The 115343-nt window shown below is 49.4% G+C and carries 99 protein-coding genes and 2 tRNA genes (1 of these 101 running past the window's edge); 54 read left to right on the forward strand and 47 right to left on the reverse strand.

Annotated elements, in window-relative coordinates:
- The first annotated feature begins 125 nt into the window (after positions 1–125).
- Positions 126–202: transfer RNA gene (locus tag Q0577_RS17260), tRNA-Arg, on the forward strand.
- Positions 203–488: 286 nt separating this feature from the next.
- Here the strand turns inward: Q0577_RS17260 and Q0577_RS17265 are convergent.
- Entirely contained in the window at positions 489–1583 is a 1095-nt protein-coding gene (locus Q0577_RS17265; protein WP_298738373.1) for a hypothetical protein, read from the reverse strand.
- Positions 1584–1786: 203 nt separating this feature from the next.
- Here Q0577_RS17265 and Q0577_RS17270 point away from each other — a divergent pair, with 203 nt between their 5' ends.
- Positions 1787–2533, forward strand: a complete 747-nt coding sequence (locus Q0577_RS17270) for an alpha/beta hydrolase (protein ID WP_298738374.1) — start codon at positions 1787–1789, stop codon at positions 2531–2533.
- 95 nt (positions 2534–2628) lie between these two features.
- Here Q0577_RS17270 and Q0577_RS17275 read toward each other — a convergent pair whose 3' ends face one another.
- The 3 genes from Q0577_RS17275 to Q0577_RS17285 form a co-directional block, all read right to left on the reverse strand.
- Positions 2629–3642: a heme-binding protein gene (locus Q0577_RS17275; protein WP_298738375.1), complete on the reverse strand. Its 1014-nt coding sequence runs from the start codon at positions 3640–3642 to the stop codon at positions 2629–2631.
- 440 nt (positions 3643–4082) lie between these two features.
- On the reverse strand, positions 4083–4886 hold the full coding sequence (locus tag Q0577_RS17280; protein ID WP_298738376.1) for a hypothetical protein: 804 nt from the start codon (positions 4884–4886) through the stop codon (positions 4083–4085).
- A gap of 70 nt (positions 4887–4956) precedes the next feature.
- On the reverse strand, positions 4957–5244 hold the full coding sequence (locus tag Q0577_RS17285) for a hypothetical protein (protein WP_298738377.1): 288 nt from the start codon (positions 5242–5244) through the stop codon (positions 4957–4959).
- Positions 5245–5403: 159 nt separating this feature from the next.
- Between Q0577_RS17285 and Q0577_RS17290 the strand changes: the two genes are divergently transcribed.
- Positions 5404–5754: a hypothetical protein gene (locus Q0577_RS17290; RefSeq protein ID WP_298738378.1), complete on the forward strand. Its 351-nt coding sequence runs from the start codon at positions 5404–5406 to the stop codon at positions 5752–5754.
- Between the two features lie 20 nt (positions 5755–5774).
- Positions 5775–6164 carry a DUF1801 domain-containing protein gene (locus Q0577_RS17295; protein ID WP_298738379.1) on the forward strand — a complete coding sequence of 130 codons (390 nt, stop codon included), beginning with the start codon at positions 5775–5777 and terminating at the stop codon, positions 6162–6164.
- Between the two features lie 9 nt (positions 6165–6173).
- Here Q0577_RS17295 and Q0577_RS17300 read toward each other — a convergent pair whose 3' ends face one another.
- The gene (locus Q0577_RS17300; protein WP_298738380.1) at positions 6174–6422 is read right to left on the reverse strand and encodes a hypothetical protein; all 249 of its coding nucleotides are present in this window, start codon (positions 6420–6422) and stop codon (positions 6174–6176) included.
- Positions 6423–6643: 221 nt separating this feature from the next.
- Positions 6644–7246: an HPP family protein gene (locus Q0577_RS17305; protein ID WP_298738381.1), complete on the reverse strand. Its 603-nt coding sequence runs from the start codon at positions 7244–7246 to the stop codon at positions 6644–6646.
- A 64-nt stretch (positions 7247–7310) separates the two neighbouring features.
- Between Q0577_RS17305 and Q0577_RS17310 the strand changes: the two genes are divergently transcribed.
- Both Q0577_RS17310 and Q0577_RS17315 read left to right on the forward strand, forming a co-directional pair.
- Complete coding sequence (locus Q0577_RS17310) at positions 7311–7796, forward strand: hypothetical protein (protein WP_298738382.1); 486 nt, start codon at positions 7311–7313, stop codon at positions 7794–7796.
- A gap of 120 nt (positions 7797–7916) precedes the next feature.
- A complete protein-coding gene (locus tag Q0577_RS17315) occupies positions 7917–8327 on the forward strand; it encodes a hypothetical protein (RefSeq protein ID WP_298738383.1) in 411 nt (136 codons plus the stop codon).
- Between the two features lie 17 nt (positions 8328–8344).
- Here Q0577_RS17315 and Q0577_RS17320 read toward each other — a convergent pair whose 3' ends face one another.
- The gene (locus Q0577_RS17320) at positions 8345–8974 is read right to left on the reverse strand and encodes an alpha-ketoglutarate-dependent dioxygenase AlkB (RefSeq protein WP_298738384.1); all 630 of its coding nucleotides are present in this window, start codon (positions 8972–8974) and stop codon (positions 8345–8347) included.
- A gap of 96 nt (positions 8975–9070) precedes the next feature.
- Between Q0577_RS17320 and Q0577_RS17325 the strand changes: the two genes are divergently transcribed.
- Together Q0577_RS17325 and Q0577_RS17330 are read left to right on the forward strand one after the other, a co-directional pair.
- Positions 9071–11134 carry a hypothetical protein gene (locus Q0577_RS17325; RefSeq protein WP_298738385.1) on the forward strand — a complete coding sequence of 688 codons (2064 nt, stop codon included), beginning with the start codon at positions 9071–9073 and terminating at the stop codon, positions 11132–11134.
- 25 nt (positions 11135–11159) lie between these two features.
- Positions 11160–12134, forward strand: coding sequence for a hypothetical protein (locus Q0577_RS17330; protein WP_298738386.1), 975 nt, complete (start codon positions 11160–11162; stop codon positions 12132–12134).
- Positions 12135–12155: 21 nt separating this feature from the next.
- Here Q0577_RS17330 and Q0577_RS17335 read toward each other — a convergent pair whose 3' ends face one another.
- Both Q0577_RS17335 and ligD read right to left on the reverse strand, forming a co-directional pair.
- Complete coding sequence (locus Q0577_RS17335) at positions 12156–12836, reverse strand: hypothetical protein (RefSeq protein ID WP_298738388.1); 681 nt, start codon at positions 12834–12836, stop codon at positions 12156–12158.
- A gap of 92 nt (positions 12837–12928) precedes the next feature.
- On the reverse strand, positions 12929–14965 hold the full coding sequence (ligD, locus tag Q0577_RS17340) for a DNA ligase D (RefSeq protein WP_298738389.1): 2037 nt from the start codon (positions 14963–14965) through the stop codon (positions 12929–12931).
- 275 nt (positions 14966–15240) lie between these two features.
- Between ligD and Q0577_RS17345 the strand changes: the two genes are divergently transcribed.
- Both Q0577_RS17345 and Q0577_RS17350 read left to right on the forward strand, forming a co-directional pair.
- Positions 15241–16332, forward strand: a complete 1092-nt coding sequence (locus Q0577_RS17345; protein ID WP_298738390.1) for an aromatic ring-hydroxylating dioxygenase subunit alpha — start codon at positions 15241–15243, stop codon at positions 16330–16332.
- A 1-nt stretch (position 16333) separates the two neighbouring features.
- Positions 16334–17758, forward strand: coding sequence for an amino acid permease (locus Q0577_RS17350; protein WP_298738391.1), 1425 nt, complete (start codon positions 16334–16336; stop codon positions 17756–17758).
- Here Q0577_RS17350 and Q0577_RS17355 read toward each other — a convergent pair.
- On the reverse strand, positions 17753–18850 hold the full coding sequence (locus Q0577_RS17355; RefSeq protein WP_298738392.1) for a Gfo/Idh/MocA family oxidoreductase: 1098 nt from the start codon (positions 18848–18850) through the stop codon (positions 17753–17755). The two genes, Q0577_RS17350 and Q0577_RS17355, sit on opposite strands and share 6 nt — an antisense overlap.
- A 268-nt stretch (positions 18851–19118) precedes the next feature.
- Entirely contained in the window at positions 19119–20177 is a 1059-nt protein-coding gene (locus Q0577_RS17360) for a saccharopine dehydrogenase NADP-binding domain-containing protein (RefSeq protein ID WP_298738394.1), read from the reverse strand.
- A gap of 246 nt (positions 20178–20423) precedes the next feature.
- On the opposite strand from Q0577_RS17360, the gene Q0577_RS17365 reads away from it, so the two are divergent.
- On the forward strand, positions 20424–21647 hold the full coding sequence (locus Q0577_RS17365; RefSeq protein WP_298738395.1) for a response regulator: 1224 nt from the start codon (positions 20424–20426) through the stop codon (positions 21645–21647).
- A 389-nt stretch (positions 21648–22036) separates the two neighbouring features.
- Here Q0577_RS17365 and Q0577_RS17370 read toward each other — a convergent pair whose 3' ends face one another.
- On the reverse strand, positions 22037–22459 hold the full coding sequence (locus Q0577_RS17370) for a helix-turn-helix domain-containing protein (protein WP_298738396.1): 423 nt from the start codon (positions 22457–22459) through the stop codon (positions 22037–22039).
- Positions 22460–22545: 86 nt separating this feature from the next.
- Between Q0577_RS17370 and ygiD the strand changes: the two genes are divergently transcribed.
- Positions 22546–23424: a 4,5-DOPA dioxygenase extradiol gene (ygiD, locus tag Q0577_RS17375; RefSeq protein ID WP_298738397.1), complete on the forward strand. Its 879-nt coding sequence runs from the start codon at positions 22546–22548 to the stop codon at positions 23422–23424.
- Positions 23425–23448: 24 nt separating this feature from the next.
- On the opposite strand, the gene Q0577_RS17380 is transcribed toward ygiD, so the two are convergent.
- Both Q0577_RS17380 and msrA read right to left on the reverse strand, forming a co-directional pair.
- Positions 23449–23745 carry a hypothetical protein gene (locus Q0577_RS17380; protein ID WP_298738398.1) on the reverse strand — a complete coding sequence of 99 codons (297 nt, stop codon included), beginning with the start codon at positions 23743–23745 and terminating at the stop codon, positions 23449–23451.
- A gap of 285 nt (positions 23746–24030) precedes the next feature.
- Positions 24031–24585, reverse strand: coding sequence for a peptide-methionine (S)-S-oxide reductase MsrA (gene msrA, locus Q0577_RS17385; protein WP_298738399.1), 555 nt, complete (start codon positions 24583–24585; stop codon positions 24031–24033).
- 200 nt (positions 24586–24785) lie between these two features.
- Here msrA and Q0577_RS17390 point away from each other — a divergent pair, with 200 nt between their 5' ends.
- The 8 genes from Q0577_RS17390 to Q0577_RS17425 all read left to right on the forward strand — a co-directional run bounded on the left by Q0577_RS17390 (position 24786) and on the right by Q0577_RS17425 (position 36586).
- Entirely contained in the window at positions 24786–26897 is a 2112-nt protein-coding gene (locus Q0577_RS17390) for a MutS2/Smr-associated SH3 domain-containing protein (RefSeq protein WP_298738401.1), read from the forward strand.
- A gap of 308 nt (positions 26898–27205) precedes the next feature.
- Positions 27206–27637, forward strand: coding sequence for a MarR family transcriptional regulator (locus Q0577_RS17395; RefSeq protein WP_298738403.1), 432 nt, complete (start codon positions 27206–27208; stop codon positions 27635–27637).
- Between the two features lie 173 nt (positions 27638–27810).
- Positions 27811–28692, forward strand: coding sequence for a helix-turn-helix domain-containing protein (locus tag Q0577_RS17400; RefSeq protein WP_298738405.1), 882 nt, complete (start codon positions 27811–27813; stop codon positions 28690–28692).
- 335 nt (positions 28693–29027) lie between these two features.
- Positions 29028–30188 carry an efflux RND transporter periplasmic adaptor subunit gene (locus Q0577_RS17405; RefSeq protein WP_298738407.1) on the forward strand — a complete coding sequence of 387 codons (1161 nt, stop codon included), beginning with the start codon at positions 29028–29030 and terminating at the stop codon, positions 30186–30188.
- Positions 30189–30264: 76 nt separating this feature from the next.
- Complete coding sequence (locus Q0577_RS17410) at positions 30265–33438, forward strand: efflux RND transporter permease subunit (RefSeq protein ID WP_298738409.1); 3174 nt, start codon at positions 30265–30267, stop codon at positions 33436–33438.
- Positions 33439–33522: 84 nt separating this feature from the next.
- A complete protein-coding gene (locus Q0577_RS17415; protein ID WP_298738411.1) occupies positions 33523–34935 on the forward strand; it encodes an efflux transporter outer membrane subunit in 1413 nt (470 codons plus the stop codon).
- Positions 34936–35129: 194 nt separating this feature from the next.
- A complete protein-coding gene (locus Q0577_RS17420) occupies positions 35130–35984 on the forward strand; it encodes an AraC family transcriptional regulator (RefSeq protein ID WP_298738412.1) in 855 nt (284 codons plus the stop codon).
- Between the two features lie 101 nt (positions 35985–36085).
- Positions 36086–36586: a hypothetical protein gene (locus Q0577_RS17425; RefSeq protein ID WP_298738413.1), complete on the forward strand. Its 501-nt coding sequence runs from the start codon at positions 36086–36088 to the stop codon at positions 36584–36586.
- On the opposite strand, the gene Q0577_RS17430 is transcribed toward Q0577_RS17425, so the two are convergent.
- Entirely contained in the window at positions 36583–37443 is an 861-nt protein-coding gene (locus Q0577_RS17430; protein ID WP_298738414.1) for a helix-turn-helix domain-containing protein, read from the reverse strand. The genes Q0577_RS17425 and Q0577_RS17430 overlap by 4 nt on opposite strands.
- 101 nt (positions 37444–37544) lie before the next feature.
- Positions 37545–38453 (reverse strand): alpha/beta hydrolase, encoded by a 909-nt coding sequence (locus tag Q0577_RS17435; RefSeq protein ID WP_298738415.1) that lies wholly within the window; start codon positions 38451–38453, stop codon positions 37545–37547.
- Between the two features lie 313 nt (positions 38454–38766).
- Here Q0577_RS17435 and Q0577_RS17440 point away from each other — a divergent pair, with 313 nt between their 5' ends.
- Positions 38767–39243: a VOC family protein gene (locus tag Q0577_RS17440; protein WP_298738416.1), complete on the forward strand. Its 477-nt coding sequence runs from the start codon at positions 38767–38769 to the stop codon at positions 39241–39243.
- Between the two features lie 7 nt (positions 39244–39250).
- Here Q0577_RS17440 and Q0577_RS17445 read toward each other — a convergent pair whose 3' ends face one another.
- The 4 genes from Q0577_RS17445 to Q0577_RS17460 all read right to left on the reverse strand — a co-directional run bounded on the left by Q0577_RS17445 (position 39251) and on the right by Q0577_RS17460 (position 41273).
- The gene (locus Q0577_RS17445; protein WP_298738418.1) at positions 39251–39637 is read right to left on the reverse strand and encodes a DUF1801 domain-containing protein; all 387 of its coding nucleotides are present in this window, start codon (positions 39635–39637) and stop codon (positions 39251–39253) included.
- A gap of 614 nt (positions 39638–40251) precedes the next feature.
- The gene (locus Q0577_RS17450; RefSeq protein WP_298738420.1) at positions 40252–40578 is read right to left on the reverse strand and encodes a hypothetical protein; all 327 of its coding nucleotides are present in this window, start codon (positions 40576–40578) and stop codon (positions 40252–40254) included.
- A gap of 6 nt (positions 40579–40584) precedes the next feature.
- Entirely contained in the window at positions 40585–40941 is a 357-nt protein-coding gene (locus Q0577_RS17455; protein ID WP_298738422.1) for a tyrosine-type recombinase/integrase, read from the reverse strand.
- A gap of 247 nt (positions 40942–41188) precedes the next feature.
- A tRNA-Ser gene (locus Q0577_RS17460) sits at positions 41189–41273 on the reverse strand.
- A gap of 136 nt (positions 41274–41409) precedes the next feature.
- Here Q0577_RS17460 and Q0577_RS17465 point away from each other — a divergent pair.
- On the forward strand, positions 41410–41832 hold the full coding sequence (locus tag Q0577_RS17465) for a c-type cytochrome (protein ID WP_298738424.1): 423 nt from the start codon (positions 41410–41412) through the stop codon (positions 41830–41832).
- 91 nt (positions 41833–41923) lie between these two features.
- On the forward strand, positions 41924–42586 hold the full coding sequence (locus Q0577_RS17470; protein ID WP_298738425.1) for a hypothetical protein: 663 nt from the start codon (positions 41924–41926) through the stop codon (positions 42584–42586).
- On the opposite strand, the gene Q0577_RS17475 is transcribed toward Q0577_RS17470, so the two are convergent.
- Genes Q0577_RS17475 through Q0577_RS17485 form a run of 3 tightly spaced genes read right to left on the reverse strand, consistent with a single transcriptional unit; the run spans position 42583 to position 45479 of the window.
- Entirely contained in the window at positions 42583–44022 is a 1440-nt protein-coding gene (locus tag Q0577_RS17475; RefSeq protein WP_298738426.1) for a glycosyltransferase, read from the reverse strand. The genes Q0577_RS17470 and Q0577_RS17475 overlap by 4 nt on opposite strands.
- Entirely contained in the window at positions 44019–45098 is a 1080-nt protein-coding gene (locus Q0577_RS17480) for a HEAT repeat domain-containing protein (RefSeq protein WP_298738428.1), read from the reverse strand. Before Q0577_RS17480 ends, Q0577_RS17475 begins: the two co-directional genes overlap by 4 nt.
- A gap of 21 nt (positions 45099–45119) precedes the next feature.
- Entirely contained in the window at positions 45120–45479 is a 360-nt protein-coding gene (locus Q0577_RS17485) for a response regulator transcription factor (protein WP_298738429.1), read from the reverse strand.
- A gap of 168 nt (positions 45480–45647) precedes the next feature.
- Between Q0577_RS17485 and Q0577_RS17490 the strand changes: the two genes are divergently transcribed.
- On the forward strand, positions 45648–46925 hold the full coding sequence (locus Q0577_RS17490; protein WP_298738430.1) for a YaiO family outer membrane beta-barrel protein: 1278 nt from the start codon (positions 45648–45650) through the stop codon (positions 46923–46925).
- A gap of 4 nt (positions 46926–46929) precedes the next feature.
- Here Q0577_RS17490 and Q0577_RS17495 read toward each other — a convergent pair whose 3' ends face one another.
- Positions 46930–48930 (reverse strand): LTA synthase family protein, encoded by a 2001-nt coding sequence (locus Q0577_RS17495; protein WP_298738432.1) that lies wholly within the window; start codon positions 48928–48930, stop codon positions 46930–46932.
- Positions 48931–48936: 6 nt separating this feature from the next.
- Positions 48937–52425, reverse strand: a complete 3489-nt coding sequence (locus Q0577_RS17500) for a response regulator (protein WP_298738434.1) — start codon at positions 52423–52425, stop codon at positions 48937–48939.
- A 230-nt stretch (positions 52426–52655) separates the two neighbouring features.
- On the opposite strand from Q0577_RS17500, the gene Q0577_RS17505 reads away from it, so the two are divergent.
- The 10 genes from Q0577_RS17505 to Q0577_RS17550 all read left to right on the forward strand — a co-directional run bounded on the left by Q0577_RS17505 (position 52656) and on the right by Q0577_RS17550 (position 68435).
- Positions 52656–53051 carry a DoxX family protein gene (locus tag Q0577_RS17505; RefSeq protein WP_298738436.1) on the forward strand — a complete coding sequence of 132 codons (396 nt, stop codon included), beginning with the start codon at positions 52656–52658 and terminating at the stop codon, positions 53049–53051.
- A gap of 370 nt (positions 53052–53421) precedes the next feature.
- The gene (locus Q0577_RS17510) at positions 53422–54888 is read left to right on the forward strand and encodes a DUF3375 domain-containing protein (protein ID WP_298738439.1); all 1467 of its coding nucleotides are present in this window, start codon (positions 53422–53424) and stop codon (positions 54886–54888) included.
- Between the two features lie 4 nt (positions 54889–54892).
- Positions 54893–55471, forward strand: coding sequence for a DUF4194 domain-containing protein (locus tag Q0577_RS17515; protein WP_298738441.1), 579 nt, complete (start codon positions 54893–54895; stop codon positions 55469–55471).
- A gap of 137 nt (positions 55472–55608) precedes the next feature.
- Positions 55609–59001 (forward strand): SbcC/MukB-like Walker B domain-containing protein, encoded by a 3393-nt coding sequence (locus tag Q0577_RS17520; RefSeq protein ID WP_298738443.1) that lies wholly within the window; start codon positions 55609–55611, stop codon positions 58999–59001.
- Between the two features lie 170 nt (positions 59002–59171).
- On the forward strand, positions 59172–59783 hold the full coding sequence (locus tag Q0577_RS17525) for a sigma-70 family RNA polymerase sigma factor (protein ID WP_298738445.1): 612 nt from the start codon (positions 59172–59174) through the stop codon (positions 59781–59783).
- Between the two features lie 71 nt (positions 59784–59854).
- The gene (locus Q0577_RS17530) at positions 59855–60964 is read left to right on the forward strand and encodes a FecR domain-containing protein (RefSeq protein ID WP_298738448.1); all 1110 of its coding nucleotides are present in this window, start codon (positions 59855–59857) and stop codon (positions 60962–60964) included.
- Between the two features lie 248 nt (positions 60965–61212).
- Positions 61213–64605 carry a TonB-dependent receptor gene (locus Q0577_RS17535; protein ID WP_298738450.1) on the forward strand — a complete coding sequence of 1131 codons (3393 nt, stop codon included), beginning with the start codon at positions 61213–61215 and terminating at the stop codon, positions 64603–64605.
- Between the two features lie 11 nt (positions 64606–64616).
- The gene (locus tag Q0577_RS17540; protein ID WP_298738452.1) at positions 64617–66212 is read left to right on the forward strand and encodes a RagB/SusD family nutrient uptake outer membrane protein; all 1596 of its coding nucleotides are present in this window, start codon (positions 64617–64619) and stop codon (positions 66210–66212) included.
- A 30-nt stretch (positions 66213–66242) separates the two neighbouring features.
- The gene (locus tag Q0577_RS17545) at positions 66243–67367 is read left to right on the forward strand and encodes a TlpA disulfide reductase family protein (protein ID WP_298738455.1); all 1125 of its coding nucleotides are present in this window, start codon (positions 66243–66245) and stop codon (positions 67365–67367) included.
- Positions 67368–67514: 147 nt separating this feature from the next.
- A complete protein-coding gene (locus tag Q0577_RS17550) occupies positions 67515–68435 on the forward strand; it encodes a hypothetical protein (protein ID WP_298738457.1) in 921 nt (306 codons plus the stop codon).
- Positions 68436–68439: 4 nt separating this feature from the next.
- On the opposite strand, the gene Q0577_RS17555 is transcribed toward Q0577_RS17550, so the two are convergent.
- The gene (locus tag Q0577_RS17555; protein WP_298738459.1) at positions 68440–69219 is read right to left on the reverse strand and encodes a class I SAM-dependent methyltransferase; all 780 of its coding nucleotides are present in this window, start codon (positions 69217–69219) and stop codon (positions 68440–68442) included.
- Positions 69220–69250: 31 nt separating this feature from the next.
- Complete coding sequence (locus Q0577_RS17560) at positions 69251–70708, reverse strand: radical SAM protein (protein ID WP_298738461.1); 1458 nt, start codon at positions 70706–70708, stop codon at positions 69251–69253.
- 152 nt (positions 70709–70860) lie between these two features.
- Here Q0577_RS17560 and Q0577_RS17565 point away from each other — a divergent pair, with 152 nt between their 5' ends.
- A complete protein-coding gene (locus Q0577_RS17565; RefSeq protein ID WP_298738463.1) occupies positions 70861–71970 on the forward strand; it encodes a glycosyltransferase family 4 protein in 1110 nt (369 codons plus the stop codon).
- A 3-nt stretch (positions 71971–71973) separates the two neighbouring features.
- Here Q0577_RS17565 and Q0577_RS17570 read toward each other — a convergent pair whose 3' ends face one another.
- Both Q0577_RS17570 and Q0577_RS17575 read right to left on the reverse strand, forming a co-directional pair.
- Positions 71974–72642, reverse strand: coding sequence for a methyltransferase (locus Q0577_RS17570; RefSeq protein WP_298738464.1), 669 nt, complete (start codon positions 72640–72642; stop codon positions 71974–71976).
- Between the two features lie 13 nt (positions 72643–72655).
- On the reverse strand, positions 72656–73747 hold the full coding sequence (locus Q0577_RS17575) for a glycosyltransferase family 4 protein (RefSeq protein ID WP_298738465.1): 1092 nt from the start codon (positions 73745–73747) through the stop codon (positions 72656–72658).
- Positions 73748–73888: 141 nt separating this feature from the next.
- Here Q0577_RS17575 and Q0577_RS17580 point away from each other — a divergent pair, with 141 nt between their 5' ends.
- Entirely contained in the window at positions 73889–74779 is an 891-nt protein-coding gene (locus Q0577_RS17580) for a hypothetical protein (RefSeq protein ID WP_298738466.1), read from the forward strand.
- A gap of 5 nt (positions 74780–74784) precedes the next feature.
- Here Q0577_RS17580 and Q0577_RS17585 read toward each other — a convergent pair whose 3' ends face one another.
- Positions 74785–75147, reverse strand: coding sequence for a DUF1304 domain-containing protein (locus Q0577_RS17585; protein ID WP_298738468.1), 363 nt, complete (start codon positions 75145–75147; stop codon positions 74785–74787).
- 96 nt (positions 75148–75243) lie between these two features.
- Between Q0577_RS17585 and Q0577_RS17590 the strand changes: the two genes are divergently transcribed.
- The gene (locus tag Q0577_RS17590; protein WP_298738470.1) at positions 75244–76029 is read left to right on the forward strand and encodes a DUF2231 domain-containing protein; all 786 of its coding nucleotides are present in this window, start codon (positions 75244–75246) and stop codon (positions 76027–76029) included.
- A 4-nt stretch (positions 76030–76033) separates the two neighbouring features.
- Here the strand turns inward: Q0577_RS17590 and Q0577_RS17595 are convergent, their stop codons facing one another.
- Entirely contained in the window at positions 76034–76537 is a 504-nt protein-coding gene (locus Q0577_RS17595; protein WP_298738472.1) for a hypothetical protein, read from the reverse strand.
- 223 nt (positions 76538–76760) lie between these two features.
- Here Q0577_RS17595 and Q0577_RS17600 point away from each other — a divergent pair, with 223 nt between their 5' ends.
- Both Q0577_RS17600 and Q0577_RS17605 read left to right on the forward strand, forming a co-directional pair.
- On the forward strand, positions 76761–77786 hold the full coding sequence (locus Q0577_RS17600) for a sensor histidine kinase (protein WP_298738474.1): 1026 nt from the start codon (positions 76761–76763) through the stop codon (positions 77784–77786).
- A gap of 15 nt (positions 77787–77801) precedes the next feature.
- Positions 77802–78503 carry a LytTR family DNA-binding domain-containing protein gene (locus tag Q0577_RS17605; protein ID WP_298738476.1) on the forward strand — a complete coding sequence of 234 codons (702 nt, stop codon included), beginning with the start codon at positions 77802–77804 and terminating at the stop codon, positions 78501–78503.
- On the opposite strand, the gene Q0577_RS17610 is transcribed toward Q0577_RS17605, so the two are convergent.
- Genes Q0577_RS17610 through Q0577_RS17625 form a run of 4 tightly spaced genes read right to left on the reverse strand, consistent with a single transcriptional unit; the run spans position 78504 to position 85020 of the window.
- The gene (locus Q0577_RS17610; RefSeq protein ID WP_298738479.1) at positions 78504–79175 is read right to left on the reverse strand and encodes a class I SAM-dependent methyltransferase; all 672 of its coding nucleotides are present in this window, start codon (positions 79173–79175) and stop codon (positions 78504–78506) included.
- Positions 79176–79234: 59 nt separating this feature from the next.
- A complete protein-coding gene (locus Q0577_RS17615) occupies positions 79235–79909 on the reverse strand; it encodes a DUF3823 domain-containing protein (protein ID WP_298738482.1) in 675 nt (224 codons plus the stop codon).
- A gap of 9 nt (positions 79910–79918) precedes the next feature.
- A complete protein-coding gene (locus Q0577_RS17620; RefSeq protein ID WP_298738484.1) occupies positions 79919–81808 on the reverse strand; it encodes a RagB/SusD family nutrient uptake outer membrane protein in 1890 nt (629 codons plus the stop codon).
- Positions 81809–81819: 11 nt separating this feature from the next.
- The gene (locus Q0577_RS17625; RefSeq protein ID WP_298738486.1) at positions 81820–85020 is read right to left on the reverse strand and encodes a TonB-dependent receptor; all 3201 of its coding nucleotides are present in this window, start codon (positions 85018–85020) and stop codon (positions 81820–81822) included.
- Between the two features lie 328 nt (positions 85021–85348).
- On the opposite strand from Q0577_RS17625, the gene Q0577_RS17630 reads away from it, so the two are divergent.
- Positions 85349–86428 carry a PLP-dependent aminotransferase family protein gene (locus Q0577_RS17630; RefSeq protein ID WP_298738488.1) on the forward strand — a complete coding sequence of 360 codons (1080 nt, stop codon included), beginning with the start codon at positions 85349–85351 and terminating at the stop codon, positions 86426–86428.
- Positions 86429–86435: 7 nt separating this feature from the next.
- On the opposite strand, the gene treA is transcribed toward Q0577_RS17630, so the two are convergent.
- Positions 86436–87989: an alpha,alpha-trehalase TreA gene (gene treA, locus Q0577_RS17635; RefSeq protein WP_298738491.1), complete on the reverse strand. Its 1554-nt coding sequence runs from the start codon at positions 87987–87989 to the stop codon at positions 86436–86438.
- A gap of 91 nt (positions 87990–88080) precedes the next feature.
- Between treA and Q0577_RS17640 the strand changes: the two genes are divergently transcribed.
- The 4 genes from Q0577_RS17640 to Q0577_RS17655 are packed head-to-tail and all read left to right on the forward strand — an operon-like array spanning position 88081 to position 95579.
- Positions 88081–90282 (forward strand): peptidase domain-containing ABC transporter, encoded by a 2202-nt coding sequence (locus tag Q0577_RS17640; protein WP_298738494.1) that lies wholly within the window; start codon positions 88081–88083, stop codon positions 90280–90282.
- A gap of 1 nt (position 90283) precedes the next feature.
- Positions 90284–92893, forward strand: coding sequence for a lantibiotic dehydratase (locus Q0577_RS17645; RefSeq protein WP_298738497.1), 2610 nt, complete (start codon positions 90284–90286; stop codon positions 92891–92893).
- A gap of 3 nt (positions 92894–92896) precedes the next feature.
- Entirely contained in the window at positions 92897–93751 is an 855-nt protein-coding gene (locus tag Q0577_RS17650; protein WP_298738499.1) for a thiopeptide-type bacteriocin biosynthesis protein, read from the forward strand.
- A complete protein-coding gene (locus Q0577_RS17655) occupies positions 93732–95579 on the forward strand; it encodes a lanthionine synthetase LanC family protein (protein ID WP_298738501.1) in 1848 nt (615 codons plus the stop codon). Before Q0577_RS17650 ends, Q0577_RS17655 begins: the two co-directional genes overlap by 20 nt.
- Positions 95580–95686: 107 nt before the next feature.
- On the opposite strand, the gene Q0577_RS17660 is transcribed toward Q0577_RS17655, so the two are convergent.
- From Q0577_RS17660 to Q0577_RS17705, 10 genes are all read right to left on the reverse strand, one after another.
- A complete protein-coding gene (locus Q0577_RS17660; RefSeq protein WP_298738502.1) occupies positions 95687–95875 on the reverse strand; it encodes a pinensin family lanthipeptide in 189 nt (62 codons plus the stop codon).
- A 68-nt stretch (positions 95876–95943) separates the two neighbouring features.
- Complete coding sequence (locus Q0577_RS17665; protein WP_298738504.1) at positions 95944–98100, reverse strand: TonB-dependent siderophore receptor; 2157 nt, start codon at positions 98098–98100, stop codon at positions 95944–95946.
- Positions 98101–98113: 13 nt separating this feature from the next.
- Complete coding sequence (locus Q0577_RS17670) at positions 98114–99559, reverse strand: DUF3526 domain-containing protein (RefSeq protein WP_298738507.1); 1446 nt, start codon at positions 99557–99559, stop codon at positions 98114–98116.
- A complete protein-coding gene (locus Q0577_RS17675; RefSeq protein ID WP_298738510.1) occupies positions 99543–100934 on the reverse strand; it encodes a DUF3526 domain-containing protein in 1392 nt (463 codons plus the stop codon). The genes Q0577_RS17670 and Q0577_RS17675 overlap by 17 nt, the downstream gene beginning before the upstream one ends.
- A gap of 4 nt (positions 100935–100938) precedes the next feature.
- On the reverse strand, positions 100939–101646 hold the full coding sequence (locus Q0577_RS17680) for an ABC transporter ATP-binding protein (protein ID WP_298738511.1): 708 nt from the start codon (positions 101644–101646) through the stop codon (positions 100939–100941).
- A 52-nt stretch (positions 101647–101698) separates the two neighbouring features.
- Positions 101699–102028 (reverse strand): hypothetical protein, encoded by a 330-nt coding sequence (locus Q0577_RS17685; protein ID WP_298738514.1) that lies wholly within the window; start codon positions 102026–102028, stop codon positions 101699–101701.
- A gap of 298 nt (positions 102029–102326) precedes the next feature.
- On the reverse strand, positions 102327–102995 hold the full coding sequence (locus Q0577_RS17690; RefSeq protein ID WP_298738516.1) for a response regulator transcription factor: 669 nt from the start codon (positions 102993–102995) through the stop codon (positions 102327–102329).
- Between the two features lie 121 nt (positions 102996–103116).
- Complete coding sequence (locus tag Q0577_RS17695) at positions 103117–103854, reverse strand: ATP-binding protein (RefSeq protein ID WP_298738519.1); 738 nt, start codon at positions 103852–103854, stop codon at positions 103117–103119.
- A 15-nt stretch (positions 103855–103869) separates the two neighbouring features.
- On the reverse strand, positions 103870–104553 hold the full coding sequence (locus Q0577_RS17700) for a hypothetical protein (RefSeq protein WP_298738522.1): 684 nt from the start codon (positions 104551–104553) through the stop codon (positions 103870–103872).
- A 15-nt stretch (positions 104554–104568) separates the two neighbouring features.
- Positions 104569–105129 (reverse strand): hypothetical protein, encoded by a 561-nt coding sequence (locus tag Q0577_RS17705; protein WP_298738525.1) that lies wholly within the window; start codon positions 105127–105129, stop codon positions 104569–104571.
- Positions 105130–105488: 359 nt separating this feature from the next.
- Here Q0577_RS17705 and Q0577_RS17710 point away from each other — a divergent pair, with 359 nt between their 5' ends.
- From Q0577_RS17710 to Q0577_RS17750, 9 genes are all read left to right on the forward strand, one after another.
- Entirely contained in the window at positions 105489–105755 is a 267-nt protein-coding gene (locus Q0577_RS17710) for a metalloregulator ArsR/SmtB family transcription factor (RefSeq protein ID WP_298738527.1), read from the forward strand.
- Positions 105756–105827: 72 nt separating this feature from the next.
- On the forward strand, positions 105828–106586 hold the full coding sequence (locus tag Q0577_RS17715) for a glucose 1-dehydrogenase (RefSeq protein ID WP_298738529.1): 759 nt from the start codon (positions 105828–105830) through the stop codon (positions 106584–106586).
- 374 nt (positions 106587–106960) lie between these two features.
- On the forward strand, positions 106961–107569 hold the full coding sequence (locus tag Q0577_RS17720; protein WP_298738532.1) for a TetR/AcrR family transcriptional regulator: 609 nt from the start codon (positions 106961–106963) through the stop codon (positions 107567–107569).
- Positions 107570–107617: 48 nt separating this feature from the next.
- On the forward strand, positions 107618–108880 hold the full coding sequence (locus Q0577_RS17725) for a TolC family protein (protein ID WP_298738534.1): 1263 nt from the start codon (positions 107618–107620) through the stop codon (positions 108878–108880).
- Positions 108881–108883: 3 nt separating this feature from the next.
- Positions 108884–109813, forward strand: coding sequence for an HlyD family efflux transporter periplasmic adaptor subunit (locus Q0577_RS17730; RefSeq protein WP_298738536.1), 930 nt, complete (start codon positions 108884–108886; stop codon positions 109811–109813).
- A gap of 3 nt (positions 109814–109816) precedes the next feature.
- Positions 109817–110737, forward strand: coding sequence for an ABC transporter ATP-binding protein (locus Q0577_RS17735; protein WP_298738538.1), 921 nt, complete (start codon positions 109817–109819; stop codon positions 110735–110737).
- Between the two features lie 3 nt (positions 110738–110740).
- Positions 110741–111472, forward strand: a complete 732-nt coding sequence (locus tag Q0577_RS17740) for an ABC transporter ATP-binding protein (RefSeq protein ID WP_298738541.1) — start codon at positions 110741–110743, stop codon at positions 111470–111472.
- Positions 111473–111506: 34 nt separating this feature from the next.
- Positions 111507–112613 carry an ABC transporter permease gene (locus Q0577_RS17745; RefSeq protein ID WP_298738543.1) on the forward strand — a complete coding sequence of 369 codons (1107 nt, stop codon included), beginning with the start codon at positions 111507–111509 and terminating at the stop codon, positions 112611–112613.
- The gene (locus Q0577_RS17750) at positions 112613–113731 is read left to right on the forward strand and encodes an ABC transporter permease (protein WP_298738546.1); all 1119 of its coding nucleotides are present in this window, start codon (positions 112613–112615) and stop codon (positions 113729–113731) included. Before Q0577_RS17745 ends, Q0577_RS17750 begins: the two co-directional genes overlap by 1 nt.
- A 71-nt stretch (positions 113732–113802) precedes the next feature.
- Here the strand turns inward: Q0577_RS17750 and Q0577_RS17755 are convergent, their stop codons facing one another.
- Entirely contained in the window at positions 113803–115230 is a 1428-nt protein-coding gene (locus Q0577_RS17755) for a PLP-dependent aminotransferase family protein (RefSeq protein ID WP_298738549.1), read from the reverse strand.
- A gap of 97 nt (positions 115231–115327) precedes the next feature.
- Between Q0577_RS17755 and Q0577_RS17760 the strand changes: the two genes are divergently transcribed.
- On the forward strand, positions 115328–115343 hold the 5' end (the start) of the coding sequence (locus Q0577_RS17760) for a DinB family protein (RefSeq protein ID WP_298738552.1). It continues 470 nt past the right edge of the window; 16 of the gene's 486 nt are visible here — the first part of the coding sequence; its start codon is at positions 115328–115330; the stop codon falls past the right edge of the window.

The raw sequence follows: 115343 nt of genomic DNA on the forward strand, positions 1-115343 counted from the left end.
AAGGGAACTATAAACTAAAATATAAAAATACTGGACCGGTAGCTCAGCTGGATAGCGCATCCCGACTTCCAGTCGGGAAGGTCCTTGGAAAGAAAGGGAACTATAAACTAAAATATAAAAATACTGGACCGGTAGCTCAGCTGGATAGAGCAGCTGCCTTCTAAGCAGCAGGCCATTGGTTCGAATCCAATCCGGTTCACCAAATGGGACAAATCTTCAAATGAAAGGTTTGTCCCATTTTCTTTTTGGCGGAATGCCCCGTCAATTGTGAACATCACCCGCATAGCTTCGTTAACGCTTGCGGTTCGATGATGTTCTCCGTCAAAAATCAGTTTTTCGGGAAATATCGAATCGATGAAATACATCATTACCCAGGTGAGGGAGTCTGTACGTAATTGGGCAAGGGTAGTTGCTGGTATGGGAATTCCGTCGTAATATGTAATTGATGCGTAACAGTTTTCTTTTTAGCGCTATTTATCCCCCAACTCCTACAACTTCCTGATCCGGTATATCCGCTTATCACTATCAGCAAAAAGCGCATACTGCAAAGCAGGATTAGTATAATACATATACCCATCTATTTGTTCAATCGGCTGCACCTTATTGCCGTAGAAAACCCCGGGCCGGTTACCATCAATTTCAATCACTGAACCGCGCGATTTTACGTTTAGATACATGTGCTGCTTTATTCTTATAGTATCTTCCTGAAATGCGATATCGCTAAAGAGATACCCGGGGTAAAGCTCCTCAGTAAAGCCCGCCGCATTACCTCCCCCGCCTGAAAAGCGCACTTTCTCCATTGGCAGCTTATGAAAGTAACGATACCTCACAGCTGCTGATGGAATGATCGCCCTGTCATGAGGTGCGCGTTTATCTATCCGTTTAAAAAGATTGTTCCATAAAAGCTGTTCCGTATACGACCAGGGAAAGTGTTGGCTGATATTAAGCGTGGTATTGAACTGCGACCAGTCATTACCGTTAAAGTAGATCAGCACAGCGAAGTTGGTAACCGCTTGTGTTGTCTGGATCTCACCCGCAGGCGCCTGTTGCGGCGAAGGACTTTCAAACCGGTAATCCACATACACCGGGCCGGGCAAATTCCTGATATAGGCAAGCCTGCTTTGCTGACGGCCGGCATCCCAGGTAAGACCGGCATTTTCGGCTGGTATACCAATGGCTGCTTTGTTCCCGGTAAACGTCCAGTTATAGTACTCATTTTTCTTTTTATCGATAATAAACCCTTTTACAAATGCCAGGTCGGTTGCCTTGCTATCGATCATCAGCGAGTCTGCGATAGCACCACTGGACGCGATCTTGTAAAACGAATTTCCTGTCTTTCCATGAACGGTGTAAATGATCACATTACTGTCTTCGGCCAGGAAAGACTGTATCTGCTCCTGACTTTCGAATAACAGCTGCATTATAACGTTGCCGCTTTGAATGCTTTGAACGCTATCGACAGACTGATATCCTGCATATGCTTCCGGGAGCACATCATAGTTGCCTTTCATCTTAAATTTTGAAAACAGCAGGTATAAAGCAGCGGGGATAATAATGATGAGCACTATGTAAATGGCCTTCATACAGGCAAGTTAGAGAATAAAAGCGTGATATTATTAAAAACGAAAATGATCTGATCGAATATACGATGGATAAAATACTGAAGAACTTTTTATTAAACATGGTTAAACGAAAATATACTGCCCTTGCAACTTACTGGTCATGTAGTCAGTACATTTGTATTCCAGATCGTGTACACATTCACATTCCATAAAATCTACACACTATGAAGCATTTACTCCTGGCTATGATGTGCGTGTTATCCGGCATAACAACATCCGCACAGCCAACTGAGAAGATTAAGAACGTGGTACTGGTACACGGTGCATTTGTAGACGGCTCCGGCTGGCAGCCTGTGTATGATATCCTGGTTAAACAGGGATACCAGGTATCCGTTGTACAACAGCCCCTCACGTCATTTAAAGAAGATCTGGCCGCCATACAACGGGTGCTGAACAAACAGGACGGACCATGCATACTTGTAGGGCACAGTTATGGCGGCGGTTTGATCACCGAAGCGGGCAATCACCAGCAGGTGGCAGGACTGGTGTATATAGCCGCTCATGCGCCGGACAAAGGAGAGTCTGAAGCCGACAACGGCAAGCGCTATCCTCCCGCTTACAAGTCCCTGCAGAAACCCGCAGATGGTTTCGACTACATTGATCCTGCCCATTTCCCGGCAGATTTTGCAGCAGATCTTCCTGAAGCAAGAGCCGCCTTTATGGCCAATGCTCAAATGCCTACTGCAGATGCCGTGTTCCATGCCGTGATCCAGCACCCCGCGTGGAGAACAAAGCCAAGCTGGTATATGGTAGCCGGAGGAGACCGTATCATCAACCCCGAGCTTGAAAGAATGTATGCAGACAGGGCCAAAAGTAAAACCGTGGAAGTGAAAGGCGCCAGTCATGCAGTATTCGAATCACATCCTGATGAAGTATCATCGCTGATCATCAGGGCCTGTACAGGGCAATGATCAGCCCGATCTGCTTCATAAAAAAGGACAAACCAGTACTGCATCCGGTTTGTCCTTTTTCATTTCGTGTAGTACTTCAGTACACCAGGCTATCCTTACAATTGCGGCACACCTGTTGATCCCGGTGCATTGGCGGCTGTTACCGCTGCCGGCGTTCTTTTCAGCGTACTGATGGTAATATGCGGCCAGACAATCGGCGTTACCGTACCAACCGGCGGAAACACCAGGTTGATGGTCTGTGAATATTGCAACAGTTCCGTTTCACTGCCGCCGCTGATGTTTTCCAGCCAGAAAGTGGCATTCAGCGTAGTGGCGGTCACGTTAGACTGTATAAATGGAATATTGAGGATCCCGCCGGTGGCGTCGGGATTATTGGTAGACATCTCCAGTGTAGTCATGGTCGTGATGGAGCCTGTACCTGCAATGGTTTCCAGGGTGGATTGCAGGAAGGCGTTCGGGTCTACCTGGTTAAAGTCTTTAAACTGCGGGGCGCCGATGATCTTGTCATTGTATCCCAACAGCGCCAGATCGGAGCCATCGAGGTTAACAGCCTTGGAGGAGATCACCGGGAAGAACTTTGTTCCCGGGTTGGACGTTTCAGAAGAGGCGCCCAGGGCCAGCAGTGCATTTCCGTGCGGCACCGTACCTAAACGGGCAATGGTAAAACCACCGTTGTAATTGGTGATGTAAAGGAAAAGCCCCGTTTCTGCATGGATGACCGTACCGTTGCTGAAACCCCTGCTGTTACAAAAGTCCGTATTACATACACTCACGATCTGCTGTTCATAGAACAGGCCGAAGATCTCCTGGTCAAATTGTGTATCTCCCAGCACTGGTCCGCGGTTACCTGCCTGAACAGCTACCGCAGAGAATTTCAGGTTCTCTTTATAGGGGATCACCTCAAAAACGAAGTTACCGTTTCCCGGTACGGAGATGACGTTCCAGCCGGCGGCAAGCGGTTGTACCACGCCGTCAGGGCTGGTAGTGGTTAATGGTACGCTTTCCCATTCGCCTACCAGTTGTTTTAAAGGGCCAAGGTCAACTTCGCTGAGCAGATCGGCGGACACAAAGCGTGCGCCCATGCCAAAACGGTTTAATGGAGAGGTCATGTTGTGGTCGTGTTTTGGTTAAAGTTGAGAGATTATTATGTGATGTATAAAAACCAAGTTAATTCTTTTTTCGTCATAAGCGGCATTCAGTGCGCCGGATTAACAAAATTCTGCCCGGGTTCAACGATCTTTTTTGCCAGCAGCTCAAAATAGCTTGACAGATGGAAGAACATCGATGTAAGATTACAGAACGGCGTCTCCACCTGACAGAACGGACGTGACAGATCGAAGGTGTTCGATGAAAGATAACAGGTATGTCATGTAAGCTGACAGATGTATCGTGCAAGCTGACAGAACGGACGTGACAGATCAAAGGTATTCGATGAAAGATGACAGCTGTAAGCCTCCACCTGACAGCTTTTCCGTGTAAGCTGACAGCTGTTCGGTGTAGTCATTTTGATATGATAAGCCTGATGGATTTACTGATGGGATAACATGCATCAGAATTTGATCTGCAGTTGCTGCGATACCAGTTTCCCATCTTTATAGCTTTCAAAATACCATTCATTATTCTTTTTGAAAACAACGCCGTTAGACGTTCCATCTTCCGCTATGAAGTAATCCTGCATGGAGGTCTTCAGCAATGTCAGCACTTTTTTAGGAGTAGTATCGATCAGCTGATAACCGGTCGGCGTAGTTTGCGCATATAGGGTACCGGCGCTTTCACCAGCTGTGGCTGTTGCTGCTGCCGCCGGTGCGGTTGCGGGTGCAGCTGCGGCGGGCGCCGTCTGGGCAGGAGCGGGGGCTGCAGCGGGAGGAGCCGGCGTTGGCGCAGCTGCCATTGTTGCCTGCTGAGGTGGCGTAAACACGGTGCCATCATATTTATACTCCGTATCGTTCAGGGTGGTAAAAGCGTCTCTCAGCGCCAGGTTATAGGCGGCCATAAATTCCTTCTCCCTGCTTTTACCTTCCTTGCTTTTAAAGACGATATTGCCCTGGCAATCCTTCAGCAGCAGGGTAAGGTTGGTAACGAACAGGCCTTTTTTCTGGATCACTTCGGCCTTGAGTGCATTGCATTTATTGGCGGTCAGTTCTGCGGGCAGCGCTTCTTCCTCCATAAAAGCCGTAAATCCTTTTTGCTGCAGTAACAGTTTGGTGGTAACATTCAGGCCATACTGGTTATCTTCCTTCAGGAAATCATATCTTTCAGGTACCAGTACATACTTGAAATTGTTGATGGTAGTTTGTGAATAAGCGGCTACGGTAAACAATAGCAGCAGCATAAACAAGGTATATGCCTTCATATAGTATCGTTATTTCCTGTTTAAGGTATAACGAATATACTGATTTTAAATGCCATGCAGCCTGCCAAATTCAGGTGCGGGTCATCTGCAACAGCTTCCTGCTTTCCTTGCTCACAAACGTAATAGGTACAAATTTGTCTGTCGGGGCCCCGATATAGTATACCATCCATCCGGGATCATGATGTGCCAGCATTTCGCTGATGCAGTCTGCCCGGTGACCCATGGGGTTGGAACAGTCATCCCAGTAAAAGAGCTCCACCCGGTAGTGCAGCTGCTGCTCCTGGTTGTTGATGGTCACCGCTACTGTTATCTCCTGCTTACCCGGGAGAGGGGGGATAGGAACGACGATGTGACTCATAGCGCATGGATTATGCAATTGCTTTCACAAGAAAGTTGCCACTTCTGAAGCGTATACAGCAGCGATATTTATGTATGAATATTTTATATACCTGTTCAGGGCTGGGCGTTCAGCGTCCGGAAACGGACGATTTTTCCCCTGATTGACTTATATTTAGATATGAAATTCCTCGCCTTACAACCATTTGTTCCTTCGGGAAAAGACTTTGAGCGGTCAAAGCAGTTATTCCTGGAACTGGGCTTCAACATCAGCTTTGATGCCCATGGCTATGCCGGTTTTGAGAAGGATGGCTGCCGGTTTATTTTGCAGCACTATGATGCCCCCGGGTTTGCGGAAAACTTCATGTTAACCGTAAATGTTGATAATGTGCATGACTTCAGGAAATATGTGATCGATAAGCAGCTTCCGGAACGCTTTGGCATACGTATAGGCAATGTAACACAGCAGCCCTACGGTAAAGAGGTGAATATTATTGATGTGGCAGGTGTTTGCTGGCACTTTGTCGAATAAATCACCTATACATAATCAATATGCATCAAGACGTACAGGCATACAATGAAGCTTTGTCTCCCGCTGATAAAGCGATCTGTCAGCTATTGGCCAGGGAAATAGATCAGCACCTGTCCGGGGCGGAAAATAAGATCTGGCACCGGCATCCGGTTTGGTTTCTCAATGGTAATCCTATTGTTGGTTACAGCAAACTGAAAGACGCGGTACGATTATTATTCTGGAGCGGGCAATCCTTTGAGGAGGAAGGCTTACAGCCGGAGGGGAGCTTCAAGGCCGCCGAAGCCCGTTATACCGATGTAAAGCAGGTAGATACGGCACTGCTGAAACGCTGGCTGGAGAAGTCGGCAAAGATCCAATGGGATTATAAGAATATTGTAAAGCGGAAGGGGGTGCTGGAGCGGTTGAGTTAACCGTTGCAGTCAGCATTCCGAATAATCCGATGAAAACAGGCCGTTCACCGCATACAGCTTATCTATCCTGATCTCCGTCTGGTCTTCCAGCCTGAACCATCGTCTGCCGTCGCGTTCAAATACGCTCTCAATCAGTCCGTTGGCACGTGTAACGCCATTGTCCTCATAAAGGATGGCCGCCACCTGCTTTTTTTCATACAGCTCCATGATCATGGGATAGAAGCTTCCTCCGGGGGGAATAGTGGCTCTGGTGTCCATAGTTGTAAATTTATACCCAAAGTTAATTGATCGGCGCTTAATATGTAAACCTGGAGTCAGACGTTAAGTAGATAATAGAACATGAAAGAGCAGATATTTAATGATCTAACTGAGTTCATACATAAGCAGACGGGGAGTTATGAAATTACAGTTACAAGTGAAACCTCGTTAGAAAATGATCTTGGCGTAACAGGGGATGATGGTACTTCCATCCTGAGCCACTAATATCGTTTGTATCGACTCCTCCCATAACTCCTTTGCCACACCTTATACCACTCCCTGTTTCTCGGGTACTTCCTGTGCGGCGTTACATTATTAAACACCAGCGCCACCAGGAACAAGATCAACACACCTGTCAGCACCGGGCTGATCACATAAAAATATCCCAGCGCCTGGATCTTCGGCGATCCGATATTCGCTATCAGCGCCGTTGCCCCGCCGGGCGGATGCAATGTCTTCGTTACCTGCATAAGTACAATAGACCAGGCAACAGACAGCGCAGCGCTCAGCCACAACAGATCAGGCACCAGTTTGTGACAGGTGACCCCCACCAGCGCACAGATCACATGTCCGCCTATCAGGTTCCGGGGCTGTGCCAGGGGACTGTTAATGATCCCGTAAATCAATACTGAAGATGCTCCGAATGATCCGATCAGGAAAAGATTGTCTGAGGCCGTAAAATATTTGCTGTTAAGAAACCCGATCAAGCCAATGCCTATGAACGAGCCGATGAAAGTCCAGATATGCTCCCGTGTATCTATCATCGTCTCCTTGTACAAAATATACCGCGCCTTCCTGAAGCGCTTTTTCAACATCTTTTCCATAGATCAGCGGGCGAAATTATATCGCTCCGTTAAATTTTCCTATTTTCGTTCTATCCTTATACTTATGCAAGATCAACAGTCGTCTGTTTTCGACGAGGATTTCCTCCGGGAAACCTACATACGCCGCCGCCAGCTGATGCCACTGTCCCTGAAGATATTCGTCTGGTTTTTCATGATAACCTCAGCGTTTTCCTTCATAAATGTGATATACTCCTTTTTACAGTACCGGCAACCCGTAACAGATGGAGGTATTTCCCTCGTTGTTGCCCTGGGAATGATAATACCCGGTCTCGTGATTACATTGCTGAACGTAATGGCCAATCTTTTCCTGCTGCTCGAAAAAAAGTGGGCCCTTCTTTTGGCCCTGTTTGTCACCCTGCTTTTCCTGGTATTCCGGTGCTATGGCACTTTCAGGTTGATATCATTACATCCAGGAGATTTTACCCTCTCAATATTGAGCTCAGTATTCATTATGTCGCTGAAAATACCCTACGTGTTAATGCTGCTGAAGATCAAACGCGACTGGGAAACCAAAGCGGTAGCTGGATAAAAGTTCCTGCCGGAAGGGAATCACCTCGTTAGCAGAATATAACACTACCGTTATAAATTAATTTTGTTAACCATAACATTAGTGTTATATTTATAGCAGTGGCCCCTAAAACCGGAATACATGAAAAACAAAAAGGTAACCGTTATTATCGAAGCATCTTCCACGGGCTTCGAAGCCCGTTCAGAGGCCCTTCCCGGCATTACCGGCTACGGTGTTAATGTGCACCAGGCCAAAAAGGATCTGCACGATGCCATTCATGCAGCGCTCGAAGCGCACGCCCGCCGTAAAACCAGTCCCGAACCCTGGCTTAACAACGGCCATCTTGAATTCATTTACAAATACGATATGGTCAGCCTTTTCGAACATTTCGGTATGCTGGATGTTACCAACCTGGCCAAACGTATTGGCCTCAATCCATCCTTGTTAAGGCAATATAAATCAGGTCTTAGCTTTGCTTCCGATAAACAGAAGCAGCGTATCCTGAAAGGCTTGCACGACCTGGGAGAGGAGCTGCTGCGGGTACGCCTGTAAGCTGTTTAACCGGCCTTTTAACCGGCCTTTATAAGATACACCGGCTTGGAAAGGTCTGCTATCCTGAACGTTAAATTGATCCGGCCTGCGGCCTCGCGGGTGGTTTTAGGTACATGATGTTCGTAATGATCCTGCATGCTGGCGCCCATCAGCAAAAAGCTGCCATGCGTCAGCGGGATATCCAGCCGGGCGCCCTGTTTATCCGTTTTATGCCGCACTTTAAACAGGCGCGTTTCTCCAAAGCTTACCGAACCAATTTCATGATGCCTGCCATCTGAAGGAAGCGTATCACTGTGCCAGGACACAGCATCATTGCCATCCCGGTAGTAATTGAGCAGCACACGATCAAAAACGATTCCGCATTCCGCTTCCACTTTCTCTTTTATTTCCAGCAGGGCAGGGGTCCAGGGAAGTCCCTTTTGTCCGCCGTAAAAGGCGGTCAGCCGCGGATCCGGCAGCACCCGGTCATACATTTTCCGTACCCGCTGCTGCCAGGGGGTATGATCCTTCAAAGTTTTATAGTAGTGATCCGATGCGTCTTTACTGAAAAACTGCTCCCACAGGCGCAGATCCGCATCCGGAAGATGAAAATCCGTAAACCGTTTCTTTCCTTCGTCAAACAAGGCCGTCTCGTCAAACAGTGTCATCCTGTAAAGATACGAAATGCTAAGAAAGTTAGTAATTCCGGTCTGATCAGTCACCGGGAAAAGCGTATATTTATTCATTGCCAACATCCCTTTACCATGACCAACGATATCCTGCTTTTTACCCGGAAGATAGCTGCTGCAGCAGATGAGATTAAATTGCTGGGTGGGCGTATCACCCAACAGTTCACCAATTACATATTCGTGGCGATCCTGCCTGACATCTCAGATGTCGGTAAATTAAGGTACAGCCGGGAGCAGCAATACGGGCCGCTGGATGATAAATCAAAGCTTGCGTTCGATGCCTGGCATTTATCGCAGGTAAACTTGTCTGCAAAGACAGCAGCTGGTCCCCCGGAAGATCTCTCCTGGGATGCTTTCGGATTTGAGCCTCCCTTAACACTGCAAGCTCGAAGTGAAGCAGGGACTGAAATCCTGGGCTCTACCGGAACCTCCACCAGCCTTTACCTGATCGGCTCTGTTGCCATGGGCCTGGTGCTCGTAGCCGGCACCACACCCGGCCTCGGTTTTACATACGATGAAATGGTAAAGATCGTTGCAGAAGTGATGAAGGGACTCCAATTCCTGGTCCATGCAGAGCCGAGGGCCAACATCTCTTTCGTTTACAATATCCACATAAAGACAGTAGACGTAATACCTTTGCCACCCGGTTCCTGCGGCAGGAAAGAAGATCCCTGTGAAGCGTTATGGCGGAACCCGGTCTTACAACAGTTAGGTTTTCCGCCCCAGAAAGAAAGCCTTGAGTTGTTTGCCAACCAGCTGCAGCGCATCAACGAAACAGACTGGTCCTTTGTGGCGTTTATTACCAAATATCCTTTATACCATGTTGCGTATGCGGGGGGCGTTCGCACCTGTATACAATATCCCGTTGGTGATTGGGGCCCGGACGGGCTCCACCAGGTGTTTGCACATGAAGTTGCGCACATATTCGGAGCGGCAGATGAATATGAGCATAGCGGCTGTGGCTGCGGTCCCAGCGGATACCTGCAGATCCCCAATATGAACTGTATCAACTGCGCGGGTAACCGGCAGGTAGGCTGCCTGATGAATAAAACTACGCTGAACCTTTGCCGGTATAGCGCCAAGCAGTTGGGCTGGAGCAGCAAATTCTTTGACCCGCTGCTGTTAAAACAGATCTCGCCTGTATGCGACAGCAACAATGACCTCTATGTCTTTGCGGTGGACGTGCATAATACCCTTTATCTCAATATCCGCTTCCGGGGTATATGGCTGGAGTGGTCAAAGAATTGGAACAAAGCGCCTGCCATGCAGTTCGTTACTACCCTCTGGGACGCATCCGGCAACCTGCATGTTTTTGGTATTGGTACCGATAATACCCTGTATGTCAATAAGCGGACCAACTTCAGGTGGAGCGGCTGGCAGGCTAACTGGCACCAGGCGCCTAAACTGTCCGGCATTACGGCTTTTGCCGACACAAAAAACACGGTATATGTTTTCGGTATTGCTCCTGATAACACCGTATACCTCAACAGGCACGTGGGAAACAGCTGGAGCGGATGGATGTCAGGCTGGTATAATGCTCCCCGGCTCAAAAGCATTACGGCTGCCACAGATAGCAAAAATAACCTGTTTATCGTTGGCATGGCGCCGGATAATACGCTATACCTTATCAGTCACAAGGGAGACAGCTGGAGCGGCTGGCAGTATAACTGGGATGAACCTCCGCCGCTGAAGTCTGTTCTTGCGGTTCCTGATATTGACAAAACCGTATATGTCCTGGGCCTCGGAACAGACAATATCTTGTATTGTAATACGCACGATGATGGAAAATGGAGTGGCTGGTACGCTTTTCCCGATACGCCCCGAATGCAGTCCTTTAACGCTGTAACAGATGGGCGTGATGGCCTTTACCTGTGGGGGATTGATATGGATGGTGCGTTGTGGCTGAATGTAAGCGAGGTAGAGCGGCAATGGACGGGCTGGCAGTCCACCTGGAACAAAGACGGCGATTTTTACAAACCCGTGCTGCATAATATTACAGGCGTTATGGACAGGCATAAAACCCAGCATATATGGGGCACTGGTGTTAATAAGCATCCTATGGGGAACAACTACATCACCTGGTGCAACTGGCATGATGGTAACGGCTGGAAAGGCTGGGAATACCAATGGTATATGTAGGGCCTAATGCCTAAATTTGCTGGCTATGAAATTTATTGCACTGCTTACCGGGTATTGTTTTGCTTTTGTCTGTTGTTTCGCACAAACAAAAAAGGAACTCTATATCCCCAACCGTGTACAGGTGGTAAAGCAAAGTGCACATGTGCAGATACCCGGCACCCGGGTATTCGTAGTGAAGCCCAAAGGTTACCGGCTGCAGCAGCAATTAGCCAGGTTCCAGAAAAACAATCATACCTATTTCCAGGTATTTGAAAGCCAGTCCGTAAATTTTGACATCCGTAAAACAGATATCATCAAAGAATACGATGATGCCATCAGGAGCGGCAAGCTGCCGCCCATGTATTACCGGAAGGAACTTAAGCTGGGAAACTATAATGCTTTACTTTACTATGCCGGTTCTCCTGCATCCGGTATTGAACAGATCGTGCTGACATTCGGCAATAAGGATTTTGCAGTGATGGCCACCGGCCAGGTGCCTGCCAATGACCAGGTTTCCAGGGATGAAATACTGCGGGCGCTTTTATCGCTGTATGTGGATGAGCACATTCAGCCGGTAGTAAATGAATCTGCGGATTATACGCTGAACCTTGCCAACACCCAATTTCAATACGCGGGGAATATGTCGCAGCAACTGTATTTCTACACCGTAGGAGGGAAGAATGATACCACTGATCCATATCAGCATATGATACTGGTGCAAACCCTGCCCGCGCTGAAAGATGCTGCGGAGCTGAAAGCGCATTCACTGAAAATGCTGGACCAATACAGGTCTGGTAAGATTAAAATACTTCAGCACCAGGAGCGGAATATTACCATCAATGGCAAATATGCACATGAGCTTACTTTTACCGGTACTTATGAAGGCAGAACAGTAACAACCTACCAGGTAGTAACCGGGAATAATAAAGCTACGATTGTATTTGCAGGAAATGTTTTTGATAAACATCCGGAGCTGATGGCAGAAATAAAGAAGATTGCGCAAACGCTGAGGGTGAGGTGAGGGGCTTCAGCTGCCGTCTCCCTACTCTCTTCCCACCTTCACGTAATCTATCATAAACGTACTGCTATCCACTTCCGTAGATGCCTTAATCATCTGGAAACCAATCCGGTCTAACGTTGTTGCAGCCGTGCTTTTCATCATCTCCACCACTTTCTGATCATTGATATAAAAAAACAATTTCTCTTTCGTTAGCTGCACCTTGAGTTTATTATCTTCATTCAATTCTCCTTTGATCGCCGCAGACCTTGTCCAGTTCACCAGGTTGGTAGTCTGGCCGCCCACTACCTGGAAGATCCGGAACTCTTTTTCTCCAATGGTAAAAGCCACATAATCCTGGTTATTGGTAACACCGAATACCAGTCCTGCCTTATCATATGCATGCCCTGCAGTATGGCGGAAAAGCAGCTCTACACTGCCCGTTTGCCGCTCCACAGGAAAGAGGCTGGCGGCCGACCAGAAACTATACGTTCCCATATCCTTTGAAAGATAGCTGACCACAAACCAGCCATTCTTTACCGCCGTTACAACGGTGCCGTTGTTACCGGTTTGCCATAGGAGGTTATCAGCTGAATCAAAATCTTCCTGTAAGATAAGCGGCTGATCAGGTGGTGTTGCTTTGTCTTTACTGCAGGAGGAGAGCAGGTTTACACAGGTCACCGCAATACCCAGCAGCATGGGCACGGGTTTGTAGCGTCGGATCATGATTAAAATTTTTTGGTTGGCGAAGCCAAGGTTTAGATAATTTAACGGTCGTTAAATTGGGTTAAGGCGTATACAAATATGCGGAGAGAAATTCAGAAATAGAAGCTTTCCAGCTTTTTTAATGCCTTTTGCATGTTAATGCCTTTGCCCAGTACGGGCTTAAAAAGATCGCCTTCCTCCGTGATGCGTGCAATGGCGTTTTTCAGATGGAAGTCTTTCATTTGCAGGCCTTTTTTCACTTCCTCCCAATGTAAAGGCATGGATACCGTGGCGCCGGGTTTGGGACGAAGCGAGTAGGGGGCCGCGATCGTTGCCTGCGGGCGGTTCTGTAAAAAGTCCAGGTACATCTTCCGTTGCCGGTTGGCCGTTTTACGCTCAATGGTAGTAAAGCCGGGCAGCTCTTTGTTAACCAGCTTCACGATCAGCCGGGCAAACTCCTTGGATTGTTCATAGGTGTATTTTGCACCCAGCGGAATGTAGATATGCAAACCCGTTGATCCGGACGTTTTGCAGCAGGAAGGCACTGCTGCCGCATCGAGTACCTGTTTGGTTACCTGCGCGGCCTGTATCACCTGTTCAAACGTGTTCTTATCGGGGTCCAGGTCTATGATGCACCAGTCGGGATGATCCGGGTGTTGTATACGGCTGCTCCAGGGGTTCATCTCAATACATCCCAGCGAGGCGATATACAGCAGGCTGGCTTCGTTGGTACATACCAGGAAGTTCTTATCCCTGTTGTCTGCATCGCTGTGATAGGGAAATTGTGCAATCCAGTCGGGCACTTTGCCCGTTACATCCTTCTGGTAAAAGCTTTTGCCGTTGATACCGTTGGGATGACGGTTCAGCGATTGGGGCCTGTCTTTCATATACGGCAGCATATACGGCGCCACCTGGTAGTAGTAGTTCAGCATATCCCGTTTGCTGATCTTTTCTTTTGGCCAGAATACTTTGCTGAGATTGGTGAATTTCAGTGCATGTCCGCCGATCTCTCTTACCTGTGTCTGCTCCGAAGGGTTCAGCAGGGTTTTGCGGGAGGATGGTTTTTCCGGTGTAAGGACCTTCTTGCCGGTTTTCAGCTTGCCATTGTCCACTATTGCTTTGACAGGTACCTTTTCTTCCCGTGTTACATCTTTGGCGCCTTTGTCTTCCCGCATACCTTCAAAAGAAGGGTGCCGCATGACGCCGTCACTGGTCATTTCCCGGAAGCTCACTTCGCATACTAGCTGCGGTTTTACCCAGATGGCGGCGGCCTTTGGCGGGTTGGGCCTGAAGCGTGAAGGCTTGTTAACATCCGGCACAACGGTAAACGGAGATTTCTTCACCTCCAGTTTTTTGAACTGCTGCAGCAGCTGCTTTTGCAGCTGTGTATTGAAGCCGGTGCCTATCTTCCCGGTATACTGCAGTTTCCCTTTTTCATAAACGCCTACCAGCAGCGAGCTGAAAGGTTTGCCGGAACCTTCGTTCTTCGTATAGCCGCCTATCACTACTTCCTGGCGGTTGCTGGTCTTGATCTTCAGCCAGTCCCTGCTGCGTTCCCCGGGATGATAGTGGCTGTCTGCCCGTTTGGCGATAATGCCTTCCAGTCCCATCTGTTTTGCAACGTTAAAAAACTCCGTACCGGTAGTTTCAAATCGCTCGCTTAAACGGATGATATCTCCCGGCGCCTTGCGTATCTGCTCTTCCAGTACGGTTCTGCGTGTGGATAGGGGCAGTCCGCTCAGATCGCGGCCATTCAGCCAGAGAATGTCAAATACATAGTAAACCAGGCGGCCATCCGCTTCGCTCCGCCATTGCTGCAGCAGGCTGAAATCAGACTGGCCGGAGGGGTTGAGCACCGCGATCTCGCCATCCAGCACCGCATGCAGCTTCCAGGCCTTTACGGCATCATATACCGGGTAAAACTGCTCATTGAAGGATTTGTTATTCCTGGACCGTAATTCCGTAGCGCCCTTGTTCATGAATGCCAGGGCCCGGTAACCGTCCCATTTGATCTCATACAGCCATCCTTCGTGGTCAAAAGGCTTATCCGCCAGGGTGGCCAGCATAGGGGTAAAGGTGTCCGGAAAGGAGCTTTTAGGCGCCTTACGGAGTATGCCCGCGCTAATGGATCTTTGTGTAGTGCCCGCCACAATAATGCTGTTTATACAAACAGGACAAAATTGTGTGCCAGTTTTAAGTTTTATGGGTAATAAAAAACAGCGGCCGTTTAATAACGGCCGCCTTAAACGTACTCCTATTTGTTTATCCGGTCAAAAGTAACCTTTATGAAAACAAACCCTTTATCCCAAATTTGACCATTGCGCCCCTTTTTTCCTAATCACCGCGGTTTTAAATTATCCGCGTAGCGGTTAAGATGAGGCCGGAGATCCGCAGATAATCCTTATCTTCAGTAAAAGCGTCCTTTATGCCACGTTTCTCTGTTGATCCGGATATCAGCCGCGCTAAAACCCTTGACACCGCCTTTTATACAGACCCGGCCATATACGAATCGGCAAAGGACAGGATCTTCGTTCCCTCGTGGCAGTTGGTGGGCGACGCAACACAGGTAAGCGCCCCGGGTCAGTGTCATCCTTTCACGCTTTTGGAAAACTACCTGGATGAGCCGCTGCTGCTCACAAAAGATCAGGACCGGCGCATCCGCTGCCTCAGCAATGTATGTACGCACCGCGGCACCATCGTGGTGCATGAACCCTGTACGCTGCACCACCTGCGCTGCCGCTACCATGGGCGCATGTTTGGCCTGGATGGCAGCTTTCATTCCATGCCCGAATTTAAGGAAGTGAAGGATTTTCCCTCCGGGGATGATCATCTCACGTCACTGCCGCTGTTTCAATGGGGACCGCTGCTGTTTGCATCCGCCAGTCTTACTTCCTCTTATACACCATACCTGCAGGACATGATCAGCCGGGTAGGATGGCTGCCGCTGGAGGAGTTCAGGTTCCGCCCGGAGCTTTCGCGTGACTATCACGTTAACGCCCACTGGGCGCTTTACTGCGAAAATTACCTGGAGGGCTTTCATATCCCTTTTGTGCATGCAGGCCTCAACAGCGTAATAGATTTCGGTAATTATACCACGGAGCTGTTTACATATGCCAACCTGCAGCTGGGCATTGCAAAAGCAACGGAAGACTGCTTTGATCTGCCGCCATCCTCGCCCGATTACGGTAAGCAGGTGGCCGCCTATTATTTCTTCGTTTTCCCCAACATGATGTTTAATTTCTACCCCTGGGGCTTAAGCATCAATATTGTCAAACCGGTGTCCATCCAACAATGCAAAGTGTCTTTTCTTACCTATGTATGGAAAGAAGCGCTGTTGCACAAAGGCGCGGGCGCTGATCTTGACACGGTAGAGCTGGAAGATGAAGCTGTGGTGGAGGCCGTGCAGCAGGGCGTACGTTCGCGTTTTTACCGCCACGGGCGGTACTCGGTAACAAGAGAGCAGGGCACGCATCATTTTCACCGTATCATATCATCGTTCATGGAAGCAATACATTAATATGCCGGCTACCCCAACGCTACGCCACACCATCGGTTTCCGCGCTGCTACCTGCGTGGTGGTGGGCAGCATCATCGGCTCCGGTATCTTTATGAAGCCTGCCACCATGGCTTTACAGGTAGGCTGGCCCCATTGGCTGGCGCTTGTGTGGGTCATTGCCGGGATATTTTCCCTTTTCGGGGCATTGATCTTTGCAGAGATAGGGGCCATGCTGCCGCAGACAGGCGGCATCTATGTGTACTTCCGTTTTATGTTCGGCGATTTTGTTGCTTTCCTGTATGGCTGGGCCGCGTTTGCGGTGATCAACACCGCTTCCGTTTCTGCCATTTCTTTTGTGTGCGCCCAGTATGCAGACTATTTTCTGCAGCTGCCCCGCCTGCCCGCCGCCACAGAGCAGTCCTGGGTGATACACATTCCTTACCTGGGCAGTCTTTATCCGCTGCAGCAGCTGGGCGTAAAAGCGCTGGCCATTGTGCTGGTATTGGGACTAACCCTGCTGAACTACCTCAGTTTAAAGGCCAGCAGCGCTTTACAGGTGTTGTCTACCTTTGTGAAGGTGGCCGTGATCGGGATACTGGTATTCGGCATTTTTTGCTCCGGCAGGGGAGATGCGGCAAACTTCATTACACCCGGCGCTCATGCTAAAGAAGGATGGAGTTTGATGGGCGGCATTATCACCGCGCTCACAGGTGCGTTCATGGCGTATGACGGCTGGATCAACGTTACCTTTATCGCCGGTGAGATCCGCTCGCCGCAGCGTATTATTCCCCGCAGCCTGGTTACAGGACTTTTTGTTTGTATAGCGGTATACCTGCTGGTGAACCAGGCCTATTTGTATGTACTTCCTATCGATGCCATGGCAGGCGCTCAGCTGGTGGCGGCAGATGCGATTGCCATAGCGTTGGGCGGTACGGGCAGCGCCATTATAGCGGCTCTTATCGTGATCTGTACTTTTGGTGCGGTGAACGGCAATACCATGGCCATATCAAGGGTCACCTACGCCATGGGTAATGACCGGCTGTTCTTTCCGTGGACGGGCAGAACGCATCCACGTTTCCAGACGCCCGGCAATGCGCTCTGGCTGCATGGCATATGGTCTTCCATACTCATCTTCAGCGGTTCTTTTGATATGCTGGCAGATATGTTCACCTTTGTAGCCTGGGTTGCTTACCTGCTGGGTGCGGTGGGGCTCTTTATCCTCAGGCGTAAGCTGCCGGATCATCCGCGCCCGTATAAAACATGGGGTTATCCGCTGGTGCCGCTGCTGTTTATCGCCTTTGCGGCGTTCTATGTGGTGAGCACTGTCTGGAACGATATCAGCCTGTATATAGCCGGAAAAACAGCGGTGATCAACTCCCTGTTGGGACTGCTGATCACCGCGCTGGGTATTCCCCTCTATTTATACTTCAGGAAAAAACATTTATAGATTAACACGTTGTCCGCTGGCAGCGCTTTTATAGATGGCTTCCACAATGCGGATGTCTCTCAGTCCTTCTTCGCCGGGCACCTGCATGGGTTTACCACCCATAATGGCCAGCGAGTCGTCGTCCATCTGTTTGGCCTGCTGGAAAGGCACTTCATAAGGGTGGTTGATCTCACCCAGCGGGCTGCTTCCTTTTACGCCGCTGTAGGCAGAGTAGGGGGCCATTTTGATCACGCCCTTTTCACAGGTAATGTCCATGAAGTTAATGTTCTCGCCAAAGCTGGTTTTAATGTTGGCCAGTACGCCGCCGGGAAATTCGAGGGCAGCCACGGTGGTTTCATCCAGCCCGTTTTTGTAGATCTCCGGCCGGGTGGTAGAGGTTTTGGCAGATACCACGGCCACGGGTTCCATACCGCTACCCAGCCTGGCGCCCTGTATGGCGTATACGCCCATATCGTACATCACACCGCCGCCCAGGGCCTTCTGCTGCTTCCAGTGATTGGTGCGGTTATCGCGGTAGCCCGCAGCGCAGTCTACCTGCTTTACTTTGCCCAGCAGCTGTTGTTTAACAATGCGCCGGTATTCCTGCGTATTGGGTTCATGCTGCAGGCGGTAGCCAATGGCCAGCGATCTTTTATTTTTGCGGCAGGCATCTATCATTTCCTGGCATTCCTGCGCGGTAATGGCCATGGGTTTTTCGCACCATACATGTTTGCCTGCATTCGCTGCCCGTATGGTATATTCCTTATGCATGGAAGGTGGCAGCACCACGTATACTACATCAATGTCGGGATTATTGGCAATCTGGTCAAAGTTGCCGTAATCATAGATATTTTTATCGGGGATGTTGTACTTCTTTTTCCAGGCCTCGGCCTTGGAAGGCGTACCGGTAACGATCCCTGCCAGGTAACAGTGTCTGGTTTGCTGCAGGGCGGGGGCCAGCAGGTCGGTGCTGTAATAACCGAGCCCTACCAGGGCTACGCCCAGGCGATCTTTCCGGGGCCGGGCAGCCAGGAGCGAACCAGGGGAGAGCAGGATGGCGCCGCCGCCCAGGGCCAGCGTTCTTAATGCGTTTCTGCGGGAGATCAGTGTCATGCGTCAGTTTGGTTTACGTGGTTTAGAAATGGAGATGCTAAAGACCGCTTGCTCGTATAAAAAAGGGTAGATAGTGAAGATAACGGATTTTGAGGCGCCAGTCAAGGGGTTTATGAGAGATTTACTGCTTTACGGCCCATATATGTGCCTGATACCTGCTGTTGATATTATGTATGGCTGGCGTAGATGTTATGTATTTCTTCAGATACATAACATCTACATATCATCTACATAACATCTACATAACATCCTCCGGTCTGTATAACACCTATAACAGCTCCCGCAGCACGCCGGGAACTTCCAGCACCAGGTTTTCTCCGTATGCAGTGGAGGGGGTATGGTACCCGGTTTTGAAATTTCCCTGTAATACTTTCTGTGTGATCAGCAGCACGGTATACGCCGTCACGTCATAGGCTTCGGGGGTACGCATGCGGGCGGTTACCCGCTGGCCGCCGGCATTGCTTGCCTGTCCCCAGATAAGGCTGATCGCCTGGTTGCGGGTATTGTCATCCGGGCCGGGGGCGCGGCGGTCTATCTGCCGTTTCACGAAGTTGCGGACTGCAGGTTTACGCAGCAGCCAGTTGTACAGGTGTTGCACCTTCAGCAGCTGCCAGGCTGCAACAGGTACATGCGTATAGGATTGTATGTTAGGAATGCCGGTACTATACCAGGCGGTGGCCACATCGCCCCAGGGAAGGCTCATTACAAACAGTTTCTTTACGCCAAAGTCTACCTGCATACCCCGTTTGCCCAGCGGCTCCCGCACCAGCTGGCCGTTCTCCCGTATGGCGCCGGGCAATCCCATTTTTTGTATGGAGTTGACCGCTGTGCCGTGAGAGAGGCCGCTGCCCAGTATGGCGAATGCCAGCTTCAGCTCCTGTGCATCGGGCAGGGCTTTTTTCAGGAATTGTGCGAGGCAGTCTGTAGGCACCACATCAAAACCGGCGCCAGGCAGCAGCATGATGCCGGCTGCTTTGGCCGCTTCGTCTGACTGATGCAGCTGTTCAAATATATCAGGATCGCCGTTGAGATCAAGGTAGTGGGTGCCGGTACGCAAACAGGCGTCTACCATCTGTCTGGCAGTAAAATCATAAGGTCCTGCCGCATGCACAACGATCTTTACTTCACGCAGGGCGGCTTCCAGCAGCGGGGTATTATCCAGGTCGATCACTTTATACGGAAGGTTCAGTTTGGCAGCCAGCGCCGCTAAAGGAGCCTCCCGCCTGCCTGCCAGGATAGGTTGCAGGTTATATTGTATTGCATAACGGGCAATCAGCTCGCCTGTATATCCGTAAGCGCCATACAGCAGAAAAGTATTCGGTTGCATGTTGGTAAAGTACAAAATTCCCTAAAAAATTTTATCAATATGCCAATTTGATGATCTGGATCAATTTTTTTTAGCAAAACGCTTTCTACCTTTGCTAAATCAAATTGAAAGCGGCTTTCAAAGTATAATAACCGGATTGTAACATGTTACCCAAATATCTTTTAATTGAAATTGATAATGAAAAACTGAAGCACTAACTACAAATGAATTAATCCCATTATTCACTTTTAAACCAACCCATATCATATGCTAAAACTTCTCAGGCAACTGGGCAGCAGGAGCCTGCTATTGCAAACTATCCGAAACCTTGAAGAAGAACGGCGTGCGCTGCACCGCCGGAATGAAGCTATTGAAAAGACCTGTCTTGAACAAAAGGCATGTCTGCGGGAGGCCTTTCATGAACTTCGTAATGGCGTTCACGTTATAGCGGGCAACAGCGCCCTGCTCACGAAATGGACAGATGATGTACAGCTGCCGGTGCAGGTGGCGCGCCTGGCGCGTAACCTCCGCGAAGCTTCCCGTAACATGATGCACTTCCTGGATGCCGGTTTACTGCTGGCTAAAACGGAAGGCGACTACCAGCCGCAATGGGAGATGCTGGAGATCAGGCCCTGGCTGGAGAAAGTAATGGGCGCCTATCATTATCACGCCGCTGAAAAGCAGCTGAAAGTGCAATGTAATATGCCGCCGGGTTTTCCCGCCTTTATAGCGATGGATGTGATGTTGCTGCGGCAGATCGTTTCCAACCTGCTGCACAATGCCATCAAGTTCAGTCCGTCGGGTAACCGTATCCGTATCGACTGTTTTGAGGGCGCCCGTGAATGGACCATGGTCATTGTCAACAAAGCCCCGGCCATCAGTAAAGAGCAGCTGAAACACATTTTCGAGCCCTTTTATACGCTGGGGCATCCTGAAAGTAATACCGGTCTGGGGCTCACCATTACGCGCAAATATGTGAACATGCTGGGAGGGATGGTCAAGGCCGCCTGCATTAAAGACCAGTTCATGGTGTGGCTGCGTTTGCCCATGAAAACCAGCATGCCGGCGGCAGCACCGTTGGGACTGCAACAGGCCGTACAGGTACCTGTGCCCCACAGCAGGCGTAAAGTGCTCGTAATAGAAGACAACCCGCTCAGCCAGCGGCTGATCTGCAATTACCTCCACGAACTGGGGCTGCGGCAGGTAGCCGTAGTAACGCATGCGGCAGACGCCCTGCGCCTGGCCAGGCAACTGGAACCAGACCTGGTCTTTATGGATGTTCATCTGCCCGACCAGGATGGAGTAGCCACCATGCAATCCCTGCGCACCTTATTGAAAGATACGCCGCTGATTGCGATGACGGGCGCCAGGGATCTTTCAGGGAATGCACCTTTGCTGCAGGCGGGCGCCAGTGAATATATGCTGAAGCCATTTGAGCTGCAGCAGGTGGCTGGTATCGTGCAGAAATATCTCGACTTTGCCGCCAACTGATAAATAGTGATGGATAATACAGCAACCCCCATGCAGTTGTTTCCGGAGTCAACAGCATGGGGGACTGGCTGGTTGCTAAGGGCTGTTGGCTGCTGGCTTTTAGCTATTAGCTGTTAGCTGTTGGCTGGTGGATGTTTGCTATTGGATGATTGCTGTTGGCTGTTGGCTTTTAGCTATTAGCTGTTAGCTGGTGGATGTTTGCTATTGGCTGATTGCTGTTGGCTGTTAGCTGTTAGCTATTTGCTGTTGGCTGATTGCTGTTGGCTGTTAGCTGTTGGCTATTGGCTGTTAGCTGTTAGCTGGTGGATGTTTGCTGTTGGGTGCTGCTATATCTTAACAGCGGTTAGACGATAATGGCGGCTACATCACAAATGCGGCTACATCACGGCTTATTGTTTTTTCGCAAACTGTTTGCGGGCCGCTACTATCGCATCCATGTTTGTACTGGACCAGTTGGCCAGTTCCAGTATCTTTTCAAGCAGGCTTCTGCCCAGGGGCGTTAACCAGTATTCTACGCGGGGTGGTATTTCCTGGTACATCTTTCTTGCCACAATGCCGTTCTCTTCCAGGGAACGTAAGGTAACGGTAAGCATCCGCTGGGAGATGCCTTCTACCATTTCCTTCAGCTCATTAAAGCGTACTTTCTCCCGCTTGCCCAGCGCCAGGATGGTAAATATTGACCACTTATCGGCAAAATGCCCCAGTATGTCCTTCACGGGGCAGAACTGCATCGACCCACGTTCGGGAGAGAAGATTTTATTTACCCGTTCCTCTATATCAAGATATTGATTATCATCTTTAGTTACTGCCATGTGCCTTGGTTTTGATGGTGTGCCTTCTTGGCGGATAGCCGGTTACTATTTACTTTTGAGTTACTAAAAGTAACTTAAAGGTACGTATGAACAGGAAAACATTCATAAAAAATATTACAGGAGCAGCAGCTATGATCTCTTTACAATCATTCAGGCACTTCACCGGGGGACTGAACGAGCAGGGCCATAAGATGCCGGTGTTGTTCATTGGCCATGGTTCTCCCATGAACGGAATAGAAGACAACGAGTTCAGCCGCCGTTGGGCGCAGATGGGGAAGGAGATCCCGACCCCGGCTGCCGTACTGGTGATATCAGCCCACTGGCTGACCCGCGGCACACATATTACGGCAATGGAGCAACCTTCGACCATTCATGATTTTAGCGGGTTTCCGGAAGCCTTGCAGGATATACAATACCCGGCTCCCGGCTCACCGGAACTGGCGGCGGTTACCCAAAAACTGATCACCAGAACAAATGTGGGCCTGGACCACGATTGGGGCCTGGATCACGGTGCCTGGAGCATCATCCGGCATATGTATCCCAACGCCAATATACCGGTGCTGCAGCTGAGCATAGACTATCATCAGCCGCCGCAATACCACTATGAGCTGGCCAAAGAACTGGGCGCCCTGCGCAGGAAAGGAGTGCTGATCATCGGCAGCGGCAATATGGTGCATAACCTCCGGATCGCGGCGTGGGACAAGGTCGATCAGCCGGAATACGGGTACGACTGGTCCATAGAAATGAATGCCCTCTTTAAGAAGCATATCAGCGATGGTAACCATGCTGCATTGATCGATTACGAAAAGCTGAGCAAATCGGCGCTGCTGGCGGTTCCAACACCGGATCACTATTTTCCGCTGCTGTATACGCTGGGCTTACAGGAAAAGAATGATCAGCCGCTTTTCTTCAATGATAAAGTGGTGATGGGGTCAGTGACCATGACCTCAGTAAAGATCGGGTAGGATATGGTGAGTAAGGACGCCGTATTAATGGCTTCGTGAATAGAGATAAATAGCTATTGCTATGCTGAAAAGTATGATAGCAATAATGGCCCAGCCCTGGTTGCGGGGCTTTCTTACGGCGTCTATCAGTCCCCTGGAGGTCAGTAAAGCCTCCACATTTGCCTTTGCAAGGCGCAGGGAATACCTGATACCGGTTTGCTGGTGTTTCTGGTCCCAATAGTATTTAATGCCTGGTAACAGGCCTTTTTGCAGACAGATCTCCACTGTCTTTTCTTCAATAACGCTGTTGATGCTCTCAGTTTTAGTTGACTGCTCAAGCATAGTAGATCAGTTTTAACGTGGTAGTAACAGCTTGTTTCGCGCCATAATATAGGCATTTTCCTGATCTTATCTTGCTTTTACCGGGTGATTTTTAAGGTGTTGTAACGCGTGATATTTTTTTGAAAACTGTATCGTCCTGCGTGTCTGTAAGTACTTGTGGCGGCCGCAGTATTATTGCAGCAGGCCAACCGGGGGGCCGTTTAATAGTTTAAAAGTTTAAGGGTTTGAAGGCGTCCTAATGAGGAAGACAGCTTCAAACCCTTAAACTTTCAAACGTTCAAACTTTTAGTGTTTGAGTTTATCCTTGAAAACTTTTTTGAACTTCTCCAGCTTGGGCCTGATCACATAATAGCAGTAAGACTGGGAACCGTTCTGGTTGTAGTAGTCCTGGTGGTAATTTTCTGCTACGTAAAAGTTCTTCAGGGGAGAGATCTCCGTCACAACAGGGTGGTCGTAAACACCGGATTCCTGGAGTTTCTGTTTGTAGTACTCCGCTTTTTTGTGCTGCTCTTCATCGTGGTAGAAGATAACAGAGCGGTACTGCGTGCCGATGTCGTTACCCTGGCGGTTCAGCTGGGTGGGATCGTGGCTTTGCCAGAATGCTTCCAGCAGCTCATCGTATGTTATCTTTGTGGTATCGTACGTTACCTGTATCACTTCGGCATGACCGGTGGTGCCGGTGCAAACCGCTTCGTAGGAGGGGTTGGCCACGGAGCCTCCGGAGTAGCCGGATGCTACTTTCACCACACCGTCCAGGTACTGGAACTGTGCTTCCGTACACCAGAAGCAGCCGCCACCGAAAGTGGCTTTAGCTAAATTGTTGTTGTTCGTCACTTCCATATCATCGGGTACTTTATCCTTGTTTGAGTGGTTGTTTTGGGCGCATGCAATGACGGTCACAGCCATCAAACAACTTAATAATGAATATTTTAACATATAACCGTTTATTACCGTATACGCAAATTACGATAATATAGATGCTTCGGATCAACAAGTTAAGTAACTTTAACATTCTTTTACGTTTGACGATATAACGAGACATGAGATATTTTCCCGATTCGGCCTTAGTGCAACTGGAGTTTGACAAGATTCAGGCATTATTACAGGAACATTGCAAAACGGAGCTGGGCAAGCAGATGGCAGAAGAGCTCCGCCTGCATACCCATATTGATTACGTCCGTACGGCTTTACAACAGGCGCATGAGTATAAACAACTGGTGTTATTACAGGAGCATTTCCCGAACGACGCAGTACTGAACCTGAAGAGCGAGCTGCGTTTGCTCAGCATACAGGGCGCCGTGCTGAAAGAAGATCAGTTCATGCTGATACGCCGGCTGGCTGAAAGCATGCACGCCATCTTCCGCTTTTTTGATAGTGACCGCCGCGTGCAGTATGCCGGGCTGCACGAAGTAATTGCCCATACCCATTACGAAAAGAAGATCACCGTACTGATAGACGAAGTGCTGGATGAATCCGGGCAGGTGCGCGATAACGCCACCCCCGAACTGGCCAAGATCCGTATGCAGCTGTTCCGTAAACGTACGGAGCTGCGCCGCGTATTTGACCGCATCCTGCAGAAGCTCAACAAACAGGGCTACCTGGCAGATATAGAAGAGGCCTTCCTGAACACCCGCCGTGTTGTTGCCATTTTTGCAGAGCACAAACGCATGGTAAAGGGTATCCTGCACGGGGAGTCTGATACCCGCAAAACCGCTTTCATTGAGCCGGAAGAGACCATCGAGATCAATAACGAGGTATTTGCACTGGAAAGGGAGGAGCAGAAGGAGGTGTATCGCATCCTGAAAACGCTGACCTCCCAGCTGAGCCAGTTCGCGACTTTACTGGGCGGCTATCACGATATACTGGGATTGTATGATTTTATCAGGGCCAAGGCGCGCCTGGCGCTGGATATGGACGGCAATTATCCCATGATCACGCCGCATTCACAGCTGCACCTGGTAGAAGCGTATCACCCGCTGCTGCTCCTGTATAACCGCAGGAACAATAAGCCTACCATACCGGTGAACCTGACCCTGAATAAAGACCACCACATCCTGGTGATCTCCGGCCCGAATGCCGGTGGTAAGACCGTTACCCTTAAAACCGCAGGGCTGATACAGCTCATGCTGCAGGCCGGGCTGCTGGTACCGGTGCACCCCACATCACAGCTGGGCATATTCCGCCAGCTGATGATCCACATCGGCGATACACAGTCGCTCGAGTTTGAGCTGAGCACCTACAGCTCGCACCTGAAGAACATGAAATACTTCATGGAGTCTGCCAATGGTAAGACGCTCTTCTTTATAGACGAACTGGGTAGCGGCTCTGATCCCAACCTGGGCGGCGCCTTTGCGGAGGTGATCATGGAGGAGCTGGCCCGCAAACATGCCTTCGGTATTGTAACCACCCACTACCTTAACCTGAAGGTAATGGCCAACAAGGTAAAGGGCATTATTAACGGGGCCATGGGCTTTGATGAAGAGCACCTGCTGCCCATGTATAAACTGATGGTGGGTAAACCCGGCAGCTCTTATACCTTTTCTATTGCCCAGCGTATAGGCCTGGATCCGGCGCTGATCAACCGTGCCCGTAAACTGGTAGATGAAGGCCACTTCCGCCTGGATAAGCTGCTGAATAAAGCAGAGCAGGATATGCAGAAGATAGAGCAGAAAGAAAAAGACCTGCAGAAGCTGATCAAAGAGAACGAACGCCTGAAAAAAGAATACGAGATCTTATCTGACAAGGAGCGTAAACAACAGCAGTATCAGCTGCTGAAACTGCAGAACAAGATCCGCGAAGATGAGCTGCAATACCTGAAAGATATGGAGCGTAAAATGAAGCAGATCCTGATCGAATGGAAACGTACCGACGATAAGCAAAAGGTGATGAAACAGGCCGAAGCTTTACTCTTCCGCAAACGTGAAAAGCAGATCAACGAAAAGCTGGAGAAGAAGGTGAACGATAAGTTCCAGGAAGTAGGAGGGGAAGCCAAGGTAGGCGACCAGGTAAAGATCCTGAGCAATAACCAGGTAGGCAAGCTGCTGGAGATACGTGATAAAAGAGCTATTGTTAAGATAGGGAACCTGCCTATGAACGTCAAGCTGGCTGACCTTGTGGTGGTGAAAGAGCGGCCCAAGGAAACGGCGGGGTAGATATTTAAAATTCCAGATTCCAAATACCAGATTCCAAAAGTTAATACCAGGAGCCAGATACCAGATTTCAGAGGGGAAATACGAATGCCCCGGGCCAGGTACTGAATACCAGGATCCAACTATCAGACAGTAATAAATTACCTGTTGTTGGGACGCTGAAACCTGCCATTTGGAATCTGGAACCTGGCTTTTGGAATTTTTTTTCACCCATACTTGTTTAGCTGGCTAATTGTTTCTACTTTTATCCCCGGATTGTGGGGATGGGGTATTTGTGACCATCCGGATATAATAATGATAAAAACGCACGGATGAATAAGATACCGGTGTCCGAAACGGTGAGCTACCTGATCTCCCGGATCAGTAAGGCGCACCGCAACAGGGCGAATGAGCTGCTGGCAACGCTGGACCTGCATGCAGGACAGGAGTTGCTGCTGCAACAGATCCATCAACAGGAGGGGATCACCCTCAATGAGCTTACCTGTGGCATGTGTGTGTCGGCTGTAACGGTGACCCGTACCGTAGAGCGCCTCGAAAAGAACGGGTTTGTGAAGAAAGAACGCTGTACAGCGGATCAGCGCTCCGTCAGGGTGTACCTTACCGAAAAAGGTAAGAAAGCAGTGGAGAACATCACTGAAAAGATGTGGGAAGAGCTGGAAAAGGAAACTGTTGCCAATATGACCACCGAAGAAAGGATATTATTGAAACGGTTGATGATGCAGGTTTTGAAAAACCTGACCTAACTTGATTAGCTAGCTAAATACTTATCTAGTAAATAATTTCTTAAAAATGCTGGTTGGATGGTTTAGATTTGCGGTACTATGTGAGTGTTTTCTGTACTTGTTATCCGAATCGATCGTTGGTGAGGCCGCCTTTAAAAGTTCCACCTGCATTACTAACCACAAAACCGTATGAGATGAAGAACAATGTGTTAATACCCGTATACAACATCACAGAATTTGCGAAGAAGGATGCAGATGCGATAGAAGGTTTTACCATTGGAAGGAATACGAATGCTATAGTGGCAAACATGCACCCGCATCGCCACACCGGGTTTACTATCACCTTATTATTGTCAGGCCAGATCACCCAGTATATAGATTTCGAAAAGTATACGATCACGGCGCCGGCCGTTATCCTGTTGGCGCCAGACCAGGTGCATCAGCATGAAGAACAGCAGGCGGCTTTTGAATCCGTATCCATACATTTCGATAAGGAGTTTCTGCTGGCAGAGTCTCAGGGTATGCTCAACTGCTGGGCATGTGTGTTCTACAAAAGGGCCATACCAGTGAAGGCTGCCCAGATGCAGGAGCTGATGAATTTTGCAGGTCTTATACTGAAAGAGCATGGTAATGTGCGGCCGCTGCGCGAAAGCATTATCCGTAACCTGCTCAATGCGCTGATCATGGCCTGCGCCCGGCTGCCACAGCACAACGTAGCCTATATGCAGCTGGTGGATACAGCGCAGAACCGGATGGTACGCCAGTTCAATGAGCTGTCAGACCAGAACTTCCGGGATAAGACACAGGTGGCGCACTATGCAGACATGATGCATGTTACGCCGGGGCATCTTAATGATACCATTAAATCTGTTGTAGGGAAGACGGCCAAACAGGTGATCGATGAAAAAAGGATCATGGAAGCCAAGCGCCTTTTGTTCTGGGGAGAGCTGTCTGTTAAGGAGATTGCGTACCAGTTGCACTTTGAGGATGATGCGTATTTCAATCGCTTTTTCAAGAAACATACCGGTTATACACCTGCAATGTTTCAGCGCAGTATCCGCGAAAAGTACAATTAATACCGCAATTTGTTAAAGAACAATGCAAACAGGCTTTATTACTTTTGCATCAGATTTATAAGTATATGAAGAATTAATAAACACATACCCGGTTCCTGGTAACAAAACACAGCCTTTATCCGTATAAGGTTCACCAGGCGGGATTGACGGGCCATGTCGAACTGACGATACTCTTGGCTATTTCTGTTAAAACTACTACCCGATAACTGTCACTGAAACCAAGCCTTTTTATTAGATACTGAAAAGTAACAGGGATTGTTTTGTCCTGTAAAGAGGTGCTCATTCGTCTATAAATTATATAACACTATAACACCATGGAACTATTATTTAAAAAAATGATCAAAATCAAGCTACCCGGCTACATCTCCGGCATCCTGATGCTGGCTGTCGTTCTATATAGCTGTTCATCGAACCAGGCAGGCGGACCGCCGCCCCAGGCGCCGCAATTGCCGGTGATGTCAGTTACTTCAGCGCCGGCTACTACTTACCTGGAGTTTCCCGCATCGCTGGAAGGAAAGGTGAATGTAGAGGTGCGCCCGCAGGTAACCGGCTACCTGGAGAAAATATTTGTAGATGAAGGCGCCTTTGTAAAAGCAGGCCAGCCTTTATTTAAAATAGACGCACGCTTATATGCTGAGCAACTGAACAGCGCAAGCTCTAACCAGCTGGCTGCACAAGCCAACCTGGAACGTGCACAGGTAGAGGTAGACCGCCTGGCTCCCCTGGTGGCTGCCAACGTAGTATCTGAAGTGCAGATGAAAACGGCCAAAGCCAACCTGGAAGCAGCTAAGGCTGCAGTAGCCCAGGCTAAAGCATCAGCAGGCAGCGCCCGTATCAATGTAGGCTACACCCTGGTAACCGCTCCCGTTAGCGGTTATATCGGAAGGATCCCTTATAAAATAGGCGCCCTTGTAACCAACAACGATGCGCAGCCGCTCACACTGCTGTCTGATGTGCGTGAGATCTACGCTTACTTCTCTATGAGTGAGCCCGACTTCATCGCATTCAAGAACAACTTCGCAGGTAATACCCTCCAGGAGAAACTGAAACAGGCCCCGCCTGTTGAGCTGATCCTGGCAGATAATACGCCGTACAGCCAGAAAGGAAAGATCGAAACGGTAGAAGGCCAGTTCAACAAAACAACCGGCGCTATCAGCTTCCGCGCTACTTTCCCCAATCCCGACGGTATACTGCGTACAGGCAACACCGGTAAGATAAGACTGGCGCAACAGGTGCCCGCCGCTATCACCATACCACAGGAAGCCACTTTTGAAATACAGGACAAAGTGTTCGTATATACCGTAGGCGATAGTAACAAAGTAGCCAGCAAACCAATCAGCGTTGCCGGTAAAACAGCTAACTACTATTTCATCAGCGATGGCCTGAAGGCAGGAGAGAAGATCGTACTGTCAGGAACAGGCGCTTTAAAGGATGGAGCTGTAATTACACCTCAGCCGGTATCTGCTGATAGTGTGCTCAAGTCAAAACCGTTGTAAGTGGCAGGCTATACTTTGTTATGAAGTATAACATGCAAATGAGGATTTTACTTACAAGCTAAAAAGTGAACTTATCATGTTAAGAAGATTTATATTAAGGCCGGTACTTTCTACGGTAGTGTCCATCATCCTGTTACTATTGGGCATTATCTCCTATTTCGCCTTGCCGGTTACCTTATTCCCTGATATTGCGCCGCCCAGCGTAACGGTGACGGCTTCTTACCCCGGTGCGAATGCCGAGGTGGTAGCCCGCTCAGTGGCGAACCCGATAGAAGAGGCGGTGAACGGGGTGGAGAACATGACATACATGACCTCCAACTCCAGTAACGATGGTAGTATGGTGCTGACTGTTTATTTCAAACAGGGCACCGATCCGGATATCGCTGCTGTAAACGTACAGAACAGGGTATCCAAGGCTACCAGCCAGCTGCCTGCGGAAGTAATCACTGCCGGTATCAGTACACAGAAAGTGCAGAACGGTTTCATCATGTTCATGGGTTTATATAGTGAAGACCCGAAACAATATGATGAGAAGTTCCTGCAGAACTATATCAAGATCAACCTGATCCCCCAGATACAACGTGTACCCGGTGTGGCCCAGGCGCAGATCTTCGGTGCAAAGGATTACTCCATGCGTGTATGGTTAAAACCTGACCGCCTGGCTGCCAATAACCTTTCCCCGCAGGATGTGCTGAACGCTATCAGGGATCAGAACATTGAAGCCGCTCCCGGCCGTTTGGGTGAGAGCAGCACAGAAACCTTTGAATTCGTATTGAAATATAAAGGTAAGCTGAACCTGAATGAAGACTATGAGAACATCGTAGTGAAGGCTAACAGCGACGGCTCTATGCTTCGCCTGAAAGACCTGGCGCGTATAGAGTTCGGATCACTGAACTACGGCGCCAACAACCTGTTGGATGGTAAGCCTGCTGCAGGTTTCGCCATCATCCAGACAGCGGGTTCCAACGCTAACGAGATCCTGGAAAATATTGAACACCTGCTGGTAGACTTTAAGGCCAGTCTGCCCAAGGGCATTGGCACGGAAGTGATGTATAATGCAAAAGACTTCCTGGATGAATCTATCTACCAGGTGCGTGAAACACTGGTGATCGCATTTATACTGGTGTTCCTGGTGGTGTTCATATTCCTGCAGGATTTCCGTTCTACCCTGATCCCGGCTATAGCCGTACCCGTGGCCATTGTGGGTACCTTCTTCTTCCTGCAGCTGTTTGGTTTCAGTATCAACCTGCTGACGCTGTTTGCCCTGGTGCTGGCCATCGGTATCGTGGTGGATGATGCGATCGTGGTGGTGGAGGCCGTCCATGCCAAGATGGAGCAAACGCGATGGCCGGCGAGGAAAGCTACGCTGAAATCAATGGATGAGATCTCCGGTGCGATCATATCCATCACCCTGGTGATGATGGCCGTGTTTATCCCGGTTGGTTTCATGCAGGGCCCTGCGGGTGTATTCTACCGGCAGTTTGCCTTTACGCTGGCGATCGCCATCATGATCTCCGCGATCAACGCCCTGACACTGAGCCCTGCTTTGTGTGCGCTGTTCCTGAAGAGCGACCATGGTGATGAACATGGGCATGGCAAGAAGACCGGCTTCGGAAGCCGTTTCTTTAACGCCTTCAACGCCGCCTTCACCTCTATGACCCACCGGTATATCAAGAGCCTTGGGTTCCTGATCCGTCATAAATGGGTTTCTATGGGCCTGCTGGCATTGGTTACAATCGCCGCCTTTATACTGGCCCGCAGGGCGCCTACAGGATTTATTCCTACGGAAGACCAGTCTTTCGTACTATACGCCCTGAACACCCCTCCGGGTAGTTCGCTGGACAGAACGCATAAGTCTACTTCTACACTGGACGGTATGCTTCGCCAGAACCCTGCCGTACGTCATACATGGACGGTAGACGGTTTTAACTTTATCAGTAACGCGGCCGCTTCCCCTTATGCTGCAGGTTTTATACGCCTGAAAGACATTGGTGAAAGAGGACCGGTTGAGAATATTGACCAGATCACGGGCATGATGTACGGCCCGGCCAGCCAGCTGAAAGACGCGAGCGCTTTCTTCTTTACCTTCCCCACCGTACAGGGTTTTGGTAACGTGAGTGGTTTTGAATTCATGCTGCAGGACAAGGTTGGCCGTCCGCTGGACCAGCTGGGTCAGCAGGCATGGGGCTTTATCGGCGCCCTGATGCAAAGAAAGGAGATCGGCGCTGCCTTTACTACCTTCTCTGCCGGCAACCCCCAATACAGGGTGGAAGTGGATAATTTCAAAGCCAAACAGTTAGGCGTATCCATTACAGAGCTGATGCAGACCCTGCAGATCTACTACGGTAGCAGCTATGTATCCGACTTTAACCGTTTTGGTAAGTACTATCGTGTGGTTGCGCAGGCAGATGTGCCGTACCGTAATGATATCCACTCACTGGATGGTATCTATGTAAAGAACGACCAGAATGAGATGGTGCCGGTGAAAACAATGGTATCACTGAAACGCGTATACGGCCCCGAAACAGTAACCCGTAACAACCTGTATAATGCGGTAACCATTAACGGTACGCCGAAACCAGGTTACAGTACCGGTGATGCCATCAGAGCGATTGAGGAAACAGCCAAACAGGCGCTGCCCAACGGTTATGGATATGAGTGGACAGGCGCCACCCGTGAAGAGATCAAGGCGGGCGACCAGCAGATCTACATCTTCATGCTGAGTATCATATTCGTATACTTCCTGCTGGCAGCACAGTACGAAAGTTATGTACTGCCGCTGGCGGTGATCCTGACCATCCCGACAGGTATACTCGGTGTATTTACCTTCATCGGTTTTGCCGGTTTGGATAATAATATCTATGTGCAGATTGGTATGATCATGTTGATAGGGTTGTTGGCTAAGAACGCGATCCTGATCGTGGAGTTTGCCGTACAACGACGGAGAAACGGTATGGGGCTGCTTGAATCCGCACTGGCGGGATCGAGAGCAAGGCTTCGTCCCATCCTGATGACATCATTCGCCTTTATCGTAGGTCTGATACCCCTGGTATTCGTGAAGAAGGGATCTGCCGTGGGTAACCACTCCATCGGCTATAGCGCCATCGGCGGTATGTTGACGGGTGTGATACTAGGTGTATTCATCATTCCTGTGCTGTACGTTATCTTCCAGTATTTACAGGAAAGGATAACCGGCCGTGCAGGACTGAGGGTTTACGAAGAAGAGATGGAAGAAGAAACTGTATCGTAATAAGCTGAACGCTTAACGCTGAGCGCAACAAGCATCAGCGTTAAGCGCCTAAGCCTTAAGCGTCAAGCGTAAATTAAAATGTACATGCAAAAGAGACTTTTCATACCAATAATTTTTCTGATAGTTGTAGTGCTGGCAGCCTGCCGGGTGGGTCGTAATTATCAGCGGCCCGCCCTGGCCCTGCCGGGACAATTCAACAGCACAGGCCAGGTCCCTTCAGACAGTAGCATTGCAGGTGTGGAATGGAGGCAGTTTTTCAAAGACCCGGTATTGGTTGCACTGATCGATACCACCCTTAAAGGCAACTACGATCTGCAGATCGCCCTGAAGAATATTGAAAGCGCGCAGGCATACGTAAAGCAGGCCAAACTGGGCTGGCTGCCTACCCTGAATCTGCAGGCTACCGCCAGTACCAGCTACCCCTCCAAAAACAGCCTGAACGGTATCAGTCTGAACACCTTCCTGGGAACCAGTCACATTGAGGACTATAACCTCATCGCTAACCTTTCCTGGGAAATAGATGTATGGGGTAAGATCAAACGCCAGAAAGAAGCCGCCCTGGCCGATTACCTGAACAGCTTTGAAGGCGCGCGCGCCGTGCAAACGCAGCTGGTGGCCAATGTAGCCAACAGCTATTATAACCTGCTCATGCTGGATGAGCAGTTGCAGATCGCCAAATATAATGTGGCGCTCAGCGACTCCATCGTGCAGATGATGCGCCTGCAGAAAACATCAGGCGATGTAACAGAACTGGCCGTTCAGCAGGCCATTTCCCAGCAGCAGACTGCAGCCCTGCTGGTACCCCAGCTGGAACAGGGTATTGCCATCCAGGAGAATGCACTCAGGATCCTGGCAGGCCAGCTGCCGGCTACACTGCCCCGCAGTGGTAAGCTGGAAGAGGTGAAGATGTGGGACCAGCTGTCTGCCGGCGTACCTGCAGACCTGATCAGCAAACGTCCCGATGTAAGGTCAGCAGAGGCGCAGCTGGTGGCGGCCAACGCCCTGGTAGGCGTGGCGCAAGCCAGTATGTATCCTGCACTGACACTGACCGCCTCCGGTGGTTTGAACTCTTACAAGGCCGCCAAGTGGTTTGATATCAACTCACTGACAGGCACCGCGCTGGGAGGCCTCATGCAACCCATATTCCAGCGCCGCCAGCTGAAAACTCAGCTGGAAGTGGCAAAGGTGCAGCGTGATCAGGCAGAGTTCCGTTTCCGTCAGCAGGCGCTGACCGCCATCGGTGAAGTATCTGACGCCCTGATAAAACTGGACAAGCTGCAGACACAACGCCAGGTAGCTACAGACCGGGTAGAAACCCTGGCTACGGCTGTAGGACAGGCCCGCCTGCTTTTCAACAGCGGTATGGCCAATTACCTGGAAGTGATCACTGCCCAGAGCAATGCACTGCAGGCCCAGCTTTCCCGCGCAGACATTGTGCGTCAGCAGCTGAGCGCATCTGTTGATCTGTACCGCTCACTGGGTGGCGGCTGGAAATAATAAGTCAGCTCACTGATTGATAATAAGCTGATTATTCAACAGAAAGGAATTAGTTCGCCAGATTGGTAAAAGATAGAGAACGCATTGGCTTTGAATGAGACGCCGCACTTTTGTGCGGCGTCTTTTATTACAAGGCAGGGGCATTTGTAACATTCGCTCTATTTGTATAATTTGTGATGGACAGATTTTCTGCTATGATAACAGATCATAAGAAATATGAGTTGTACGGAAAGCCACTGGTACAGAAAGTGGTGATGCAGGCGCCCTTCCGGTATACCTTCCCGATCACCGATCATGCATGTTTCCTATACATGCTGGAGGGGGGTGTACAATTCCAGGTGGAGGATGAGCAAAGAGATATTCCCTGTAAACATTCGCTTTTTCTGAATTGCATCAACTCCAGCAAAGAGCTGAGTAATGCAGCGGCAGACGACAGAAATGAAATCGTGATCGTCAACTTCCACCCCGATGTTTTAAAGCGGGTATATGACAAGGAAATGCCCTTATTGTTGCAGTCGCCCGCAAACTTCATTTCAAACAGGTCGCTGGAGATCATCAACAACGACTTCCTGATCCAGAAATACGTAGAGGGCCTGTTGTTCTATTTTGAAAACCCGGCCCTGGTGAATGAAGATATGCTTGTGCTGAAACTGAAGGAAATTATACTGCTGCTGTCACAAACCCCGAATGCAGCGTCTATACAACTGATACTGTCACAGATAATTTCGCCCACTACCTATACTTTCCGGCAGATCATTGACGCCAACATCTTTTCCCGCTTAAGCATTGAAGAACTGGCGCGGGAAACCAACCTTAGCCTCTCTTCCTTTAAAAGGGAATTTGCAAAAGTGTACAATGATACCCCCGCCAATTATATCAAGCACAAGCGGCTTGAAAAGGCGGCATCACTGCTGCTGGCATCCGGCGAGCGGATATCCGGTATTGCCTTCCAGTGCGGGTTCAATGACCTGGCCAGCTTCACCAAAAGCTTCCATGATAAGTACAATGTTACCCCTACCCAATACCGCCAGAATCAGCAAGCCGGCTAAGCAGATCCTGTTGCGGTGAACCAGAATGCCAAATAGTTGAACTAATCTATAAAGTTGGAGATTGTCCCATTTGCCAATTTTGTGTAATAAATACAATTCATATGGGACTATCTAATTTAGGCATTTTTCACACGATCATCGGCATCATCGCCATCGTAGCCGCACTGGTATCATTTGTAAAATTTGGTAAGATAAGCCTGGGTCAGCTGGCAGGGAAAATATACTTTTACTGCACGGTAGTTACCGCATTAACGGCGCTGGGAATTTCCAAACACGGTGGTTTCAACGCAGGGCATGCATTTTCTCTCTTTATTTTCGTTCTGGTCCTGGTGGCTTTCTATCTTTATACCAAACGGAAAGGCTATAACAGGGCCCGTTATATTGAGAACTTCCTATTGTCTTTAAGTTTCTTCTTATCACTGGTTCCTACCGTTAATGAGACCTTTACACGGGTGCCCATTGGTCATCCGATAGCGAAGGACGTTACCGACCCGGTAATTGCCAGGACCCTGCTGGTGCTGCTGTTACTGTTCATTGCAGGTGCTGTGTACCAGTTTATACAGCAGCGGAAGCTGAACAGGAGTGAGTTGGGAGGTATCTAACTTTCGGATGGGGCATGGTATTTAAGCCTGAAAGCGGATGGCGAATGCCCCGTCTTCACCTGGAACAGCCGGCTGAAATAGGCCGGATCATCATATCCCAGGTCATGTGCAATTTCCTTGGCGCTCAGGGAGGTGTGGATCAGCAGCCTTTTAGCCTCCAGGACGATCCGGTTCTTGATCACTTCATTGGGTTGCGGCAGTTTGAGCCTTTTGAATTTATGGGTAATGGTTTTGGGAGACATCAGCAACAACTCCGCATAGTCTGCCACGGTATGTTTGGTTTTGTATTCCGCATCTACCAGGCGAGTGAATTTTCTGAAGAACTCAACATCGCTATGTTGTTTAGCCATAGACTTTTCCAGGTGTTGCTGTTTCCAGAGGCGGGTAGCTTTAATCAGCAGCTGTTTAAGGTAAGTGCGGACCATCTCTTCCAGTCCCGGATCGTTCAGTTGAAACTCTTCTTCCATCTGCCGGAGTAAAGTGATGAAGACATCCGCCCCGGCGGGAATATCTACCTGCGGCATATTATTGATGTTATTGAACAAGAGACCGTCGCAGGCCACCTCCTGGTCGTGTATCTGGATACAGTAGAAATCGCGGTTGTAGAAGACCAGGTATCCCGGCTGTGCGCCCAATTGCTCGATCTGCAGGAACTGGTTGGGCCCTACGAAAAAGAGGGTAGGCTGGTGGGTAGCGTAAGCGGCGAAATCGACGGTGATCTTGTAGCCCTCCGGCAGGTAAAGCACCTTGATGTACGACTTGTACGTTTCGCCGTTGATGTCATCGATCGTTTCGTTGTTTACATACAGGAGACCGATGGTTTTTAAGCTGCTGTCGAAGATATGTTGCTGACGCATAGTTTTCAGATATATACGGATGATTACAGCATGGTTCACCATAACAAACATGCGGGGTTCATCCAGAACGCCGCATGTTAATGGTGCTAAGCCTGTCTTTGCTATTGCCTGGCAAATTTTTCAAGCGCTGTGTTGAACTTTTCGGCTTCTTCCACAAAGAGTGCATGGCCGCTGTTTTCAAACTTCACAATGAAGGAGTTGGGAATCAGCTTGTGCATCTGCTCTGCCAGTGAGAAGTCGCACAGTTTATCCTGGGTACCGTGAAAAATGGCTACCGGTATTTTAATTTCAGGCACTACCGGACGCAGGTCCAGGTCGCGCAGCGCGGTGATGGACTCCGTGATGGCATACGGTGATGCTTCCAGGTTGATGTTTTCCAGCCACTTTTCCACGTTCCTGGAGATGTTACCTTCCTTAGCGGGAAAATCGGCGCCAAAGCTTGCGATCAGGTCCTGCCTGGCGGTCATAGTAGCCTTGATCAGGCCATTGATATCGGCATCGGATACACCATATGGGAAGTCCGGACGTTGTTTCCATGATGGCGCTGCTGCGGCGAACAGGGCCAGTTTGCTTACATGGGCTGCGTTATACTTGGTTACGTAGTGCGTTACTACGGCGCCGCCCATAGAGAATCCGCCGAGTACTGCGTTTTCGATCTTCAGTTTTTCCAGCACCACTTTGATATCATCTGAAAATACATCAAAATCGTACCTGCCATAGGGTTTGTCTGATTCACCAAAGCCTCTGAGGGTAATCCCTATCACCCGGAAACCTTTGCGCACCAGGTACTGGTATTGATATTCGTACATGGCATCGCTCAGCGGCCAGCCATGGATCAGTACGATGGGTTGGCCTTCGCCCAGGTCGGTTACATGGAGGCGAACGTTCTTTTCAACTTCGATGAAGGCAGCGCGTCCTGCAGATGCTGGTACTCTTTTCCCTTGAGCAAATGTTCCCGTGCCGAACAAGATCATCATAAACGTAGCGATGGTAAAGATAGTTGTTTTCATTTTAATGAACTTTTTAAGATGATGTTTTAAGTTAATTGTTTGTATATTAATTAGATGTGTTGGTGTGGCCGGCTGTTTGCCTGTTGCACATTCCGTCCGTTTCAACAGTACAAAGATGCGGCGGAAATTGACGGCAGAGAATGGACAAAAGTCAAGAAGGCTTGTACATTTTTCCCGATGGGTAAATTCGACGGGTTCCGTACATACGAAGGCGGTATAGCGGATTAAATGCCCCCTTTATTTGTCCGTTTCGCCCATGTCTTGTTGAATTGAACCTGCTTAGCTTTGGACGTATAATTAAATGCTATAAATTATGCGAGCGCAGATCACACCTTTTTTGCTGTTTAACAACGAAGCAGAAGCAGCAGCCAATTACTATGTATCGATATTCAAAGGAAAACTGCTGGAAGTAACCAGATACCCGGAGCATACCCCCATGCCCGCGGGCACCGTACTTACCGCCACTTTTGAGATACTGGGGATGACGATGACCGCTTTGAACTGGGGACAGGAGGCAAAATACCTGGAGACGATATCCTTTGCCATTGAACCTGACACCCAGGAAGAGGTGGACTATTACTGGAATGCTTTGACCGCAGACGGTGGCCAGGAAGGTCCCTGCAGCTGGCTGAAAGATAAGTATGGTGTTTCCTGGCAGGTGGCACCGGAAATACTTTCCCGTTTGATGAAGGATCCAGATCCTAAAAAGTCGGCGGCGGTGATGCAGGCGATGATGAAAATGAAGAAGATTATAATTAAGGATATACAGGCGGCGTATGATAATGCGTGATGGGGGCTTATTTTTTAAACGTGCGATCTAACCGGAGCGCTTGTTGCAGCAGTTTCTTGATGGGTATTTCATCTATCTCCTCTGCGGTATGATAGATCTTATAGAAGATCTGTTTATTGGTTCCACGCGATAGAAAATGATCGTCGTCAGTTAGTTTATTACCATACCAGAAGCCCAGTAAAACGCCCTTTTTGATGCCTCCCCGGGGAATAGCAGCAGGCCAGATGATGCAGATACCTTTGTTGCCGTAAAAGAAGGGAACGTTGTAGGATATTTTTTCTTTGCAGTAAGCGGGTAGTGTTTCAATGATGATCTGGCGAAGGATGTCTACGATGAGTTTTTCTTCTTCGGGGAGAAGGGTGTATAGTTCAATGAGGTTGCGGATTGATTTCATTTTTTAATTCATTCAAAATGTATTCATACGTTTCATTCATGTGAGGATAATTGCCGGTTGTTTAGTTATGAATTGATAGCAGTGAATTTACGACCTTTTACTGTTAAAATCATTTTAAGGATCAAGGTCCCGGATATCGGTCAACAACAAAAAAGCGTCCAGGTCTATCTGATGGCTTGAAAGATTTTAGCGGAGAGAGAGGGTGTGTGCAAACCAAAGCACACTCATCCCCAAAAAATGCCTTCTAAAGGGATACTGGGTCTACAATCCGATAGTATGAAAGATAAGCGGTATACAACAGTCCCATTACCTGCCTACGTATTCTGGGATGTGGAACGTGATAATCTTGATCTTTTCCGGGATGGACATTTTATTATATCCCGGATGTTTGAAAGAGGGAGATTTGACGATGTCCTCACCACTATTATATATTACGGGAAAGAAGAAACGGGTAGGGTTTTACAAAATAACAAGTACCTGAACCGGGAAGGGATATTTTTAGCGCACGCCCTATTAGCAATTCCTTTGCAGGGCTTTAAGGCTTATGGTCGGTTTAGGTGAGAGAACTTTACTACTCCCGAAACTAAAATTGCCTTTGACCGAACGGTCAAGCTTTAGGAGTGTACTTCCAAAATTTCTCCAATCCCAATAGTTCTGGCTGCTTCATTAATAAACCATTTTTGGCCGACTTTTATATATTTTTCAATCAGAGGTATTCGAAGAAATCTTACGGTAACAATTTTTGTTTCACCAGGTTCAATTAATTCCTGGTCCTCGAACCGAATATCTCCTATGAAAGTGGTTAGCTTACTCAAGTCTTCCGGCATTTCAAATACATGATTAGGCCTATATCCGGATGCAATTCCGGATTTCCGCCCACCTTCTTCTGTTTTTTTCAAGGAGATGCGAGCCGTAACGATTATAAGATTGCCGTTCTGCATGCCTTTTTATTGACTACTGAATTTTCCTTTTAAAACCTTCATATCCTCGCTAACCTTCCTATCCAATATCTTTGCATAATGCTGGGTTGTTTTCAGATTTTTATGCCCCAGCATCTTACTAACCGACTCCATAGGCACTCCATTACTCAATGTCACAGTTGTTGCAAAAGTATGCCTGGCCTCCGCACCGCTGCCCTTCACACATCCCGCAGTCACCCTCCACCGGGCAACCTCAACGTAACGCAGTATGCTTTGCTCTATTCGTTGTCCGTTTACCGTGATGCGAATATAAATAGGCATCAGCTTTTCCTTTGTCATTTTCGACTTGCGGATATAAAAGAGGATACTGATCCGGTGTTCCATTTGCACTTCCTTTTTTCGTGTTACGAATGATTGTATCCGTCACTAAAAAGGTCTCTATTTCACGAAACCTTCACCGATTGGGTGTTTCAGCGCAATTCGGTGCACCAAAGATGCTACTAATTCCGGTGCACCGAATTCTCCACCTTTTTTTGAATTCCTTTGAATTCTATTAAACCCCAAAAAAGTAAAAAGGCTCATAAAACCAGCGTTTTATGAGCCTTTTAAACTCCTTTGATATACTATCCTGCGGAGAGAGAGGGATTCGAACCCCCGGACCTTTTACAGTCAACGGTTTTCAAGACCGCCGCAATCGACCGCTCTGCCATCTCTCCGGGCGCAAAAGTATAAAAGGAATTTAATTTAAAAAATTTTTTTTCGCGGCGCCCCAAAAAAAGTTCTTCCGTCCATCCCTCAGGTTTTTAAAAACCAGGAAAATGCCATAAGTTAAGGTGATTAAAACCAAGGTCTATGAAGATTAAAGGAAGCCTTATTGTAATGTCGGGATTGCTCATCTCAGTGGTTCTCTGCTCTCTTACTTTCCCACCGGGAGACAAGCAGGAGCAAAAAGCCAAAAACCTGAAGGTGCTGCCCAAAGACATTAGTCATGAAGAACTCGAAAATGTTATGCGGGGGTTCAAGAATGCCCTGGGAGTAAAATGTGGCTTTTGCCATGATCCCCGGAAAGATGATCCCAAGAAACTGGATTTCGCGGGGGACGAAAACAAGCACAAGGCGATTGCCCGCGACATGATGCGGATGACTGCCCGCATCAACAAAAAGTATTTTAAGGAAAGTGGGAATGAAGCCCTGAAGGTAACCTGCTATACCTGTCACCACGGCAACAAAGAGCCTGTGTCACAGCCGGAGGTTACAGCAGGGGAGAAGAAATAAACGGAAGGAGGCGGCCATGCCTCCTTTCATGTTTTTTTACTATCTTGGTCCCGTTATAAGTAATACCCCATGTAGACAATAACTTATTCCTATGACTATCCCTGCTTCAGATGCACAACCGGCTACCGAAGTCATTTCCCTCCCGATACTTCAACAGATCATGCCGAGGGCCAGACAGAACATCCTTACCCAGTTCCATGAGGAGTTTAACCTGCAAATGCCTACATACGCCATTACAACGCCCTTAAGGATTGCCGCGTTCATCGCCCAGGGCGCCCATGAAAGTGGTGAACTGAATGCGCTGGTGGAGAATATGAACTATTCCGCCCCGAGGATCGTACAGGTATGGCCCAGCCGTTTCCCCACCGTTCAGAGTTCACAACCGTACGCCAATAACCCGGAGAAGCTGGGTAACAACGTATATGCCAACAGGATGGGCAATGGCGAACCGGCAACCGGCGATGGATTCCGTTACCGTGGCAGGGGATGGTTCAATGGCACCGGTAAAGGTTTTTACCAGAAGATGACGCAGCTTACCGGGGTGGATTTTGTAAGCAATCCAGATCTGTTTGCTACCCCTAAATATGCAGTAATGTCTGCCTGTGTGGAGTGGAATAAGCTTAACCTGAATCCCCTGGCGGATGTACAGGACTTTAAGCAGATCACCCTTAAGATCAATGGCGGTTACACGGGGCTGCAGGACCGCATCATGTATTATGATAGGGCTAAGAAGGTGTTGGGAGTGCAGGCTTAAGCGCCGCCCTTTCCCTGCGCCGTTCCAAAACCTCTTCTCGTCATTTCTCCCCAGGCGCGCTTCTTCATAAAATAATCGTAATAGCCGCGGATGGCAGACCATACCACAAAAGGATGGAAGACGAAAGGTTCTGAAAGCGCCGCCAGTACCAGCTTCCATATTTCCTTTCTGCGGTGGTACTGGTTATAGGTGGCAACCTCAATATAAATCGCGAAGATGGAATTAAGGTAACCGAAGAAAATGATGAACAGCAGGAAGGCAAAGAACAGATGCCAGTTGATCAGTCCTACCCACGCCATCACCAGGAAAGCGATCATGCCCGTAAATTCTATTACCGGCGCCAGCATCTCGAAAAACAGCCAGTAAGGATAGCTTAGTACACCCAGCAGATCATAACGGGGGTTCATGAACATTTTACGATGAAAGCGCAGGGTCTCTATCGTGCCCCGTATCCAGCGGTTCCGCTGGCGGCCCAGTATGCTGGTGTTTTCCGGCGCCTCCGTCCAGCAGAGCGGGTCAGGTATATAGGTTACTACATAAGGTTCGTTTTGTTCATGCATATATCTGCGCATGCGGGCAACCAGCTCCATATCCTCACCTACGGTATGGGTGTTATACCCGCCGCAGCGGATGGCGATCTCTTTGTCAAATGCGCCAAATGCGCCCGATATCAGCAGCAGGCCGTTCAGCTGTGCCCAGGCCATGCGGCCTAACAGGAACGCCCGTATGTATTCCAGCGCCTGCATACGGGCCCAGTAATTCTCCGGCAGGTAAACCCGTGCCAGGCGCCCGTCTTTCACCACGCAGGAATTGGCGATGCGGATCACTCCCCCGGAGGCGATCACCTTCTTACCATCTTTTTCTTCCAGGAAGGGCTTTACCATTTTCAGGATAGCATCCTGCTCAAGGATACAGTCTGCATCTATGCAGATAATATAATCGTTGCCGGAGACATTGATCCCTACATTCAGTGCATCTGCCTTGCCGCCATTCTCCTTATCCACCACCACCAGCTTGTTATACGCAGGGTGCTTTGTTTTATATACGCCTCTTACTTTTTTGGTGGGAATACGGCTGTTCACAAAGAAATCCACTTTCTCCAGTCCATAGGCGGCTATCAGCCGCTGCAGGCTGTCGTCTTTGCTGCCGTCATTGATCACTACCACTTCCAGCTTGTTATAGTAAAGGGAGAGTAGCGACCTTACGTTGTCAACAATGTTAGGGCCTTCGTTATAGGCGGGCGCCAATATGCTGACAGAAGGCGCGTAGGCGGAGGAAGCCAGCAGGCGGTAATCCGTAAAATCATTTTTATGCAGGTACTTTCGAACCGCAGCAATAGAATTGATGCCAATGAAGATATAAAAGATAACCAGCGCAACAGAGTACAGAAATATGCCGGAAGTAAGAACGATCGCTAATTTTTCTGCTATACTCATCGTGCCATTTCGCTTTTAATGTGAAGGTAGAGCTGATCATAGGTATCTCCCGGTTCAAGGGAACTTACCTTTACAAGTGCTTCGCCGTTGTGGCAGCATTTCATCATGATCCTGGCGGCCTGCAGCTGTACGCCCGGATCACCGTCTTCCAGGAGGGTTTGCAGGAAAGGTAGTTCCTTATCTGTTGCCATGGAGGCCAGGCTTTTCAGGATGGTGTTACGGTTGCCGGGAGTTTCCTCAGCGTATCGTTGTATTAAAACAGAAGGCGTGTTTTCATCGCCCACCCGTACCAGGGTTTTAATGGCCTGTTCCCGCAGTTTTTCGCGATGGTCTTTCAGCAGGGTGATCACATCCTCCAATACGTGCATCTGTTGGTACAGCCCGGCTAGTTTCAGGGCAAAAAGCACTACATCCGGGTTGCCGGCATTCAGCCAGATGGAAAGGTGCTCCAGGTTGCCCGGATCCAGGGGTGTGAGCTGGTCTATCAGTTTCAGCTGTTGCCAGTCGTTCATGGGCCTGGTCAGCGTATCCAGGAAAATCAGGCCGTCAAATCCTGCAAAGGCCAGTACGGCTGTCTGGGATTCCATTCTCACATAGGCGTTATGGTGGTTGGTATGCCTGGCGATGGCTGCCTGCATATCACGCTGTTCCATCATGTACAGCTCGTAGATGCCCGCTGCTTTGTGGTACCACAGCGGGCTGCGGAACTTGGCGATGGAGTCTGCCTTCAATCCCATTTTTTCGTACAGCCATATAATGTTCCTGCCCGCGTGGCCTGCCAGGTTCTTTTTGGTGCTGATCAGCTGATTGATGGCATATTGCCGGGCAATTTTGTTTTCGCGTCCGGGCGCCAGCCATGGCGGTGTAACAAAAGTGTCGTCATGGGGAAAGTCTTCCGTTAGCAGGTGGCTGAGCCACTCATCAAAAACGGACTGTACCTGTTGTTCTATCTGGTATTTCTTTCGGCGTTTACGGAGGAGGATGCCAGTTCTTAGTAGAATCACCAGTATCACCACTATAAAAATGGCGGTATAGATATAAAGCAGTTCTGGATGTATGTTGCCCGGACTGGTCAAGAGAAATGTGTTTGATGGCGGTTATTTGCCTGAGAGTTTCTTCACCCTGATTGACAGCTCAGTGAGGCTGAACGGTTTGGTCATGTAGTCGTCCGCCCCCAGCTTGAAGGCTTCTTCTACAATGTCTTCCTGTCCCATAGCAGAAAGTACGATCACCTTGATGGGCTTATCTGCCACGTCTTTCACTGCACTGACTATTTCGAGTCCGGATGCGCTGGGCAGCATAATATCAGTGATCACCATATCGGGCGGGTTGGTTCTGAGGTTTTCCAGCGCGGTGGTACCTTCAGCACAGGAGATTATATCGTGTCCATCCTTTACCAGTCTTATTTCAATGGTTTTGCGGATCAGGTTGTCATCCTCTGCAAGTAAGATTTTCATACAAATGTGGATTGAGGTATTCGGTCTTCTTCGGCCTTATTTATGTGCACTAAGTAAATATACTAAAAAGGCCATATTCCGTGCCAAATATACCCTGAAAATCAACGCTGCAGCCCCCGCTTAAATTAGGGATGGTGAAAGCTGGTTAGGAAATTATCGATAACTTTAATGACGAATGCACCTGTTACTATGATGAATATTCCCCGTTTGTCAAAAAGAGGATGGCTCTTCCCCCTGATGTTCTGTTGTACATTTCTGCGGGCGCTTGCCCAGGACCCGCGTTCTTCCGACCAGCTGTTCCAGGAAGCCCGCAAAGCAGCCTTTGACGATAAAAATTATCCGCTGGCAATTCAACTGAGCCGCCTGGCATTAGCTAAAAGTCCTGACTACAGCGATATCCGCGTGTTCCTGGGCCGTGTATACACCTGGACCGATCAACCTGACAGCGCCCGTGCAGAGTTTCACTATGTGCTGCAGGCGCATCCTGATTATGAAGACGCCTATGTGGCTATTACCGATCTGGAATACTGGAATGACCGCCCGGATACTGCGCTTGCATATGTGAACCAGGGATTGCAGCATTATCCCCGTTCTGAAGAATTGCTGCTACGCAAGGCGCGTGTACTGGTGGCTAAAAAGGAATTACAGGCGGCGGCAGAGACGGCTAACCAGCTGCTGACTGTCAACGCTTCCAACGGGCCTGGCAGGGCGCTGCTGAACAGCATCAAAGACCAGGTGCGCAGGAACAAAATTGATCTCAGTTACGACTATACCTATTTTGATAAACGTTTCGATCAGCCCTGGCACCTGGCCAGTATCGGGTACTCACGGCAAACAAAGCTGGGAACCGTAATAGGCCGGCTTAACTACGGCCATAAGTTTGGAGAGGATGGACTGCAGGGGGAGATAGAAGCTTATCCACGCATTTCTCCTACTTTTTATTCCTATGTGAATGCGGGTTATTCGGGCAGCGATATCTTTCCGAAATACCGGGCCGGCTTTTCTCTCTTCGCCAACCTGCCTGCTGCCTTTGAAGCGGAGCTGGGTTTCCGCTATCTCTATTTTGATGATGCCGTATGGGTATATACAGCGTCTGTAGGCAAATACTACCGTAATTTCTGGTTCAACCTGCGTACTTATCTAACGCCGGGAGAGGGCGAGCTGTCCCGCTCCTTTAACTTCACCACCCGCTACTATACCACCGGGGCAGATGATTTTATTACGCTCGGTCTTGGCACCGGTATCTCGCCGGATGATCAGCGCAATAACATCAGCTATTCCATCAACACCAGCCTGATGTCTTACAAGCTGAACCTGGGCTATCAACGTACGGTTGGCAGGCAGAACATTATCGGGGCAATGGCTACCTGGTACTATGAAGAGTTCCGGCAAAAGACCTATGGCAACCAGGTCAATATCGGCATCATCCTGCAACGCCGGTTCTGAAGGATTACTTCGTATAGGCTTTATAAAGAGAATCAGGTATCAGCTGTTTGCGCTGCAGCATCTTATCGTTTTTATCCAGGTAATAGTTGAAGCCGGATACCAGGCGCTTTTGCATGGTATCATCCTGCACAGGCTCCAGGTCCATATTGGGCAGTATCCTGAACAGGTTACCACTGTTCACCATCCAGGTGCCGTCTACATAATCCACCAGGTCATTTTTTGTCTGCATTAAAGGATAGTGATGCAGGTTACGGAAATTGCGCGCAGTATCCAGTCCGCTGCCTACCCAGCTAACCTGTTGCGGCGCAGAAAATCCCGGGTATGTGCGCAGGTAAGCCAGCAGGCTGGGTGTGATGTCAAAATGCGAGGATATAGCGCTGAAGGTGGCGCTGCGTGTGAGCAGGGGAGAGAAGATGATGATAGGAGCATGATAGCGGTCTATCTTGGAGCGCATGGGTATTTCCGGGAGGCGATGATCACCGGTGACCAGGAAAATGGTATGGCGATAGTCCGGTCTTTGTGCAAAGGCCTGGAAGAAGCCGCGCAGACAATCATCCATATACATCACGGACGTATATACGTCGCGGTACTGCAGGAAAGCGCTCATTCTTGCTGTATCTGCACCCTGCTGCCGCATCCGGGCGGTAGCCAGCTGCTGGTAATGATCCTGTTCAGGTACCTGGAAAGGGGAGTGGGTAGAAACCGTCAGCAATACATCCAGCCTGGCTTGTGTTGTATCTGCCGGGGTGCTGTCCAGGTATTTACGGAACAGCGACTGATCTGTATATCCCCAGCTGAAGCCTGCATAGGCAGGAAGTTTTTCATAGCCGTTCCCGAAATTAGTCTCGTGTATAAGGCTGTCTATTCCTTGTTTTTGCACAAACAGATCCATCTTGTCAAAGGCTGCATTGCCCGAATAAAAGAAGCGGGTACGGTAGCCGTTATGCCGGCTGATGTTCAGCAATGTCAATGCCGGCGGCATATCTGCGCCCTGCTCGTTGTATCCGCTTCTGCCAAAGGGCAGCGATCCCAGGACCGTAGGCAGTACGGCAAATGTTCTGCCGCCGCCGCTTAAACCGTTTTCCCAATACAGGCTATGTTGCGCCAGCGAATCGATAAAGGGCGTAAAACTGCCAAGGTATGCGTTCTTGCCAGAGAATGCACGGCCCAGGCCTTCTACCAGTATGATCACAATATTGGGTTTCCGCGCGCTGTCTGTCTGCAGAAAGGGGCCCAGAACGTTGGGCGTATTTGCTTCCCGTAAAAAGGGATAAGTATCTCCGCCTACGTATTTGTAGTCTGCCGGGACGGCCAGATCAGCCATATTGCCTGAGCGGCGTTCCGGGAAGAAATATTGTCCTGAACGGGTCAGGAAGTAACCTGTTTTATTCAGTGCTGCATTACCGGTGTATTCTGTGCCCAGGTGGTTGGCCGTCAGCTCACGTGAAACAGGCAGCCTGAAGAAGAACAGGCAAAGCAATACGAACCAGAATCCGCGCCGGTCGCCTTTAACCTGGCGGCGTGCAATGAATAAGATCAGGAGGGCAATGGTGGCCAGTAATGCCAGCAGTAATGCAAGAAAGGCAGGCTTGAAAGATCCGGCTGCGGCCCCTATTGTAAGCTTGATATCGTCAGCGGTATAGCCGTATATATCTGCTCCCAGCAATATAGATGTTTGCTGAAAGTAGATGATGAGTGCAATACTGGTGATGGCATACACCGCTACCAGGAAGAGATAGAGGCCATTGGCCAGTTTACTGCTGATAAACATGTATAAAAACAGGTAGGGTATTGCGACCCAGCGTACAATGCTCGCAAACGTGAATACATCTGTGCGTAATGCCTGGTAGAGCATGATGCCCGGCAGCTCCTGCAGTTTGCCTGTAAGCCGCAGCCCCAGCAAATCTACCAGTCTGAGGAAAAGTATGGTCGCCAGCAGCAGGGCTGAATACAGCAGGAAGCGGTTAAAAGCGGGGATCCACTGGTGTAGTGCAGGAATTTTCATAATTACTCAGATAGAATTTTGCATCAGCTTTTTACAGTATGGCAGTTCCCGTAGTATTTCCTTTACCAGGCGTTCGCGTTCGGGCGCCTGCATTCCGGCTCCTTTTTCCAGCTGCTGGCCCAATTCTGCCAGTCTGGTAAGGCCAATGGTAATACCCAGTCCGTACAGCTTATGACCGATATGAAACAGCTCTCTTTCCTCCTCCATACCTGCCTGGAGGATCCGCTCTTCCAGTTTGTTCAGCTCTTCCAGCCCGGTGCTGATCACATGTTTCATGAGTGCTTCATCCACTTCTCCGCCAAGGTAATAAACCAGTACATCTTTATTGAAATGCTCTTTGTCGCGGTTAATGTCTGCCCCGTTTAGTCCGCCCTCGCCGGCGTCAACAAAGTAGCTCCATTTCTCCAGTATGGTGATCATGTCTTCTTCCACGAATGGTTTGGGCAGAAAATCGTCCATGCCTGCCGCCAGGCATTTTTCCCTTTCTCCCTTTACATTGCCGGCGGTGAGGGCTATGATGGGCAGGCTGGCGCCATAGGTTTCCCTGATCTTCCGCGTAGCTTCGTAACCGTTAAGTCCCGGCATCTGGACATCCATGAATACGAGGTCTGGCTTGTTTTCCAGGGATAAGGCCACTACTGCATTACCGTCTTCCGCTTCCCGGATCACGGCGCCGGGGGCGGCCCTTTTTATGATTGTTTTGGCCAGCATCATGTTCACCGCGTTGTCTTCCGCGATCAGGATCTTCAGCGGCCTGTTCTGCAGCTCCACGCTTTCTGCTGCTGCAGCGGTAGCGACTTGTTCCTTCTTCCTGTAGATGCCAGATAATGCATTGTACAGGTCTTTCATTTTGATCGGCTTGGTGAGGCGCTGCGTTACCTGGTATTTTTCACAGGCCCTGATCACAATATCATCATCTGCTGAGCTATGCAGCAGGATAATGGGTTTGGATGCATTCGGCTCTTCAAACTGTTCCCTTATTTTCTGGATGGTTTCCAGTCCGTCCATATGCGGCATATGATAGTCTATGATCAGCACGTCATGGTTTGTATTGACAGACAGCAGTTCCAGGGCTTCCAGTCCATGCCTGGCCTGGTCTGATGTAATGTGTTGCAATAGCAGCATCTGGCTGATGATGATGCGGTTATGCTCATTATCGTCTACGATCAATACTTTCCGTATACGTTCGGTGCCTTCCCATTGTATCTGCTCTTCATACTCGGCTTTCACCGGTATTTCAAAGCTGAAAACAGAACCCTGTCCGGGTGCACTTTGCAGCTGCAAACGGCTGTTCATTAGTCCAAGCAGCTTATTGGAGATATTCAGTCCGAGACCCGTGCCGCCATATTTTTTGGTAATGGAAAGATCGGCCTGCGAAAAGGCTTCGAAGATCTTGCGCTGGTGTTCAGGTGCAATGCCGATACCCGTATCCCGTACCTCGAAGCGCAGTAGGATATTGCCTTCGCTGTAGGGGTTGACGGGCGTGATCTTCAGTTCTATTTCGCCCTTTTCAGTGAACTTAACGGCATTGGTGAGCAGGTTCACCAGCACCTGCTTCAGTCTTACGGCATCTGTCCATATGTACCTGGGAAGATCGGGAGACAGATTGAGCAGCATTTCTATATCCTTTTTCTGCAGCTGGTATTTGAGCATATCGCTTACCTGGCTGCTCATTTCGGGCAGGTCGCATTTGCTGATGTCCAGCTCCAGTTTTTCAGCCTCTATCTTTGAGAAATCCAGGATATCATTGATGATGTTGAGCAGGGTGTTGGCAGATTCATTGACGATGTTGAGGTATTGGTACTGGTTTTCGCTGAGTGTTGTTTTCAGCAGCAGGTCGGTAAAGCCGATGATGCCGTTGAGGGGTGTCCTGATCTCGTGGCTCATATTGGCAAGGAATTCCGATTTGGCTTTGCTGGCCTGTTCGGCCAGTTGTTTGGCTACTCTGAACTCTTCACGGCGTAACCTTTCGCCGGTAATGTCTTCTGTAAAGATCATGATGCCGCCAACAGTGTTGTCGTACTGGTACCAGGGGCGAACTTCCCAGCGGAGGTATTGCTCCTGCTCAGACCAGGAAGGGCGCCAGGGGTCTTCTTCGTTTCGCTCGATAGCGCCCTGGAGCGCCCGGTAATGGACCTCTCTCCATTGCTCCTGCAGATCGGGGAACACATCGTACAGCGCCCTGCCTTTCAGCTCCTGTCCCTGCAGCCGGTAATCTTCCAGGAACTGGCGGCTGCAGGTAATAAAATGCAGGTTTTCATCCAGCATGGCTACGGCGGCGGGTACGTGGGCCACAAAGGAGGCGAGCTGGAGTCTTGACTGCTGCATTTCGATGAAGATCTTCATGCGGTCGGTAATGTCCTGTATGGTGCCGAATATACGTTTGCAGCGGCCGTTCACGAATTCAGAGTGCCCGATGGAGCGTATCCATATTTCCCGCCCGGTTTTAGTTAGCAGTTGCAGTTCAAGATCCCAGCCTTTTCCCTGGCGGATGGCCTCATCAACGGCGGCGGTTAGCAGCTGCCTGCTTTCTCCCTCTTTGTGAAAGGAGAAGATGGCGGGCAGATCCGGTTCAAAATCTTCCGGCACCTCCAGTATCTGCTGTGCGATGGACGAGCCGAATAAGCGTTGCGTTTCCATGTCCAGCTCCCAGAAACCGATGCGGGCTACTGAATTGGTTTGTTCCAGTGCTTCCTTGGTGCGTTTCAGGTTGCGTTCCAGTTTATGCATTTCCGTAATATCGAGGGCATTGCCTATCACGTATTCTTCCCCGTTATCATCTTTTATCAGTACGTTATTGAACAGCCATATCCTGGTGGAACCGTCGCGATGGCGGGTGTGCATAATGCCTTTTACCCGGATGTCTTTCCGGATCTGTTCCAGGTATTGACGGAGGCCGGTATGGTATAGGGCTGGTATAATATCGAACAGCGTTTTATTTTCCACCTCTTCCAGCGTGTAGCCGAGGTCTGTAGCGCTGGCAGGATTAACCGCCAGCAGTTTGCCTTCCAGGTTATGCAGGCACATCAGGGCTTCAGCATGTTCAAAAAAGGCGCGGTATTTTTGTTCGCTGACCTTTAATGTACGTTCGCTGGCGGCTTTCCGTACCAGGAGGGCAGCGGCGTCGGCAACTGCGGAAAACAGTTCCCGTTGTTCCTCGTTTAATGCCGCCGGAAGGGGATCCATTACGGCCAGTACAGCCGCCGGAGCGTCCTGTTCATTTTCCAGCAGGGCGCCCGCAAAAGCCCGGAAGCCCGGTGGGTTGCTCATGCTTTTTCTGAGGGTGGGTTCCAGCAGTATATCTTCCTTTTCAAAGAAGGGTCGGTTTTGTACAACGGCATGGCAGAGCAGTTGCTCCATCGCATTGCAGGGTTGGCCGTCCGGGTGATGCCAGCGCCCCTGTTCATCGGGGAAGTAAATGGCAGCCGAGCTTTTTTTGCATACGGTAGCCGCCAGCCTGATGATCGGTGTTATATCATCATTTGAAAAAGGCATAACGCAGGATGGTTTGCAGGATACAGGAATTTATTGCCGCAAAAATGGCACCACAGGATGGCGTCCATAGGATGATGCAGGTGATCGGTATTTTCGAACATGGACAGTAGCAGGCTTATGACTCTCTGTACTAAATATAACGAATTATTCTACCGTGGCAATATTTTTATCCGGTATGGAGGTGGGGGAGTAAGTAGAATAATCGGATATTTGCCGGATATTTATTCCGTATGGACACCACAGTATATCTATTGCTTCGCCTGGCCATCGGCGCCAGTATGTTTGGACATGGCCTGGTACGTTTACCGAAGTTGCATGGTTTCAGCGCGTGGATGCTTAACAGTTTTGAGAAGTCTATGTTGCCTGCCGCCCTGGTGCGGCCTTTCAGCTATGCTTTGCCGGTGGCAGAATTTGTGATCGGCCTGCTGCTGCTGGCGGGTCTCTTTACCAGGCAGGCATTGATTGCGGGGGCACTCGTAATGGTGATGCTGATCATCGGTACCACCCTCACAGAGAACTGGGATGCGCTGCCATCACAGCTGATTCACGTGGCATTCTTCGCTTTGCTGTTACAGTATGCCAGCAGTAACCGCATATCGCTTGACCGGCTTTTTTCCGGCAGGTAACTACTGTTGTACTTCAATCGGCGGGGTAAGCGGCTCACAGCGAGCTGCTTATTCTCCCTAACCCATTGAATCTCTTGTCATTCGAAATATCCACAAATGTTAATAACTCTGCCTCTCAATTCTTTTCCGAAAGGCATCTTTCGTTTATATTTGCCGGTATGACAAGTCAAACTTTGTTGAAAAGAACCGGTGCCACCCGCCTGGCCATGATTCCATTGGTACATCTACGTTTTCACATAACCGCACATCCGCAGCAAAGCGGCAATTGCTAAACAATATATTTTATCACCACCAAACCATCCATCATTGAACGGCTGGACAGTTGTTCTATTTTGGGAGCTGGACGTTGGTATTTGGAATTTTACACAAGATGCGCAGTGAAGATATTGCATACACCTTGAACACGCATCCTGCATTCCAGATGGTCAGGTTGCAGAACGCCCGCTGGGTGCTGCCCCTGCTGTATAAGGTGTTCAAGGAAGATAACCGCTTCCTCGTAGAGGAACGAGCGCTCATCCAGCTGGTGGCTGAAGCCCTCTCCAGCCACACAGAGGGTACGGAGAACCTGGAAGAGGCCAATATCACCTTCGGCGAGAATGAAGAGGCCCGCAGCCGTAAATACATCCTCAACTGGGTACAGAAAAGGATCCTGCAGGATTTCACCGATGCAGAAGGCGCCGTACAATACCAGCTCAGCGCCAATACCGAGCGCGTGTTCCAGTGGCTTACCGGCCTGCAGAACCGCCAGCACGTAGGTACGGAAAGCCGTTTTAAACTGCTCTTTAATTCCCTGCGCGACATCGTAGAGCATACAGAAGACGATGTGCGTAAAAGGCTGCAGATGCTGAAAGATAAACGCGCTGAAATTGATAAGGAGATCAAAGCCATTGAGCTGGGCATTGCGCCGGACAGCTACAACAACGCACAGGTGCAGGAAAGGCTGGAACTCTTTACCCGCCTTTGTTACGAGCTGATAGGCGATTTCCGCGAAGTGGAAGATAATTTCAAGCAGATACACCGCTCTATCGTAGAGCATCATACGCGTACAGAACAGCATAAAGGCGCCATCGTTGGCTATGCCTTTGAAGCGTACGACGCCCTGCGCAACAGCAGCCAGGGGAAGAGCTTTTATGCCTTCTGGGACTTCCTTATTTCCCGCGCCGGACAGGAAGAATGGAAAGAGCTGACCAGCCAGCTGCTGGAACTGGTGCATGAACGAGACATCCCTGCGGACGAAGCGTTTATTCATGACGTAAAATCCATGCTGCTACAGCAGGGCCGCACCGTATACGATGCCAACGATAAAATGGCAGAAAAGCTGAGCCGCATTATCTCTGAAAAGGAGATTGCCCGCCACCGCCGCCTGCGCCGCCAGATCAGCGCCATCAAGGAAATGGCCTTCGACCTGATGGACCGCGCAGATGTTCCCTGCGGCATCACCATTGAGGAAGGCGTGGAGATAAAGATGATCATGGACCGTAAACTGCAGATGGCGCCTAAAAAAGCGCCTGCCACGGTGTTACAGCCCGTTGCCGCCGCAGAACAGATAGCCGATCCGGAACGACTGAGCCGCGCACTCAGCACGCCCTTCATCGATAAGAGGATATTGTGGAGTAAAGTGGAACAAGCCCTGCACAAGCAGAAAGTGGCTTCCCTGCGTGAGATACTGGAAATGAACCCGCCGGAGCATGGCCTGGCAGAAGTGGTAGGCTATTTCCGCTTCCTGCGCGAGTTCCCGAATAAAGTTAGTGTGGTAAGCACTGCCACAGAACTGATCCCCATCAACAGCGATCAGACCCGGTTTGTGGAAGTGCCGTATTTACTGTTTAATTCCTGAGCAAATGACAACACCTGCGAGACTGCTGCCTTTTACGGCAGTACTGATAAAATTACTCAAAGGCCCGGTAGAATACCTGGAGAAAAGCAGCTGGGAAAAACTGCTGAAGCACAAGAACGAGCTGCAGACCTTCCTGCTGCCACTGGGCCTTACCCTGGTGCTGGATGAAGAAGACGGTTATGCATTTGTAAAACATGCGCTGCCCGAAGAAGAAGATGCAGGCATCAGCTGGATACAACGCCGTACGCTTACCTATGAGGAAAGCATCATGCTGGTTTTGCTACGTGAGATGATGGCCGAATTTGAAACCGGTGAAGCCACCACCCGTGAGCTGATCCGTAAACGCCGTGAAATAAAGGAATACGCCTCGCTCTTCTTTAAAGAGAATGCCAGCCGTGTAAAATTCCTCAAAGAAATAGACCGCCTGATAGACAAGGCAGAAGAATTCGGCTTCCTCTACCGGGAAGAGGCACACGAAATACCGGACGAACAGCGCTTCCGGATCTGCAAGATCATTAAAGCGCGCATCAGCACAGAAGTGCTGGATGACTTTTACCGGCAATTAAAAAGTTTAGAAGTTTAAAACGTTTAAAACGTTTAAGGTTTGCGGTTTGAAGGTTAGTTGAAAGTTTGAAGTTCATGAAGTAGTCTTACAAATACTTGAGCTGAGCCTCCAACCTCTAACCAACATCAAACCTTAAACCCCCAATTTTTTAAATCATGCAACTGAATGTTTTCAGCACCGATAGCGAAAAAAGCGGCTTCCGTCTTCAATACATGGAAGTGTTGAACTGGGGCACTTTCGACGAAAAGATATACGCCATCCGGCCCATGGGAGAGACCAGTCTCCTGACCGGCGCCAATGGAAGTGGTAAAACTACTTTTGTAGATGCACTGCTTACCCTCATTGTGCCGGAGAAACGCTACCGCTTCTATAACCAGAGCAGTGGCAGTGAAAAGAAAGGCGACCGTACAGAGGACAGCTATGTACTGGGTGGTTTCGGCGCCATCAATAATGAGCAGACGGGTACCTCAAAGACTGAATACCTGCGGGAAGATAAAGACACGGCCTACAGCATTCTGCTGGCTCATTTTGCCAATGAAGCCGGTCAGCAGGTTACACTTTTCCAGGTGCGTCATTACCAGAACGGGGATATGAAGAAATACTTTGGCATTGCGCATAAGGCGATGACCATCGAAGAAGACTTTAAACCCTTTGACCTGGCAGGTAACTGGAAACGCCAGATAGACCAGCGTTACAACAAAGGCGCCCGCAAACAGGTAGAATGGTTTGACGCCGCCAGCCGCTATGCCCAACGCATGGTAGAAGTGCTGGGCATGCAAAGCATGCAGGCCCTCCAGCTCTTTAACCAAACTGTTGGTATCAAAGTGCTGGGCAACCTGGATGAGTTCATCCGCCAACACATGCTGGAGCCGCGCAATATGGAGGACGAGTTCCAGGACCTGAAAAAGCAGCTCTCCACTTTGCTGGACGCCCAGCGTAATATTGAGAAGGCGGAAGAACAGATCCGTATGCTACAGCCATTGCAGGAGCAGTATGAGCGATTTAAATCGCTGGAAACTTCCCTGGAGCAGCATAAACAAACCCTGCAAACGGCCCTGCTATGGAAGAACTACATCCGTAATGCCCTGCTGCAGACCGCTATCCGCGAACATAACTGGCAACTGAAAGCCCTGCAGGAACAGTTGCAAACTGCACGCACCGAGCTGGAACAGCTCAACGAAGAAGAACAGAACACCAACTACCAGATACAGCATAACAAGGCAGGCCAGCGCCTCAAAGACCTGGAAGCACAGATCCAGGAAAAAGAAGCTAAACAACAGCAGGCGCAGGCTGCACTGGCGGAGTTCTCTGCCTGGTGCGCACAGCTGAAACTCTCTGCCACCACCCCCACAGACGAGCAAAGCTACCAGCAGATCAAAAAGGAGAACGAGCGCAAGCTGCACGCGCTCAACAACGAAAAGCGCCTGAACGATGAAGATGATTTTGAGGCCCGTAACCAGAAAAAAACAGCTATCGCTCACCGTGATACACTGGAACAACAGCTGAACAGCCTCCAGCTGCAGCGTAACAATATTGACTATCACCTGGTACAGGTACGCAAACAAATCTGCGAAGCACTCAGCCTGGATATTTCCCAGCTGCCCTTTGCCGGTGAGCTGATAGCTGTAAAGCAGGAGGAAATAGAATGGCAGCCCGCCATAGAGAAACTGCTGCGTCCCTTCGCGCTTCGCCTGCTGGTACCCGACAAGCACTACAAACGGGTGACCAAATACGTCAACTCCCAATCCCTGGGTACCCGTTTGGTATATGAGCATGTAACGGATACGGCTATCCTGCAATACGCAGAAAAGGATACTGTGCCGGAAAAGCTGCAGTTCCATCCCGAGCACCCGTTAAGCAAATGGGTGGAGCAGGAGGTGATCCGCCTTTTCAGCTATACCTGCCTGGAAGATGAGAAACAGCTCGCTAAGTACGACAAGGCTGTCACTGTCAATGGCCTGGTAAAGAATGGTCACCGCCACGAAAAGGACGATCGTCCCGGGCGCAATGACCCCAGCCGTTATGTACTGGGCTGGAACAATGAGAGGAAACGGGATGCCCTGCTACAAAAGCGGGCCGCCCTGGTAGACATGATCTCCAAGGCGGGAGAGACCACTGCCCGTTGTGCCGCAAAGGCCAAACGCCTGGACGAGCAATATTACGCCAACACGAGGATCAGGGAGCATAAAGGCTTTGAAGAGCTGCACGCCGCCGCCATTGCCAAAGCCATCCAGAAACTCCAGGCACAGGCAGGAGAGCTGCGCCAGGGCAACGAAGCATTGAATGTGCTGAAGAACCAGCTCTCCGATATTCAACACCGCAAAGCGGCGATGGAAGCCAGCCGGGAAGACCTGCTCCGCGAGGAGACCCGCCAGAAAGACCGCCTGGAAAGCTGGCAGCGGGAAGCTGAGGCCTTGCAGCCCTTGCTGGAGAATTTCACGGAGGAAGACAAAGACGCCCTGCTGAAATTTCAGCAGCAGCACGCAGACAAGCTCTCCCTGGTACAGCTGGACAACCTGGAAGAGATCTATACCCGCTTTAAACAGGAAGTGGAAACTGCGCGTGAAAGCCTGCAGGACAACCTGAATAAGGAAGAAAAGAAGATTGCCGTACAGGTATCCCGTATTAAGAACCCGGGCCATGAGCTGGCCACCCGCTTCCCCGACTGGCCCGCAGAAGTGCAGCACCTGCCCGATGATCCGCGCTATATTACCGAATACATGGAGTGGCTGGAAAAGCTTACCCGCGATAACCTGCCCAGGTTCAAGCTGGACTTTGAGAACTTCATGAACGTAACCATTACCCACAAAATAGCCGGACTGAAAGAAACGCTGGACAAGTGGGAGCGCGATATTGACAGCAGCGTGAAACGCCTGAACGATTCCCTGGCAGGCATCAACTTTAACCGTATGCCTGACACCTATATACAGCTGGGCAAACGCAGCATGCCTGCCGGAACAGATATCCGCGAGTTCCGCCAGCGGCTCCTGGAAGCCCTGCCGCAGGCGGCCAACTGGCAGCAGGAGAGCTTTGAGGCCAAATCGAAGCACTTCACACACCAGGTACGCCCCCTGATAGACGAGATGGACCGGAATGAGACCTACCGCAACAAAGTGCTGGACGTGCGCAACTGGTTTGAGTTCTGGGCAGATGAAAGATACCGCAATAATAATGAGCTGAAGAAGACCTACCGCCAGATGGGACAGCTCTCCGGCGGCGAAAAGGCCCAGCTTACCTATACTATCCTTTGCAGCGCCATTGCCTATCAATTCGGTATCACGCGTGAAGGCAAGAACAGCCGCAGCCTGCGGTTCATCGCAGTAGACGAGAGCTTCAGCAACCAGGATGAGGAAAAAGCCACCTACCTGATGGAGCTCTGTAAACAGTTGCACCTTCAGCTGCTGGTGGTAACACCCAGCGATAAGATCCAGATCGTCCAGGACTTTATCGCCCATGTACACCTGGTACAGCGCGTTAACAACCGCACCAGCACCCTGTATAATATGACGGTTAAAGAGTTGAGAGACAAGCTCGAACCGGTGACATGAAGCTTGAGGTTTGAAGTTCGTTAGAGGTGAGAGGTTCAGGACAAGTATCCTTATAAGGCCATGATTCATGCACTTCTAACTTTAAACGAACTTCAAACCTCAAACTTCAAACCTCAAACCTTTAAACATCCGCCCATTTCTTTGTATGTTTAAGCCATGGAGGACGTGCAATGGGCAATGAAACCTGGCTGGAGCTGAAGAACGGCAGTGAAGCGGCCTTGCTGAAACTGTACAATGAGCATTATGTGGGCCTTATCAATTATGGTGTGCTGGTAGCGCAAGACAGAGAGCTGGCGGCGGAGTGCTTTACAGAAGTACTGATCGATATCTGGGATAAGCGGGACCGCCTGCCGGTGGTAGATAATGTGCGTTCTTACCTCATGACATGTATGCGCCGGGCCATCATCCATAAGATCAGGACCGAGAAATTCCGCCAGGAGAAAGAACAGCAGCTGGGACAACCGGAAGATACCCATGAAGCTTCCTATGAGGAACGCCTGCTGACTGTTCAGATGAACGAAGCCATGAAACGCAGGCTGCTCCACGGCTTCCGGCAGCTGACCGCCCGCCAGCAGGAACTCTTACAGCTGCGCTATTTTAACGATCTTTCCTACGAAGCCATCGCTGAAAAATGTGGTATCTCTAAACGCACCACCTATAATATCATCCACAGCGCCCTCAAAAGCCTCCGCGAAAACTTTGAAACCGGCAGTGAATCATCCTCCTTACCGCCACTTAGCGTGTTGATTACCTGTGTTTTACTGGCGGAGCTCCTGCCTTAATCGTCTTCCCCCAAAAAATATTTTAAAAATTCCATGGTAAAAACCGGGAACCGGCTCCTCCATATAGTAACATGGATACATCCGGCTTTAATAGCATAGAAGATCTCCTGGCTGCGCCGGGATTCCCGCAATACTGTATGGGCACTGATCCCGCGGCAGTAGCCCGGTGGGAACAATGGCTGCAGGATCACCCCGAACAGAAGGCCATGGTGGAGAAGGCCCGGGAGCTTTATCTTTTCCTCAACGGCGGCCATACCCGTGCACAGTTCGAGCAGGACCGCGACCGTTTCCTCCGGCGTTTACACCAGCACACCACTGAGCCGCAGGTATTTAAAGTACCTGGAAAACCTGCGCCGGTCGGCAGGAGAGCCCTGCGAAGGTCGATGATCGCCCTGGGAGTGGTGATGGCAGCAGTGGCCGTTTTCATCTGGTACTACCAGTCTGCTCCCGCTGCGGCCCCTGAGATGACATTCCGGACAAAAGCCGGGGAGCAGCAGCAATACACCCTGCCGGATGGAAGCACCATCCTTTTGAACAGCAGCAGCACCGTTACGATCGCCGCTGGTTTCAATAAGCGTCACCGTGACATTTACCTCAGCGGGGAAGGCTTTTTCAAAGTAGCGCCCAATGCGCAACAGGCTTTTATAGTGCATACGCACACCGTTTTTATCCGGGTACTGGGCACGGTATTCAATGTAAAGGCCTATCCCGATGATACGCTGACCGCTACCTCCCTGATACAGGGTGCTATTAAGGTATATGCCAACAAAGACCTGGCAGGGGTGGGGCTGCCCAAAGAAGGCCTGCTGCTGGCTGCCAACCAGAAACTGCAGGTACTGAAAGTGCCTGCAGCCAAAACTATTACGCCTGGCAGCAGTCCGGCAGCCGTCAACTACCAGGTATCGCCGCTGACCAATGATGCCACATTGAATACTGTGGTAGAAACAGACTGGACAAGAGGGCGCCTGTCTTTCAATGACATGCCGTTTGACAGAATTGCCCGGGAGCTGGAGCGCTGGTATGGGGTGAAGATCAGGTTTGAGAACGGGCAGCTGAAACAAGCCCGCTTTGTAGCCACTTTCGACAGGGAGAATATAGACCAGGTGCTGCGCGCGCTGCAGGCCACCACCAGCTTTAATTACAGGAAAACGGATATGGATTCAACCATCATACTATACTGACAATTGTTGTCTGATAAATGCCAGCTGACAAATAATGAACAGGGACAAATCAAAAATCAACCAATAAAAAAGATCAACCAGAAAAGAAGGAGGGAAACAACATGGTTTCCCTCCAGGATAACCGAAATAGGCAACAGTGTTCAATTGGCGTTGGTGCTGCTGCCGTTTAACAATTAAATCCGTATGTAAAGATGCTAAAAAATCTAAAGACGGTCCCTATACAGCGGACTGTAAAAATGCTGTTGAAAATGAAATTGGTAAGCACGTTTCTTCTACTCAGCTGTTTATCTGTATCCGCCACCACTTACAGTCAAACTGCCCGTATTACGCTTAAAATGGATAACACGCCTTTAAAACAGGTGCTGCAGGCCATTCAGAAAGCCTCTCCTTACAAGTTTGTGTACAATACCAGCGTATTGCCTGCTAATGTCAGGGTGAATGTAGATGCCGATAATGAGCCTGTAGCAGATGTGCTTAGTAGCATCTTTAAGAATACCGGTTTATCTTTTACGGTCCTTGAAAACAATCTCATTGCCATCACCAGCCGGAGTAAGCCTTTGCAGCAGCAGCGCATCTCCGGCATGGTGGCAGATGAGGATGGATTGCCATTGCCAGGTGTAACCATACGCCTGAAGGGCAATAATGCATTCAATACAGCTACCGACGAGAACGGCCATTTTGGTCTGAATGTACCTGCCGCCGATAACTACGTGCTGATCCTTAGCCATGTAGGCTATGAAACCCTGGAAATGCCCGTTATGCCGGAAAGCAGCATGAAGATCGTGTTGAAAGCCGCTGCAGGCAGCCTGAAGGAGATCGTGGTACTGGGTTATACTGCACAAAAGAAGACAAGTATCACGGGCGCTGTTGCTACAGTTACGGGGGATGAAATGAAACAAAGTCCCTCCGGCAATATCAGTAATACACTGGCAGGCCGCCTGCCCGGACTGATCGCCATCCAGGGCTCCGGTCAGCCCGGCAGGGACGATTCCCGCCTGCTGATCCGTGGTTTAAGCTCCTCCACCAACTCTTCCCCGCTGGTTGTGATAGACGGTATTCCACAGGAATCTGTAGACGCCAATGGTAACCAGGTGAACGCCGTCCTCCCACACATAGACCCGAACGATATTGAAACCATCTCCATATTAAAAGACGCAGGAACGGCTGCCGTATACGGAGCGCGCGCCGCCAACGGTGTAATTCTGATCACCACCAAACGCGGTAAGGCGGGAAAACCGGTGCTGAGTTACACCTTCAATGGCACCTGGCAAAAGCCCGCCCGCCTTGCAGAGCTGGTAAATGGCTATGAATATGCCACCCTGCTTAACGAAACCTATAAGAACGAAGGCGCTTTCAACCCGGCTACCGGCAAAGGGTATACGGACGAGCAGCTGGAGATCATCCGCAGCGGTTCCGATCCCGACCGTTACGCCAATACTGATTGGTACAGCGAACTGATGAACCCATCTGCTTTTCAGCAAAGGCATAATCTCACCGTGAATGGCGGCAGTGACCGCGCCAACTACTTTATCTCCGGTGGTTATCTTGATCAGCCGGGACTTTATCCTGCAGCCGGTTACAAGCAATATTCCCTGCGCTCCAACCTGGATGCAATGATCAGTAACCGCATCAGGGTATCGCTGAACATTAACGGCAGGGTGGAGAAAACAACCGACCAGGTGGCCGGTTCTGCAGTGGAATCTTATTACCGGCAGATCTCTCCATTGATCCCCAGCCGTTTTTCCAACGGATATTATAACTATGTATCCATTCCGAACGGCTTCAGTTCGCTCGTGAACGGCAGCCCTTACCTGTTGTCGCGTGGAGATGCCGGCTATGTAAACACAGACCTGAATGTACTGGAAACCACCGGATCACTGGTGTACACGTTGCCTTTTATCCAGGGCTTATCCGCCAAAGGCACCTTTTCATATAATAAGTACAGCACCTTTGTCAAGAATTTTGTGCAGCCGTATGTGACCTATATCCGCAACGATGATGGGACCTTTACATCGCGCACCACGGGTAATACCAAAGCATCCCTTACAGAAACATACCGTCAGCGGCAAACCGTACTGGCAGAAGCCTCGCTGAACTATCAGCGTACATTTGGCCGGCATTCCGTGAATGCCATGGCCCTGTATACACAAACAGAAAATACCGGGGATAATTTCCTGGCTTCCCGCAGCAACTTTCCTTCCGCCCAGATAGACCAGTTATTTGCCGGCGACCCGGCCACAGCCACCAACGATGGCCGCGGTTTCCGTGATGCCCGTAAAAGCGTGGTAGGGCGCCTGGCTTATACCTTTAAAGACCGCTACCTGTTTGAATACAGTTTCCGTTACGATGGGTCTGATGTATTTCCTCCCGGGCAGCGCTTCGGTTTCTTTCCTTCCATATCTGCCGGATGGATATTGTCTGAAGAATCATTCATCCGCAACATTCCCACGATCAGTTTCCTGAAGCTGAGAGGTTCCTGGGGACGATTAGGTAATGACCGCATCGGCCGTTTTGACTACCTGAGTGCCTATACGCTTGGCACGGGTCTCGAAGGGTATTACACTTTTGGCGGTGCAGACCTGCAGGCATTGGTACCGGGAGTGATACCCAATGCCTCTTTTACGTGGGAGAAAGCAGATATGACCAATATCGGTGTAGAAGCCCGTTTCTTTGGAGATAAGCTGGGCATTGAAGCAGATTACTTCTATAAGCGTACCAAGGATATTCTGGGTAGCCGCTCTTCTTCCGTACCCGCTACTATCGGCGGGACACTGCCCAGTGAAAATCTGTCTGTAATAGATAACAAAGGTTTTGAAATAGCCTTGTCTCATCAGCACACCATTGGAGAGATCAGCTATTTCGTGAGGCCGAATATTACCTTTAACAGGAACAGGGTCATATACGCGCCACAGCCTGCGGGTCTTCTGCCCTGGCAGAGCGCTATCGGCCATCCCATCGCCGTAAACCCTGCCAATCTCACCAACCTCGGATATGTGGCAGAAGGATTGTACCAATCTGCAGAAGAGATACAGAAAGGCCCTACACCTTTGTATGCAAATGTGGCGCCCGGAGATATAAAGTACAAAGACCTGAATGGCGATGGAAAGATCAGTCCCGATGACCGTACCATCATCACCAAAGGCGACTATCCGCAGATCATATACGGTATTGCGCTGGGTGGTGCTTTCAAAGGGTTTGACCTGAATGCATTGTTCCAGGGCGCCGGCAATATTGAGAAGTATATGTCGGGTCTCGGCTCCTGGGCCTTTGGCGGCGCTGCCAGCGGTACCAGTCCCAGTGTGCCGATGAAACAGCACTTGGACCGCTGGACACCCGACAACCCGGATGCAAGCTACCCGCGCCTGTTCAGGGATAACCTGAATAACCAGGCCATTTCCTCTTATTGGTTAAGGAATGCCGCTTACCTGCGCCTCAAAAACCTGGAGATCGGCTACAGCCTTCCCGCCAAGCTGCTGTCAGGTCTCAGGATCAGCAGCGCCCGTATCTATGTGAGCGGATCCAACCTGCTCACCTTTACAAAGATGAAAGATGTAGATCCCGAATCAGCGGTTACATCCTACGGCGCTACCAGCTACCTGATCCAGAAGCTGTATAATATTGGTTTTAACGTTAAATTTTAATTCGGCCTGAGATGAAGCGATATATAAAACTGTTGTTGATACCGGTATCCCTGCTGCTGCTGACAGTCGGCTGCAAGAAAAATTTCCTGGACAGTAAGCCGCTGGATCGTTACAGCGATGCAGACGTATGGGAAGACTCCACACTGGCAAACCTCTTCCTCAATAATATTTACGCGGGCATACCTACTGAGTTCGCAGGAACGATGACAGACGCCCTGAGTGATGAGCTGTATTCCAGCAGCAACATTTCCGTTTACCAGGGCACTTTTCTGCCCGCCAGCCTGCCTTATGCACTGATCAACATGTGGGATAATTCCTGGTCAAAGATCAGGCGTTGCAATATGTACCTTGAAAATGTGAACAGGCTGCCTGCCAGTGATGTATTTAAAAAGAGAACGGCTGATGAGGTGCGTTTTCTGCGTGCGCTTTATTATTCGTATCTCGCCAACTATTTTGGCGCAGTGCCGCTGATCACTGCTACGCAGGATCTGAATGGCGATCTGAATGTATCGCGCACACCGTATGCAGGAGTGGTGAGCTTCATCACTAAACAGCTGGACAGTATTTACCAAAACGGCCACCTGCCTTTTAAGTATGCAAAAGCAGATATGGGCCGCGTTACCCGTGGCGCTGCACTGGCGCTTAAATCAAGGGTGCTTTTATACGCCGCTGGCTATGATAACAACTGGCAGGCCGCTTACGATGCAGCCAAAGCAGTGATCGATATTGAAGGACAGGCAGGTTATGGTTTGTTCCCACAATATGAAACACTGTTCCATGAGGCCAATGACAATAACCTGGAAGTGATCTTCGATCACCAGTATCTCTCCAATTTCAAAGGCTATCATGTGCATCATTATAACCTGCCCTGGGGACTGGTACCTCCGGGTCCCAGCGCATTGAACCAGCCTACCCAGAACATTGTGGACGAGTACGAAATGGCCAATGGGAAGATGATCAATGAATCAGGCTCGGGCTATGATGCTGCACAGCCCTATGTGAACCGCGATCCCCGCTTTTATGCCAGCATATTTTATGATGGCGCTTTCTGGAGCGGTACTACCCTGGATTTCAAGCTGGGCTCCAACAATAATCCCAGCAGCTCGCCGCTTACTACCGGCTATGCGCTGCGGAAAATGCAGGAGCCCACGTTCAATCCTTTTGATCTGTCGAAAAGTTATGGCGGCGGACAAAACAACATCCTGCTGCGCTATGCGGAGGTGCTGCTCAATGCAGCCGAAGCAGCTTTTGAGCTGGGCAGGGTAGAAGAGGCCCGCGGATATATCAACCGCGTACGCAATCGCGCGGGTATGCCCGAAATACCTGCCGGGCAGCTGACCCTCGACAAGATCAGGCATGAACGCACCATTGAGCTGGCCTTTGAAGGTACCCGCCTCTGGGATATACGCCGCTGGAAGCTGGGTCCTCAAAAGTTGGGTGTTGATATGAGAGGGGTGAGCATTACCGAAAGCGGCAGCGGTGCAAGGGAATACAACATGATAACGGTACAGAGCAGGTCATTCAGCGATAAGATGTACCTGTTCCCCATCTACCAGACTGAAATAGATAAGAATCCCAACCTGAAACCCAATAACCCTGGTTGGTAAGCATATATAAAGCATTAAATGACTGACATTATGAAGAAAAATATTGCATTCATCAGTATGATGGCGGCGGCCCTGCTAGCTCAGCTGGCAGCAGCAGCCCAGTTAAATCCCTCCGGTAAATTCATTTTGAAGGGCAGGATCGCTGGTCTGGATACCGGTAAAATATACCTCAGCCGCCTTGGCGCAGAGGCCGCCAGCGACTCAACGGAAGTAAAGAACGGCGCTTTCACTTTCAGCGGCGCCATTGCCGAACCGTTGTTGTATAACCTGAAGCTTGCCGGCGCCAGGAACGGAAAGGTGTTCTTTTTGGAAAGCGGCACCATCACCCTGGAGGGCAGTAAGGATTCTTTGTACAAGGCTACGGTGAAAGGCTCGGCTGCACAAGACGTGTATGCAGGCTTTTTCGAAGCCTGGAAACCGGTAACTGCCAGGGCAGGTGACATTTACCAGCGCCTGGATAAAGCCAACCAGGGTGGCAAGGTACAGCCGGACAGCGCTACCCGTAAAGCTTTCGATGCAGAGTTTGCCGCTCTGCAGCTCTTCCATGACAGTATCGTCAGCGCCTATATTAAAAAGCATACAGGTTCTCCCGCTGCCGCCAGCATCATACTGGACCGTTTTGTTACCTATCAGCAGGTCGATAAAGCGGCAGCGCTGTATAAGGTGCTGGATAAAAAAGTACGCCAGTCGTTCTACGGCAAGGAGATCGTAAAGGCCCTCGAATCTGATGCGCGGACAGCGCCCGGTAAGGTAGCGCCTGACTTTACCCAGCAGGATACCACGGGGAAGGCGCTTACGCTGTCTGCCCTGAGGGGAAGTTATGTGCTGGTGGATTTCTGGGCCAGCTGGTGTGGTCCCTGCCGTAAAGAGAACCCCAATGTGGTGGCCGCATATAATAAGTACCACGCAAAGGGATTTGATATTATTGGTGTTTCACTGGACAATAAAAAAGAGGCCTGGACAAAGGCCATCAGGGCAGATGGCCTTACCTGGTATCATGTATCAGACCTGAAAGGCTGGGCCAATGAAGCAGCGGCCGTTTATAATGTTAAAAGCGTACCATCTAACTTCCTGCTTGATAAAACAGGTAAGATAGTGGCCCGTAACCTGCGTGGCGAAGACCTGGAAAAGAAATTGTCCGAACTACTCCAATAAGTCCTGTTTATTAGCTATGTACCTGAGGGATGCCGGCCGGCATCCCTTTTTTGTATGTGTAAGGCGTTTCTCAGAATTATTTGTTGCGGACGAGACAACCTTGGGGGATTGGGACACGTATTCATGAGAACCACAGCTTATTATCTTATGGCGCAACTTAGCGAGAGCATACTGAAAGTGATTGCCTACTTTGATATGTTCAGTCATCCGGTAACCATGGAAGAGATACATCAGTTCCTTGATCAGCCGGCCCGGGAAAAAGATCTGGAATCACCATTACGTCAGCTGTTAGATAAACAGTTTATCTGGCGCCTGGGGCAATTCTATAGCCTTAGGAATGACCCCCAGCTGGTGCAGCGGCGGCTGAAAGGAAATATGCTGGCGGTAAAGCGCCTGAAACTGGCGATGCGTATTTCACGCGTATTGGCATGGTGTCCTTATATAAGGGGCGTGGGTATTTCAGGATCTCTGTCCAAGAAAGTAGCCTACGAAGGATCAGATTACGATTTTTTTATTATCACTGCAGAAAACCGGCTTTGGATTGCGCGCGCTTTCCAATATTTTTTTGTGAAATCATTTTCCTGGCTGGGCCTACGATATTTTTGCTGCCTGAATTATTATATTGATGAAAAAGCACTGGAGATAGAGGAGAAAAATATTTTTACAGCAACAGAAGTAGTTACTTTATTACCGGCCCGAGGCAGACGTAGCTTTCAGAATTTTTCTAATGCCAATAAATGGGTCAGTGATTTTATACCTAATGCTTCATTTAGAGAACCACCAGCCAGGGAGATATCGTCTTGGCCATTGAAAAGATGTTTGGAGTGGATGTTGAATAGCCAGCTGGGTGACCGATTGGACAATGCAATAATGAAGTACTTTTCCCGGCGGTGGACAAATCTTATGTCTAAGAAAATAGTTTATCATACCGGTTTCGTTCTGGGCTCAATGGTGGTTGAAAAGCATCTCTGCAAGCCAATGCCTCAGCATTTTCAACAAAATATATTAAACAGGTTCGAGCAAAAGATTGCTGACATGAAAAATCAGGATACGGTAATTCAGGATTAAAATGCTATCGTTTCCTTAATGAAATAATATAATAATCGCCAATATATCTCCAGGGCCATTTTGCTTTCCATTTGTTTTCCAGCACAGTTAAGAAATGATATCCCTTGGGATATCTGAGCGGCAGTTTTTCAAGGTAAGAAGGCGGCACAATAGTACATAAGCCTTCCAGTCCCAATACTTCGTAATCCTGTTGCAGCACTTCGGTAACAAAAGAAGGTTTATAATACCAGCACGTAAAAGGTATCCCCTCTACATAAGCTGTTCTTCCCTTTTTGCTGTTGAACCGGCGAAAAGCTAATTTAAAGCGCCCTCTCAAGGCCAGCAGTGTCTCCCACAGGCAGAAGGGAGGCAGTAATACCAGTGTTATTTGTCCTTGGGGCTTAAGCAATGGCCACAGGGATGTCAACACTTGTTTTAGCTGCCCTGTACAATTCAGGCCTGCAAAGTTCGAGAAGATAAGATCGTATGGCCCTTTGTGCTGCAGGGTATGCAGCGCGGTATATGAGCATTTTTCAATGCTGATCTGTTTTTCCAGCCCACGTGCATTTACTTTTTCAGTCAGCGCCTGCAACATTCCCTCCGCAACGTCAGTAGCATGTACCCGGTGCCCGGCCGCTGCAAAGTAAACACTGTCCTCTCCGGTGCCCGCATTTAATTCGAGTATATGGCTGCCAGGTGCCAGAAAACGGTTCACGTGCTTACGTACGCGTTCTCTTTTGTACTGGATGATAGGGTTGCCGCTGTAGATATCATCGAACACATAAGATTGCTTACTGAATGCCACAGCAGCGTTTTGCTCGTTGACAATATGAGGATCAGTCGTTGCCAATGATATCCAGTTTCAGTTTTGAAATTAATGCAGCCGGAACAAAGTATACAGCGGAGGCGGCTTTTTTGATGGCAGCCTTGGTAATGCTGCGGGGATGGCTGAATATCCTTTTAAAATGATGCAGTGCAATGTTTTTTTGGTAGTTCTTATGAACGTAATAATAAAGCTGCTTGTAGAACGCCGGCTTATACGTATTCTTAAACATCATGATCATCTCGTTCGAATCTGTCCAGTTGGTTTTTTCTTTCAGATCAGCCTTTACTTTCTCATAAAAAACAGTGCCGGGCAATGGATAAGACACAGAAATACCGATGCTGTGCGGCATCAGCTCATTGATCATACGTATGGTCTTTTTGATATCCTCCTTTGTTTCACCAAGGTATCCAAATTGTATAAAGAACGATGGTTTGATGTGATGCTCCTTTAATAACCTGGTGGCGGTGTAGATCTGTTCAATAGTGGTACCTTTGTCCATCGCGTCCAATATATGCTGTGAGCCGCTTTCGGCGCCCATCCACACGTTGTCGCATCCCGCCCTTGCAAGAGCGGCTATGTAATTATGCTGGAGCAGCAGGTCTGCCCTGGCTTGTATCTTAAATTTGAATGACAGTTGTTCCTGTTCCACCAGGTCGGCAAATTCATAAACCCATCCTGGTTTTAGTCCGAATATATCATCGCAAAACCAGATATGGTCAAAGTTGAATTTCTCCTTCAAAAGCTTTAATTCCTTAACAACATGTTGGGGGGAGCGTGCATTGTACCGGTTGCCATAGATCGGTTTGGCGCACCAGTTGCATTTAAACGGACACCCCCTGGTAGTGCTCATGTTCAATGAAAAATACCCCGTATGGCTCAGCCAGGATTGACGGTAGGGGGTAATATCTATAAGGTCCCAGGCAGGCAATGGAAGGCGGTCAAGGTCCTTCATTACACTCCGCGCCGGAGTCCTCACCAGGTTATTGTTCTGTTTGAATGCAAGTCCGGCTATCCCGGAAAAATCTTCATTCCGCTTCAGGGCATTAACCAGTTCCAATAAGGTTTGCTCGGCTTCTCCTATAATAACGAAATCAGCTCCCTCTTCCAGGTATTTTTCAAAATGGTCTGTTGAGTCGGAACTGGAAACGATCACCTTGCAGCCCCGTTCGCTGGCCAGCTTGCTCATGCGGAATGCAGCCTCCCGCATGTTGGTCAGGCACATTTTGGTGAGATAATTAAACCCGTCGTCATAGATGACAAAAATGTCAGGTTGCAGGTCTTCCAGGCTGGGCAAGACTTCTTCAGGCGTTTGGGCGAACATAGTATCAAACAGTGCCACCTTACAACCATGTTCCCTCAGTAGGGCTGCAGCATATAGCGTGCCCAGGGGAGGGTAAGGCTGCCCTGCATCCCACTGCTTGGGATCATAGCGTAAGAAATAGGAATGCGAAAAAAGTATGCTGCTCATCACGAACAGGGTTTGTTTTGGGGTATTACGGTGAACTACCCGAAATGGTTGCCTGCCTTTCAGATTTATCTTATTATTGTGGATATCTTGCTCCCGATGTTCATTTGGAAAAAATCAGGTTCACATTTGCAGGAATTGATATCTTTTAGTCTATGAGGGTGCTTTTTGCCAGTTATGTCACTATACCTGAATTTCATCAGCCTGAAGCATGGTTAAATCGCATAAAAGCCTATAGGGGAATACTGGAAACGCTTAATATGCACAATGAGGTGCTCACTATAGAGCAGATTAGTTATGAGGGTTTATACCAGATGAACGGCGTGGAATACCACTTTAAACGTTTTCCTCATAGGAACAGGATTACCCGTCTTTTCCCCCTACGGCAACATCGATACATACAGCGGCTGCAACCCGATGTGGTTATTGTACATGGGCTGCACTTTGCTATACAAACCATTTTGCTGCGCTTAAAGCTGGGGCGGAAAGTAAAGATTATTGTACAGCATCATGCTGAAAAACCCGCACCAGGAATCCACAGGATATTGCGTTGGATAGCCAGCCATTGTATAGATGCCTATATGTTCACTGCCATTGAAATGGGCCTGGAATGGGTTAAAGCACGCAATATTAAATCAACTGCCAGCATAAGGGAAGTAATGGAGGCATCCTCTACATTTTTCCCGGCAGACCGGGCGTTGTCAAGGGCAAGAACGCAGGTGTCGGGTGAAATGGTATACCTATGGGTAGGCCGGCTGAATGAGAACAAAGATCCCCTGACTGTAGTAAAAGCCTTTCTGCAATTTCTGGTCCACTGCCCTGGTGCCCGTTTGTACATGATCTATCATAAATCAGAGCTTTTGGAAGCGATCGAGACATTGCTGGCAGCAGATCCTGCATATCAGCAGGCGGTGATCTTTGTAGGCAGGATACCACATGAGGAGCTGCAGCATTGGTTCAACAGCGCGGATTTTATTGTAGCAGCATCTTATTACGAAGGCAGCGGTATAGCTGTTTGCGAAGGTATGTCTTGCGGTTGTATTCCTGTACTGACAGCTATTCCTTCTTTCCGAATGATGACGGGTAACGGAAAATGCGGGCTGTTATTTCCTCCCGGTGATGTGTCAGCTTTGCTGAGCGCTTTTATTCAGACACTTGGCATGGATAGGGAGGAGGAACGCCGGAAAACACTGGAACAGTTTCATTCCCGGCTGTCTTTTGAAGCTATTGCCAGGCATATGGAAGACGTAATAGACTCGATATAATAATTAATTGTATGCTATCTTAAAAATATAGATCTCTTCCATCAGGTTCTTCATACTATGTACGCGGTGCAGTGTACATCCATTCCTAGCTGCAAGTTCTTGTATCATGGCTTCGTCACATCCGTCGCTCAGTGTCATTAAGACCTGCGACTGCTCATGTATGTAAGACGACAATGCCCGGAAAAGGCGGTCAAAGTACTCGCCATGCTCTCCACAGTACCAGGCGTGTTCTGCAAAGGTTTTCGGTTGTTTTTTATAGTAGGGCGGATTGATGGCGATAATATCAAATGTTCTCGGAGAGACGTTATTGAACAGGTCTGAATGTATGATCTCAGCCAGCTTTGCGGTATTAACCGCATTGTTCTTTTCCAGGTAGGAAATCGCTATCGGGTTAATGTCTGTAGCGGTCACTTTGGCTCCTTTCTTTGCGGCAAAGAAGGAAATAAGCCCGCTTCCGGCACCTAGTTCCAGGAATGATTGCTGGTTTAGCGCAAGCCCGTCAATATAACGGATCAGGTATTTGGTACTGAAGAAGAAAGCAGGGTGAAACACCTCCGGGGGAATCAACAGGTGTATACCCTTAAAATGATATGTCCTTGTCTTGGAGAGGTATTTCACCAACAGGGGCTTGTAGAAACGGCTTACCAGGTATTTTATAACTTTCTTTTTCATATCCAGGTATATATTACGCTAAATTATCTGAGAGGGTTGCCTCACTGTAGCCAAATAACTGTAGAAAAGCCCGCGCACTATCCTGCATATCATAGGGTAATACCGGCACCCGCTCTTCTAAAGGCTGTTGCAGCAGTTCCAGGGTTTTCCTGATCATAGCCTCCTTGTCGGGTACGATATGCCAGTTGGGGATATCCGCATCCATTGGTCTGCAGAAACTGATTACCTGGGCGCCTGCATACAGGGCTTCTATCATAACGCCACCAAAACCCTCGTAGGCGGAGGTATGCAGCAGTATGCGGCTCCGCTGCATCAATTCCAATGCTGCCTGATGAGATACTTCGCCATATAAATGTACATTATTCTGCAAACCTAGCTTTTCTACCAGTGACTTGATATTTTCTGCTTCAATACCTTTACCGCAATGGGCAACCCTGATGCCCGGATAATATTGTTTCACTGCACTGATCACCTCAATGAAAATGTGGTATTGCTTTAAGGGGATGAGGTTACCTACGCCTATAATGTCAATGTCTATTATCCCTGCAGCTTCTGGGAAACTGCGGGTATTGATGCCATTAGGTATAACATGCCGGGGCCTAATATGGTGGCTCCTGTAAAATTCCCTTACCTGAAAATCCGACATGGCGACCAGAGATTCGGCATCAGGCCGAATAAATCGTACCAGCTTGTTGCTTGCACTTGCATCCTGCCCGAGTATCCAGGTGAAATGTTTTATATTGTAGAAACTGCAGAAATACTTTCCTACCAGTGCGGCTTCGGTGCAGAAGCAACTGATCATGCCGGTTACTTCATTGGTCTTTGTAAGCATTTTTAGCCGCCGCCAAACATTGCCCCAGGACCATAATAACCTGAGCTTTCTCGGAGGTGTCTTTTCTCCAAGGCAGATCACCGTATTATTATGCCATTGGTAGGTAGCGGTAAAAAAAGGATAATGGAAGGCCAAGACCGTTACGTTCAATGCAGGTGCTACCTGGTTGATCGACTTGATCATCATTTGTATGGCGGGCAGGCAGGTGGTATCCGCTTCATTTTCTGCAAAGCCGGGAGTAAGAATGACAAGTGTTTTCCGGGAATTATTCATTGGTCGACGGAAATCGTGGTTTGGCGAAAAGTAAGAAACAATTTGGATTATTTGAAAGAAAGGTAATATTTGCAGACAGAGAGTTTTAACCCACTTTACTTCATTTCTTATTTCCAATACACTTTCCTAAATGATCCCACTATGATTAAGAACAATGCCTTTGCTCCTTATCTGCCTGCTTTTTTTCTTCAGAACAGATCCATTGCTCAACAGGTTGCTTTTGATAATCTGAATGCTAATTCCGGTTCAAATAAAAGCATTGTCTGGACTACGTCCACCTTACAGAATGGTTTCGGGCATAAGATTTATGGTTTTGACCCTGGCAGCAGGACGGATCTCCGGATTGCCGGTCGTAATAATTCCAGTACATGGATGGATCTGATGGCCATCACCTCAACAGGTAATATCGGCATAGGTACCACTGAGCCTGGCAGCCGCCTGGTAGTAATGGAAAGACAACGTATGCTCTCCGGTTTAACGATTGGGGCAAACGAGGATGGACCAGCGGCGTTTAAGGTAGATAATCAGCCGCTTGATACAAAAGTCCGGCAAATTACCGCAAATGTGAACCGTTGGAGGGTTGTAACTTCCTCCGACGACTATGGCGCAGCACAGGAGGCATTCGGAATCTATCGATCCGGTATCAATGTGACCACTGTCTTATTCCCAAATGGTAATGTAGGTATTGGTACTATTACAGATACCAAGGGCTATAAACTCGCGGTAAATGGATCTGCCGTTTTTACCCGTGCGGTTGTGAAGCAATTTGGCAATTGGCCTGACTTTGTGTTAGAAAAGAACTACAATCTGCTACCTTTAATGGAATTGGAGAAATATGTAAGCAGGCATAAACACTTGCCAGACATGCCATCAGCTGCAGAGGTTGAAAAGGGTAGACTGGATTTGGGAGAGATGAACAGAAAACTCCTGCAGAAGGTGGAAGAGCTTACCTTGTACCTGGTGGACGTGAAAAAAGAGAATGACCAGCTGAGACAGCGTATAGAAAAACTGGAAGCAACTGCCCACCAGTAATAATTCTAAAGAAACAATACCAATAGCAACGCCACAATAGCCGGCATCGCCTGCTTCATGAATATCGATTTTGAGGCGGTAACTGCTCCGTAAACGCCCGCTATAATTATACAGCTCAGGAAGAATACAGCCACATTTCCAGCCCAGTTAACATCTCTAATGAACAGGGACCAAATCAGTCCGGCTGCCAGGAACCCGTTATACAAGCCCTGGTTGGCTGCCAGTGCCTTGGTGGGCTCAAACAGGTGGTCGGGAAAAGAGCGGAATGTTTTTTTGCCGGCGGTTGTCCAGGCAAACATTTCTATCCATAATATATACAGGTGCTCAATAGCCACAAGCAATACGAAGATCTTGGCAATAAGGGACATGGATAAGGATGGTTTATGGTGATCACTAAAATTAAGGCTTTTGCGCCAATCAGGTAAAGTTTTTGATACAGATCAGCCAGAGTAAACCTGAACTGTATGAAAAGTACCGCACACATAAAGGGCCATCCCCTGCACCCCATCGCTATTGCACTTCCCATCGGTTTCTTCATTGGAACGCTCGTCTTTGATTTACTGGCGCTTGTAAATAACAGTACTGACCTGGCCTTTGTAGCTTATTGCTCACAGATAGCCGGCGTGGTAAGCGCACTACTGGCAGCCGTACCGGGTATAATTGACTACCTCTACACCGTGCCACCCCAAAGTTCGGCTAAGCAACGGGCTACAAGGCATGGGCTGCTGAATGTGCTCAACGTTGTGATCTTTCTGGCGGCCTGGCTGATGAAAGAAGACCGGGTTCTGCCGTCTTTTGCAATAGTGTTGATGGAAATAGCCGGGATCGTGATATTAAGTGTAGCCGGATGGATGGGCGGTACGCTGGTGTACCGTAACCAGATAGGAGTGGACATCCGCTATGCCGGCGCAGGTAAATGGAAAGAATTGCATATAGACGGTCATCAGCAACGTGTGCAGGTAGCCACTGCCGGTGAGCTGCAAACAAACCAGATGAAGCTTGTGCATGTAGATGATAGACGTATTGTGATAGGCAGAACAGAAAAAGGCTTCGTGGCTTTTGACGACCGTTGTACCCACAAAGGCGGATCACTGGCTGGTGGCGCAATGATGTGCGGTACGGTTCAGTGCCCCTGGCATGGATCGCAGTTTGACACAGAAAGCGGACAGGTAAATGCCGGTCCCGCCAAAACCGGGATAACCATTTACCGGGTCTCAGAAGATAACGGGATAGTCTATCTTATATTGTAACAGATCATTGCTGTTGTGTAGGCCGGGCCACAGTATGCAGAAAAGATTCCCCTTCCAGCAATATCCCCAGTCCATCCTCTTCCGGGCGCTGGTACCTTATACCTTTTATTGCTCCATCCTTTATCGTTACGATCATCGGGTAAATATCCTTTTCTTTTTCAGGATACCTGATCACGTTTCCACTATCCACCAGTACTTTGCTGCTGCTCATTACCTCACTGCCTAATTTTATCCTTAACAGCTTCAGGGATTGCACCCGGGTGAAAATATACTTCACATCCCGGGCAGAAGTATAATGCCTTTTCACAAAATCTTCCGCCGTACTGATACATCCCTCACATCCCTGGTTAGGAATGATCACATAATGCCCTGTCGGCAATACGTGCTCATCCACTGTCTGCAATGCCTGCAACAGCTCTTTGTGTGGCGGATTACATGCAAATAGTGATAATAATAATAATAGATTACAACACCTTTTTAATGTGTTTACAGCATATAGGATTTTCATTTCAATGGTCTTTGGGTATGGAAATAACAGGGTTTATTCATTTCAATATACTGTTTTTCCCGGAATCAGGAGGAGGGAATGCATTATGTCACCCTAAAACTGCAATTGGTCAATGTAAATGTGTTTAAACAAGGGCAACAGCTAAGTTTGTGGAGAGAATAACGATCATGCAGCGTACTATAAGACCACGAAAGATTTGCGATCTTTGTTTAACTTGAACATTATGTTTACAAACCGGTGGCGATATTTTTTCCCTGCAGTATATGGGCTTTGCGTGTACATCAGTATTCGCCTGGTAACAGATGTCATCATAGGCAGCCGGTTTTGGTTGCGCCCATGGAAATTAAATGCTATAGAGATCGTTGGTTCGGTAGTGGTAGGCTATATCACGGTAGCAGCCATGCACTGGATGTTGAAACGGAACCTGCAGCGTTATCAACCACCGATGCGTATGGGCAAGGTCATGAAGGAGTTTGCAGACGTAACGCTTTGTACGGAGCTCATTTGTACAGCCACCGTTATCCCCCTGACAACTTTTACTGACGATGGCCTGCAGTGGTTTGATGTTGTCAATATTTACATGATACCGGCACTGTATAGCCTGTTATATTATGCACTTATCCGGGGTAATGCTTTTCTTAGAAAAAGCTATGAACAGCAGCTGCAGATAGAGAAGATCAGCAATGACCAGCTGCAGACAGAACTGCGATTCCTAAAAGCTCAGTATCATCCGCATTTCCTGTTCAACGCACTTAATACGGTATACTTTCAGATGGATGAAGATGTGAACAGGGCCAAGCAGACTATAGAAGAATTGTCAGAGCTGTTGCGTTACCAGCTATATGATCAGCAGCAAACGGTAAGCATAAAGCAGGAGCTGCAATACCTGCAGTCCTTTATCAACCTGCAACGCATCCGTATGAATGATCATCTTTCGCTCAGCGTCCATTTTGATGAAGCGTTGAACGGTCAGCAGCTATACCCGCTACTCCTGCTGCCGCTGGTGGAAAATGCCTTTAAATATGCAGGCGGCGAGTACTGGATCCGTATTGCAGCCACCTTGGATGAGGGTAAACTCCGCTTCCATGTCAGCAATGCCAGGCCCGTTATTACCTCCCAGAGAAAGGCAGGAGGCATTGGCCTTGAGAACCTGAAAAGAAGATTAGCTTTGCTGTATCCCGGCAGGCATAAGTTGCATATTACTGATGAGGAACACAGCTTTACTGCCGAACTTTCTATTCAGATCTGATCAAATGGTAATACTATGAAGATTAAGTGCGTCATAACCGATGATGAACCTGTGGCCCGTAAAGGCATGAAAGGCTATGTGGAGAAAGTTGATTTCCTGGAGCTGGTAGGCGTCTGTGAAGATGCAGTAGCATTGAATAACCTGCTCCGCGAGAAGGAAGTCCATCTCCTGTTCCTGGATATTGAAATGCCTTATATCAACGGACTGGAATTGTTGCAGAGCCTTCCTCATCCGCCAAAGGTGATCTTTACCACCGCATATGAGCAATATGCGCTGAAAGGCTTTGAGCTGGAGGCAGTGGATTACCTGCTGAAGCCCATCTCTTTTGAGCGTTTCCTGAAGGCAGTGAACAGGGCTTACGAGTTTTTCAAAACAACACCGCAACCTGTGGCAGATTACCTTTTTGTTAAAACGAACGACAAACTGGTAAAGGTGAACTGGAAAGATATTGTCTATATAGAATCGCTGGAGAACTATGTAAGTATCTATACCGCCCAAACCCGTTATATTGCTCACATTACGCTCAAGTCAGTGATCGAAAGCATCACCGATCCCGGCTTCATTCAAACGCATAAATCCTTTGTAGTAAATGCAGCCAAAATAACCGGTATTGAAGGAAACGTGATAGAGCTGGGCAAAGTTCAGGTACCCATTTCGAGGAGTATGAAAGAAACGGTAATGGAAAAGATTGTGAATAACAGACTGCTGAAACGGTAGTTAACCTTTTTCAGCCACAATTATGATCCGTTCTTTTTCCAGCATCATGCCCATAATGCTCATGGTTTCCTCTTTTTCTTCTGCCGTCTCAAGAATGTGGAAGCCGGCTTTTTCCAGCTGAACAATGGCGGCAGGTGCATTGTACAACCTGAACCCGTATTGTGTGAAAGGGAGCTGCTCCATAAACGTCCGGCTTCGAATGCCAATGCTTAAATGGCCGCCTGCTTTAAGTACCCGGTGTATTTCCCGCAATTGTACCTGGGGATCCTCCCAGAAGTAAAGGGTATTCACCGTAAACACTTTGTCAAAGAACTGGTCTGCATAAGGCAGCTCAAGTCCGTTAACCCGGGTAAAGTGTGCGATGCCTTCAGCCGCCAGCGCTTTGTTCATTTCCTGTGCGATCTGTACCATGGTGTCAGAAATATCTGCACCGTAATACCGGAGGCCGGCCGCGCGGGACAGTACATAGGGCACATAGCCGCCATTGCCAAAGCCTATTTCCAGTATCGTATCCTGGTCACGGCAGCCCAGCAGGTCAATAGTGCGTTGTATCATGGCCCCGTTATTTACATGCATGTTGCCGGCTACTTTCAGGCCATCTTCGCCTTCCGGATGGCTTAACTGGCTGGCAATGTCCCGGGCATCCAAATGGTGCGTATTATTGTCGCTCATAGTACCCTGTTTTTTTCAAAAAGGGCCGGGCAATAGCGCCCGGCCCATTGACGTGATAATTATTTTGTTGCTATTTTTTGCGGTACGGTATAAATCAGCTCTGCCACACCGGCGGTTTTTGCACCGATCCGCGCGTAGAGATAACCTTTCGCTATGAGAGATGGTGGAACACTTACGCTAAGTGTAATGGGCGCCGTAATATCCGTTATCTCCGATGCAGGTTTAGAAACAGCCGCCACGCTGTTTACCTGGTCTACAATAGTGGTTGTTCCCACGTAAAGTGTAACAGCATCCAGCGGCAGGCTGTTATTCACCTGCTGGAGGGTAAAGGTGGCAGTAAGTGTAGTGCCATTCTGTGTCAGGGATGCGCCGTTGATCATGAAATAAGGTGTTACCGGCACATCTATTTCCGTAGTACCGTTGACGTTAACGTCGATGGTGTCGCTGTTATTTACCCAGGGACCATTCCCTCTTAGCAGTACCAGTTTGTATTTGCCATCATAAACAGATGCAGAAAAAGTACCTTCCTGTGCCAGGTATATGGGTATCTTGGTGCTCAGCTCAAATCCCGGCTGCCATAATTCCAGCTGTACGCCATTAGAACGCAGGCCAATAGGCCGTTTATCGTAACTTACCTGTCCTTTTAGCACAGAGGAAGGCGCCTGGTAGTTATCTTTTTTGCATCCTGCAAAGCCGGCTGCGGCTATTGCCAGGAAGATTATAAAATGTTGCATAGTCATGGATTAATGGAATGGATTTTTCACAATTTTAGGATTATTATTGATAACTCCCTGGTCAATGGAAGAATAATAATTTCCCAGCTGAAAAAAGCGGGGCGCCCTGAACCGGGGTGCTACCATCTTTACAAATACATATTTGCCGTTGCGGGCGGCATTTCCGGGCCGCACTACCCGGTAGGGATATAGTGCATATACCATTGCAGTAGGGCTGCTGAAATTACCATCCCAAACTTTATCGGCCAGTCTCCATCGTTTCAGGTCCCAAAGCCGGTGGTCCTCAAATGCCAGTTCGGCGCGGCGCTCGTTTTGTATACGGGCCATGTTCAGGGTGCTCAGGCTGTTGGGAGGAAAACCCGCCCGTTCACGCACGGCATTTACATAGCCCAGGGCTTCGCCTGTTTGGCCAAGTTCAAGGGCCGCTTCCGCTGCGTTCAGGTATACTTCTCCCAACCGGAACCATATCCACCAGATATCGCTCTGTATACCACGTGTACTGGTACGGGCGCCGGCGTCAATATATTTGCGCAGGTAAAAACCGGTATTGGATACTTCCTGGATAGAACGGTGGGGGCCCGAGCTGCCGGTCAGTTGCCTGCCATCTGTATAAGTCGTGTTCAGGTCACTGCCTTCCACTATATCATAGGCATTTTTATCGGGGTTCCAGGCCATTACGCCGGCTTGTATGCCCACAGGCAGTCCCTTAAAGGTAGTGCCGGGGTATATAACAGTGCCATATAAACGTGCATCTTTGTTGGCAAAGATGTCCTCCGGGTTGTTGTAGTAAATAAAGTCAGTGTTATCTTCCGTACGGGTTTTAAGTGTGCCTGCCGTGCCATCCAGGTATTCATAGCTTTCCACCAGGTTCAGTGAGGGTGTTACGGAAGAAGAGCCGAGGTTATCCTCGCGGATGCCCCGCACGATATTATCATAAGAGAACCAGTGGCGCTTTTGCGGACTTAGAAAATCTTTCACAAAAATAGCTTCCCTGTTCCCCGACTTTTTAGTAATTGCCTCATAGAAGTTTTCGCCAACATTCGGGTTCACCTTATACAGGGAATATTGCCCGCTGCTGATGATCTCTTTAGAGGTCTCCAGCGATTCGGTATAGTATTCATTGGCCCTGCCTGCCGGGATACCTACTTCGCCACCGGGCGTATTGATAGGCGCCGGCATTAAGTTATTATACCTGGCAATGGAGCCGGCGTATAACATGGCCCGGCTTTTCAACGCCAGTGCCGTGTATTTGTTGGCCCTTGTTACGTTGCCGGCATTGCCGAGGTCTTCTTTGATGGCATCTACTTCACCTGCAATAAAATCATACACTTCCTCTTCTTTAGCCCTGGGTACCTGCAGGCTGCTGGCATCGCCGCTGTAGTCATAGATCAGTTGTTTGGTTACCAGCGGAACGCCGCCCATCCTTTTCACGAGCTCAAAATAGTTGTAGGCGCGTAAGAAACGCAGCTCTGCGGAGAATTGTTTTTTCTGGGTTTCCGTTAGTTTTACTGCGTAGGTGTTAATGTTTTCCAATGCCAGGTTAATATCGCGGATCAGCGTATAGTTCCATAAACGCCAGCTGTCATAACCGTAGGAGGGTATATTGTTGCGCCAGTCCTCATTGGATTGTCCGGACCACATAGCATCGTCAATATTGGCCATATCCCTCCACTGGGCCGTTCTTCCGTCGGCGCCTGTGTTGTTGATGTCCTGCAGCCCCGATTGTACCGGTAGCCTGTCATAGAAATTGGCCAGCAGCGCCACTATCTGTTTGGGGTCATTCCATACCTGGTCTTCCAGCAGGATGTTCTTGGGCTGCCTTTCCAGCCAGTCTTTTTTGCAGGTCGGCAGCAGGTAAAGGCAGATGCCCAGTATAATACCTATATATCTCTTTTGCATAATGTTCTACATTAAAGGGAAAGATTAAAACCGAAATTATACAGCCGTTGTTGCGGATATACCAGCCCGTTAGTAGAGCTGATCTCCGGATCTATTTCATACTTCTTCACATTGTCCAGTGAGAACAGGTTGGTACCGTTCGCATAGATCCTGAGCCCGTTGATGCCCCAGCGTTTCAGCCATGCTTTGGGGAAATTATAGCCCAGCTCCAGGTTCTTTAAACGGATATAGCGCACATTGGTGATCCAGAAATCATTGGTCTGGTAGTTAACATGGGTGGTATTGTCTTTCCTGATAGCAGGGTAGGTGCCGGCTATCCAGCGGCTGTTGGGGTCATAGGGATCTTCCCTGTGCCAGCGGTCAGTGAACATATAGGCTGGCGAGGAACCGTTGTTCTGGAAAGGATACCTGAGTTCCCAGTCCCGCAGGTACGATTGCATCGAAGCGCCCGCAAAATCAAACCGCAGGGTAAAATTATTCCAGCCAACACTTCCGTTGATACCAAAGCTCATATAAGGTTGTGCCCCCTGCGCATAGCCGATAGGCCGCTGATCAAGTGCGTTAATGATCTTGTCGCCATTCACATCTTCATATTTGAAATCTCCCGGGAGCTCGGTCCTGTTGCCTTGTCCGTCATTGTTGATCTCGTAATGATCAATCTCCTCCTGCGATTCAAAGCGTCCGATTACATGGTATCCCCAGGTGATGTTGGCCCAGCGGTCTTCTGCGGAGTTCCGGTACTTATCCCACGAATTGCCGAAGCGTGGTTTGTAGGTACTGCGTATTTTCAGCCTGGCAACAGTGGCATTCACACCGATGGAATAGTTGATCTTGCCGGCTTCGCCACTATAGGTGACCATGCCTTCTATGCCCCTGGTAGCGTCTGAATTCAGGTTGTCATTGGGCAGGGTGTAGCCTACTTCGCTCGGTAACAGTACGTCATAACGTGCGGCGGGTAAACCGGTGCGTTTGCGCTGGAATACATCGAACTGTCCGGATAACTTCCCATCCAGCACCGTAAAGTCAATGCCCAGGTTAATAGAACGGTTCTTTACCCAGGACAACTGTGTAATGGGCAGGCCCCTGGGACGGATGCCAATGGTATAGGCGCCATCCAGCACTGCACCGCCTTGGTTAAAATTGTACCCGGGAAGGTAGCTGAAAGGCTGCGGGGGATCGCCGTTGGTAAACCCGATCTCGCTGCCGGTCTCTCCATAGGAAGCCCTTATCTTCAGGTCATTCACCCAGGCGCCCAGCCGGTTTTTAAGGAAAGGCTCTTCCGTAATGCGCCAGCCCAGCGAAACACCCGGAAAGAAGCCCCAGCGCCGTCCTTTGGCATAGAGGTAAGATCCGTCATAACGGCCCAGCAGCTCCAGCAGGTATTTCTGCCGGTAGTTGTAGTTCAACCTGCCGATGTAGCCCGCCCTTGCTTCTGTGGCCCATTCGTCCGATAGATAATCCTGTTCAGAAAGGTATTGCGTTGAGACGTAGTTGTTAGTAGGGATGGTATGTACTACATAATAAGCGTTCTCGTAGTCTGAACGCTCGTAAGCAGCAACGGCCGACAAGCCATGGGGGCCAAACTGCTTGTTGTAGTTCAGCTGGAACTGTGCATAACGGGATACTACATTCCGCTTATGTCTTTCCCGCCAGGGGTTCTGGTTGCCAAAGCCCGGTTGTGTGTTATAGGAATCGGTAGCTGCATCGTATTTGTAAGCATCCCAGGTATATTCAAATCCGTCAAATTCTTCGTTCAGGTAGTTGTAGGAATAGATGCCTTTGGCCGTTAAACCGAATGCAAAATCATATTGTGCATTCAGGTTTACATTGATGCCTCGCCACCATTCATCTACCCAGCCGGTAATATCGTCGCGGTAGGTGGCGGGGTTCACATTCACGTTATGCGTCTGGTTGATATAATCGGGGTTATCATTCGCATATGGACTTTCTGTAGGCCACATACTAAAGATACTCAGGAAAGGGTTGAAGTAATCATCTAACCCCGGCACACCTACATTATGGGTTTTCTCCAGGCGTGCGCTGATCTGCGTACCTACTTTCAGCCCTTTGGCCAGGCTGCTTTCCAGGTTGGCCTGCAGGTTGGTACGTTCAAAATTGTAATCACGCACAATGGCATCCTGGCTGACCCGGCTTACTGACAGGTAGTAGTTTGAACGTTCTGAGCCGCCGGAGGCATTGGCGCTCAGATAATACTGCGGTACATTGGGGCGCAGCACTTCGTTGTAGTAATCATAGCTTTTATATCCCTTTTCTGTGCCGGCCTCCCATTTGGCCAGTTCTTCGCGGGAATACAGCAGGGAGGGATCCCTGCCCAGGTTCTGTTCTGACTCTACCAGGGCGCGTACATACTGTCCTGCATTGGCAGGGCGTGGATAACGGGTGAAGTTTTGAAAGCCGTAATAACCGGAAACGTTGATACTGGGTCTTTCACCGCGTCGCCCTTTTTTGGTGGTCACCAGAACTACCCCGTTAGAGGCACGCAAACCATAGATGGAAGCAGAGGCGTCTTTCAGTACTGTTACGCTTTCAATATCCTCTATGCCCAGGCTGTTGAAAATATCCTGCCCGGAGCCCTGTGTAAAACCGAAAGCAGTAGTATTTACGCTGCCGGTGTAAGGCACACCGTCTATTACAAACAGGGGAGTACCCAGATTCCTGATCTGGATATTGGTACCTCTGCCAGGTCTGGAGTCTGGAGACCGTGCGGTAATGCCGGGCATTTTACCCACCAGTGCGGCAGAAACCGTGGTGGCAGGCGTTCGTACCAGGTCTTCCGATTTTACTGCACTCACAGCACCTGTAACAGACGCTTTTTTCTGCGTACCGTAGCCCACTACTACAATATCAGTGAGGCTGCTGGCCAGTTGTTCCAGCCTTATCCGCAAACTGGCATTGCCGCTCAGCGTTATCTCCCGGCTTTGATAGCCAACGCTGGTAATAACGATGGTGCTGCCTTCAGGCGCCTGCAGTGAAAAACTGCCGTCCTGCGCAGTAATAGCGCCTTTCTGGGTATTCTTAATGACCACAGATGCCCCGGGGATGGGCATGTTTGCTGAATCGCTGACAGTACCACGGAAGGTCTTTGGAGCGCCCTGTTGTGAAAATACAGGGTGACACAGGCAACTGCATACGGCTGATAAAATGCAAAGCACGAGCCGCTTCCTGTGCAGGAAGTGTAATAGTAATTTCATAACGTCGTTTTTGGTTGTACAATTGGAAATAAAATACCTGCCGGATGATCAGGTCATCCGGATAATGTACGTTTGTACCGGCTATCAACGGTAAACCGGAAAATGACTAAGTGAACAAGGATTTTGTTTGCTTTGTCTTCATACGGGAATGTTTGATGTTGGTTAATAAATATGGTAATAGTGGCCTTGCTGGATACTACATATTAGCGCTGCTATAGACGCCGGATCCATGAACTATAAAAGTAAAAAAAATAAATGTCAATCTAACACTTTAATGGAAAATAAACCGGATATCCCAAATCTGCTTTTTTTATGGTAATTTTATTTTATGCTTAACCTGAGATTCAATTACCCCTCCGTAAGATCGGAAGCCGACATTTTTGAGCAATATATAAGAGGCCTGCCAGCACATGAAAAATATGGAATGCTGTCTCCCGCTTCCTTCTGGCCTGAAAAACCCTTCGTACAATTGCTGGGCCAGTGGCTGCAACTGCCAGCCGATACCCTGCGCTATCAGTCCGAAGTGATCAGTACCTGCAGCGGCAACAGCGCCCTGCACTGCATACTCACCTGGTTCCGGAATACCGAACAAACCGCCGCTGTAGAGGAATTCACCTATACATCTTTCAAGGCAAGCGCCGCAGAACTGGGTTACGATATACACACTATTGCCTGTGATGAGCAGGGCATGGTGCCCGAGGCACTGGAAGAATATCTCCGCTCACATAATACCAGGCTTGTTTACCTGCAGCCTACCATACATAATCCTACCTGCAGCGTTATGTCACTGCAGCGCAGAAGGGATATCGCTACCGTAGTAAGGAAGTTCAGGGATGTTTATATTATAGAGGACGATGCCTATCGTTTTCTGCATCCCCTGCCACCGCCCACTTTTCTGCAGCTGATGCCAGACAAGACGTTGTACGTTTGCAGTTTCTCCAAGAATTTTAATCCCTTTGTAAGGGCTGCCTATCTTGTCTATCCACAGGGGCTGCTAAAAGGAGTGGATAATGTGATCCGTTACACCACCAGCGGTAGTTCTGCATTGTTCAGGAACTTTTCCGCCTACCTGATGAAAGACGATCTGCTGCAGGGAGTAATAGCTGAGAAACGCGCGATCGCCGTTCAGTTACATGAGAAAGTAACGCAGATCTTCCAGGGTTTGGATTACCGTACCTTTCCCGGCAGTTATCATACCTGGCTGAAACTGCCTGATTCGCTGGAGGCTTCCGTATTTATCAGCGAAATGCGCACCTGGAATATTGACCTCATGAGTAGTGAAGACTTCTCTACCACCAACCGCCAGGATTATGTACGTATTGCCCTCGGCGCCGTATGGGATGCGCCGGAATTACTTCCTGCCCTGAAAACCGTAGCCAATGCGCTGCGGAAATACAACGAACACTAAAGACTGGTCACTCACTGATCTTATACTGTGCCATCAGGCGTAGTAACACGCCGTTTGTCCATCCGAAGCCATCCTGGGTGGGGTACTCACCTCCGCCCGCTGTCAGGCTGAGGTCTGTTACGTTGTACTTTTCCATCAGCTTGCCCGTGTGGTGGTACACCTGCACATTCAGCCGTACCCATCTTTCCGCAATCTTTTTTGCCAGCGTTCTGGCCCCATAGTTATCCAGTCCGGCTATAGTTACCCATTGCAGCGGCGCCCATCCATTCGGGTAATCCCACTGCTCTCCGGTATTCTTTAAAGTGGTAACCACGCCACCTGCCTTCAGGAACCGGGTATTGATCACCTGTTGTACAGGCGCCAGCCTGCTTTTGGCAGCTACATGCAGGAAAAAAGGGTACATACCCGCCAGCGTAAGCGATGCGGAAGGTTGATGGGTGAGCAGGTCGTAATCCACATACCATCCTGCCTTGGCTGACCAGCAGTAGCGCTCAATGGCGTGTTTTCTTCTGGCGGCCAGCTGCGTATACTGCCGGGCCTTCTCCTCATGGCCTGCCAGCTGCAGCGCTTTGGCAATGGTTTTTTCAAGGTGATAGAGCAGGCAATTCAGGTCTACCGGCACCTGTGCTGTAACGCGTATGGTATGCAGGCTTCTTCCATCCCTGAACCAGCGGCTGCTGAAATCCCAGCCGCTTTCTGCAGCGGAACGCAGTTCACGGAAGATTCCTTTTGCTGGTGCGGGTAATTTGCCGGCTACCGCCATATCTTCTTTATATGCCTCCTGCCGGGGAATATCATCCTGGTCATAGTACCGGTTCAATATGCTGCCATCCGGCATTTTTACTACGTGATTTGTGCCCGCAGAGCGATCCATGTAATAGTCGTACTCCTTTTCAAGTTCCGGGAGGTAGTTTACATAAATGCTATCACCTTTGTGCTTTGCCAGCATATCCAGCATCAGCGAAAAAAATGGTGGCTGTGAACGGCTCAGGAAATAAGTGCGATTACCGTTCGGGATATGCCCGTAATGCGACAGGAGGAAGGCAAAGTTTCTCACCATGTTCTCTATGATCAGTATACGGCCACTCTCTTCCAGTCCTAACATGGTAAAATAACTATCCCAGTAATAGACCTCCCTGAAGCGGCCTCCCGGTACTATATAAGGGTAGGGAAGGGGCAGCAATGAGCTGTAGGGCCTTTCCATATTAGGATCCCTGAGCAGTACGTTCCAGAGATGCTGTATATGGGCTACAACAGACTTTTCCTGCCCGTTGATGGTGGCAGCGCGGATGCCAGAATCAGGCAGCAGGAAGCTGGCTTTTATGAAATCGGCCAGCTTAAACGCAGGCTGCTGCTGCGCGACTGCATAGCGGAGCATAATACTGTCCGGGCTCGTTACAGGTATGCAGTCTACAAACGTTTTATTGTCAGGGAAAATCCCCGATAGCTGCACTGCTTTAAAAAGCGAACCGTAAAGCTGATCGGGCGTTTCAATTGTCTGCGCCCTGAGCACAGGCGCACAGATCCATAACGTAAGGAAAAGTAGAAGCGCTTTTCGCATGATTGTAAGCGTTAGTCACCGAATTTAAGTGAATTAAAGCTAGTATTTTGAAACTGTGTTGCATATTATATTTATTATTAAATTTGCAACGATGTTACAAAACTATCCAATACGCAAGTCCTTCCCTTTCTATAAACAATCCGATACGATGGATTGCGGACCTGCCTGCCTGAAGATGATCGCCGCATATCATGGCCGCGTATATCCCTTGCAGTTCCTCCGTAATGCCTGTAAGATATCTCCCCAGGGCGTCACCTTTGCGGCCCTGATAGCGACTGCAGAGCAGTTGGGTTTTAAAACGCTTTCTGCAGAGCTGCCCTTCAGGGTACTGGCAAAAAAGGCCCCCTTACCCTGTATACTTCACTGGGATAAACAGCATTTTGTTGTGCTCTACCGGCTGACAGAAAAGAAAGCCTGGATCGCAGACCCGGCATCAGGCAGGAGAAGCCGATACAGCATACCGGAATTTATGGCGGCCTGGCAGCTGGAAACGGGCTTTGGCCGTGCACTCTTCCTCGAACCGCTCCCGGCTTTTTTTGAAGCGCCGCCGGTGGCAGAGCAGACCATTGCGCTACGTTCCCTGCTGCCCTACCTTAAAACACATCGTAAAAGATTGTTGCCGCTGGCCGCCACCCTGCTGCTGGTCAGCCTTTTTTCATTGCTCACACCTTTGCTTACGCAAGCCATAGTTGATAAGGGTATCCGGCAACAGCAGATCCCCTTGCTGCTACTGATCTGCACCGCGCAGCTGATGTTGTTCCTGGGACGCATGGTCATGGATTTTATACGCGCCCGCCTGCTGCTGAAAATGGGCACCCGTATAAGCATCGGCATGCTGAAAGATTTTTTGCATAAACTGATGCGCCTGCACTTTTCATTTTTTGATAACCGCCAGGCAGGCGATAATATGCAGCGTGTTACAGATAACCAGCGCATAGAGGATTTTCTTACCTCCTCCCTTGTTTCATTTGTGATGGCAGTGGTGACCCTGCTGGTGCTTGGAGGAGTACTGCTCTATTATAACTGGCAGATCTTCCTGTTGTTTACAGTATTAGCCGCCGCCGGGATTATATGGGCTGGTGCATTTGCAGAAAAACGCAGCCGCCTTGATCAGAAAAGGTTCCGCACCCTGGCCGCTAACCAGGATACCTTGATGGAGATTTTTTCCGCCATCCAGGAGATAAAACTTACCGGCAGCGAAAGCACCCGGGCAGCCCGCTGGGAGCAGCTGCAGGAACAATCTTTCAGCATAAAATTTGAAAGCCTTAAACTGGACCAGTTCATCCAGGGCGTGGCCATGTTCATCAATGAAACGAGGAACGTGCTGATCACCTGCCTTTCTGCAATACTCGTGGTGAAGGGACATCTCAGCTTCGGAGCGATGCTGGCCATCACTTACATCTGCGGACAACTTAACGCGCCGGTCACGCAGCTCACGGAGTTTATCCGCGTTGCACAGCATACCCGTTTCAGCCTGCGCCGTATGGCCGAAGTGCAAAATGAACCGGATGAGGATCCCTCAAATGCGCCCGCTATTTCTCCCGCTATGGTGAAAGGAATGGACATACGTATAAAGCACGTCTCCTTCCAGTACGGGCACAAACATGCTCCCTTTGTGCTCAGGAATATCAGTTTGCACATCCCCGCGGGAAAGGTAACAGCCATCGTAGGCATGAGCGGCAGCGGCAAAACTACCCTGCTGAAACTCCTGCTGAAATTTTATCAACCGGTACAGGGAGAGATACTTGTAGGAGATACCCCCCTGCAACGGCTTCCGGCAAAAGCATGGCGCCGTTACTGCGGTGCCGTGATGCAGGACGGATATGTGTTCCGTGATACCATTGCCAATAACATCTGTACCGGTACTCAGCGCGATGAGGCCCGCTTGCAGGAAGCCTGTAAAATGGCCAATATACATGATTTCTTTGCTGCCATGCCCTTTGGTTATGAAACCTATATCGGGAAAGACGGTTATGGCCTCAGTGAAGGCCAGACTCAGCGCCTGCTCATTGCCCGCCTGATCTACCGTAATCCTTCACTGGTGCTGCTGGACGAGGCCACCAACTCGCTGGATGCGCATAATGAACGGGATATCATTAATAACCTGCAGGATTTCTTTGCCGGTAAAACAGTGGTGGTGGTCGCCCATCGCCTTAGTACCGTTAAACATGCCGACCAGATACTGGTCATGGATAAAGGCGCCATCGTAGAAAGTGGAACCCATGATGCACTTACCGCTGGCAAAGGTGCATATTATCAACTCATAAAAAACCAGCTGGAGCTGGGAAAATGATATGATGCTGAAAATATTTCCATACATACTTGCGCGTTACGCCGCGCTGCCATTTAGTACACTGGCCAATTCGCATCTGACCGGCGTCCCTGCATATACAAAGAAGGCGGATCAATTGCAGGCTACCTTCCTGCAGCAGAAAAACGCGCTTTGTGATCTCCTTTTTACGGCTATCAGCCAGCAAACGGATCACATAGAAAGACAACGCCTGCTGCAATTAAAACGCGATATCTTTAATGACAAGATGACGTTTCTCCCCGCAATATCCGGCAACGATCAACTGCTGGAAGCGTTGCAGGTATACCATGATACATGTATACAAAAGCAGCAGCTGCAGCAGGAATGGGAGGCCACATTCAATGCCCACCTTCGCCAGTTTCGGCAGCAGTTACAGACCTTTACACAGCAAGAGCTGCTGCGTAAGGGAATTCTTTTATCCAGTCCTGTGCTCTATTCGCAGCTGGATAGTTTTGCCGCTGCTGATCCGTCCACTTTCCGCAACCGCGAACTGAAAAATGAGTATAGCCTGCTCCGTTATCTCAGCCGTATGGCGGCCAAAACATCGCCTTTCAGCACTTTTACCTATACTGGTATTGCCAGTCCGGATGAAACGCAAATGCACTTCCGGCAGCCGGCCGTACATCAGCAGATCCACAGTGGTATACGGCTCAATAACGCATTGTTCACTTATATCCGTACGCTGATGATCCACCATCCGGTACTGAGTGATATACTGGAAGTACGCTTAAATGGGACGGCCTCCCTGCGGGAGGAGCAGCTGTGTTTCCTCATCAATTACTTCAACGTGGAAGCCTTCCAACGTCTGCCCGCGCGCAACCTGCCGCTTTGGTTGTATCATTTTCTCCGGCAGGAACAGCAAAGCTTTACACTTGCTGCACTGCTGAATATACTGTCAGAACAGCTGCCTGATACGGACCGTCAGAGCATCAAGGCGTTTGTACTCAAACTCGCAGGCAGCGGTTTCCTGGAACTGGGTATTGGTTGCTCCGGGGTAGATCCCGCCTGGGATAGCGCCCTTTCTGATTTCCTGCAGCCGCATATACATCACCCTGCCATCGCCTCACTGTATCAGCTGCTGCAAACACTGGCTGCACAGAAAGCCGCCTATTCCGCCGCGGTATCTCATCAACGGCAGATCTTATTACAGGAAACTGCCGCTCTGCTGAACCAGTGTTTTACCAGCCTGCAGCAGGAAGCCGGTTTACCGGCGTTTGTAACTGCTGCTGAACCCAATCCGGCTGCCTTTGAAATGAACCAATTTTCGCCCCGGCATTTTGCTCCACAGGACATTTTTTATGAAGATGCCACCACGGCAACGCATGAGCATTTGCCCGCTGCAGCCCTCAGCGCCTTCATTGAAAAGGCTGACTGCCTGCTAAGCCTGCTGCAGCCCGCAGATGCCCTGCAGGAAGAGCGGATACGCATGCGCAACTTTTTCCTGCAGCACTATGGGCCAGATCACGGGGAAAATATCTCCGATTTCTATCGCGCTTACTTTCTACACGAAAAGAAAGCTGCTTTGGCAAGTCAGCAGGGGCAAGGCAGGCGCCCGTTAAAAGTGATGGACATTCCCGCTGCACTACAACTCACCCTGGAACCAGCACAAGTCAGTATGCATGTACAGGGATCTGTGCCTGCTGCCTCTACCGCAGCCCGCGGCCTCTTTGTACAGTTTTACAATGAGCTGCAGGAGGGAAAACCGGTGCTGCATGGTGTGATTAATGCACCTTTGCCAGGTATGGGCAAGGTGGCCGGACGCTTCCTGCATCTCTTTGATCCGGCTGTGACCAACACCTTCCTGGAGTGGAACACCGCCCTGCATCCTGCAAAAATGCTCATGGAATTGAATGACGGCTCTATCTTTAACGCTAATATTCATCCGCCGCTGCTGCCATATGAAATTGGTATGCCGGGCGGTAGTAACAACTATCCGCCGCCACGCAGAATACCGCTCCGTGATGTACAGGTGCGCTACAACCCCGAAACAGATTTGCTGGCATTGTATCATAGCAGCGGGACCGAAATATATGCCTATGATCTCTGCCTGGAGTCTTTTTACAATCGCTCACACTTTTACCAGCTGCTGGCGCACTTCAATACAGACCACCGTCTTCCTTTGCGTCAGCTGATCGCTGCGGCAGATCAGCGACATGCACAGGACTTTACTCCCGCTGCGGCCATACAGTTAAAGCCGCGGATCGTGTTTGAAGGAACGGTAATACTCCGCAGAAAAGGCTGGCTGCTTAACACTGCATTGATCCCTGTACAGGCGAAGAATGAAACGGTTGCCGCTTATTTTATCCGCCTGCACCACTGGCGCGAACAGCATCAGCTGCCCGAACATGTTTTTCTTTTCCTCAGGTCACCCTACATACCCGCTGTGCCGGATAAGCCGGGTAAATTACAGCGGGACGATTACAAACCACAATATATCTGCTTTAGTCAGCCACTGCTGGTTAGCCTCTTCAGAAAGCTGATCTCACGCGCAGGAGCATACTGCTACCTGGAAGAAATGTTACCGCACGCCACCCACCTGCAAATGCCCGATGCGACGGTGGCTGAATACATGTTGCACTGGTATAAATACTGACATATGGAAAACACCTGGTTGTCTGCCCACATCTTTTACAATGGTCACCCGCATCTGCTGTTAAATAACCTGGTATCGCCTTTACTGGAGCGCACCGGTTACAGCGCCTTCTTTATCCGTTACTGGGAAAATGGCCCCCATATCCGTTTGCGTATGCAGGTGGGTATCGATGAGCTTGGGAGACTCAAAAAACTGCTGACTGAACATTGCAACAGTTTTTTTGCATATTATCCTGCCCTCCACCGCCATGATGCATTGCAATTTATCCCTTACCAGCCGGAAGTGCAACGATATGGCAACCTGCAAAGCCTGCCATGGGCAGAACGGCAGTTTGTTACCTCTTCCGTATATGTATTGCAACATCTCCGGAATGCATCTTCCTGGGATGATTCTATAGCTCTTCTGCATGCCATCCGGCTTAATATGGCGCTGTTGTTCGCCTTACACGAGGAGCCCGCGTTTACCCTGCATTGCTGCCGTAATTTTATAAAAGCCTGGATAACCCGCTTGTTTGATCCTGCCAGCGATGCGAAGGAACAGGAACGGCGTTATACCGCGCTTATGCAGTCCCGCTTTGAGGTGCATGCCGCTACCCTTACTTCTGCCACTGCCAGGCTCTGGGAAAGCATGGAGCAGGAAAAGGCAGAACCGGCACTACAGACCTTCATTTACCAGAACCGGGAAATAGCAGCGCAATATCGTAAGCTGGGTTTTGATGCCAACCGGTATAGTGGGATCATTGGCAGTTTTATGCACATGGGGCACAACCGCCTGGGTGTGTCCAATCTCGATGAAGCCTACATCATGTTCTTTACCTTAAAATGCATGGAGCGTATTTATGCACACATGGGCGCCTGAAGACAAACAGACCGTTGAAGCAGCATTGTTTCATATTACAGACAATTTGCTGCATACTATCAGTCCGGATAACATTCATACCCATCTGGAGACAGGCGGTAGTCCCGGTCTGTTTAACGGTACCAGCGGTGTGATCTTATGCTGCCTCCGCCTGTATGAATGCTACCGGGTACCGGCCTGCCTGGACGCCTGTGAATCCGCAACGGCAGCGCTTTTGCAGCACCCCGCCGTATTACAGCAGGAGTATTTTACCTTGTATACCGGCGCTACCGGTCTGTTATACCTCTGCATCAGAATGTATGAAGTCACCGGCAGGAGAAGCTACCTGTCACACGCGCTGGAATTATTAAAACATTACGAGCAGGGCATCCTGGAGAAGGTGGTACAGGATGATCTTATCAGTGGCCACGCCGGCAATATTTTCCTGCTCACCCTCCTGCATGCACATACAAAACAGGATCACCTGCTCACGCTCATACGGCGGCTTACAGATACCATGATCCACCAGGCCAGGATTGCCCCGCAGGGCTTGAGATGGGGACATGTAAAACGCGCTTTTGATGCTTTGACAGGCTTTTCACATGGGGCTTCCGGCATAGCTTACGCCTTGCTGCAGGCCGCAGCGTATTTTAAGGATGAAGGTCTATACTATCTGGCGAAGGAGGCGCTTGCCTATGAAATGTTGTATTATGACGAACTTACTGCCAACTGGCTGGACCTGCGTCTTACAAGTACACGTGTAAGCGATGATGACCTGTTACGTTGGGGACCGTCTGTTTTCCGCAAGTATGCCAGTAATGTCAACAGCTGGGCACATGGCGCCGCTGGTATCGGTCTGGCCCGACTGTGTGCCTGGCAGCTGACAGGTGAAAATAGCTATAAAGAACATATTGAGTTCATTATCCAACGTTGTCTGCAGGACCTGCAGGAATTAAAGCGTGGCGACTTTACACTGTGCAGCGGTTATGGCGGTGTAGCCGCCTTCCTGTCATATGCAGCCGTAGCATTACACCGGCCTGCATTGCATATTCCCGTACGGCAAACGGCGCTCGCTGCGGTGCGCTATTATGAACAGCATGGTACTTATAACAGTTATATCCCCGGCAATAACAACGATCCCGGTCTTTTCTCCGGTATGGCAGGTGTGGGTTACCTGCTGCTGAACGCTTTGTTCCCTGGTAATAAGGACGCCGTTACCCACCCGGTCATTCCTTTTTCCACTCATACAAGTTCGCTTTACCAGCCAGGCGAAGTGAAGATGCAGCTGTTTTCCCGGTATTATAAAAGCACCCTCTCTTTTTTACAGCTGGATGTGGCAGATATGCCTGCAATAGACAATATACAGGCATTTGAAGCACTGCTGCAGCAGAAGATAGTTATGCTGCCACACGATGAGCGCCTTAAAGCGCAGGAGGCCTGGGTATTTGAACAAGGCACTGCCAGTCTGTGGAAACAACACAAAGGCCTGCTATACTATACACAGTACAATGCACTGCTGCAGCGATCCAACCAGTTACTGCCGGATGCGCCTGATGCTCAACTGCTGCAAGCTACCCTTGTTCCTGCCGCTGAATGGCGGCTTTGCAGCTCTCCGTCTGATTTACTCTCCTGCTGTAACGAAAGTGGTGTTATAACTTTTCCTGTTGGAAAACTGACCATCATGCTGCTGAATATGATCAGCCCGGAAAACACATTGCAGGAAATTATCCGGCAGCTGTTGAATCGTCATTTCCGGGATGCTGATGATGCAGCGCAACAACAGGTGGTAAAGGCGGTGATCGGGCAGGTCAGCGCTTTGCTGGCCCGGGGCCTGATCACCGGCGCTTAACTTCCTTATACCGCTATCTCCGTGAAATGAATGCATGAAGCGGAGGCATTGAAAAGGGGGCTGCCCCTGGACGGAACAGCCCCCCGAACGGGAGACAGTTTGTGGACTTACGCACAAATGATAGTAGTGCACAGATGGCCTTCATCATCTGTTGCCAGCGTATGCGTAGGGTGGCTTTGACCTGCCAGGCCGCCGGCCAGGCGCATATTCATTTCACTGTCAATGCTGGTAACAAAGCTGTCAATTTTCAGATCATCGATGCTCAGTCTGAGCTGGTTTGCTTGGTTCTCTTTCATAAAATAGAGTTTTTAGAGTGTAAACGCCTACTTATTCCGGGGTTTCGGCATTATCCCCGATTGCAATCCTATTTTCGCTTGTTATTATGCCCCTGCAACCTCAGCCCCACAAATGTCTTTACTGATAAAGGTGCTCCTTCTACGTAGTAATAACTCTTCACCCCCGGGTAAATAGACCCTACCAGTATATCTCCACTGGAGAAATACCGCTTGTTGGTGATATTATCCGCCACCATCCGCACATACCACTTTCCCGCATCATAGGACAGTCCGGCGTCAAACTTCGTATACCCTTTCAGGTACTCATCCCTCGTATAGGTAGCCGTTCTTGTAACAGTACTTTGTCCGGCGCTGATGCTCAATCTCGATGACGCCTGCAGGGGAATACTATACTGGATCCAGCTGTTGATGGTTTGCTCCGGTATGTAGGCCAGCCGTGCTCCTTCATTGTCCTTATTGGAATCCTTGCTTGTAACGGCATGCGTGTAGGCATAATTGGCAGATACAGACAAGCGGCTGGATATTCTTCCTATTGCGTCCAGTTCCACACCGGTACTGGTTGCCTGCCCTATCTGTCTTCTGTATCCCCTGTGCTGCAGGTCGGTAACCAGCAGGTTGTTCTTAATGATCCGGTAGGCAGATACACAAGTGCTCAGCCGCTGTTGAAACCATTCCCGTTTGGCCCCCAGCTCAAGGCTGTTGCCCCGCAGCGGTTTAAAATCATTGCCTTCAAAATCTGCTCCCGGTTGTGGAATAAAGGATTGGTCGTACAGTGCATATACGGCTGTTTGCACTCCGAGCAGGCGGGTAATGCCCAGGCGGGGTGAAAACGCCGTTTCATCTTTCAGTACCCGTCTTGCATCTGTTGTAACCGGTGTGTTCAGCGTAAATCGTCCCCCGTAGTTCAGCAGCCAGTTGCGGTAGAGTTTTGTGGTAGCGTAAGCAAATGCAGACCACCAGCCATTCTCCCGCAACAGCAAAGTAGCTGTGCCCAGCATACGAACACTATCGGTAGACAACCCGTATTGCGGATGCGTTCTGTCAAACGTAAAACTGTGCTGCCCATATGCATTGGAATAATTGTCCTTGCTATAGTTGTAGTCAACACCTGCCACCAGCCGGTGCTCCATATGTTTCCCGCTGTTCAGCTGCCCGTTCACATACACCTGCGCCGCAGCCACCCGGCCGGTAATGCTGTTGAACACAGGCATACGCCTGGTAATATTGGTGCTGTCAAAATTTACAGGTGAGTAATTGTCTGACAGCAGGTACCATGTCTCAGCAGGTGTAATACTATATTTTGACTGCATAGAAAGCTGCCAACGCGCATTGAAGCGGTGAGAGAGCAAAAGCCGGAAGTTTTGCGTTTGTGTAAAAGACTGCGGCAGTCCCGGATCGCCTGCATAATTATTGCCTACCCGGTCTTTCAGCACATCGGCATCTGTACCTACTTTGGTGACACTGCTGCCGCCGGCAGATGAGATGCGGATCAGGTTGTACTCGGCCAGTACATAAGTAGCCGGACCAAAATTATACTGTATCACTGGCGCCGCCACATATTTCTTCGTCTTAATAAAATCCATGAAGCTGTTTTGCTGCTGGTATGCCACATTCAGGCGGTAGGAGAGGCCCTTTGCCTGCATCACACTCCCGATATCTGCAGATGCCCTTAGCAAACTGTAACTGCCACCGGCAATTTCCAGTTGCCGTACGGGTTGCTGCCGCGGCGCTTTGGTGGTAATATTCATGCTGCCGCCGGGCTCTCCGGATGATATCAGGAAACCTGCCGGTCCTTTAATGAAATCTACCCGCTCTATGATCGCTGCATCTTCCGACAGTGTGCTGAAATCACTGCGTTGCGGCATGCCATTCACATAGGTGGCTGCGCTGAACCCACGCATCAGCACAACGGTAGAAGCATCAAAAACAGAGCTGTTATAGCCGAATTTTATCCCGCTGGCATTGCGGGCAATATCTTTCATTACCAAACCGCCCTGCTCCCGTATCAGATCACTGGTCACCCCCACAATATGCTGAGGTGTTTCCAGCAGGCGTCCCTGCAGGCGCAGTACCGGCGACATACTATCTGCCTTCAGCGTTCTTTTCTTTTCCAGCACTTCAATTTCCCGCAGGCGTTGTCTCCGCAGGCTATCGCCTTTATGTTGAGCGTAACTGTACATTGTTGCGCCGCATAAGCAAACCAGTATAGGTAAGGATTTCTTCATGGTATGAACGGTTTTATTTCAGACTTTTAAATTTCAGAACAATCATCCCGGCGCTCAGCCATCCCATACCCAGCAATAACAGGTAGATAATTCCCCTGCGCCACTGCGCCGGGCGCCTGCGGTCATATACAGGGGTATAATCAGGGAGCGCCTTATAAGTGGCAGCAGTAAACAACTGATCATTGAAATGCAGGCGGTAAAAGAAGTGCTTCCATTTATCTCGGAACTTTTCTGTCTGCTTGCGGAACAAGTCATAATCTGCTGCATCTGTACGCGCAATGCTGTTCAGCAGGGCCTGTGCATATACGGCCGGATTGTAGCGGTAAGAAGCAATTACCGCCTGCATGTTGTCCTGTTGCGCAGTGGCTTGTGCATCAGTAACCCGCTGCATCCGGCGGTCTGTCAGCTCATAATAGGCCATAGCACGTCTGCCGCCGGCGCCGCCTGTATCATAGGCATGTTCGTTACGGTATTGCGGATACGCGGCGTAAAAACTGTCCAGTAATTGTTTTTGTGGCAGCTCCCATGTTTCCCATGCTATTGCTCTTTGCAGGGAGGCATTAGCGGCTGTCTGGTCTGTGTAAGACTGGTTCGCTATGAACCGGAACGCTGCGGGGATAACTATCAACAGCAGCAGCCAGCTTGCCAGCATAGAGATCAGGTTTACAGTGGCAGGCGCATTCCAGGAGAGGATAAACCATATGAGCGACATCCAGCATGCTGTGTAAGCGCCGCACACCCCTAACCAGGCAGGCAGTTCCCGCCAGGTGGAATGGCCGTCGGCAGGAGCAATTAGTATCCCCGCTATGCTCACCACTATAATCCCTGCCACCAGGATGAAGTAGCGCAGCAGCAGGCGTATCAGCAGGATGCGGGTAAGGCTGCCATGTTGTACCAGCAGCAGGGGCAGGGTGCCTTGCTCTTTTTCCTGCGACAGGAGGTCATAACTAAGACAAATGGCAAAGAGGGGTAACAGGTAAATGAACAGAAAGGCCGCATCAAAATTTCCCGACAGCAACTGCTCCGGGTTATTTATCTTCTCCTCTGCCGGTGCGTATCCGCTTCTGACACTGACGGGGTAGTAGTAGCTGGCAATATCACTCATCCCGATAGACAGCAGAGATAAAATGCCTGGCTGGTGATACACGCTGCGATGCAAGCGGAAATCAACCACTGCAGGATAAGTAGCTGCCGTGTGGTCTGCCTTGCCCTTCGGCGTGCTGGTGTCTGCTGCCAATTGTGCGTACAGCTTTGCATATTGGTGGCGGTAATCAGCCTGCAGACTGTCAAGTGTTGCGCGTTGCGATAATGATACACTGCGTCCGTATAATAGCGCAATGGCAGCAGCTGTAAAAAACAGGCATGTCAATACGGGTAATACGGCACTACGCGTCAGCTGACGAATGTCTGCCAGCAGCACTTGTTTGATGAAGGACAATATGTTATAGGAACGTTTCATAACCGGCAGCAATCTTTAACAGTAGAAAACTTAGCGGCAGCCACAGTAACAGCGATAACAGCTGCCATACCTGGCCGCGTAATACGGTGAATGTATCTGGTGGATGATAATCAAACTGCGGCGTCGCCATGTAGAAGTTCTCATCGGCTTTTCCCTTACTGGCAAGCTGCATATTCAGCCGCCGGATAAAATCATTACGATACCGCCGTGCACTCGTATCAAAATGCCAGTGATGCGCATAGTCGGTGCCGCATAACGTCATTGAAATACTGCGTATGGCCAGGTACGGATCTGCCAGGGCAACATAGCGGGTAATACTATGCTGTAATCGTATAATGCTATCCGTTGCTGCGGCATATTTATCATATACCAGCTGCGCATAGTCTTCATTGGCCTGCATACGAATAGCGTCAAAGTTTACCGGCAACTGGCGCTCATCGCTTACCTGGTATTGCTTTAATACGCGCTCCCTGAGTTTTTCCATGCGTTCTTCCCTGGGGTCATCACCATGAATGCCCATACGGATCGCCTTTTCTATTTTCTCCTGCAAAGCATGTTGTGAAGGCAGCGGGTGCAGGCGTTCCCCAATGGCTGCCGTAAGCCTTGGTGCTATCACATTCCACAACAGCCATATACCTGCTAGTATAATGAGCGACTGCCGGCCGTTCCTGGCGCCCGCAGATACTGCCATTCCCAGTAGCAGGAATATGCTGCCATAGCAGGCATAGCAGATAACAAGTAATAGTATCCTGGCAATGCTTACAGGAGTGCTGCCACTTAACAGCAAGGGTGGAAGGTATAGCAGCAGGCCGCACAGCAGCATGCCATTTACAAGCGCCAGGTGCAATACTGCTTTGCCTAGCAGTATTGCGGCTTTCCCGACGCCCTGTAGTAATAACAGCCGTAAAGTACCGGAGGCCTGTTCCTGTGTATAGCTGTTGTAGCAATAGAAAAGTATGAACAGCGGGAAAAAGAGCTGCAGCACACTTGCCATAGTAAGGTTGCCAAAACGCAGGTATGCATCTGCCGGGCGCAGGGGAGGAGTGGCCATACTATGTTGTATATGCGCTTCCACACGCATGGTGTACCCGCTGATATCATCCACTCCTTTATCAAAACTGCTCAGCGTAGCCAGCGGTTTAAAGAGGTAGGTGCCGAAATGCGCAGCGCTGTGCGGATCGCCGGCTTTCAGCTGCTCCCATTGCATGCGGAAATGTGCATTGGCACTGTCGCGTTCCAGATGTAATCGCGATTGTTGTATGCAACCGGCAGTAAAAGCAATACCCAGCAGTACCAGTAATGGAAACAGGGTAGCGGCCAGCGTCTGGCTGCGAAGGGCCATCCGCCATTCTTTGAGGACTAATATTTTAAGCATGGTATTATAGTGCTGCGGTCATGTGTTCCATGTAGATGCTTTCCAGCGAATAGTGATCTATGGCAGTTGCTTCCATTACTGTCAGCAGGCGGCCTTCTTTCATGATACCGATACGGGTGGCGATCGCCCTGGCATGGTACAGGTCGTGCGTGGCCATCAGTACCGCTCCTCCTTCAATACTGAACCGGCGCAGTAATGCAGAGAATTCATAACTGGCCCTTGGGTCCAGGCCAGAGGTTGGCTCGTCCAGCAGCAGGGCGCCAGCCTTCTTAGCCATGGCTATAGCAATACTTACTTTTTGCCGCATGCCTTTGGAGTAAGTTTGTACCCGGCGGTGTATGGCCGTTTCCTGTAAGCCGCTATCCAGCAATAGCTGTATATAACGGTCTTTTGTAAATGCCTTTCCACCCAGCGCGTGAAAGAACTGCAGGTTTTCCAGTCCGCTCAGATAAGGGTACAGCATAACGGTTTCGGGTATATAGGCAATATGCCGCCGCGCTTCCTGCCGGTGTTGGGCTACATCAATACCGTTTACCAATGCGGAGCCGCTGCTGGGTGTAATAAATCCCAGGAAGCAATTGATGGTGGTGGTTTTACCGGCGCCATTTGGCCCCAGCAGGCAGAATATCTCACCTTTGCCAACCTCCAGGTTAAGCGCGTGCAGCGCAGTATGCTGCCCGAAATGCCGGGTCAGCGCAATAGCTTGCAACATAACTTACATGAATACAGTTTCGATGAAATGGGTTACAGTGAAGAAAGTATGCTTATAGCATTACAGCGGGAGGTCCTTTGTTGGCATGCACGTATACCATGCCGGGGTAAGCGGGCGAAGGGCGGAAGGTGTAAGTAATATACTGGCAGGATAGCAGCGGCAGCGCAGCAGTAACGGGCGGTAGCTCCGCGTCTTTTGTCAGGTGATAATCACAGATGGCGCAATAATGGGCAGCTGCAAGATGATGCCCCTCAACGTTGGCGGTTTTACCGGCTGCGTAATCATGGCGGTGCAGGGCCTTCACTCCCTGCACAAAGAACAGCACCGCCATTAAGGCAATGGCTGTTAACTGGTGAAAGAGCAGTGAAGGTTTATTGCGCATAACGCAAATATAATTACAACTTGTGTAAAATGTAACGGTGTTGCAAAAAAAATATTTAAAATAGGCGGGCCATGCCTGTTGCGTATCGGTAGGACGCGCAGCGGCATAGCCCTTTATATGATCTGCATGTATGGCTGATGCTGATTCCATGAGGGCAGCGCACAACATCTGTGCCATGGCCACCATGGCGGATTGTATGTATTTTATGACAGAAAAAAATGTCAGTGCTGCACTTTACTTTGAAATTTTGACATTTTTCCGGCCTGATCAATATGCGGGGCAGCAGTCATGTTGGATATTACAGGAGGTCTTCTTCTTTGATAAGATTATGCTTCAGTGCAAATACCACTACACCGGCGGTATTTTTTACATTCATCTTTTCGAGGATGCGGGTACGGTGGCCTTCTACCGTACGTTTACTGAGGAATATCTTTTCACCGATCTGCTGTGCGGTACATTGCTGGCATATCAGCTTGATGATCTCTTTTTCGCGCTCGGTAAAGGTGATCTTTTCCTTTTCGCGTCCGGGGTCAAACCGGCTTTTTACGATCATGGCGGCCAGCTTGGCAGAGGTCTGGCGGCAGTAGAAGATATGGTCGTCGTTCACCTGTGCAATGGCATCCAGTATTTCTGTTTTATCTGCATTCTTCAGTAAATAACCTTTGGCGCCTGCTTCGAGCATTTCTACGATCAGGTCTTCTTCATCGAACATGGAAAGAGCAATGATCTTCAGTTCCGGATATTTCTGCAGCATGATTCGGGTAGCGGCTACGCCATCCATCCGGGGCATTTTCAAATCGGTCATGACAATATCGGCAGGGGTGGTTTCCAGCAGCTCAAGCAGCTCTCTGCCATCAGATGCCTGTCCTACCAGGCGGATATCTTTTTGTCTGGAAAGCATTAACGCCAGCCCATCTCTAAAGATCTCATGATCATCTGCTATCATTAATCTGATTTGTTGCTCCATTGTGTTCCGTGGTAAATAATAACAGTAGTAACTTTCAAAAGGCCTTCGCACATCGCAAGCAATAAGGATATCGGGGTAATGGTGCCTCTTCCGCAGTAAATATACAAATTATCGGTTTTTCTCAGGCCGGTATTTTTATAAGATAGTGTGTGCCGTGTCCGGGTGTTGACTCAATAGCCAGCGAGCCATGCATGATGTCTGTTCTGATCTCCAGGCTTTTCATGCCCAGGCCGGTGGACGTGCTTTTTGCTTTTCTTACGTCAAAGCCGGCGCCGTCTTCGCGGATCAAAACCAGCAACACGCCATCGTCCTGGCTGAGCGATATCTGCAGTTGTTTGGCTTTGGCATGTTTAAGGGTGTTCTGCACTATTTCCTGGATAATGCGGAATATGTGGATGGCTTTTTCAGCAGGTACCTGTATGTTTCCTTTTGTACGCAGGTCAATGGAAAGCGGTTGTTTTTCGCTGATCTGCTGGATGAATTCACGGGTGGCTTCTACCAGTCCTTTACGCTCCAATGCGTTGGGTAGCAGGTTATGGGAGATCTGCCGCAGGTTGGTGATGGTTTCGTCAATATAACGGCTGGATTTCTCGATGATATTTTTATCGTGTTCACTATGCGTTTCTATACTGTTCAGGATCAGTTTAACGGTAGATAACAGGGGCCCTGCGCTGTCATGCAGGTCGGTAGCGATGCGTTTGCGCTCGTTTTCAAGGATGGTGATCTCCGCCGTGATCCGGTCTCTCTGGAGTTTGATATAACGGCGATGGTAAAGGATAATGGATACAACAAAGTAAATGATGATGATCGCTATCAGCAAAGAAACAAAGATGGTAGTATAAAAGATTTTATCTCCCATTTTTTTGAGGTTTGATCACTCGAAGTGCCTGTCGAAATAAAGGTCGCTCTTTTTTTTCGGGATTAAAAGGACCGCAACGCCGTACAACAAATTTACGGAAGCATTGATATAACCAAACATGCTGATGATACTGGTGGCAAAGCTCACCGCATTATCTTTCTCTTTTCCCAGTACATAATAGGATGCCTCATATATGATCTGGTAGACGAAGTATACAATGAAACCCAGACATATCAGGAACTTTGCATTCCTGGACAACTGGTTGTTTTCCTGTACGATCATGAAATTGATCTCATTGATGCTAAGTAACACGATAACAAAGGAATACGCGCCTTTGAAGAAGGGAGAGAATTCTTCAATTTTTGAGAAGAGAACGTTTTCTGTCAGCCATAGCACAAGAAAGAGTGTCAACAGGATATAGAATAACCTTTGTTTCCGCTGCAGGAACCCCCAGCTGCGGAACAGGTACAGGAGGATGATAGATTCGATAAGCGAGTAGATATTGACGGTAATGGCGTTTTTGTCATGAAGAAAATGAATACAGATAAAGCTGATGACCTCCGAAGTGAAGGCCATCAGTAATAAGAGTATAAAGGGGTAGTAACCTGTATTGATCTTATTGAAGCGTGCCACCCCGATTATTAATGGAATTGCCACCGTCTCGCTTAACAGGAAATTGAAGACTTGGTTAGACTGCATCTGGTCGGCATAAGGTTAGAATGAGTATAATTCACTTGCCATGCAGGGTGGGGGATCACAGCGTTGACCGTTCTCCATTACCTGTTTCTGTATCCGGCGCGCACCTGCGGTGGCACTCTGTATGCCGGGTACATGAATAGCTGCGTCACGTTTTACGTCAGGATCAGCGGTTACCAGCTCGGTAATAATGTCCTTGCCATTGGCATCGGTAGGCACCAGTATCAGCCTTACTTCTCCTCTGCTACCTCTGCCATAATATATCCGTATGCCCTGGGCGCCCGGTGCATTGAGTAATGCTGCGAACGCATCTCTGTTAAAGGATTCTGCTGCAGGTAACTGGAGGATCGTATCTACATTGTTCTGGGTCCTTTCTACTATCTTCCTCAATCGTTCTTTAGCGGTTCTGAATTCCCTGATCAGTATCCTGGCGCTGTCTGCAGGCAGTACATGTATCTGTGCCTTTGCAGTATCATAGGGAATGGGACCGCCTGGTTTGGGAGGAGGGGGCTGGTGACATTCACTGAATAGTAAAATTGCCATGGATGCAATCGCATAAGCAATGAGCTTGTTTTTCATTTTATTGAGGTTTTTTGGTGAACTGAGCCGCAAAATAGCCGAATTGCCCGACACCCCTTTTCGTATAACTGCGGAAAAAAACACGTATAAATACCTGATCTTTTTGCGTGTTATTCCGCTTGTTCCCCGGGCCGGCTTATGGTAATTTTGTTTTCATGAATATGGCACCGATCATCTCTGCATATACGTTTAATAACCCCAAAATGTAACGGCCACCAGCCGTTATCACTGTTTACGCCTTTGTTTGTTGGCCCACCTTTTCTCCCATGCAGCTCAATATTAAGCTATTTCCAGGGCAAATATTTTATTCTATTTATCGAAATATTTCGATTTGTAAATTAATTTCCTATCTTTGCATCATGGATCTCAACATCGAGAAAGCAGCCAATGCGTTATCAGACAGGCATCGCCTGACTATCCTCCAGGAGGTGGCCAGGAACTGCAATGTTGCCTGTGGCGATTTTGAGCGGCTCACCGGCCTTTCACAACCGGCCGTTTCCCACCATGTCAAGATCCTGGTAGACGCAGGCCTGCTATCGTCAGATAAAAACGGCAGGCATGTACAACTCAGCGTAAATAAAGTCATGATGAGACACCTGTCTAACTTCTTTCAGCAATTCAGCTGAGCTTTTTTTTGCGCTAATCTATCGAAAACATTAAATACATCAATATATAATCCAGATTAAATTGTCAACAAAATGAGTCAGTTACAAAACAAAGTAGCCCTGATAACCGGCGCTAACAGTGGTATAGGTTACGCCACCGCCGCCGAATTCCTTGCCCAGGGCGCTAAAGTGATCATTACCGGCCGTAAAGAAGCCGCAATAAAAGAAGCCGTGGCTTCCCTCGGCAATGGTGTAGAAGGCTTCGTGGCTGATCAGAGCAAGCTGCAGGATGCCGAAGCCCTCGCTAAACACGTAAAGGAAAAATACGGTTCAATTGACATCCTCTTCGTTAACGCCGGTATCGCCCCAGGTTCTGCTTTCTCTGATGCAAGCGAGTCCCATTTCGATGAGGTGATGAACATCAACTTCAAAGGCGCTTTCTTCACTACCCAGAAGCTGCTGCCGGTATTGAAAGACGGCGGCGCCCTCATCTTCCTGTCATCCGTAGTGGCTAACAGCGGTTTGGTCGGTATGGCTGTTTACAACGCCAGTAAAGCAGCGCTGAACTCCCTGGCCCGCACGCTCACCCATGAACTGGCGCCACGCGGTATCAGGGTAAATGCAGTAAATCCCGGCCCAATCAGAACGGCCATTCTCGCTAAAGACGGCCGTACCAGCGCCGATGCAGAGGTGCTGTATGATCAGTTCTCAACGGTCGTTCCCTTGAAACGCATAGGTAACTCCGAAGAAGTAGCCAAACTTGTCACCTTCCTCGCTTCTGACAATGCCACCTACATCAGCGGCGCAGAAGTGAACATTGACGGAGGGATGGGAGTAAACCCGATCATGTAATAATAAGTACAGCCATAAGAACTATATCCCGTGCCCTGCATATCGCAGGCACGGGTTTGTTACTGATACAATTTTACCCTTCATCAAGTCCACCTCAGGTCCACCTTATGTCCAGCTCACCTTCAGTTCTACAAAGGGTTTACTGGCCGCATACACCTGATATGCTCCTTGGGTTAATTTAGTATAAGCTTAGCAAGCGTTTAGTAAGGGTTTAGTAAGTGTTTAGTACTTGCTTAGCCGGCTACCTGCCGGCCGTACATCCCAGCCGGCTATGATCCCTTTTCCTCCCTATTGTAAGCTTTTCAAAAATTTATTTTGCAGTTTCCGTTCTTTGCCTACCTTTGCATTAACCAAATGGTTAAACTTTATAGTTTATGTCGCAGGAAAAGAGTACGGAAGAACAGATCATTGCAGCAGCTAAGAAAATTTTTTTACAGAAAGGACTGGCAGGCGCCCGAATGCAGGATATAGCAGATGAAGCCGGTATCAATAAGGCATTACTTCATTACTACTACCGCAGTAAAGACAAGTTATTTGACATCGTGTTCGATGAAGCCTTCGATAAGGTCATCTCCCGGCTGTCCACAATCATCAGCACCAACATGTCACTGCCGGATAGGATCCGCAGCATTGTTCGCGGCTATATCGAGGGGCTTGCTGAAAATCCCCATCTTCCGCTATTCATTTTGAATGAACTGCAACAGGACCCGGAACTGCTGATCCGGAAGTTTAAGGCAAAGCCCAACTTCCCGAACCTGCAGCTCTTCCTGATGGAAATTGCCAGGGCAGGAGAGCAGGGCACTATCCGGAAAATCAGTCCCATACAATTAATGATCAACATCTTGTCGCTCTGCGTGTTTCCCTTTGCCGCCCGGCCCCTGCTGAAAGGTGTGGTAGGTATGGATGATGTGCAGTTTCGCCTGCTGACAGAAGAAAGAAAAGAGCTGGTAGCCGACTTTATCTTAAAGGCTATTGAGCCGTAAATTTTTTTGCTTTTGCATTAACCAATTAGTTAAATAAATCAGTTAAACATGAAGCGTTTAGTTTGGGTTCTGCTCTTATGTTCCGGTCAGTTGTACGCCCAGGACAGTACCCTGCTCACCCTTGACCAGGTGCAGCAGCTGGCGTGCAACAACTACCCGCTGTTAAGACAAAAACCGGTACTCGACAGCATTTTGCGCCTGCAGGTAAAAAATACCAACAGCGCCTTCCTGCCCCAGGCAGAGCTGAACGGGCAGGCCACCTACCAGAGCGCTGTTACCGAAATTCCCTTCAAGGTGCCAGGGGTGAACATCCCGGAATTTTCCAAAGACCAGTACAGGGCCACCATCGATGTGAAACAACTATTGTACGATGGCGGGGCCACCCGTGAACAGCGCCAGCTGCAGGCCGTACAACAGCAAACAGAGCAACAACGTATTGAAGTGGAACTGTACAAGGTGAAACGGCAGGTTACCCAAACCTATTTCAACGCACTGCTGGCAGAAGAGTATATTAAAGCGGCCCGTCTTAACCAGGATGACATCCGCCAGCGGATAGAACGCCTTTCCGCCGGTGTACAGCATGGTACCGTACTGCCCTCCAATGTAAACATCCTGAAAGCTGAGCTGCTGCGCACCGAACAACAGGAGCTCTCCGCCGCCGCCTCCCGCGATGGACAGCTGGCCGTATTGCAGCTGCTGACCGGTTACCAGGCCCCCGGACCTGTAAAGCTGGCTATCCCTTCCATCAACGCCGTACCCGAAACAGATACGCTGCTGAGGCCTGAACTGCAGCTGTACCGCCTGCAGGTCTCCGCCCTGGACCACCAGGCAAAACTAACGGCTACCCGCCCCATGCCGCGTGTAAGCGCCTTTGTACAGGGCGGCTACGGAAGGCCGGGCCTCAATATGCTCAATAATGATTTCGCCGGCTTCTATATGACGGGTATCCGCCTCAACTGGACCCTCTGGAACTGGCGCTACCATCGCAAAGAACAGGATATCCTGCGCCTGCAGCAAAAGAATATTGATCACCAGTCAGCCGCCTTTACGCTCAATACCCGTACCCAGCTGGCGCAGCAACGTACTGATATCAGGCGCCTGCTGCAAACACTGGAGAAAGATGATGAGATCCTGGACCTGCGAACCAGCGTCAAAGAGTCCAGCGCCGTGCAGCTCGATAACGGTGTTATTACCGTGCACGATTATATCACCGATCTCAATGCCGTTATGCAGGCCCGTATAGATCAAAGCACCCACCAGGTGCAGCTGGCACTCGCCCGTATCAATTATCAGCTTATTCAAGGATATTAACACATGCTACACATACAAAAAAACAGCACTACTATGCGCAGCGCATTCACCGCTATCATACTGGCAGCCCTGTTGCCGTCCTGCCGCTCTTATGATGATCATGCAGACGCCTACGGGAATTTCGAGGCAGTAGAAACCGTTGTATCAGCAGAAGGCACCGGTAAACTGCTTTCATTCATGGTGGAAGAAGGTATGACTTTACCTGCAGACACAATTGTGGGCTGGATTGATTCCACCCAGCTGCACCTCAAAAGATCTCAGCTGAAAGCCAACATAAAAGCGGTACTAAGCAAGATACCGGAGAAAGATCCGCAGCTGGAAGTGATCCGTGAACAGATCGCCGTGCAAAAACGTGAACGGCAGCGTTTCGAGAACCTGGTAAAGGCCAATGCGGCCACCCCCAAACAACTGGATGATATCAACTACCAGATCGGCATCCTGGAAAAACAGTACCGCTCCCTGGCATCTACGCTCAATACGCAGGTCAGCGGCTACAGCAGCGAAACGCGCCCCCTGGAAGAGCAGGTTTTGCAGGTAAATGACCAGTTGCGCCAGTCACGCGTTACCAACCCCGTAAACGGCACCGTATTGATCAAATACGTGGAAAAGGGAGAGGTGGTGAACTATGGCAAACCGCTGTATAAAATAGCAGACCTGTCTGCGCTTAATCTGCGCGCCTACATCGGTGAAGAGCAACTGGGACAGGTGAAGGTAGGGCAGCAGGTAACCGTGCTCACAGACCTGCCTGGCGGTAAATACCGCGAATGGACCGGTACGGTTACCTGGGTATCTGCTGAAGCAGAATTCACACCTAAAGTGATCCAGACCAAAGAAGAACGTACCAACCTGGTGTACGCAATAAAAGTAAGGGTAAAGAACGATGGCAGCCTCAAGATCGGGATGCCCGCAGAACTGAAACTCGCAAAACAATAACTGATGCAGACACCCATTGTTGTACAGGATGTGCATAAAAGCTTCGGCGCGGTAAAGGCCCTGCATAATATATCCTTCACCGTTCAGGAAGGTGAATTGTTTGGCCTCATTGGTCCCGATGGCGCTGGTAAATCCACCCTGTTCCGCATCCTCACCACTTTATTGCTGGCAGATAAGGGACAGGCTACGGTTAACGGATTAGATGTTGTAAAAGACTATAAGGCCATCCGCAAAATAGCGGGCTACATGCCGGGACGCTTTTCTCTCTACCAGGATCTTACCGTAGAAGAGAACCTTCATTTCTTTGCCACTATCTTCAACACCACCGTTGAAGCAAATTATGATTTGATAGAAGAGATCTACGTACAGATAGCGCCCTTTAAGAAACGTCCTGCTGGTAAGCTGTCTGGCGGCATGAAGCAAAAGCTGGCCCTCTGCTGTGCACTGGTACATAAACCGGCTGTGCTTTTTCTCGACGAGCCTACCACCGGTGTAGACCCTGTATCCCGCAAGGAGTTCTGGGACATGCTGCAGCGGCTTAAACAGAAAGGCATCGCCATACTGGTATCTACACCTTATATGGATGAAGCCATGCTTTGCGACCGCGTAGCCCTGATACAGAACGGTCAGCTGCTGAACATTGATACGCCGCAGCATATCATAGCGCAGTTCAGCAAACCAATGTGGGCGGTAAGGGCCAAGCATATGTACCGGCTGATACAAGACCTGCGGGCATTCCCGGGTACAGACAGCTGCTATGCTTTTGGCGAATACCTCCATCTTACCCTGAAAGACGGCACAGCGGGCGTAGATGCGCTGCAGGCGTACCTTGACACCAAACACCATGAAGCGTTCACCATGTTTTCCATACAGGCGGGCATAGAAGATTGCTTCATGGAACTGATGAACACAGAAAATGTATAGCACATGGATCCGATCATTACCAACGGCCTTACGAAAAGATTCGGCAGCTTTATCGCTACCAACGCCATCACCTTTGAAGTGAAGAAAGGCGAGATCTTTGGCTTCCTGGGCGCCAATGGTGCAGGAAAGACCACCGCCATGCGCATGCTTTGCGGACTTCTGCGCCCCAGCAGCGGAACAGCAAAAGTAGCCGGTTATGACGTATACACACAGTCAGAGAAGATTAAGCAGAACATCGGTTACATGAGCCAGAAATTCTCCCTGTATGAAGATCTGAAAGTGAAAGAGAACATCCGTTTTTATGGCGGCATCTATGGTTTAAGTGATAAAGCAATAAAGGAAAAAACCACCCAGCTGCTGAAGAAACTGCAGATGGAGGCAGAGGCGGATCAGCTGGTGAGCGCCCTGCCCCTCGGCTGGAAGCAGAAACTGTCTTTCTCTATCGCCATCCTGCACGATCCTTCCATCGTATTCCTGGACGAGCCTACCGGCGGCGTGGACCCGCTTACCCGGCGCCAGTTCTGGGACCTGATCTACGAAGCGGCCAGCCGCGGTGTAACCGTATTCGTTACTACACACTATATGGACGAGGCAGAATACTGCGACCGGGTCTCTATTATGGTGGATGGCCGTATCCGCGCGCTGGACACGCCCCGCCGCCTGAGAGAACAGTTCAGCGCTGCATCCATGGACGATGTGTTCCTGCAACTCGCCCGCGAAAAAGCAAAAAGCTAACTGCTAATCGCTAACAGCCAAAAGCTCACCCAACATGCGTCAATTTATCGTATTTGCCAGAAAAGAATTTTACCACATCTTCCGCGACAGGCGCACCCTGCTGATCCTGTTCGGTATGCCCATTGTGCAGATCATCCTTTTTGGCTTTGCCATTACCAACGAAATAAAGAATGCGGACATAGCCGTGCTCGATCAGTCAAAGGATTATTACAGCAGCCGCCTGGTGCAAAAGCTGACTGCCGGCGGCTATTTCCGTATAGACCGTAACCTGCGTGATCAGTCTTCCATCACGGCGGCTTTCCGCGAAGGACGTATCAAAATGGCAGTAGTAATAGCGCCTGAATTCAGTCAGTCATTCCACCATCATAACAAGGGCCGGGTACAGCTCCTGGCAGATGCGGGTGATCCCAATACCGCCACTACGCTGATCAACTACGCCACTGCCATCATTGGCAATTTTCAGCAGGAACTGAACGGCGAGCTGGAGCTGCCGCTTACCATCGATACCACTGTTACCATGGAGTACAACCCCGCGCTGAAAAGTGTGTTCCTTTTTGTACCGGGTGTGATGACCCTCATCCTGCTGCTGGTATCCGCTATGATGACCTCCATTACCATTGCCCGTGAAAAGGAGCTGGGCACTATGGAAATACTGCTGGTATCGCCGCTGCCTCCTGCCCTGATCATAGTAGGTAAAGTGGTGCCGTATATCGTACTGTCATTCATCAACGCGCTGATCATTCTGACCATGGGTGTATTTATCTTCGGTATGCCCATTAAAGGAAGCCTGGTATTGCTGCTGGCAGAATGTGTGCTGTTTGTGCTTACATCGCTTTCTCTGGGTATTTTGATCTCGTCGGTCACCGATAAGCAGCAAACGGCCATGATGGCCTCCATGATGGGATTGCTGATGCCCACTGCCTTACTCTCCGGGTTTATATTTCCCATTGAAAGCATGCCCCTGCCATTGCAATGGCTGTCTAATATCATGCCTGCAAAATGGTTCATCATCATCCTGAAAGATATCATGCTGAAAGGTTCGGGCCTGCAGTATGTATGGCCGCAAACACTGGTGCTGGTGGGTATGACGCTGTTCTTTGTAATAATGAGCATACGAAACTTTAAAATCCGTTTAAGCTGATGCGTACCATCCGATTTATATTGCAGAAAGAATTCCTGCAGATCTTCAGGAATAAGGCGATGGTAAGGATCATCTTTATCATTCCCATTGTACAGCTGCTGGTATTGTCTTATGCCGCTAACTACGAAGTGAAGAACATGGCCATAGACGTAGTGGATTACGACCTTTCTCCCTGGTCGCAACGGCTGGTGCACAAACTCACTTCCAGCGGTTATTTCAGACTGCAGCGGCATACCTTCAATATTAAGGAGGCATATGAAGACCTGCAGCGCGATAAGGCCGATGTTGTGCTTGTTGTGCCCCGGCACTTTGAACGCGACCTGGTAAAGGAAGATAAAGCGCCCCTGCAGCTGCTGGTGAACGCGATCAACGGCACCAAGGCTGGCCTGGCCAATGCCTATGCAGGTAGCATTATCAGGGATTTTAACAAGAACATACGTACAGAATGGCTGGCAATGGACGAGCGCAATGCTCCTCCCGTGATAGAGGTTACTTATTCCAACTGGTTCAACACCCGCCTGGATTATAAGGTCTATATGGTGCCCGGCATACTGGTGGTATTGATTACCATGATCGGCTCCTTCCTGTCAGGCATGAATATCGTGAAAGAGAAAGAGATCGGCACAATAGAACAGTTGAATGTAACGCCTATACGCAAGTATCACTTTATCCTGGGTAAGCTGATCCCTTTCTGGATCATCGCCTTGTTTGAACTGGCTTTCGGCCTGCTGGTAGGCAAACTGGTATTCAGCCTCCCTATGGCGGGCAGCATATGGCTTATCTTCCTGTTTGCCGCCGTATACCTTTGGGTAATGCTGGGTATGGGACTGCTCATCTCTACTTTTACAGAAACGCAGCAGCAGGCCATGTTCATTGCCTGGTTCTTTGTGCTCATATTCATGCTGATGAGTGGCCTTTTTACACCTGTAGAAAGCATGCCCGGATGGGCGCAGGTATTGACATGGTTCAATCCTATTGCCTGGTTTGTGAAAGTGATACGCATGGTGCTGCTCAAAGGCAGCGGCTTGGCTAACATACAGACCTACCTGCTGATCATGCTGGCGTACGCGCTGGTGATGAATGGAATAGCGATCTGGAACTATCGTAAAACAACATAATTAACCGCATTACAGTGTAATACAGTTGTAGGTTTAAGCACGGCCGGGATATTCATGTTCCGGCCTTTCTTTTAACCTAGCTTCCTGATCAGCTTTCCCAATGTCTTGATCCCTTCTTCCACCTGTTTGTTCCAGGGGTTCCCGAAACTGATGCGTAAACAGTTACGGTAGCGGTCCTGCAGGGAGAACATGCGCCCAGGTGCAAACGTGATCCGTTGTTTCAGCGCCAGCTCATACAGCTCGTAGGTGTTGATGCTTTCATTCAGGGCCAGCCACAGTACAAAACCGCCGGTAGGCCGTGTTACCAGGGTATCTTCCGGGAAGTAATCAGCAATGGCCTGTAAATAGCGGAGGCTCTGGGTATGCAGCTGTTTGCGCATACCGCGCAGGTGATGTTCATAGCGGTCGTTCTCCAGGAAATGCGCAATAGCGGCATGGGGTAGGGAAGGGCAGGCAATAGAGTGGTTGCGTTTCAGGCGCAGCACTTTGTCCTTATACTTGCCGGGCAGTGTCCAGCCCACACGGTAGCCCGGCGCCAGGGCTTTGGAGAAAGAGTTGCAGGTAAGTACAATGCCGCTTTCATCAAAAGTTTTGCAAAGGCTGGGCCGTTCCCTGCCAAAGTAAATATCACCATAGATATCGTCTTCTATCAGCGGGATATCGTACTTCTCCAGTATGCGTACCAGTTCACGTTTATGGGTGTCGGGCATACAGGAGCCCAGCGGATTATTGAAATTGGTCACAAACAGGCAGGCCTTGATATTAAAGCGGGGAATAGCCTTATCCAGGTAGTCCAGGTCAACGCCGGTAACCGGGTTGGTGGGCACTTCCAGTACTTTCAATCCCAGGCTGGCGGCCAGCTGCAGCGAACCGTAGTAAGCGGGGCTTTCCAGTGCAATGGTGTCTCCCGGCTGGGTCACGGCGCAAAGGCTCAGGGTAAGGGCATCGGTACAACCGCTGGTGGTCACCACATCGTCTTCACTGATCACGCCGCCCCACTGTATGCTCATGCGGGCTATCTGCCTTCTCAGGTTCACATTACCCTGTGTGGATTCATAGCCAATCCCGCCATCGGGCGATTTACGGATGGCCTGCACCATGGATTTGGCTATTTTGGCGGCCGGCAGCATACTGTCTGCAGCCACTGCCAGCGAGAATTTCAGGAGATTCTCCGCCGTGTTATTGTGGTACACCCGGGAGATCATTTCATTGACCGTTACTTCCGACGCCTTCTTTACCGGCTCACAGGTTTTGGGGATATCCCGCAGCTTACGCGGACTGAACCGTACATAGTAGCCTGATTTTGGCCGGGGCTCTATCAGTCCTTTTGCTTCCAGGTGATAATAGGCCTGGAAGGCCGTGCTCAGGCTTACGCCCTGCTCTTTGCTGATAGAGCGTACGGAGGGCAGTTTGTCCCCGATCTTCAGCACTTCTTTTTCTATCAGCTGCTCAATACGGTCTGCTATCTGCAGGTATAAATGCTCGGCGGTCTTTAACATGGCAAAAAATCTGATCTGGTCAAAATTAATAAAACTGTATCTGTTTTGCCTAACGAAAAACAACTTATTTTGCAGCCATTAAACTCCTTCCGCCAATATGTTCTATACATCTT

Origin of the sequence: uncultured Chitinophaga sp., assembly GCF_937898475.1 — a bacterium.
In the GTDB taxonomy this organism is placed as follows: domain Bacteria; phylum Bacteroidota; class Bacteroidia; order Chitinophagales; family Chitinophagaceae; genus Chitinophaga.

What these genes read in the sequence shown, in the direction of transcription:
- Q0577_RS17575 (WP_298738465.1), bottom strand. Translation starts at nt 73,747, where the DNA reads ATGAATAATTCCCGGAAAACACTTGTCATTCTTACTCCCGGCTTTGCA.
- Q0577_RS17470 (WP_298738425.1), top strand. Translation starts at nt 41,924, where the DNA reads ATGACTATCCCTGCTTCAGATGCACAACCGGCTACCGAAGTCATTTCC.
- Q0577_RS17515 (WP_298738441.1), top strand. Translation starts at nt 54,893, where the DNA reads ATGACAACACCTGCGAGACTGCTGCCTTTTACGGCAGTACTGATAAAA.
- Q0577_RS17740 (WP_298738541.1), top strand. Translation starts at nt 110,741, where the DNA reads ATGGATCCGATCATTACCAACGGCCTTACGAAAAGATTCGGCAGCTTT.
- Q0577_RS17455 (WP_298738422.1), bottom strand. Translation starts at nt 40,941, where the DNA reads ATGGAACACCGGATCAGTATCCTCTTTTATATCCGCAAGTCGAAAATG.
- Q0577_RS17475 (WP_298738426.1), bottom strand. Translation starts at nt 44,022, where the DNA reads ATGAGTATAGCAGAAAAATTAGCGATCGTTCTTACTTCCGGCATATTT.
- ygiD (WP_298738397.1), top strand. Translation starts at nt 22,546, where the DNA reads ATGAACAGGAAAACATTCATAAAAAATATTACAGGAGCAGCAGCTATG.
- Q0577_RS17685 (WP_298738514.1), bottom strand. Translation starts at nt 102,028, where the DNA reads ATGCGCAATAAACCTTCACTGCTCTTTCACCAGTTAACAGCCATTGCC.
- Q0577_RS17510 (WP_298738439.1), top strand. Translation starts at nt 53,422, where the DNA reads ATGCGCAGTGAAGATATTGCATACACCTTGAACACGCATCCTGCATTC.
- Q0577_RS17570 (WP_298738464.1), bottom strand. Translation starts at nt 72,642, where the DNA reads ATGAAAAAGAAAGTTATAAAATACCTGGTAAGCCGTTTCTACAAGCCC.
- Q0577_RS17300 (WP_298738380.1), bottom strand. Translation starts at nt 6,422, where the DNA reads ATGGACACCAGAGCCACTATTCCCCCCGGAGGAAGCTTCTATCCCATG.
- Q0577_RS17400 (WP_298738405.1), top strand. Translation starts at nt 27,811, where the DNA reads ATGAAGAACAATGTGTTAATACCCGTATACAACATCACAGAATTTGCG.
- Q0577_RS17560 (WP_298738461.1), bottom strand. Translation starts at nt 70,708, where the DNA reads ATGAGCAGCATACTTTTTTCGCATTCCTATTTCTTACGCTATGATCCC.
- Q0577_RS17615 (WP_298738482.1), bottom strand. Translation starts at nt 79,909, where the DNA reads ATGCAACATTTTATAATCTTCCTGGCAATAGCCGCAGCCGGCTTTGCA.
- Q0577_RS17335 (WP_298738388.1), bottom strand. Translation starts at nt 12,836, where the DNA reads ATGATCCGACGCTACAAACCCGTGCCCATGCTGCTGGGTATTGCGGTG.
- Q0577_RS17585 (WP_298738468.1), bottom strand. Translation starts at nt 75,147, where the DNA reads ATGTCCCTTATTGCCAAGATCTTCGTATTGCTTGTGGCTATTGAGCAC.
- Q0577_RS17495 (WP_298738432.1), bottom strand. Translation starts at nt 48,930, where the DNA reads ATGAAAATTCCTGCACTACACCAGTGGATCCCCGCTTTTAACCGCTTC.
- Q0577_RS17295 (WP_298738379.1), top strand. Translation starts at nt 5,775, where the DNA reads ATGCATCAAGACGTACAGGCATACAATGAAGCTTTGTCTCCCGCTGAT.
- Q0577_RS17720 (WP_298738532.1), top strand. Translation starts at nt 106,961, where the DNA reads ATGTCGCAGGAAAAGAGTACGGAAGAACAGATCATTGCAGCAGCTAAG.
- Q0577_RS17425 (WP_298738413.1), top strand. Translation starts at nt 36,086, where the DNA reads ATGGGACTATCTAATTTAGGCATTTTTCACACGATCATCGGCATCATC.
- Q0577_RS17755 (WP_298738549.1), bottom strand. Translation starts at nt 115,230, where the DNA reads ATGTTAAAGACCGCCGAGCATTTATACCTGCAGATAGCAGACCGTATT.
- Q0577_RS17550 (WP_298738457.1), top strand. Translation starts at nt 67,515, where the DNA reads ATGGCGCAACTTAGCGAGAGCATACTGAAAGTGATTGCCTACTTTGAT.
- Q0577_RS17405 (WP_298738407.1), top strand. Translation starts at nt 29,028, where the DNA reads ATGATCAAAATCAAGCTACCCGGCTACATCTCCGGCATCCTGATGCTG.
- Q0577_RS17350 (WP_298738391.1), top strand. Translation starts at nt 16,334, where the DNA reads ATGCCGGCTACCCCAACGCTACGCCACACCATCGGTTTCCGCGCTGCT.
- Q0577_RS17725 (WP_298738534.1), top strand. Translation starts at nt 107,618, where the DNA reads ATGAAGCGTTTAGTTTGGGTTCTGCTCTTATGTTCCGGTCAGTTGTAC.
- Q0577_RS17680 (WP_298738511.1), bottom strand. Translation starts at nt 101,646, where the DNA reads ATGTTGCAAGCTATTGCGCTGACCCGGCATTTCGGGCAGCATACTGCG.
- Q0577_RS17600 (WP_298738474.1), top strand. Translation starts at nt 76,761, where the DNA reads ATGTTTACAAACCGGTGGCGATATTTTTTCCCTGCAGTATATGGGCTT.
- Q0577_RS17450 (WP_298738420.1), bottom strand. Translation starts at nt 40,578, where the DNA reads ATGCAGAACGGCAATCTTATAATCGTTACGGCTCGCATCTCCTTGAAA.
- Q0577_RS17675 (WP_298738510.1), bottom strand. Translation starts at nt 100,934, where the DNA reads ATGCTTAAAATATTAGTCCTCAAAGAATGGCGGATGGCCCTTCGCAGC.
- Q0577_RS17750 (WP_298738546.1), top strand. Translation starts at nt 112,613, where the DNA reads ATGCGTACCATCCGATTTATATTGCAGAAAGAATTCCTGCAGATCTTC.
- Q0577_RS17305 (WP_298738381.1), bottom strand. Translation starts at nt 7,246, where the DNA reads ATGGAAAAGATGTTGAAAAAGCGCTTCAGGAAGGCGCGGTATATTTTG.
- Q0577_RS17645 (WP_298738497.1), top strand. Translation starts at nt 90,284, where the DNA reads ATGATGCTGAAAATATTTCCATACATACTTGCGCGTTACGCCGCGCTG.
- Q0577_RS17355 (WP_298738392.1), bottom strand. Translation starts at nt 18,850, where the DNA reads ATGACACTGATCTCCCGCAGAAACGCATTAAGAACGCTGGCCCTGGGC.
- Q0577_RS17345 (WP_298738390.1), top strand. Translation starts at nt 15,241, where the DNA reads ATGCCACGTTTCTCTGTTGATCCGGATATCAGCCGCGCTAAAACCCTT.
- Q0577_RS17665 (WP_298738504.1), bottom strand. Translation starts at nt 98,100, where the DNA reads ATGAAGAAATCCTTACCTATACTGGTTTGCTTATGCGGCGCAACAATG.
- Q0577_RS17650 (WP_298738499.1), top strand. Translation starts at nt 92,897, where the DNA reads ATGGAAAACACCTGGTTGTCTGCCCACATCTTTTACAATGGTCACCCG.
- Q0577_RS17290 (WP_298738378.1), top strand. Translation starts at nt 5,404, where the DNA reads ATGAAATTCCTCGCCTTACAACCATTTGTTCCTTCGGGAAAAGACTTT.
- Q0577_RS17695 (WP_298738519.1), bottom strand. Translation starts at nt 103,854, where the DNA reads ATGGGAGATAAAATCTTTTATACTACCATCTTTGTTTCTTTGCTGATA.
- Q0577_RS17330 (WP_298738386.1), top strand. Translation starts at nt 11,160, where the DNA reads ATGAAATTTATTGCACTGCTTACCGGGTATTGTTTTGCTTTTGTCTGT.
- Q0577_RS17430 (WP_298738414.1), bottom strand. Translation starts at nt 37,443, where the DNA reads ATGCGTCAGCAACATATCTTCGACAGCAGCTTAAAAACCATCGGTCTC.
- Q0577_RS17315 (WP_298738383.1), top strand. Translation starts at nt 7,917, where the DNA reads ATGAAAAACAAAAAGGTAACCGTTATTATCGAAGCATCTTCCACGGGC.
- Q0577_RS17485 (WP_298738429.1), bottom strand. Translation starts at nt 45,479, where the DNA reads ATGAAAATCTTACTTGCAGAGGATGACAACCTGATCCGCAAAACCATT.
- Q0577_RS17505 (WP_298738436.1), top strand. Translation starts at nt 52,656, where the DNA reads ATGGACACCACAGTATATCTATTGCTTCGCCTGGCCATCGGCGCCAGT.
- Q0577_RS17365 (WP_298738395.1), top strand. Translation starts at nt 20,424, where the DNA reads ATGCTAAAACTTCTCAGGCAACTGGGCAGCAGGAGCCTGCTATTGCAA.
- Q0577_RS17310 (WP_298738382.1), top strand. Translation starts at nt 7,311, where the DNA reads ATGCAAGATCAACAGTCGTCTGTTTTCGACGAGGATTTCCTCCGGGAA.
- Q0577_RS17465 (WP_298738424.1), top strand. Translation starts at nt 41,410, where the DNA reads ATGAAGATTAAAGGAAGCCTTATTGTAATGTCGGGATTGCTCATCTCA.
- Q0577_RS17370 (WP_298738396.1), bottom strand. Translation starts at nt 22,459, where the DNA reads ATGGCAGTAACTAAAGATGATAATCAATATCTTGATATAGAGGAACGG.
- Q0577_RS17700 (WP_298738522.1), bottom strand. Translation starts at nt 104,553, where the DNA reads ATGCAGTCTAACCAAGTCTTCAATTTCCTGTTAAGCGAGACGGTGGCA.
- Q0577_RS17710 (WP_298738527.1), top strand. Translation starts at nt 105,489, where the DNA reads ATGGATCTCAACATCGAGAAAGCAGCCAATGCGTTATCAGACAGGCAT.
- Q0577_RS17660 (WP_298738502.1), bottom strand. Translation starts at nt 95,875, where the DNA reads ATGAAAGAGAACCAAGCAAACCAGCTCAGACTGAGCATCGATGATCTG.
- Q0577_RS17390 (WP_298738401.1), top strand. Translation starts at nt 24,786, where the DNA reads ATGAGATATTTTCCCGATTCGGCCTTAGTGCAACTGGAGTTTGACAAG.
- Q0577_RS17530 (WP_298738448.1), top strand. Translation starts at nt 59,855, where the DNA reads ATGGATACATCCGGCTTTAATAGCATAGAAGATCTCCTGGCTGCGCCG.
- Q0577_RS17655 (WP_298738501.1), top strand. Translation starts at nt 93,732, where the DNA reads ATGCACACATGGGCGCCTGAAGACAAACAGACCGTTGAAGCAGCATTG.
- Q0577_RS17730 (WP_298738536.1), top strand. Translation starts at nt 108,884, where the DNA reads ATGCTACACATACAAAAAAACAGCACTACTATGCGCAGCGCATTCACC.
- Q0577_RS17745 (WP_298738543.1), top strand. Translation starts at nt 111,507, where the DNA reads ATGCGTCAATTTATCGTATTTGCCAGAAAAGAATTTTACCACATCTTC.
- Q0577_RS17395 (WP_298738403.1), top strand. Translation starts at nt 27,206, where the DNA reads ATGAATAAGATACCGGTGTCCGAAACGGTGAGCTACCTGATCTCCCGG.
- Q0577_RS17640 (WP_298738494.1), top strand. Translation starts at nt 88,081, where the DNA reads ATGTTACAAAACTATCCAATACGCAAGTCCTTCCCTTTCTATAAACAA.
- Q0577_RS17670 (WP_298738507.1), bottom strand. Translation starts at nt 99,559, where the DNA reads ATGAAACGTTCCTATAACATATTGTCCTTCATCAAACAAGTGCTGCTG.
- Q0577_RS17490 (WP_298738430.1), top strand. Translation starts at nt 45,648, where the DNA reads ATGACGAATGCACCTGTTACTATGATGAATATTCCCCGTTTGTCAAAA.
- Q0577_RS17380 (WP_298738398.1), bottom strand. Translation starts at nt 23,745, where the DNA reads ATGCTTGAGCAGTCAACTAAAACTGAGAGCATCAACAGCGTTATTGAA.
- Q0577_RS17280 (WP_298738376.1), bottom strand. Translation starts at nt 4,886, where the DNA reads ATGAAGGCATATACCTTGTTTATGCTGCTGCTATTGTTTACCGTAGCC.
- Q0577_RS17440 (WP_298738416.1), top strand. Translation starts at nt 38,767, where the DNA reads ATGCGAGCGCAGATCACACCTTTTTTGCTGTTTAACAACGAAGCAGAA.
- Q0577_RS17690 (WP_298738516.1), bottom strand. Translation starts at nt 102,995, where the DNA reads ATGGAGCAACAAATCAGATTAATGATAGCAGATGATCATGAGATCTTT.
- Q0577_RS17285 (WP_298738377.1), bottom strand. Translation starts at nt 5,244, where the DNA reads ATGAGTCACATCGTCGTTCCTATCCCCCCTCTCCCGGGTAAGCAGGAG.
- Q0577_RS17540 (WP_298738452.1), top strand. Translation starts at nt 64,617, where the DNA reads ATGAAGCGATATATAAAACTGTTGTTGATACCGGTATCCCTGCTGCTG.
- Q0577_RS17320 (WP_298738384.1), bottom strand. Translation starts at nt 8,974, where the DNA reads ATGACACTGTTTGACGAGACGGCCTTGTTTGACGAAGGAAAGAAACGG.
- Q0577_RS17625 (WP_298738486.1), bottom strand. Translation starts at nt 85,020, where the DNA reads ATGAAATTACTATTACACTTCCTGCACAGGAAGCGGCTCGTGCTTTGC.
- Q0577_RS17590 (WP_298738470.1), top strand. Translation starts at nt 75,244, where the DNA reads ATGAAAAGTACCGCACACATAAAGGGCCATCCCCTGCACCCCATCGCT.
- Q0577_RS17610 (WP_298738479.1), bottom strand. Translation starts at nt 79,175, where the DNA reads ATGAGCGACAATAATACGCACCATTTGGATGCCCGGGACATTGCCAGC.
- Q0577_RS17735 (WP_298738538.1), top strand. Translation starts at nt 109,817, where the DNA reads ATGCAGACACCCATTGTTGTACAGGATGTGCATAAAAGCTTCGGCGCG.
- Q0577_RS17325 (WP_298738385.1), top strand. Translation starts at nt 9,071, where the DNA reads ATGACCAACGATATCCTGCTTTTTACCCGGAAGATAGCTGCTGCAGCA.
- Q0577_RS17525 (WP_298738445.1), top strand. Translation starts at nt 59,172, where the DNA reads ATGGGCAATGAAACCTGGCTGGAGCTGAAGAACGGCAGTGAAGCGGCC.
- Q0577_RS17545 (WP_298738455.1), top strand. Translation starts at nt 66,243, where the DNA reads ATGAAGAAAAATATTGCATTCATCAGTATGATGGCGGCGGCCCTGCTA.
- Q0577_RS17580 (WP_298738466.1), top strand. Translation starts at nt 73,889, where the DNA reads ATGATTAAGAACAATGCCTTTGCTCCTTATCTGCCTGCTTTTTTTCTT.
- Q0577_RS17410 (WP_298738409.1), top strand. Translation starts at nt 30,265, where the DNA reads ATGTTAAGAAGATTTATATTAAGGCCGGTACTTTCTACGGTAGTGTCC.
- Q0577_RS17445 (WP_298738418.1), bottom strand. Translation starts at nt 39,637, where the DNA reads ATGAAATCAATCCGCAACCTCATTGAACTATACACCCTTCTCCCCGAA.
- Q0577_RS17265 (WP_298738373.1), bottom strand. Translation starts at nt 1,583, where the DNA reads ATGAAGGCCATTTACATAGTGCTCATCATTATTATCCCCGCTGCTTTA.
- Q0577_RS17420 (WP_298738412.1), top strand. Translation starts at nt 35,130, where the DNA reads ATGATAACAGATCATAAGAAATATGAGTTGTACGGAAAGCCACTGGTA.
- Q0577_RS17565 (WP_298738463.1), top strand. Translation starts at nt 70,861, where the DNA reads ATGAGGGTGCTTTTTGCCAGTTATGTCACTATACCTGAATTTCATCAG.
- Q0577_RS17705 (WP_298738525.1), bottom strand. Translation starts at nt 105,129, where the DNA reads ATGAAAAACAAGCTCATTGCTTATGCGATTGCATCCATGGCAATTTTA.
- Q0577_RS17595 (WP_298738472.1), bottom strand. Translation starts at nt 76,537, where the DNA reads ATGAAAATCCTATATGCTGTAAACACATTAAAAAGGTGTTGTAATCTA.
- Q0577_RS17715 (WP_298738529.1), top strand. Translation starts at nt 105,828, where the DNA reads ATGAGTCAGTTACAAAACAAAGTAGCCCTGATAACCGGCGCTAACAGT.
- Q0577_RS17500 (WP_298738434.1), bottom strand. Translation starts at nt 52,425, where the DNA reads ATGCCTTTTTCAAATGATGATATAACACCGATCATCAGGCTGGCGGCT.
- Q0577_RS17360 (WP_298738394.1), bottom strand. Translation starts at nt 20,177, where the DNA reads ATGCAACCGAATACTTTTCTGCTGTATGGCGCTTACGGATATACAGGC.
- msrA (WP_298738399.1), bottom strand. Translation starts at nt 24,585, where the DNA reads ATGGAAGTGACGAACAACAACAATTTAGCTAAAGCCACTTTCGGTGGC.
- Q0577_RS17620 (WP_298738484.1), bottom strand. Translation starts at nt 81,808, where the DNA reads ATGCAAAAGAGATATATAGGTATTATACTGGGCATCTGCCTTTACCTG.
- Q0577_RS17270 (WP_298738374.1), top strand. Translation starts at nt 1,787, where the DNA reads ATGAAGCATTTACTCCTGGCTATGATGTGCGTGTTATCCGGCATAACA.
- treA (WP_298738491.1), bottom strand. Translation starts at nt 87,989, where the DNA reads ATGCGAAAAGCGCTTCTACTTTTCCTTACGTTATGGATCTGTGCGCCT.
- Q0577_RS17520 (WP_298738443.1), top strand. Translation starts at nt 55,609, where the DNA reads ATGCAACTGAATGTTTTCAGCACCGATAGCGAAAAAAGCGGCTTCCGT.
- Q0577_RS17435 (WP_298738415.1), bottom strand. Translation starts at nt 38,453, where the DNA reads ATGAAAACAACTATCTTTACCATCGCTACGTTTATGATGATCTTGTTC.
- Q0577_RS17275 (WP_298738375.1), bottom strand. Translation starts at nt 3,642, where the DNA reads ATGACCTCTCCATTAAACCGTTTTGGCATGGGCGCACGCTTTGTGTCC.
- Q0577_RS17535 (WP_298738450.1), top strand. Translation starts at nt 61,213, where the DNA reads ATGAAATTGGTAAGCACGTTTCTTCTACTCAGCTGTTTATCTGTATCC.
- Q0577_RS17415 (WP_298738411.1), top strand. Translation starts at nt 33,523, where the DNA reads ATGCAAAAGAGACTTTTCATACCAATAATTTTTCTGATAGTTGTAGTG.
- Q0577_RS17605 (WP_298738476.1), top strand. Translation starts at nt 77,802, where the DNA reads ATGAAGATTAAGTGCGTCATAACCGATGATGAACCTGTGGCCCGTAAA.
- Q0577_RS17630 (WP_298738488.1), top strand. Translation starts at nt 85,349, where the DNA reads ATGCTTAACCTGAGATTCAATTACCCCTCCGTAAGATCGGAAGCCGAC.